Annotated in this window: 105 protein-coding genes, 2 rRNA genes and 1 riboswitch (1 of these 108 running past the window's edge); of the genes, 48 read left to right on the top strand and 59 right to left on the bottom strand. The window is 45.9% G+C overall.

Going from position 1 to position 115,343, the window contains the following annotated elements; all coding sequences use genetic code 11:
• From ABXT70_RS00750 to ABXT70_RS00730, 5 genes are all read right to left on the bottom strand, one after another.
• Positions 1-556, bottom strand: the 5' portion of a protein-coding gene (locus tag ABXT70_RS00750; protein WP_443641273.1) for an SDR family oxidoreductase. It extends 203 nt beyond the left edge of the window; 556 of the gene's 759 nt are visible here — the first part of the coding sequence; it begins with the start codon at positions 554-556; its stop codon lies beyond the left edge, outside the window.
• A gap of 26 nt (positions 557-582) precedes the next feature.
• The gene (locus ABXT70_RS00745) at positions 583-1,770 is read right to left on the bottom strand and encodes a TauD/TfdA family dioxygenase (RefSeq protein ID WP_443641272.1); all 1,188 of its coding nucleotides are present in this window, start codon (positions 1,768-1,770) and stop codon (positions 583-585) included.
• Positions 1,771-2,005: 235 nt separating this feature from the next.
• Positions 2,006-2,239 (bottom strand): nitrate/nitrite transporter NrtS, encoded by a 234-nt coding sequence (gene nrtS, locus ABXT70_RS00740; RefSeq protein ID WP_443641271.1) that lies wholly within the window; start codon positions 2,237-2,239, stop codon positions 2,006-2,008.
• Between the two features lie 175 nt (positions 2,240-2,414).
• A complete protein-coding gene (locus tag ABXT70_RS00735) occupies positions 2,415-3,320 on the bottom strand; it encodes a DMT family transporter (RefSeq protein ID WP_443641270.1) in 906 nt (301 codons plus the stop codon).
• A gap of 227 nt (positions 3,321-3,547) precedes the next feature.
• Complete coding sequence (locus tag ABXT70_RS00730; protein WP_443641269.1) at positions 3,548-3,751, bottom strand: DUF2970 domain-containing protein; 204 nt, start codon at positions 3,749-3,751, stop codon at positions 3,548-3,550.
• 244 nt (positions 3,752-3,995) lie between these two features.
• On the opposite strand from ABXT70_RS00730, the gene ABXT70_RS00725 reads away from it, so the two are divergent.
• The gene (locus ABXT70_RS00725; RefSeq protein WP_443641268.1) at positions 3,996-4,328 is read left to right on the top strand and encodes a hypothetical protein; all 333 of its coding nucleotides are present in this window, start codon (positions 3,996-3,998) and stop codon (positions 4,326-4,328) included.
• 574 nt (positions 4,329-4,902) lie between these two features.
• Positions 4,903-6,036 carry an SEL1-like repeat protein gene (locus ABXT70_RS00720; protein ID WP_443641267.1) on the top strand — a complete coding sequence of 378 codons (1,134 nt, stop codon included), beginning with the start codon at positions 4,903-4,905 and terminating at the stop codon, positions 6,034-6,036.
• 297 nt (positions 6,037-6,333) lie between these two features.
• On the opposite strand, the gene ABXT70_RS00715 is transcribed toward ABXT70_RS00720, so the two are convergent.
• From ABXT70_RS00715 to ABXT70_RS00705, 3 genes are read right to left on the bottom strand one after another with little or no spacing between them, the layout of a single operon-like run.
• Positions 6,334-7,125: a hypothetical protein gene (locus ABXT70_RS00715; protein WP_443641266.1), complete on the bottom strand. Its 792-nt coding sequence runs from the start codon at positions 7,123-7,125 to the stop codon at positions 6,334-6,336.
• Between the two features lie 25 nt (positions 7,126-7,150).
• The gene (locus ABXT70_RS00710) at positions 7,151-8,308 is read right to left on the bottom strand and encodes a DUF1501 domain-containing protein (protein ID WP_443641265.1); all 1,158 of its coding nucleotides are present in this window, start codon (positions 8,306-8,308) and stop codon (positions 7,151-7,153) included.
• Positions 8,301-9,752: a DUF1800 family protein gene (locus tag ABXT70_RS00705; RefSeq protein WP_443641264.1), complete on the bottom strand. Its 1,452-nt coding sequence runs from the start codon at positions 9,750-9,752 to the stop codon at positions 8,301-8,303. The genes ABXT70_RS00710 and ABXT70_RS00705 overlap by 8 nt, the downstream gene beginning before the upstream one ends.
• A 409-nt stretch (positions 9,753-10,161) precedes the next feature.
• Between ABXT70_RS00705 and ABXT70_RS00700 the strand changes: the two genes are divergently transcribed.
• The gene (locus ABXT70_RS00700; protein WP_443641263.1) at positions 10,162-10,590 is read left to right on the top strand and encodes a GFA family protein; all 429 of its coding nucleotides are present in this window, start codon (positions 10,162-10,164) and stop codon (positions 10,588-10,590) included.
• Positions 10,591-10,904: 314 nt separating this feature from the next.
• Here ABXT70_RS00700 and ABXT70_RS00695 read toward each other — a convergent pair whose 3' ends face one another.
• Positions 10,905-11,834 (bottom strand): DMT family transporter, encoded by a 930-nt coding sequence (locus tag ABXT70_RS00695; protein WP_443641262.1) that lies wholly within the window; start codon positions 11,832-11,834, stop codon positions 10,905-10,907.
• Between the two features lie 371 nt (positions 11,835-12,205).
• Here ABXT70_RS00695 and ABXT70_RS00690 point away from each other — a divergent pair, with 371 nt between their 5' ends.
• Positions 12,206-12,943 (top strand): class II aldolase/adducin family protein, encoded by a 738-nt coding sequence (locus ABXT70_RS00690; protein ID WP_443641261.1) that lies wholly within the window; start codon positions 12,206-12,208, stop codon positions 12,941-12,943.
• Between the two features lie 154 nt (positions 12,944-13,097).
• Here the strand turns inward: ABXT70_RS00690 and ABXT70_RS00685 are convergent, their stop codons facing one another.
• Positions 13,098-15,449 carry a tetratricopeptide repeat protein gene (locus tag ABXT70_RS00685; RefSeq protein ID WP_443641260.1) on the bottom strand — a complete coding sequence of 784 codons (2,352 nt, stop codon included), beginning with the start codon at positions 15,447-15,449 and terminating at the stop codon, positions 13,098-13,100.
• Positions 15,450-15,995: 546 nt separating this feature from the next.
• Here ABXT70_RS00685 and ABXT70_RS00680 point away from each other — a divergent pair.
• Positions 15,996-17,546: a Re/Si-specific NAD(P)(+) transhydrogenase subunit alpha gene (locus tag ABXT70_RS00680; RefSeq protein ID WP_443641259.1), complete on the top strand. Its 1,551-nt coding sequence runs from the start codon at positions 15,996-15,998 to the stop codon at positions 17,544-17,546.
• 10 nt (positions 17,547-17,556) lie between these two features.
• The gene (gene pntB / locus ABXT70_RS00675) at positions 17,557-18,942 is read left to right on the top strand and encodes a Re/Si-specific NAD(P)(+) transhydrogenase subunit beta (RefSeq protein WP_443641258.1); all 1,386 of its coding nucleotides are present in this window, start codon (positions 17,557-17,559) and stop codon (positions 18,940-18,942) included.
• 104 nt (positions 18,943-19,046) lie between these two features.
• On the opposite strand, the gene ABXT70_RS00670 is transcribed toward pntB, so the two are convergent.
• Positions 19,047-19,919 carry a DMT family transporter gene (locus ABXT70_RS00670; protein WP_443641257.1) on the bottom strand — a complete coding sequence of 291 codons (873 nt, stop codon included), beginning with the start codon at positions 19,917-19,919 and terminating at the stop codon, positions 19,047-19,049.
• A gap of 411 nt (positions 19,920-20,330) precedes the next feature.
• Here ABXT70_RS00670 and ABXT70_RS00665 point away from each other — a divergent pair, with 411 nt between their 5' ends.
• Together ABXT70_RS00665 and ABXT70_RS00660 are read left to right on the top strand one after the other, a co-directional pair.
• Positions 20,331-20,552, top strand: a complete 222-nt coding sequence (locus tag ABXT70_RS00665; protein ID WP_443641256.1) for a hypothetical protein — start codon at positions 20,331-20,333, stop codon at positions 20,550-20,552.
• A gap of 272 nt (positions 20,553-20,824) precedes the next feature.
• Positions 20,825-21,997 (top strand): MFS transporter, encoded by a 1,173-nt coding sequence (locus tag ABXT70_RS00660; RefSeq protein WP_443641255.1) that lies wholly within the window; start codon positions 20,825-20,827, stop codon positions 21,995-21,997.
• 572 nt (positions 21,998-22,569) lie between these two features.
• On the opposite strand, the gene thiB is transcribed toward ABXT70_RS00660, so the two are convergent.
• Entirely contained in the window at positions 22,570-23,589 is a 1,020-nt protein-coding gene (thiB, locus tag ABXT70_RS00655; protein WP_443641254.1) for a thiamine ABC transporter substrate binding subunit, read from the bottom strand.
• A gap of 93 nt (positions 23,590-23,682) precedes the next feature.
• Positions 23,683-23,803: riboswitch (TPP riboswitch) on the bottom strand.
• A gap of 137 nt (positions 23,804-23,940) precedes the next feature.
• Between thiB and ABXT70_RS00650 the strand changes: the two genes are divergently transcribed.
• The gene (locus tag ABXT70_RS00650) at positions 23,941-24,576 is read left to right on the top strand and encodes a LysE family translocator (RefSeq protein ID WP_443641253.1); all 636 of its coding nucleotides are present in this window, start codon (positions 23,941-23,943) and stop codon (positions 24,574-24,576) included.
• Here ABXT70_RS00650 and ABXT70_RS00645 read toward each other — a convergent pair.
• The 5 genes from ABXT70_RS00645 to purE are packed head-to-tail and all read right to left on the bottom strand — an operon-like array spanning position 24,548 to position 28,446.
• The gene (locus ABXT70_RS00645) at positions 24,548-25,438 is read right to left on the bottom strand and encodes a heme-dependent oxidative N-demethylase family protein (RefSeq protein ID WP_443641252.1); all 891 of its coding nucleotides are present in this window, start codon (positions 25,436-25,438) and stop codon (positions 24,548-24,550) included. The two genes, ABXT70_RS00650 and ABXT70_RS00645, sit on opposite strands and share 29 nt — an antisense overlap.
• The gene (locus ABXT70_RS00640; protein WP_443641251.1) at positions 25,425-25,895 is read right to left on the bottom strand and encodes a potassium channel family protein; all 471 of its coding nucleotides are present in this window, start codon (positions 25,893-25,895) and stop codon (positions 25,425-25,427) included. The genes ABXT70_RS00645 and ABXT70_RS00640 overlap by 14 nt, the downstream gene beginning before the upstream one ends.
• 11 nt (positions 25,896-25,906) lie before the next feature.
• A complete protein-coding gene (locus ABXT70_RS00635) occupies positions 25,907-26,857 on the bottom strand; it encodes an ornithine cyclodeaminase family protein (RefSeq protein ID WP_443641250.1) in 951 nt (316 codons plus the stop codon).
• A gap of 4 nt (positions 26,858-26,861) precedes the next feature.
• Positions 26,862-27,944, bottom strand: a complete 1,083-nt coding sequence (gene purK, locus ABXT70_RS00630) for a 5-(carboxyamino)imidazole ribonucleotide synthase (protein ID WP_443641249.1) — start codon at positions 27,942-27,944, stop codon at positions 26,862-26,864.
• A 10-nt stretch (positions 27,945-27,954) separates the two neighbouring features.
• On the bottom strand, positions 27,955-28,446 hold the full coding sequence (purE, locus tag ABXT70_RS00625) for a 5-(carboxyamino)imidazole ribonucleotide mutase (RefSeq protein ID WP_443641248.1): 492 nt from the start codon (positions 28,444-28,446) through the stop codon (positions 27,955-27,957).
• Between the two features lie 108 nt (positions 28,447-28,554).
• Here purE and ABXT70_RS00620 point away from each other — a divergent pair, with 108 nt between their 5' ends.
• Positions 28,555-29,169 (top strand): HAD family hydrolase, encoded by a 615-nt coding sequence (locus ABXT70_RS00620; protein ID WP_443641247.1) that lies wholly within the window; start codon positions 28,555-28,557, stop codon positions 29,167-29,169.
• A gap of 27 nt (positions 29,170-29,196) precedes the next feature.
• On the opposite strand, the gene ABXT70_RS00615 is transcribed toward ABXT70_RS00620, so the two are convergent.
• A complete protein-coding gene (locus tag ABXT70_RS00615) occupies positions 29,197-30,228 on the bottom strand; it encodes a GlxA family transcriptional regulator (RefSeq protein WP_443641246.1) in 1,032 nt (343 codons plus the stop codon).
• Positions 30,229-30,362: 134 nt separating this feature from the next.
• Here ABXT70_RS00615 and ABXT70_RS00610 point away from each other — a divergent pair, with 134 nt between their 5' ends.
• Genes ABXT70_RS00610 through ABXT70_RS00600 form a run of 3 tightly spaced genes read left to right on the top strand, consistent with a single transcriptional unit; the run spans position 30,363 to position 33,484 of the window.
• Positions 30,363-31,208, top strand: coding sequence for an AAA family ATPase (locus ABXT70_RS00610; protein ID WP_443641245.1), 846 nt, complete (start codon positions 30,363-30,365; stop codon positions 31,206-31,208).
• Positions 31,209-31,214: 6 nt separating this feature from the next.
• Positions 31,215-32,390 carry a vWA domain-containing protein gene (locus ABXT70_RS00605; RefSeq protein ID WP_443641244.1) on the top strand — a complete coding sequence of 392 codons (1,176 nt, stop codon included), beginning with the start codon at positions 31,215-31,217 and terminating at the stop codon, positions 32,388-32,390.
• Entirely contained in the window at positions 32,387-33,484 is a 1,098-nt protein-coding gene (locus ABXT70_RS00600; RefSeq protein WP_443641243.1) for an alpha/beta hydrolase fold domain-containing protein, read from the top strand. Before ABXT70_RS00605 ends, ABXT70_RS00600 begins: the two co-directional genes overlap by 4 nt.
• On the opposite strand, the gene ABXT70_RS00595 is transcribed toward ABXT70_RS00600, so the two are convergent.
• Genes ABXT70_RS00595 through ABXT70_RS00585 form a run of 3 tightly spaced genes read right to left on the bottom strand, consistent with a single transcriptional unit; the run spans position 33,455 to position 38,342 of the window.
• Positions 33,455-34,747: a hypothetical protein gene (locus ABXT70_RS00595; protein WP_443641242.1), complete on the bottom strand. Its 1,293-nt coding sequence runs from the start codon at positions 34,745-34,747 to the stop codon at positions 33,455-33,457. The two genes, ABXT70_RS00600 and ABXT70_RS00595, sit on opposite strands and share 30 nt — an antisense overlap.
• 2 nt (positions 34,748-34,749) lie before the next feature.
• Positions 34,750-35,634: an outer membrane lipoprotein-sorting protein gene (locus ABXT70_RS00590; RefSeq protein WP_443641241.1), complete on the bottom strand. Its 885-nt coding sequence runs from the start codon at positions 35,632-35,634 to the stop codon at positions 34,750-34,752.
• Complete coding sequence (locus ABXT70_RS00585) at positions 35,634-38,342, bottom strand: efflux RND transporter permease subunit (protein WP_443641240.1); 2,709 nt, start codon at positions 38,340-38,342, stop codon at positions 35,634-35,636. Before ABXT70_RS00585 ends, ABXT70_RS00590 begins: the two co-directional genes overlap by 1 nt.
• Before the next feature lie 87 nt (positions 38,343-38,429).
• Here ABXT70_RS00585 and ABXT70_RS00580 point away from each other — a divergent pair, with 87 nt between their 5' ends.
• Entirely contained in the window at positions 38,430-38,690 is a 261-nt protein-coding gene (locus ABXT70_RS00580) for a hypothetical protein (protein WP_443641239.1), read from the top strand.
• Between the two features lie 108 nt (positions 38,691-38,798).
• Positions 38,799-39,245, top strand: coding sequence for a hypothetical protein (locus tag ABXT70_RS00575; protein WP_443641238.1), 447 nt, complete (start codon positions 38,799-38,801; stop codon positions 39,243-39,245).
• Positions 39,246-39,285: 40 nt separating this feature from the next.
• On the opposite strand, the gene glpD is transcribed toward ABXT70_RS00575, so the two are convergent.
• From glpD to glpK, 8 genes are all read right to left on the bottom strand, one after another.
• Complete coding sequence (gene glpD / locus ABXT70_RS00570; protein ID WP_443641237.1) at positions 39,286-40,776, bottom strand: glycerol-3-phosphate dehydrogenase; 1,491 nt, start codon at positions 40,774-40,776, stop codon at positions 39,286-39,288.
• Between the two features lie 169 nt (positions 40,777-40,945).
• Positions 40,946-42,667 (bottom strand): ABC transporter substrate-binding protein, encoded by a 1,722-nt coding sequence (locus ABXT70_RS00565; protein WP_443641236.1) that lies wholly within the window; start codon positions 42,665-42,667, stop codon positions 40,946-40,948.
• A gap of 238 nt (positions 42,668-42,905) precedes the next feature.
• Positions 42,906-43,187 (bottom strand): DUF2160 domain-containing protein, encoded by a 282-nt coding sequence (locus ABXT70_RS00560; RefSeq protein WP_443641235.1) that lies wholly within the window; start codon positions 43,185-43,187, stop codon positions 42,906-42,908.
• Between the two features lie 11 nt (positions 43,188-43,198).
• Entirely contained in the window at positions 43,199-43,951 is a 753-nt protein-coding gene (locus ABXT70_RS00555) for a carbohydrate ABC transporter permease (RefSeq protein WP_443642468.1), read from the bottom strand.
• A gap of 80 nt (positions 43,952-44,031) precedes the next feature.
• A complete protein-coding gene (locus ABXT70_RS00550) occupies positions 44,032-44,919 on the bottom strand; it encodes a carbohydrate ABC transporter permease (RefSeq protein ID WP_443641234.1) in 888 nt (295 codons plus the stop codon).
• Positions 44,916-46,004 carry an ABC transporter ATP-binding protein gene (locus ABXT70_RS00545; RefSeq protein ID WP_443641233.1) on the bottom strand — a complete coding sequence of 363 codons (1,089 nt, stop codon included), beginning with the start codon at positions 46,002-46,004 and terminating at the stop codon, positions 44,916-44,918. The genes ABXT70_RS00550 and ABXT70_RS00545 overlap by 4 nt, the downstream gene beginning before the upstream one ends.
• A gap of 4 nt (positions 46,005-46,008) precedes the next feature.
• The gene (locus ABXT70_RS00540; protein ID WP_443641232.1) at positions 46,009-47,088 is read right to left on the bottom strand and encodes an ABC transporter ATP-binding protein; all 1,080 of its coding nucleotides are present in this window, start codon (positions 47,086-47,088) and stop codon (positions 46,009-46,011) included.
• Positions 47,089-47,277: 189 nt separating this feature from the next.
• Positions 47,278-48,771, bottom strand: coding sequence for a glycerol kinase GlpK (gene glpK / locus ABXT70_RS00535; RefSeq protein WP_443641231.1), 1,494 nt, complete (start codon positions 48,769-48,771; stop codon positions 47,278-47,280).
• Positions 48,772-48,846: 75 nt separating this feature from the next.
• On the opposite strand from glpK, the gene ABXT70_RS00530 reads away from it, so the two are divergent.
• The gene (locus ABXT70_RS00530) at positions 48,847-49,605 is read left to right on the top strand and encodes a DeoR/GlpR family transcriptional regulator (protein ID WP_443641230.1); all 759 of its coding nucleotides are present in this window, start codon (positions 48,847-48,849) and stop codon (positions 49,603-49,605) included.
• Positions 49,606-49,738: 133 nt separating this feature from the next.
• Here ABXT70_RS00530 and ubiD read toward each other — a convergent pair whose 3' ends face one another.
• The 6 genes from ubiD to hemC all read right to left on the bottom strand — a co-directional run bounded on the left by ubiD (position 49,739) and on the right by hemC (position 56,895).
• Positions 49,739-51,223, bottom strand: a complete 1,485-nt coding sequence (gene ubiD, locus ABXT70_RS00525) for a 4-hydroxy-3-polyprenylbenzoate decarboxylase (RefSeq protein WP_443641229.1) — start codon at positions 51,221-51,223, stop codon at positions 49,739-49,741.
• A gap of 36 nt (positions 51,224-51,259) precedes the next feature.
• Entirely contained in the window at positions 51,260-52,519 is a 1,260-nt protein-coding gene (gene rho / locus ABXT70_RS00520; RefSeq protein WP_443641228.1) for a transcription termination factor Rho, read from the bottom strand.
• 144 nt (positions 52,520-52,663) lie between these two features.
• Entirely contained in the window at positions 52,664-53,863 is a 1,200-nt protein-coding gene (locus ABXT70_RS00515; protein WP_443641227.1) for a heme biosynthesis HemY N-terminal domain-containing protein, read from the bottom strand.
• A gap of 3 nt (positions 53,864-53,866) precedes the next feature.
• Complete coding sequence (locus tag ABXT70_RS00510) at positions 53,867-55,111, bottom strand: uroporphyrinogen-III C-methyltransferase (protein WP_443641226.1); 1,245 nt, start codon at positions 55,109-55,111, stop codon at positions 53,867-53,869.
• 82 nt (positions 55,112-55,193) lie between these two features.
• Positions 55,194-55,961 carry a uroporphyrinogen-III synthase gene (locus ABXT70_RS00505; RefSeq protein ID WP_443641225.1) on the bottom strand — a complete coding sequence of 256 codons (768 nt, stop codon included), beginning with the start codon at positions 55,959-55,961 and terminating at the stop codon, positions 55,194-55,196.
• A gap of 7 nt (positions 55,962-55,968) precedes the next feature.
• Complete coding sequence (gene hemC, locus ABXT70_RS00500) at positions 55,969-56,895, bottom strand: hydroxymethylbilane synthase (RefSeq protein WP_443641224.1); 927 nt, start codon at positions 56,893-56,895, stop codon at positions 55,969-55,971.
• Positions 56,896-57,038: 143 nt separating this feature from the next.
• Between hemC and trmB the strand changes: the two genes are divergently transcribed.
• Positions 57,039-57,743 (top strand): tRNA (guanosine(46)-N7)-methyltransferase TrmB, encoded by a 705-nt coding sequence (trmB, locus tag ABXT70_RS00495; RefSeq protein WP_443641223.1) that lies wholly within the window; start codon positions 57,039-57,041, stop codon positions 57,741-57,743.
• A 15-nt stretch (positions 57,744-57,758) separates the two neighbouring features.
• Here trmB and ABXT70_RS00490 read toward each other — a convergent pair whose 3' ends face one another.
• Positions 57,759-58,181, bottom strand: coding sequence for a PaaI family thioesterase (locus ABXT70_RS00490; protein ID WP_443641222.1), 423 nt, complete (start codon positions 58,179-58,181; stop codon positions 57,759-57,761).
• A 235-nt stretch (positions 58,182-58,416) separates the two neighbouring features.
• On the opposite strand from ABXT70_RS00490, the gene ybaK reads away from it, so the two are divergent.
• Complete coding sequence (gene ybaK, locus ABXT70_RS00485; RefSeq protein WP_443641221.1) at positions 58,417-58,881, top strand: Cys-tRNA(Pro) deacylase; 465 nt, start codon at positions 58,417-58,419, stop codon at positions 58,879-58,881.
• A 32-nt stretch (positions 58,882-58,913) separates the two neighbouring features.
• On the opposite strand, the gene ABXT70_RS00480 is transcribed toward ybaK, so the two are convergent.
• The 10 genes from ABXT70_RS00480 to ABXT70_RS00435 form a co-directional block, all read right to left on the bottom strand.
• The gene (locus ABXT70_RS00480) at positions 58,914-59,252 is read right to left on the bottom strand and encodes a 5-carboxymethyl-2-hydroxymuconate Delta-isomerase (RefSeq protein WP_443641220.1); all 339 of its coding nucleotides are present in this window, start codon (positions 59,250-59,252) and stop codon (positions 58,914-58,916) included.
• Positions 59,253-59,277: 25 nt separating this feature from the next.
• The gene (gene hemE, locus ABXT70_RS00475; protein WP_443641219.1) at positions 59,278-60,351 is read right to left on the bottom strand and encodes a uroporphyrinogen decarboxylase; all 1,074 of its coding nucleotides are present in this window, start codon (positions 60,349-60,351) and stop codon (positions 59,278-59,280) included.
• 130 nt (positions 60,352-60,481) lie between these two features.
• On the bottom strand, positions 60,482-61,918 hold the full coding sequence (locus tag ABXT70_RS00470; RefSeq protein ID WP_443641218.1) for an FAD-dependent oxidoreductase: 1,437 nt from the start codon (positions 61,916-61,918) through the stop codon (positions 60,482-60,484).
• Between the two features lie 43 nt (positions 61,919-61,961).
• Entirely contained in the window at positions 61,962-66,404 is a 4,443-nt protein-coding gene (gltB, locus tag ABXT70_RS00465; protein ID WP_443642467.1) for a glutamate synthase large subunit, read from the bottom strand.
• Positions 66,405-66,660: 256 nt separating this feature from the next.
• Positions 66,661-68,184 carry an AAA family ATPase gene (locus tag ABXT70_RS00460; protein ID WP_443641217.1) on the bottom strand — a complete coding sequence of 508 codons (1,524 nt, stop codon included), beginning with the start codon at positions 68,182-68,184 and terminating at the stop codon, positions 66,661-66,663.
• A 12-nt stretch (positions 68,185-68,196) separates the two neighbouring features.
• A complete protein-coding gene (aroB, locus tag ABXT70_RS00455) occupies positions 68,197-69,306 on the bottom strand; it encodes a 3-dehydroquinate synthase (RefSeq protein WP_443641216.1) in 1,110 nt (369 codons plus the stop codon).
• Positions 69,307-69,351: 45 nt separating this feature from the next.
• Positions 69,352-69,867, bottom strand: a complete 516-nt coding sequence (gene aroK / locus ABXT70_RS00450) for a shikimate kinase AroK (RefSeq protein ID WP_443641215.1) — start codon at positions 69,865-69,867, stop codon at positions 69,352-69,354.
• A gap of 106 nt (positions 69,868-69,973) precedes the next feature.
• Positions 69,974-71,152 carry a secretin N-terminal domain-containing protein gene (locus ABXT70_RS00445; protein ID WP_443641214.1) on the bottom strand — a complete coding sequence of 393 codons (1,179 nt, stop codon included), beginning with the start codon at positions 71,150-71,152 and terminating at the stop codon, positions 69,974-69,976.
• Positions 71,149-72,426, bottom strand: a complete 1,278-nt coding sequence (locus ABXT70_RS00440; protein ID WP_443641213.1) for a hypothetical protein — start codon at positions 72,424-72,426, stop codon at positions 71,149-71,151. The genes ABXT70_RS00445 and ABXT70_RS00440 overlap by 4 nt, the downstream gene beginning before the upstream one ends.
• Positions 72,420-73,046 carry a hypothetical protein gene (locus ABXT70_RS00435; protein ID WP_443641212.1) on the bottom strand — a complete coding sequence of 209 codons (627 nt, stop codon included), beginning with the start codon at positions 73,044-73,046 and terminating at the stop codon, positions 72,420-72,422. Before ABXT70_RS00435 ends, ABXT70_RS00440 begins: the two co-directional genes overlap by 7 nt.
• Positions 73,047-73,143: 97 nt before the next feature.
• Here ABXT70_RS00435 and ABXT70_RS00430 point away from each other — a divergent pair, with 97 nt between their 5' ends.
• Positions 73,144-75,666 (top strand): penicillin-binding protein 1A, encoded by a 2,523-nt coding sequence (locus ABXT70_RS00430; protein ID WP_443641211.1) that lies wholly within the window; start codon positions 73,144-73,146, stop codon positions 75,664-75,666.
• Here the strand turns inward: ABXT70_RS00430 and ABXT70_RS00425 are convergent.
• Positions 75,663-76,559 (bottom strand): thermonuclease family protein, encoded by an 897-nt coding sequence (locus ABXT70_RS00425; protein ID WP_443641210.1) that lies wholly within the window; start codon positions 76,557-76,559, stop codon positions 75,663-75,665. The genes ABXT70_RS00430 and ABXT70_RS00425 overlap by 4 nt on opposite strands.
• Before the next feature lie 664 nt (positions 76,560-77,223).
• Here ABXT70_RS00425 and argH point away from each other — a divergent pair.
• On the top strand, positions 77,224-78,627 hold the full coding sequence (gene argH, locus ABXT70_RS00420) for an argininosuccinate lyase (protein ID WP_443641209.1): 1,404 nt from the start codon (positions 77,224-77,226) through the stop codon (positions 78,625-78,627).
• Here argH and cyaY read toward each other — a convergent pair.
• Positions 78,624-78,962: an iron donor protein CyaY gene (gene cyaY / locus ABXT70_RS00415; protein ID WP_443641208.1), complete on the bottom strand. Its 339-nt coding sequence runs from the start codon at positions 78,960-78,962 to the stop codon at positions 78,624-78,626. The two genes, argH and cyaY, sit on opposite strands and share 4 nt — an antisense overlap.
• Before the next feature lie 139 nt (positions 78,963-79,101).
• Between cyaY and lptM the strand changes: the two genes are divergently transcribed.
• The 9 genes from lptM (at position 79,102) to ABXT70_RS00370 (ending at position 85,573) form a co-directional block, all read left to right on the top strand.
• Positions 79,102-79,215, top strand: a complete 114-nt coding sequence (gene lptM / locus ABXT70_RS00410; RefSeq protein WP_443641207.1) for an LPS translocon maturation chaperone LptM — start codon at positions 79,102-79,104, stop codon at positions 79,213-79,215.
• Positions 79,216-79,226: 11 nt separating this feature from the next.
• Positions 79,227-80,480 carry a diaminopimelate decarboxylase gene (lysA, locus tag ABXT70_RS00405; RefSeq protein WP_443641206.1) on the top strand — a complete coding sequence of 418 codons (1,254 nt, stop codon included), beginning with the start codon at positions 79,227-79,229 and terminating at the stop codon, positions 80,478-80,480.
• A 14-nt stretch (positions 80,481-80,494) separates the two neighbouring features.
• Complete coding sequence (dapF, locus tag ABXT70_RS00400; RefSeq protein WP_443641205.1) at positions 80,495-81,325, top strand: diaminopimelate epimerase; 831 nt, start codon at positions 80,495-80,497, stop codon at positions 81,323-81,325.
• A complete protein-coding gene (locus ABXT70_RS00395) occupies positions 81,322-82,035 on the top strand; it encodes a DUF484 family protein (RefSeq protein WP_443641204.1) in 714 nt (237 codons plus the stop codon). Before dapF ends, ABXT70_RS00395 begins: the two co-directional genes overlap by 4 nt.
• A 1-nt stretch (position 82,036) precedes the next feature.
• Complete coding sequence (gene xerC, locus ABXT70_RS00390; protein ID WP_443641203.1) at positions 82,037-82,975, top strand: tyrosine recombinase XerC; 939 nt, start codon at positions 82,037-82,039, stop codon at positions 82,973-82,975.
• Positions 82,968-83,666, top strand: a complete 699-nt coding sequence (locus ABXT70_RS00385; protein ID WP_443641202.1) for an HAD family hydrolase — start codon at positions 82,968-82,970, stop codon at positions 83,664-83,666. The genes xerC and ABXT70_RS00385 overlap by 8 nt, the downstream gene beginning before the upstream one ends.
• Positions 83,656-84,654: a glycosyl transferase family protein gene (locus tag ABXT70_RS00380; RefSeq protein ID WP_443641201.1), complete on the top strand. Its 999-nt coding sequence runs from the start codon at positions 83,656-83,658 to the stop codon at positions 84,652-84,654. The genes ABXT70_RS00385 and ABXT70_RS00380 overlap by 11 nt, the downstream gene beginning before the upstream one ends.
• 128 nt (positions 84,655-84,782) lie before the next feature.
• On the top strand, positions 84,783-85,271 hold the full coding sequence (gene coaD / locus ABXT70_RS00375; protein WP_443641200.1) for a pantetheine-phosphate adenylyltransferase: 489 nt from the start codon (positions 84,783-84,785) through the stop codon (positions 85,269-85,271).
• A gap of 53 nt (positions 85,272-85,324) precedes the next feature.
• Complete coding sequence (locus ABXT70_RS00370) at positions 85,325-85,573, top strand: YfhL family 4Fe-4S dicluster ferredoxin (RefSeq protein ID WP_443641199.1); 249 nt, start codon at positions 85,325-85,327, stop codon at positions 85,571-85,573.
• A 30-nt stretch (positions 85,574-85,603) separates the two neighbouring features.
• Here the strand turns inward: ABXT70_RS00370 and mutM are convergent, their stop codons facing one another.
• Complete coding sequence (gene mutM, locus ABXT70_RS00365) at positions 85,604-86,416, bottom strand: bifunctional DNA-formamidopyrimidine glycosylase/DNA-(apurinic or apyrimidinic site) lyase (RefSeq protein ID WP_443641198.1); 813 nt, start codon at positions 86,414-86,416, stop codon at positions 85,604-85,606.
• A 205-nt stretch (positions 86,417-86,621) separates the two neighbouring features.
• Here mutM and ABXT70_RS00360 point away from each other — a divergent pair, with 205 nt between their 5' ends.
• The 7 genes from ABXT70_RS00360 to slmA all read left to right on the top strand — a co-directional run bounded on the left by ABXT70_RS00360 (position 86,622) and on the right by slmA (position 92,848).
• Positions 86,622-87,692: a cobalamin-independent methionine synthase II family protein gene (locus tag ABXT70_RS00360; RefSeq protein ID WP_443641197.1), complete on the top strand. Its 1,071-nt coding sequence runs from the start codon at positions 86,622-86,624 to the stop codon at positions 87,690-87,692.
• Positions 87,693-87,998: 306 nt separating this feature from the next.
• Positions 87,999-88,139 (top strand): CBS domain-containing protein, encoded by a 141-nt coding sequence (locus ABXT70_RS00355; protein ID WP_443641196.1) that lies wholly within the window; start codon positions 87,999-88,001, stop codon positions 88,137-88,139.
• A gap of 75 nt (positions 88,140-88,214) precedes the next feature.
• Complete coding sequence (gene coaBC / locus ABXT70_RS00350; RefSeq protein ID WP_443641195.1) at positions 88,215-89,414, top strand: bifunctional phosphopantothenoylcysteine decarboxylase/phosphopantothenate--cysteine ligase CoaBC; 1,200 nt, start codon at positions 88,215-88,217, stop codon at positions 89,412-89,414.
• Positions 89,415-89,469: 55 nt separating this feature from the next.
• Entirely contained in the window at positions 89,470-89,889 is a 420-nt protein-coding gene (gene dut, locus ABXT70_RS00345; RefSeq protein ID WP_443641194.1) for a dUTP diphosphatase, read from the top strand.
• Positions 89,886-91,331, top strand: a complete 1,446-nt coding sequence (locus ABXT70_RS00340) for a phosphomannomutase/phosphoglucomutase (protein ID WP_443641193.1) — start codon at positions 89,886-89,888, stop codon at positions 91,329-91,331. The genes dut and ABXT70_RS00340 overlap by 4 nt, the downstream gene beginning before the upstream one ends.
• Positions 91,328-92,245: an acetylglutamate kinase gene (argB, locus tag ABXT70_RS00335; RefSeq protein WP_443641192.1), complete on the top strand. Its 918-nt coding sequence runs from the start codon at positions 91,328-91,330 to the stop codon at positions 92,243-92,245. The genes ABXT70_RS00340 and argB overlap by 4 nt, the downstream gene beginning before the upstream one ends.
• A gap of 18 nt (positions 92,246-92,263) precedes the next feature.
• Positions 92,264-92,848: a nucleoid occlusion factor SlmA gene (gene slmA, locus ABXT70_RS00330; protein WP_443641191.1), complete on the top strand. Its 585-nt coding sequence runs from the start codon at positions 92,264-92,266 to the stop codon at positions 92,846-92,848.
• A gap of 36 nt (positions 92,849-92,884) precedes the next feature.
• Here the strand turns inward: slmA and pyrE are convergent, their stop codons facing one another.
• Positions 92,885-93,526, bottom strand: coding sequence for an orotate phosphoribosyltransferase (gene pyrE, locus ABXT70_RS00325; protein WP_443641190.1), 642 nt, complete (start codon positions 93,524-93,526; stop codon positions 92,885-92,887).
• 236 nt (positions 93,527-93,762) lie between these two features.
• Here pyrE and ABXT70_RS00320 point away from each other — a divergent pair, with 236 nt between their 5' ends.
• Positions 93,763-94,536, top strand: coding sequence for an exodeoxyribonuclease III (locus ABXT70_RS00320; protein ID WP_443641189.1), 774 nt, complete (start codon positions 93,763-93,765; stop codon positions 94,534-94,536).
• Positions 94,537-94,578: 42 nt separating this feature from the next.
• Here ABXT70_RS00320 and rph read toward each other — a convergent pair whose 3' ends face one another.
• Positions 94,579-95,349 (bottom strand): ribonuclease PH, encoded by a 771-nt coding sequence (gene rph, locus ABXT70_RS00315; protein WP_443641188.1) that lies wholly within the window; start codon positions 95,347-95,349, stop codon positions 94,579-94,581.
• A gap of 194 nt (positions 95,350-95,543) precedes the next feature.
• Between rph and gmk the strand changes: the two genes are divergently transcribed.
• From gmk to ABXT70_RS00270, 9 genes are all read left to right on the top strand, one after another.
• On the top strand, positions 95,544-96,173 hold the full coding sequence (gene gmk, locus ABXT70_RS00310) for a guanylate kinase (RefSeq protein ID WP_443641187.1): 630 nt from the start codon (positions 95,544-95,546) through the stop codon (positions 96,171-96,173).
• Positions 96,174-96,253: 80 nt separating this feature from the next.
• Complete coding sequence (gene rpoZ / locus ABXT70_RS00305) at positions 96,254-96,577, top strand: DNA-directed RNA polymerase subunit omega (protein ID WP_443641186.1); 324 nt, start codon at positions 96,254-96,256, stop codon at positions 96,575-96,577.
• 165 nt (positions 96,578-96,742) lie between these two features.
• On the top strand, positions 96,743-98,863 hold the full coding sequence (locus ABXT70_RS00300; RefSeq protein ID WP_443641185.1) for a RelA/SpoT family protein: 2,121 nt from the start codon (positions 96,743-96,745) through the stop codon (positions 98,861-98,863).
• 12 nt (positions 98,864-98,875) lie between these two features.
• Positions 98,876-100,933, top strand: a complete 2,058-nt coding sequence (recG, locus tag ABXT70_RS00295; RefSeq protein ID WP_443641184.1) for an ATP-dependent DNA helicase RecG — start codon at positions 98,876-98,878, stop codon at positions 100,931-100,933.
• Positions 100,934-101,202: 269 nt separating this feature from the next.
• Positions 101,203-102,225: an amino acid ABC transporter substrate-binding protein gene (locus ABXT70_RS00290; protein WP_443641183.1), complete on the top strand. Its 1,023-nt coding sequence runs from the start codon at positions 101,203-101,205 to the stop codon at positions 102,223-102,225.
• Between the two features lie 158 nt (positions 102,226-102,383).
• Complete coding sequence (locus tag ABXT70_RS00285; protein ID WP_443641182.1) at positions 102,384-103,568, top strand: amino acid ABC transporter permease; 1,185 nt, start codon at positions 102,384-102,386, stop codon at positions 103,566-103,568.
• A gap of 7 nt (positions 103,569-103,575) precedes the next feature.
• The gene (locus tag ABXT70_RS00280) at positions 103,576-104,685 is read left to right on the top strand and encodes an amino acid ABC transporter permease (RefSeq protein WP_443641181.1); all 1,110 of its coding nucleotides are present in this window, start codon (positions 103,576-103,578) and stop codon (positions 104,683-104,685) included.
• A 25-nt stretch (positions 104,686-104,710) separates the two neighbouring features.
• Positions 104,711-105,475 (top strand): amino acid ABC transporter ATP-binding protein, encoded by a 765-nt coding sequence (locus ABXT70_RS00275; RefSeq protein WP_443641180.1) that lies wholly within the window; start codon positions 104,711-104,713, stop codon positions 105,473-105,475.
• 82 nt (positions 105,476-105,557) lie between these two features.
• Positions 105,558-106,064 carry a DUF501 domain-containing protein gene (locus tag ABXT70_RS00270; protein WP_443641179.1) on the top strand — a complete coding sequence of 169 codons (507 nt, stop codon included), beginning with the start codon at positions 105,558-105,560 and terminating at the stop codon, positions 106,062-106,064.
• A gap of 7 nt (positions 106,065-106,071) precedes the next feature.
• Here the strand turns inward: ABXT70_RS00270 and ABXT70_RS00265 are convergent, their stop codons facing one another.
• Both ABXT70_RS00265 and ABXT70_RS00260 read right to left on the bottom strand, forming a co-directional pair.
• Positions 106,072-106,554: an asparaginase domain-containing protein gene (locus ABXT70_RS00265; protein WP_443641178.1), complete on the bottom strand. Its 483-nt coding sequence runs from the start codon at positions 106,552-106,554 to the stop codon at positions 106,072-106,074.
• A gap of 10 nt (positions 106,555-106,564) precedes the next feature.
• The gene (locus ABXT70_RS00260; protein ID WP_443641177.1) at positions 106,565-107,095 is read right to left on the bottom strand and encodes a DUF1415 domain-containing protein; all 531 of its coding nucleotides are present in this window, start codon (positions 107,093-107,095) and stop codon (positions 106,565-106,567) included.
• Between the two features lie 86 nt (positions 107,096-107,181).
• Between ABXT70_RS00260 and ABXT70_RS00255 the strand changes: the two genes are divergently transcribed.
• Positions 107,182-107,733, top strand: a complete 552-nt coding sequence (locus ABXT70_RS00255; protein ID WP_443641176.1) for a chorismate--pyruvate lyase family protein — start codon at positions 107,182-107,184, stop codon at positions 107,731-107,733.
• Here ABXT70_RS00255 and ABXT70_RS00250 read toward each other — a convergent pair.
• Positions 107,711-108,160: an arsenate reductase/protein-tyrosine-phosphatase family protein gene (locus ABXT70_RS00250; protein WP_443641175.1), complete on the bottom strand. Its 450-nt coding sequence runs from the start codon at positions 108,158-108,160 to the stop codon at positions 107,711-107,713. The two genes, ABXT70_RS00255 and ABXT70_RS00250, sit on opposite strands and share 23 nt — an antisense overlap.
• Positions 108,161-108,277: 117 nt before the next feature.
• On the opposite strand from ABXT70_RS00250, the gene ubiA reads away from it, so the two are divergent.
• The gene (gene ubiA / locus ABXT70_RS00245; protein ID WP_443642466.1) at positions 108,278-109,096 is read left to right on the top strand and encodes a 4-hydroxybenzoate octaprenyltransferase; all 819 of its coding nucleotides are present in this window, start codon (positions 108,278-108,280) and stop codon (positions 109,094-109,096) included.
• Here the strand turns inward: ubiA and cysZ are convergent.
• The 5 genes from cysZ to ABXT70_RS00220 form a co-directional block, all read right to left on the bottom strand.
• On the bottom strand, positions 109,076-109,816 hold the full coding sequence (cysZ, locus tag ABXT70_RS00240; RefSeq protein ID WP_443641174.1) for a sulfate transporter CysZ: 741 nt from the start codon (positions 109,814-109,816) through the stop codon (positions 109,076-109,078). The two genes, ubiA and cysZ, sit on opposite strands and share 21 nt — an antisense overlap.
• Positions 109,817-109,968: 152 nt before the next feature.
• Positions 109,969-110,565 carry a DUF416 family protein gene (locus ABXT70_RS00235; protein WP_443641173.1) on the bottom strand — a complete coding sequence of 199 codons (597 nt, stop codon included), beginning with the start codon at positions 110,563-110,565 and terminating at the stop codon, positions 109,969-109,971.
• A 96-nt stretch (positions 110,566-110,661) separates the two neighbouring features.
• The gene (locus ABXT70_RS00230) at positions 110,662-111,276 is read right to left on the bottom strand and encodes a LysE family translocator (protein WP_443641172.1); all 615 of its coding nucleotides are present in this window, start codon (positions 111,274-111,276) and stop codon (positions 110,662-110,664) included.
• A gap of 589 nt (positions 111,277-111,865) precedes the next feature.
• Positions 111,866-111,981: ribosomal RNA gene (gene rrf / locus ABXT70_RS00225) — 5S ribosomal RNA — on the bottom strand.
• A gap of 168 nt (positions 111,982-112,149) precedes the next feature.
• Positions 112,150-115,038 (bottom strand): 23S ribosomal RNA (locus tag ABXT70_RS00220).
• Positions 115,039-115,343 lie beyond the last annotated feature (305 nt).

Below are 115,343 nucleotides of genomic sequence, written 5' to 3'. Positions count from 1 at the left end.
GGCGTAAGCAATTCACTCGGATACCTTGATCTGCTTGTTCCTTGCTCAGGCCGATGGTGAAAGTGTCAATCGCAGCTTTGGAAGCGGCATAATCAACATAAGTAAAAGGCCCACCATGCTTTGAAGCGGCGGAGGATATATTAACAATAGCACCACCATTGCCACCATACCGTTTTGCCATACGCTTAATCGCGTGTTTAGCACAAATAAAAGCGCCTAGTGTATTGACCTCAAACATCTGTTTCGACAGAGTAATATTCATTTCATCTACTCTGGTTCCAGCGCCATTGATGCCAGCATTGTTAACCAGTCCGGTAATCGGTCCAAGTTCGAGATCAATTCTTTTGAATAGGGTAATAACTTCATCTTCGTTGGCAACATTGGCCTGCAAGGCGATGGCGGTACCACCCTTAGCACGAATCTGCGCCACAACCTGATCGGCCTCGTCGGCTGAGCTCGCATAATTGAGACAAACTTTCCAACCTTCTGCGGCCGCCTGTCTGCATATTTCTGCACCAATGCCTCTGCTACTGCCGGTTACTAGCAATACTTTCATTTAGTCCTCACTGATTTCCTGACTGATTAAAATGATCCATAAGCACCTTTTAATAACGGATTGTCGTCTCTAGACTGGGCCAGTTTATCAGCGAGGATACGTAGCTTGGAATGAAAATCTCCACGCTCAATCTGAACCCATTGCAGCCAGCGTTTGCCATCAACTGTTAGGTCGGTGCGCCCATGCAGCACGCGGTGATTATCGAATACAGCGATATCTCCAGGTTGCAGGGTTAAATTCACGGCCAAGGTTTCATCTTCAGATTGTTTCAGTAGATATTGAAGTCCACGATAATAAACCACCATCTGCTCGGGAGGAATCGCCAGTGGCGCGGCAACCCGATCATTAATACGAACGCCACAGACGTTGCCAAATTCGTCAACACTTAAAATCGGAAATTTGGCTATAAGATCGACGTCTCCTGCAAAGTGTCGACGAAATACCTGTGCGTAATCACATAGCGCAGCAAATCCTTCCGCATCGTGGTCACGCAGGCGATCAGCTACCTCAAATCCATCCATAAAGGTCGATGACCCTGCGCCTGTCTGATCGTTGGAAATACAATGAAACATCAAGATGCCGGGGGGCGATGCTCTGTAGGGTTCATCCGTATGCAATTTAAGTGCTTTGACATCATTGCCAATGCTACGTTTCCCTGGGTCGAATATCAGATCCTGAACCCGGCCAAAATTGGATTCCTGAGGAAAACCAATACGCAATCCTAGTGACTCCACAATGCCCGGCTCGGCAGGCGCATTACGAATAAAACAAAGTCCATAATCACGCACCTGCTTCAGTAGATCGAGAAAATTGCTGTCGCCAGAAGCAATAGCGGCATAGTCGTATACCGGTGGATTTTGACGAAAACTGTCATCCCAGATAATCGGTTTAAAGGCTCGGGCTCGGCGCATCTGATCCTGGTAATCATGTTCGCGCAACCATGTTGACGTATAACACGACTCGTGGCCATCCTGCCAAGTGATCAACAAGTTTGAGAGATCGGTATCGAGAGATTTAGGTTTGCAGTTGAGATCAAGAGAAGTTAGGCGCAACGCTCGGTAGCCAATTGCTGGATCACCACATTCATTACAACTGCAGTTATCACGTAACCAGATTGGATGAAATGCACTGCGGCTAGCATCGTCCCAGTCCAGATTAACCAGTCCATCATTGTTTACACAGGAGGACTTAATCATTAGCTTCTTTTCACCCATAAGGTACCTTTCGCTTAATCGTAGTATGGAAAGATGTTAGCCGCTTTTCTTAGATTTGACCATTTATTAAAGAACATTGAATGATGCAAAAAAATAGGTGCGTGCGGCCCAAGGGTAATCTCCAGACTGAATTTCAGGAACAGTTAAGATCTCGTCTCTAATTCACTACATCGCTATCGTATAGTCATATTTTTTGCTGACGATAACAGCGAGAGAGAAACTTACTTGCATGCCTCTATATTTTTTGTAGTTTGCCAGTAATAGCTCCCCATGTTGTAACGCAATAGGGTACTGTATAAGTCAGCATGACTTTTAGTGGATGCGGGTAGTTCCCGTCTAAGATGGCATCACCATGATTAATAGCGATAAGGATGGAGCCTACAACACATGCTGCTAAAAATGCTTTAAGTGGAGTTCCGCCGCCAAACGCTAGAATGCGAAGGCTCTGTTTATTTTGGTAATTACTCATTTTTTATAACCCCACTAGGCTTAACTTTCCTTCATAACGGATCGTAAACAAAAACTATCTCAATAGCTATTTTTTGCTGGGAGCTTGCGTATAGACACACGTACGGTAATGCACTAAGCGTTCTCACAGATCATGTCTAGCAAATCAGCCACCTCTACCGCCCTAGCAAAGGTTATTAATGCAGCTTAGCAACCGTTTTAGACCGTGACCGCTCCCTCCACACAATTAGCAACCCACCAGTTGCGATCAATAGCGCACCCGGAAATAGGGTACTCCATGGCGCTTCGTCAAAGAACAGCCATCCCAAGGCGAATGCTAGTGGGATGCCAAAATAACTGAATGGGGCTAAATTACTCTGCTCAGTCATCCGGTAGCTAACCACCATAAACAGAACTGCTATGCCTCCAAACACTCCCATCAGCATGATCCACCCCATGTCGTTCACAGAGGCTATCGGTGTAAAACCACCCCAGAAGTATGCAATCAAAGCGGCTCCAATTAGCGATATGACAGAGGAATACAGGTTGACCAACGGGCTAGGAGCATCGTCATCAAACAAGCGGGCTGTCACACCAACAAATGCGTAACATGCCGATGCTGCCAAAGGCAAAAGAACATAAAGGGAAAAGCCTGTGCCACCTGGTTGAATAACCATGATGACACCAGCAAAGCCAACCAAAACAGCACTCCAACGCACCCAGCCGACCCGCTCGCCTAAAATAGGGATTGCCAGTGCCGTGGTAAATAATGCGCTCGCATAGGTAATGGTCGATGCTGTAGCGAACGCCATTAGCCCTAGGGATGCATAAAAGCAAAGCTGGGCAACAGTCACAACAGCACCACGTAAAAAAGCTAATTTCCACTGGCGTAGTTTTAGACGCCTGCCAGATAGGCGCCACGCCCTTGATGACCATAAAGCAATTATTGATGGCACCAACCCAAACAGGTTTCGATACGCCGATAGTTCGGCTGCTGAGTAGCCGCTTGAAAGATGCTTGATGATTAATCCCATGGCATCAAAAAATGTCAATGCGACAAGGCTTAGAATGATGGCAAGTCCAGTACGGTCTGTGGGGCGCATATGAGTCCTAAGGTCATCAGTCGAAAAAGCTTTTGGTACCAAAGTCAGATTAAACTTAGAGCAAGTTTAGCTTGTCTGGTTATTTTCATTGTGCGGCGCGTGTTCTTTAAGGCAAGCGCCGTGTGATAATGCAGACGCCTCAACAGACTCATATTAATAATTTAGCGGCCAAGAAGATAGGCAGCTATAGATACACTTTGGTAGTAGGGTTAATTGATTCGCTATTGTTAATTAGGTAGTGCGATATTAACAGCTGACACAACAATGATGACAAATAATACCAACGTACCTATACCTACGGATATTATCCGCCCTAGTCCCGACTTAAAATCTTCCTCACGCTTTTCATTTGATTGAATGCCTATGAGACCAGCAACTACACTTTGTCCATAACTTAAAAACGCACGGAGGTTTGATTTCTTTTGATTCATGAGACTGTCTCTATAATTTTGTTATATAAGTATATTCTAATGATTATTTAGAAGCCAGCGACCATATTCAGAATATACCTAATAAAACTATTAAGCAGCCTGATATTGAATATGGTGGGTGGCGCACTTACTTCATTGGCAATTTAGCCCATTCCAACTGCAGCTTATGTAATAGTAGCAGTGACAATACTTCTCATATATCGTATTTTATTACATCAGCTAATCAACATTATTCTGGAGAAACATGAACATATATCAGGCCTTGAAAAAAGCAAATGAAGAGCGCGATCACGATAAAATAATGAGTTTTTATCATGAGGATTTTGAGTTTATAAGGCACCAAAGTGGCACCACTGTAAACAGGGCTGAATTCTCGAATTTCATTCTTGAAGGTACCCGTAAAGATACCACCAAACCAGCCATGGCTCGCTGTATTTATGAAAATGAAGACATCTTAGTGGATCATCAAGTTACGCGTTTTCCAAATGGCTCCAGGGAGTCTATCATTCGTGTGCGCATGATCGAAGATGGCAAAATAATACGCATGGAAACGGGCGCTACGACAATGAACAGCTAACCATTGATCTAGCAGGGCCTGCTGTACCTCCTGCATATACCCCTATTCGTATTTTACAAAGCTTTGGTTGGAATGAGACCCATCAATAGACTGTATATGTCTTATTTCAAGGCCAGATGTGAGCATCTATAATAGATAATTCGTTCAGTAATATATCTGATAGCTAAGTCTAGATCAGCACTACATTGGTAAAACTGGCGATATAGGTCAAACAATTGGCCTATTTGTGGCGCATGAGCGATATTGGCTCTGATGACCTGCATAAGGTGTTTTCCTAGTAGCTGACTTGGTTCATTATTCTACCCATATGTACAACCTGCAAGATAATTCATTGAAATTATTTTCTTTAGAAATTAGGCCTCACAATATCCCTAACTTGATTTAAATCTAGTCCAGTTTCTGTACCATGGGTAACTTCAGCTATGGTTCACCGTATCTCATAATATTAGTTAACAAACCGTCCTTCTAGGAACGCCGGTGAGGCTATTTAAGGTGTTATTATTGGCTAGTGCAGTGGGCATCATGTGTTGATTCAGCATAGCCATAGGGTGTTACCAAATAGAAGGAATGACGAATGAAAAAGCTAAAATGGATATTAACGCTAATAACAGCTTTGGTAACAATCGCTATATTAATAATAGTTTTTTTTGATGAGCTAAAGCATGACTATGACAAGCTAACCTCGACCCCTCCAATAAAAATAAAAGCCATTGAGCTGGAAATACCTATACGTGACGTGGCAGTTATTGCTGATTTCGATAAGGGGGCTAAGGCAGCGCAATCAGGTGATTTTAAAACTGCCCTTGCAAAGTGGGCGCCGTTGGCTGAGCAGGGGCATGCTGGTGCTCAATCTAATCTGGGGGTTATGTACGCAAGTGGTCAAGGCGTTCCACAGGACCATCGGACCGCTGTGGAGTGGTACACCAAAGCTGCCGAGCAAGGGTACGCTGCTGCTCAACATAATCTAGGAGTTATGTACGCTCATGGCAAAGGCGTCCCAGAGAACGATAAAATAGCGGTCAAGTGGTACACCAAAGCTGCTGAGCAGGGCCATGGTAATGCTCAACATAATCTAGGGGTTATGTACGATAAGGGATATGGTGTCCCTAAAAGTAATATGGCAGCCGTGAAGTGGTACACCAAAGCTGCAGAACAAGGGTCTGCCTTGTCTCAATATAATCTGGGGGTTATTTACGATAATGGGCATGGAGTCACAGAGAACTATAAAACAGCGATTAAGTGGTACACATTAGCTGCTGAGCAGGGGTTTGCTAATGCCCAATCAGATCTGGGAAATATGTACCACTCTGGCAAGGGTGTCCCAGAGAGCGATAACACAGCCGTGAAGTGGTACACATTAGCTGCTGAGCAGGGGTATGCTCAAGCTCAACATAATCTGGCGGTTATGTACGATAAGGGATATGGTGTCCCAGAGAACGATAAAGTGGCGGTCAAATGGTACACCAAAGCTGCTGAGCAGGGCTATGCTAGTGCACAAACTAATCTCGGCATTATGTACAATAATGGTCATGGTGTTGTCACAGACTATGTTCGAGCGTATATGTGGTTCAACTTAGGTGCCTATAACGGCAATACGTTAGGCAGTCAAAATAAAGCATCGATTACTCAGGATATGACATCGGCCCAAATAACCAAGGCACAAGAGATGTCTAGCCGTTGCCTGGAAAGTAACTATAGTGATTGTTAAGGGCACTCAATAGCAGACGTCAATAGCAAAACAATTGACTGGGCGTCCTAATGTGTTTAACACAGGTGCCTATAAAAATAATGTGACAGCGACAAAAAATAAGGTAGTTTTTTAAATATGAGTTCAAATAAACAAGCAATTACTTATTGTTCAAATTTGGGCGTAGTAAGTAATAATAAAAATTATTAACCGATATCTGCGTTTAACTGTAATCACGATTACATATGCAAGATCATGCGGGCTCTTAATGAGGCTAGGATCCCAGTTATATGGCCACCTACCCCGCCATTATTTTTGCTAAGGGTTGTACTCTTTGCACCTTGTCAATTGCCAAACCCCCCCCATATAGTCGTCGACATCAGTCCATAATACGGCTTGCTTAGGGTTGTTGATATCTAGCGGTTTACTCCGTTTGTGGGGCTTTAGTTCAATATAATCGGGCTGTTCTGGCACTTCACCCTCGGAGACATTCAGACGGAAGTAGGCCATTTTTCCAACCAGATGGCCCGCCTTTGTTAATCCAAGGTTCACTTCATGCTTTAGGTAGTTCGGATCTAAAGAAAGACCTCCCATCTTCCAGTAACCTTCTATTTTTACACCTGCGTTAGTCAGTAACATCTGACCTCTAGCCATATCCCAATTTTCAAGCCGTCCTTCTACATCATTTTCATATTCCACCCTGCGCAGATTAAATTGGCATGCAATGGGCTGGACCAACGTGGCTAGTTCATATGAGCCAAAATCAAATTCAGTTTTATTAATCGGCTTAGACAATAATTGCTTTTTAACCTGAGGGTCTAAATTCAATGGATAGAAGACAATGCCCTGGTTTTTTGGCAACACCTTCTGCCCAGACTGCTGCTTTTTCCCGCTAGTGCCAGCCCCACAATCTAATCCCCGCCGCTGGGCTTCTGCCAAATAGTCAGCATTGTCTGCTTTCTCTGTGACTAAACGGCAGACAGATTTATCACTCCAACCCGACATGTCTGCTGCCAACACCGGCAAGGCCAATAGGCTTGCAAGGAGAATACTAACTGACAACATGGCTGGCACACGGCAGTATTGGTAGATGAGGGATAGTTGGATCACGGCTAACTCCTTTTAAACAAACAATCTATGCAAACAAATGCTCAAACACACGTGGCAAGTCTGGCTGACGGAATATCTGGCTGGCAATAAGGTCATGATCAAGGCCTAAAGACTTTTCGAGACAGGCAGCGCAAACAGATCGATAGTCGATTGTGGCCATGAGGTCTCTTTTTTCAAATTGGTCTTTTTTACTTAATCCAGGCCAGTCAGCAACAACACCGCTGCCAGACAATGTGCCCCCAGCAAGCAAACCCACACTTGCATAACCATGCTCTGTCCCAAGGGTGCCATTGCCCGCTACTGTGCGGCCAAATTCGGTTAGTGTTAAAATAATTGCATCATCCCATGCCTTACCTAACCCACGCCGATAACCCGCGATCACATCATCAACCACAACTAATTGCCTAGCCAGACGCCCTGAATCTGTGTCGCCTTCTTCAACCTGGTTTGCATGAGTATCAAAATTTTCAACGCGAATAACTGATGCCACTGGCCCATCTGCTTGTGCCATAGCCTGGCCAGCGTATTTGGCTAAGCTGGCTGGATCCCTCGGCACTTGTACATTCTCTTTACTTTTATTGGCCACCTTAGTGAATATTTGCGCAGCCTCCATTTGATGCCCCATAGCAATCATTTCTAACAAATCGGCGGCTGGTCGGCCAGATCCACGAATGCTCGCGGGGTAGAAATTATCGTTGTCACGGTATCCACGTAAAATCAACGGCATATCCAAAGACAAGGATCGTCCCGCAACACCTGCTAATTCTAAAGCACGCCCTAACCAACCCGTTTTCTCACTGAATGGCGACAGACCACCACCTTCGATCAAGTTTTGGCCTTCAAAATGGGAGCGTTTAGTGTACGGGAATGCCGTAGCGTGCACCGCGGATGCATGGCCTCGAGCCATCAGTTGGGCATAAAACTTCAGCGATGGATGTAAGCCAAAGAAGTCATTTAATGGCAAGTACCCTTCTGGTGAGATGGTCTTACGCATGCGCATTAGGTCTGGGTCACCAATAGGGGGAATTGTGGAAAGCCCGTCCATCCCCCCTTCTAAAATGATTACAGAGATACTGCCAGGTGGTTTGCCTTTTGCGAACCCTGTAATAGGCATCCCAGCAAGGAAGAGCGATGCGGCACCAGCCTTGAGTATGTTACGACGACCAACTGTTAACTTAGACATATTCCAACCCCATTAACTCAGGACTGCACATAAGGGTAATAAACTGGTCCCCGGGTGAAGCACCCACACTGGCTACTAAAGCCCGTGTTTGCTCCGCCGCCCCAATGCGGTCCATGATTTTATTGACCGACAAGCGTGTATTACCATTTTTATAGATCGCGTCAGCAAAACGAACCCGGCGCTCAAACATCTCTGCGGACATCCATTCTGCTTTATCGCTGGAGTAGCCATTGGGCTGTCGGGAGCTCCAAAATGACTGGCCTAATTCTTCTAACACCGCTTTACTGCTCATGAGGTTGTCATCATAGTCACCAATTTCTTCCCAGCCTTTAAAGTAGGTCGCTCCCGACAAACGAACTACCTGGAACAGCCATGTCATTGGCCACATGAATTTTGCCTCAGGCGCATCAATGGCAAGTTTAAACACTTGAGTGTGAATAGCCTGCAAATCACCATTACTCTGGTGCCACGCCAACTTAACAGACTCAATTTGATCTGTGCTCGGGTTATCACTAACAAAGTGCTGACACAGTTTGGCAGAAATGTGGTTAATGGTGTGGTCATGACTGGCAAGAAAGTCTGTTAATTGCCGCAGGCCGCCACGGCCGGCAGAAATTTTCTGCCCCATAACCTTTTTAGTGCCAGGCTCTGCCCAGCGTTTTTTGTAGGCGTTCCAATGGTTTGTGCCACCAGCTTTTTTGCGCATATCACCCAATTCTTCATCGAAGTTAACTCCCCAACCTGCCAATACTTGAGCGGCACCACGAATATCGTCTTCGGAATAACCAGCAGCAACAGAAACGGTATGGAGTTCTAGCACCTCTCGCCCTAGGTTGTCATTTAGGCCTGCCTGACAATCTTTTCGCTTGCGGCAGTCTTTGGCTTTTTCCGAACGCTCACCAGCACTGTGTATGTTATCCAAATAAGTGAGCATGCCTGGGTGGGTAGTCATGCCGTAAAGCATATCGGCGAAACTGCCATTGAGTTTGGTGAGGATGCCTTCGTCGATCGCATGTCCAATCATATTGGCAGTATCGAAGGTATTACCGATGGTGAAATGATTAGCCCAAAATGCCGTTAAGCGCAGTTTAACTTGGTCTGAACCATATACATTGCGGTGCACAAACTTAAGTTCGTCTTTCCTACGCATTAAATTTTCGAGTCTGTTCGCCTTGCGCGCAGCTTCTGTGTCCTGACCATTTTTACCCTTACGCGCCTGATCTTCTAAGGCCCGATTACGGCGCCACATACCAGCACGTTTGGCTAAATTCGGCTGCAGCTTATCAGGCCATTCAGTCACTTCTGTACTAGTGTTAGCTATACCCAATGCAGGTGATGGTGCTTGCAGTTGAAGCTCAATCCACGCTTCCATGTCTTGTGGCAAGTCCTGATCATAGCGAAACATCAGACCAAATCTTTGAGCAATTCTAAATTGCTTATTCATAACATCGACCACCCCTGAAAAGTAGATTAAAACCCGTTCAACAAAAGGTATATTAAAAGTCAGCCCAAACAACGTACCATAATTATTCTAGGAACATTTCCTAATTTGCATTGAATGTAACAGACCAATGAATACAACACATAAGCCAAAGCTTTAGAGAACACGGCCAGCGTCAATATAGAAGCCCAAACTTTAAGAGCAGCGGGCTGGAATACTGGCGCCAGACAGGCTTTGACCTGCAGATGCCCCAAACTAGTCATAGCGAACTGCTAAAGCTTCATGGGCCTGCGTTGAACTACCTTAAAATCGTTGAAGATACCACTAGGGGTGCAGAAATTGGACTAGCTTTACATCATTTTTGGAGATATTGTGAGACTTAACCTAAAAAAATAATAAACTGGAAGTAGATATGACAAAGTATACAGGGCAATGTTTTTGTGGTGCAGTTGAGTTAGAAGTAAGCGCAGAACCTATTGTCATGGCAATTTGTCATTGCACAGCCTGTCGCGCTTGGTCTGCAAGTCCCGTCAATGGTGTCGCGGCGTTTCCTCCAGAATCGGTTAACGTCACCAAAGGTAAAGAACACCTAACTAGCTTTGCGCAATCCGAAGGTCACGACAGGACATGGTGCAAAAAATGCGGTGGTCACGTTTATAACGATCATTCAGCCTCGTTAGGGATTATTGATGTTTATGCATCAGTTTTGAAAGAATTAAAATTCACACCAGTTGCTCATTTGAACTATGTGAACACAATCATGCCAATGAAAGATGGTTTACCAAAGTTCGAAGATTTTCCAGCAGATTTTGGTGGCAGTGGTGAAATGGTGGACGAATAGATCAAGGCCAAGGAAGCTGAATTATGGACTGACGATAAAGACTGGGCAGGGGTTGTTTGGCGATTAACAGGGTGTAAAGAATACACCTCATAGCAAATAATCAGACTCACAATTAAGACAAGTAGCCACTACCGCTATGACTACAATCAAGGAGCTTGAGCGCAGAACGAGATTTTTGCTAATGGAATCAGGGTTCTATTGGCATCAAATGATGCTCTGCTAGGTAGTAGCATCGTGACATTTAACTTCCTTTCGGTCTTTGCGAACCTAAACCGCAGTAGCTTTACATGCGGTTACATCAATTGATACAACCCTCACAAATTTTTTCTCCTCCAAAGGCGCCCATCAATAGCTGATAACCCCACTGCAATGAGAGCCATGCCTGCAAAGTGAATCCACTCAAGAGATTCATTTAAGAACATTAGACCCAACAATATCGCAGAAATAGGCACCAGCAATGTAACTAGCAATATATTTGTAGCCCCAGATGATGCCAAAATCTTAAAATACAGCACATAAGCCAAAGCTGTAGAGAACACGGCCAGAGTCAATATAGACGCCCAAACCGCAAGACTAGGCGCAGCTGGGCCAAATAATTCCAGAGGGCCATCAACATAAATAGCAATCGGAGCCAATATCAAAGTTGAGCCAGTGACTTGGCCGGCGGCGATGATGATTGGATTAAGCCCCATGGCTTTAAAGCGTCGACCAAAAACACTTGCCAATGCATAAGATAATGCCGCGACCAGTATGGCTATTTGAGCAAGAATGCTGACCTGTTTGGTGATATCTAAGCTAGGCATGCCAATCATCATTACTACGCCCACAAAACCAATAGCTACTCCCACCAGTTTCAAGGCTGTAGCACGTTCATCTGCTAGCAACAAACCTGCCACCACTACGCCAAATAAAGGTGTAGTTGCATTAAGCACCGACGCTAGCCCCGATTCAATGTATGTTTGACCCCAAACAATAAGGCTAAAAGGGATTACATTATTCAACAAGCCCATGACCAAGAAGACCACCCAAATCTTTAACCTTTTGGGCGGGCGTAAGCCCATAACAAGCACGATAAACCACAACGTAATCGCTGCTAGTCCTACCCGTAAGGTCACTATAGTAAGTGGAGGTAATTCTGCTACAGCAACCCCAACAAAAAAGAAGGACGCTCCCCACAATACAGACAGAGTAACGAGCATCAGCCACTCACGAAGGCCCATGGATGTATTAATAGATGATGTCATTATGAAAATCTCTAAGTGCGGATAGAGAGCCACTCCGCTCAATAGTGGATATTGGTGCCTTAGCAAGGATGTAATAGCTGTTAGACATACCGCATTCAATGACATTCTCACATTCTTAGTTCACTGTCAAAAGACTAAAATGCCTACTAGAATGTCTATTATTAGATCAAATGGCTAAATCTCCAGACAAGCTATCAAATGGATCTCTGGAAGCCTAATGTCGAGGTACTGACCACCGCTACTCTTTGATCTTCAATAAGATCCCGAGTAATATCAGAATCTAGTTGACGACCCCGCCTATCAAGCGGTCGTGATTGAATATATTAAAAAATTATTGAGTTGTAGTATGAAAAATGATGGATATGTAAAACATGTTTGACGATTTATCGGCTGAAAATCAGTTGCGATTTGATCTAGCCCTTATTCACCGCTATATGGCGGAGCATAATTGGAATGAAGGTGTTGTGAATCATTTAACAGCAATGTTGCCCGATAGTGACGAGCATTTTCTGGCTCTCCCATATGGTCTACATTGGTCAGAAGCCAAAAGTTCAGATTTTTTAGTAGCAGATTTTGATGGGAATGTGATTTCAGGGGTTGGCGAAGTTGAACCAAGCAATTTGAATATTCATGGGGCAATTCATCAAGAGGTGCCGCGTGCAAGAGCTATTTTGCATTCACATCAACCAAACATAACCGCACTGACATTGCTAAAAGATCAGACTGTAACTATGTCCAGCCAACATGCGCTGCGCTTTGCCGAACGTATGGCCTATCTTGACGTATATGGCGATCCTGCTGATCCCGCTATTGGTGACACTATCGTTGACAGTTTGAAAACTAAGGATGTATTGATGTGCGCCAACCATGGTGTCATCGTCTCTAGGCCCTATTTATGGGATGCTTTTGACGATCTCTATTTCTTGGATCGCGCATGTGAAATTCAATTAAAGGCCATGTATACAGGACGAGAGCTTAATATTATGCCAGACGCTATAGCTAATGATTACGGTCGAAAGATTATTAAGTGGAGCAAAATAGAAGGTGAAAAGCATTTTATAGCACTGCGCCGTATATACCATAAAAAATACCCTGATTTAGTTCAATGACCTAATTTGGTACCTTAGCGGTGGGTGTGCCCAACGTATTGATCGCATCAATGGCAAGTGATTTAGGATGGAGCATTGGCGAGTTGGCAGACCCACGGGCTGCGAATGGCTTTCTATGGACTGTCAGCACACTTGGTCTGGGCGACACAGGTGACTATTTCAGTGACTGTTCAATTTTACCCTTGAGTTGATCAAATGCACCATTGAGATAAGGTTCGAATTTACGCCACTGCTGTGAACTGCCTTGATAAACTTTTTGCCGTACTTGTTGATTGGACGCGGTGCGAACGCTTCGTTGGTTACTTTGGGGGGATAGACAGCCATGTTCCCACTGCAATTCAAGGTACTGAATTAGCTTTCTAGTCCCATCTTCTTGATTAATAGTGAGATTGTCATAGTTGAGGTCAAAAATACGATCTCCATAATGCCCCTGCCAAAACTGCATTAAGTCTTGATACAGACCAAAATACGTCACAATGTCTTCAAGGTCATAGCCATAACCCATACCTTTAGCTGCAAAATAGTGTTTGTAATTTGACCAACATGTGGCACAAGGGTCTCTATTAACATGGATTACTTTGGCATCTGGAAACGCCGAAAAGATCAATCCAACATATCGAAAGTTCCATGGCATCTTATCTGTCACCAGGGATCTAGCATCCGACCTTTTCTTTAACGCCTCAATATAGCGTTGCCTAAAGTCCGAAATGACCTCAGAGTTTGGTTTAATCAACCCCTTGGCAATAGATTGGCCGAACTTTTCAACATAACGCAATTCCCCAGCACCTGCCACTTCTGAGTGTGATGATACAATTTGCTCCACCAAAGTTGTTCCAGATCTAGGCATTCCTAATATAAAAATCGGCTTTAGTTCACTTTTTTCGCCAATCGAGTGCAAAGCAACCCCTGCAATACTGGGGAATGATTTCTTTAATTGACTGAACAGCTCTATGTCTTGTTTAATATCGTAAGAAAGTATTTTCTTTCGGAGTTCATTTCCAGCTTTTAGGTAAGTGAAAGACTGACCAATCTCGTTTAGGTCTTCAGATGCCTTACTTAGTGCAAAGCTAAGGTGGCAACGTTGGTCATCCGTAATAGTTGGGTCTAGGTATAGGTTCTGCATCTTAACAAAATGGTCGTCGTGTTCTTTATAACGGCTTAAGCTGCTGAGGAGCCGATGGGCCTCAGCATTGTCAGGTTGAATTTTTACAGCCTGGCTAAAGCTGTTTGCAGCTGCCTCTGAATTACCCTGCCCCTTGAGGATATCTCCCATATTATTATAGGCCTCAGCATAGTCAGGCTTAATCTTGAGAGCCTGTTTAAAGCTGTCTATTGCTGCTTCTTCAGCGCCCTTATCATTCAGGGCAACACCAATATTGTAATAAGCCTCAGCATAGTCAGGCTTAATTTTTAGAGCCTGTTTGTAGATGTCTATAGCTGCCTCTGGATCACCCTTATCCTTTAAAGCAACACCCATATTATTAACGGCCTCAGCATAATCAGGATTTATCTTTAGAGCCTGCTTGTAGTTCTTTATAGCTACCTCCGGCTGACCCTGAGCATTCAGAGCATTTCCCATATTATTATAGGCCTCAGCAAAATCAGGCTTAATCTTTAGAGCCTGCTTGTAGCTACCTACAGCCGCTTCTAAATCACCTTTACCCATCAGGGCGTTGCCAATATTATTATAGGCATCAGCATTGCCAGGCTTAATCTTGAGAGCCTGTTTAAAGTTATTTATAGCTGCATCAAGTTGCATTAATCCTGCATTAGAAGCCCCTGCAATATTGTAAAGGACAACAGAATTTGGAAATCTCTCTAGCATCTCAGTGGCATGAGACAAAGCTTGCTGCAGTTGTCCTTGATTATAGATGCTGATGACAGATTGCAACTGTTCCAAAGGAGGGTCTTGTGGCGCTACTGTTGGGCCTCCAACTAATGATTGGAGAGCGATTGACGCATTTTTATGCTTTGGAAACTTTTGCAAAATGTCTTGGTAAATATTTTTTGCTTCTTCTAGCTGGCCATCTTTGGATTTCTTCTTAGCAAGCCTTAAAGCCTTATCAAGTTTGGTCGTATGTAAGATATTGAACTTGGAAGAGTTTGAGCTTTTCACGCCCATGGTATTAGTCTCATTGATCTTCAACCCTTGCTCAGAGAGTTGTTGCTCTAGCTGATCGAATGCCTCACCGCTGGCTCCTTTTGCCTTAGCCTGGTCGAACACAGTTCTTGCCTCAGTAGAACGGCCTAGCTTCATCAAAGCATGTATGTAGCTTAGCCAGAATTGGCCTATGTTGGGGTTAGCCTCTAAAGCTGTTTTAAAGTACGGCAGTGCCTGTTGTGTTATACCCACACTAACAGCCAACACACCCATATTATAATTAGCATCGGGATGTTTGGGATGTGTCTGAAGAATAGCGGTGTACCACTTCTCCGCTTTTTGAACGTGGCCAGCTTTATGTGCTTCATTGCCCTTCTTTAGTGCTTCCTCTAATGTCAGTTCCACAAATCAGTCCGTAATCTATTCGTTCGTGCAATATTATACATGCTGGTGACTAAAAAAATATCTGATTTATGATGAATACCTGCCCAATAGGGTTATCCCAATCAGTCAAATTAACCTGTGCAGCACCTACTTAACACACCAACTGCGCCAATACTCGACCTGCTAACAGGGCTCACAGCATTACTAGTTCTACATCTGAGACTCCTGCTATGTTGAGCACTTCTGCCAGTAATGCCAAGAGGTCCATTAGATCGCTAAAGTCACTGCAGCCTTATTTGGCTGTGGACACACCATCCTAGGGTGTTGTCTTTCTACTCTTCTTACTAGCTTTTCTCTATAAGACCGTTCTTGTTATGCTATTTTAGAATATAGTTATATCATTTTATAGAATATATTCAGTATTCACAGCCTAAATCATTATTTTCATTGCACTTTAGCTGCGCTCTTGATAAAAATAGATAGTTTTTCATTGCTCAAAAAAGCCACAATAAAACATACTAATAACTCAGATAGATTTTTCTTTCTACCACATGCACAGGTAATTCCATGCTTATCGGTATACCCAAGGAACCTATGGTTGGCGAAACTCGTGTCGCTGCCACTCCAAAAACAGTAGCACAGTTAATAAAGCTTGGTTTTGACGTTTGTATTGAGTCTAGCGCGGGGCTTGCTGCCAACTTTGATGATGCTTCTTACGAAGCTGCTGGAGCATCTATTAACGCCGACACCAAAGCCGTGTACCAGAGTGATTTAGTGCTCAAGGTAAACCCTTTGTTAGAGCACCCTAATCAGAAGTGTCATGAGTTAGACTTGCTCAAACAAGGCGGTCACTTAATCAGCTTCATGGCCCCCGCCCAAAACGAAGACCAACTCAAACAGCTTGCAGAGCGCAATATAACCGCTATGTCTATGGAGTCGGTGCCACGCATATCGCGCTCTCAGTCGATGGATGCTTTGAGTTCCATGGCCAACATCGGTGGTTATCGGGCTGTGATTGAAGCAGCCCATCACTTTGGTCGTTTCTTTACCGGCCAAATCACTGCCGCAGGCAAAGTACCACCGGCTAAAGTACTGATTATAGGTGCAGGTGTTGCAGGACTTGCAGCATTGGGCGCAGCAGGTAGCTTAGGCGCTATCGTGCGAGCCTTTGATACCCGCCCCGAAGTAAAAGAACAAATTAACTCTATGGGTGCTGAGTTCCTAGAAGTAGAAATAGAAGAAGAAAGTGGCTCTGGTGATGGTTATGCCAAAGTCATGAGTAAAGCCTTTATTGAGGCCGAAATGGCCCTATTTGCCGAGCAAGCCAAAGAAGTGGACATCATCATTACCACGGCCATGATTCCCGGAAAACCATCACCCAAGCTAATTACCGCTGCAATGGTCGCTAGCATGACCCCAGGCAGTGTAATAGTAGATTTAGCCGCTGGTGGCGGTGGTAACTGTGACCTCACCGAACCCGGAAAAGTCGTCACCACAGACAATGGCGTGACGGTGATCGGCTACACAGATATGCCCGCTCGCCTGCCCAGCCAAGCCTCACAGTTGTACGGCACTAACTTAGTTAACTTACTAAAACTGCTTTGCCCTGAGAAAGATGGCAAACTCGTAGTCGACTTTGAAGACCCCATTATGCGGGGTGTTACGATAACTAAAGATGGCGCAGTCACATGGCCTGCCCCTCCTATCCAGGTTGCTGCGGCGGCACCTAAGAAAGCTGACGACAGCGCTCCTATTGAACCTGCTAAACAGGAGATATCGGTGCCTGTGAAGTATGGTTTAGGCGCAGCGGGCCTAGCTTTAGTAGGTTGGATTGCCCTCAATGCGCCGGCAGCCTTCTTAGGTCATTTTACAGTATTTGTATTGGCCTGCATTATTGGTTATTACGTGGTTTGGAACGTAAAGCATGCCTTGCACACCCCCCTTATGGCAATCACTAATGCGGTGTCTGGCATTATTGTTGTGGGGGCTTTGTTACAGGTGGGCGATGAGCTTAATCTCGTCTCGATTCTTGCGCTGATCTCTGTGCTCATCGCATCCATTAACATCGCTGGTGGCTTTTATGTCACCAAGCGTATGTTAAAAATGTTCCAGAAATAGGAGACGACCAATGCAAGCAGGTATGGTTATCACAGCTTACATTATCGCCGCTGTATTATTTATCATGGCCCTTGGCGGCCTATCCCAACAAGAGTCAGCTAAACGTGGTATTTGGTTTGGCATCGTGGGCATGGGTATTGCCTTAGTCGCGACTTTACTAAGCCCTAAGGTTATTAGCCTCACCACGGGGCTGAGCTACATTATCATTGCTATGTTAATTGGCGCAGCTATTGGCATTTATATGGCTAAGCGAGTGGCTATGACCGAAATGCCCGAATTGATAGCAATACTCCACAGTTTTGTGGGTTTAGCAGCAGTGTTTGTGGGTATTAATAGTTACTTAGATCATTCCCAAGAACTGACTCCGGTGATGCAAAATATTCACTTGGTTGAAGTATTCTTAGGAGTGTTTATTGGTGCAGTCACTTTTACAGGCTCTATTGTAGCCTTTGGTAAATTACGTGGCATCATGTCATCCAAAGCCCTTAACTTGCCCCATCGGCACAAACTAAATTTACTGGCTTTGCTGGCCAGTGCAGTCATGTTAGTACAATTTGTTAATCAAGGTGGCAACGATACCCACCTAATTATTATGGGTCTCATTGCCTTAGTGTTTGGCTGGCATTTGGTGGCCTCCATAGGTGGTGCTGACATGCCTGTTGTGGTGTCAATGCTCAATTCTTACTCCGGTTGGGCTGCAGCTGCCGCAGGTTTCTTGCTAGGCAACAACTTATTGATTGTTACCGGTGCCTTGGTAGGTTCTTCTGGCGCAATTCTCAGCTACATTATGTGCCGGGCCATGAATCGCTCCTTTATTTCCGTCATTACTGGTGGTTTTGGCAACGATCCTATTGTTAGCGATGAGGATGAGGAAGGTGAAGTGCAACCCACTACTGCCGAAGAAGTGGCCAGTATGTTGACCAATGCTAAGTCTGTGGTCATTACCCCAGGCTACGGCATGGCCGTGGCGCAAGCGCAATACCAAGTACAAGACATTACCCAAAAACTGCGGGCTCAAGGTGTAGAAGTACGCTTTGGTATTCACCCTGTAGCTGGACGTTTGCCAGGCCATATGAACGTATTGTTGGCAGAAGCTAAGGTACCTTACGACATCGTTTTGGAGATGGACGAAATCAATGACGACTTAGCCAATACTGATGTGGTGCTGGTGATAGGCGCCAACGATACGGTTAACCCAGCAGCGAAAAAGCCAGGCAGCCCCATTGCAGGTATGCCAGTACTCGAAGTATGGCACGCTAAAAACGTGATTGTATTTAAGCGTGGTATGGCATCGGGCTATGCTGGAGTACAGAATCCTTTGTTCTTTATGGACAATACCAAAATGCTGTTTGGTGATGCAAAGAGCTCGTGTGACCAAATAGCGAGTAATATTTGATGGGCCATTAGGTTTTAAAGGCCTGTGGACCATTGATAGAATGGTTTATGGGCCTTTTTTGTGCCTTATGGAAAAGTTGTAATCATCAGCTGCTATTAAAACAACTATTTGATGGCAGAAGATCGCTGCACTGTTAGCAAAGCCACGCCAAACACAATCACTACACCGCCAATTAACATACGTTGATTCACCGGCTCTCCTAAGAACAACCAGCCCCCCAAAATAGAAAACACAGGTAGCAAAAGCAGATAGGGCCCTGCTTGAGACGCCGGGTAACGGCCCAGCACATGATACCAACAGGTATAACCAAGCGCTGTCATAACTACCCCTAAATAGGCCACTGCACCCCATACGGCAATTCCTGCATGGCTAATGTGATACCAGTGCTGATCTTCAACGAGAAGAGAAGCCACAAATAATTGGGGTGCAGCAAATACCGAAACCCAAGCAATGGTGCCCATACCCGAAAGACGGTCAGGCTGACTCTCCGTTAAGCGACGCATTAAAGCCTGTCCTAAGGCCCACATAAAAGCCCCACTTATAGCTAAACTTATGCCTACCCACTTACCCAATAAGTTAGGGGCGCCCGTAAGAATATAGATGCCCACAAATGCAACAGCTAAACCCGCTAGCTGTCGGACGGTAAGACGATCACCAAGCCAAACAGCGCTAATGAGCAATAAAAAAGGCGTTTCAATCTGCACAATCAAGGCTGTTGTGCTGGCGTCCAGTAGTTTCAAGCCATTATAAGACAAGCCATATTGCAAGGTAGAGCCCACCAGCGCAACCAGTGCTAAAGACTTACGCATGCCCCTTGGTACGGGCACAAACCACACCAACAATAAAGCCGTAACGGAAAACCGAAGAGCCATCAGTAAAATGGGTGGAAACTGATCAACCGCGGGTTTGGCTATCACTAAGCCCATACCCCAGACTAGGGGTACCATGAGGGCAATCAACGCATCAGTTGGTTTCATATACTGGGCCTTAGCTTTGTGGCTGCTCGCCTAAAGCTATGTTTGATTTGCATGCAGGGGCCTATGGTTCCTTCTGCAGGAATTGACTCTGGGTCAAGGGCATCTTTAATTCTTTTATAATAATATCAACATATTTATTAATTTTACAACTGGCTGTTCACTAGCCTGGATAATCGGCCTTTAACCGCGCAGACATACCAACGGTTCCTCTCCCACGCACGATAAAGGAGGTCTAAGTGACAGATTATTCACAACACCATCATCACAAACAAGTTCATTAAAAAGCACTACTTTTTTAGACGTGAATACCAATAGTTTGCTAATTACACATATATTGCTATGATGTGCTCAGTCAATACGCTAATCCTTAGCTTGGCTAAACAAAAATAACAAACTCTTATGAGGCAGTATATGATTGATAATATCGTAGGTAGTATTAAAAAGTTAACTGAAGCGGGTATGGCACTTATTGCACTAGCCATTGTTTTAGAAGTGATTTTTGGTGCTAACGTGGCTTTTGTAGGTGTTGGCGTTGTTGAGAATGTTCTCAGCATTGTTGGTACTCTAGGCGGAGAAGGTTTGGTAGGTTTAGCCTCAATCGCAGTCATCTACGCTCTATTCAACCGAAAATAGAGTACGTTTAGCTGTATAAAAGCCCACGCATATGTGGGCTTTTTTGATTCTACGGTGGATAAAGAGCCTACCAAGCACCATGCTACTGTAACCCTCCAAAAACATGAAACTAATGCCACCCAAAGTACAGAAACTGAACTAGATTTAAATCGAGTTCAGTAATATTATGAGGGCTAGCCTAAAATTCATCGGCGCCAATTAAACTAAGCAGTGTTGGCCTTTGTGGGGTGACCCAATAATAAAGCGAACTTAGCTAATGAAGAGGTCATTGCTTGATTTACCCTAAGGTTAGCCAAAGCTCATTAGTGCTTCTTGCAGCAGCTATTGTGTCTGCCGTGCTCGGTTCAATCCATGCATTTTCTATACTCTTAGTGCCTCTAGAAACACTGTTTCTCACCACACGTTCTGCTGTCTCACTCACCTATTCTCTTGCTTTAGTCTCGTTATCTATTGCCGTGTTACTTGGCCATCGCATTTATGGCCGATCATCCCCTGCAGCTATTGTTATGGCTGCATGCATGTTAGCTGCTATCGGGACTTTTATTGCTGGGATAGGGGACTCTCTCTCGGCTGTATGGCTCGGCTATGGAGTGATTTTTGGTGCAGCCAATGGACTTGGTTACGGGTTTGGATTGCAACTTGCGGCTCAGGCCAATCCTGGGCGCGAAGGCTTGGCTATGGGCATTGTAACAGCAGCGTATGCTTTCGGAGCGGTTGTATCCCCCACCCTATTCAGTGCCATATTAGAAACCCTTAGTTTTCGAGCTGTAATGGTGGCGCTGACGACGGTGTTGCTAGCCTCAGGCATATTGAGTGGGGCAATACTCAAGTGCGTTGGGGCAAAATTTCGCACAGATAAGCATCGCTCTATCACCACCTCCGCTTCGCTTCGAAGTCAGCAGCTCTTGTGGCTCGGGTATTTTGGAGGGGTGTTAGCTGGCCTCATGGTCATTGGTCATGCTGCTGGGGTTGCAGCCGCATTGCAGCCAGGCATTTCGCCCTGGCTCGCGCCTATGGTGATAGCAGCCTTTAATTTGCTTGGCAGTCTGATTGGTGGTCGCCTCGTTGATAAAGTGAGACCAGAAGGCTTGCTGGCCGTGTTGGCTGTGATTACAACTTGCGCACTCATTAGTTTGGTCGCGTTTGGAAGATTAGGCGGGCTCTTGATTAGCTTAAGTGTTATCGGCTTTGCCTACGGCGGCACCATTGCGGCATATCCAGCCGCCATCGCAAAGCTGTTTGGCGTTAAGGACAGTGCTAGAATTTATGGCCGTGTGTTTACAGCATGGGGATGCGCCGGACTGCTTGGTCCATGGTTTGCAGGTTTGCTTTTCGATATAAGTGGAGACTACCAATTAGCTTTACTGATTGCCGCCGCTTTTAGCCTGGTTTCGGTCCTGGCCGTGGCTCTATTATCAGTAGTCCATCGGCATGCTCGTGGTTAATTTTAATACATGACGGCCGTCGCTCAGTCGATATCCATTGAATTTTACTGCTCCTTTTGGTGATGCCTATCGCACGAGCGTAGGCAGTATTTCGACAAACCCCAACCCGACGTGCTACATGGCTAGCACACTCTCGAATCACGTTTCACAGTTTGCACTATTGGACTTGCTTATCCATTTTAACGACACATACCAAAAGCACGCAGGCAGTACAATTAAGGCTCCAAGTAGCAATAAAACAAAAATAATCGGTGCTAACTAGAACTTCTTGCGAGCTTTCATGAAGCCCCATAAATTTTTAATTAGATCTAACATTAAAATGGATTCTTCATACTGGTTTCAATTTCTTCACTGTTAACAATTCTGTAACTCAATAATGTGTAATCAAGCTTTCTTGAAAGTAAATCTTTACCAAAGAGCTTGATAACTAGGCCAAAAGGCATCAACACACAGTAAAATATCACGCCTAAGATAAATTGCTGCAAGGCTAGCAACAAACCAAGGTGCTGGCCCCTATAATAGCCAGCCATCTGCTTTGCTCTGCTCCAGGCCTACGCTAAGAGGCTAAGACCTTACTGAGTCATGATGTTAAGCCAATCATTAACCCACTGTTTGCGGTTTTGATTGATTTGAGCAGTATCTAGCTGCAATACCTGGGCAGGTTTAATTAGCTTACCGTAGGCTTCTGGCATGTCTGTAGGCGTGTTTACAGGATACATCACGTTGCTTAGGGGTAGGTGTTTTTGAAAGCCCTCACTCACCATGAAGTTGAGGAAATCGTCGGCAAGCTCTGAATTTTTAGACGCCTTAAGCTTAGCCGCAACTTCCACTTGGAGATAATGACCTTCTTCAAACGCAGCCGCTTGGTATTGCTCTGTACCTTCAATAGCCATATGGTAGGCAGGAGAAGTGCTGTAGCTTAATACCATGGGGGCTTCCCCCGCTAGGAACAAACTAAAATAAGCTTCGCTCCAACCTTTGGTGGTGGTTAAAATATTGTCAGACAATTTGGACCAAGCTGCATCGGTTTTGTCACCATAAACAGACTTCATCCACAATAATAAACCTAATCCTGGCGTACTTGAACGTGGGTCTTGAATGATAATTTTTAATTCTGGCCCAGCGTTCACTAACTCATCTAAACTCTTAGGCGGGTTAGGCATAAGTTCGGTGTTGTAAACAAATGCAAAGTAGCCATAATCGAATGGCACAAAGGTATCGTCTTGCCAGTCAATGGGCATTTCTAAAGCCCTGGTATCCACTGTGTGGGTAGTAAACAGACCACTTTTTTTAGCGTCATCGACTAAGTTTAAATCTAGCCCTAGCACTATGTCAGCTTTTGTGGATGCGCCTTCTAACTTTAGGCGCTGCAACATGGCAACAGCGTCTTCCATGCCCACTAGATTTAATGTGCAGCCACATTGCTCTTCAAAGGTGGGTTTTATGAGTGGTCCCATACCCCAATCTGACACGAAGGAATCGTAGGTATACACCGTAAGTTCTTTTTTGGGTGCATCGTTAGCTAACGATGGCGTGGTGGCAATCAATAAACTAAGACAAGTGGCGGCAAAATAAGCCGTATAATGAGACATAAGTACTCCTAAAAATTAACTGGTTAATTTCTATGACGGCCAATGATACATTGGCACTATTAGGAGGAGGGAGCGGCGCAAGGCTGGCTTACGTGGATGCGTTTCCTTGTTCCCTACGCTGGCATTATCCAGATCAGGTCCAACGGGATTCACATAAGTGATCTCAGCCCAACGCGTTAATTTTGAAATTAACTAGGCACCCCGACAAGTCATAGTGGGCGTAATATAGACTAAAGTTAGCCTTGATTGCAAGGCTAGTACTGATGATTATTAGAATGTAATATATTTGCACTAAGGTTTAAATATAGTACAGATTTATTGTTTCAATTATCTTAATGGAAGTACCCTTATATGCTTGGAACCGAGGACCTTTGGTTATTCATCAGCGCAGGCATTGCCCTCAATCTAGTTCCTGGTCAGGATTTTGTATTTGTTGCCAGCCACAGTGCCAGCCAGGGTTTTGGAGCGGGTTCCGTGGCAGCTCTGGGGATTGGTGCAGGTACCCTAGGCCACATATTTGCTGCTGCTTTTGGTATTTCGGCACTATTGGCAGCTTCCGAAAATGCCTATCTATTGATCAAGGTACTCGGGGGTTTGTATTTGCTCTATATGGGTTTATCTATGTTATTTAAACGAACCGTACCGGCAAATAGTGTGTTTGTTTCGCTTAGCACCTCATCCAACAAAACTATTTTTTACCAAGGTTTTTTAACCAATGCCTTAAACCCTAAAGTGGCGTTATTCTTTATCGCTTTTGTGCCACAGTTTATTGCTGCAGATTCAAGCAACGTAAGCTTATCATTTTTATTTTTAGGGTTTTTATTTAGCTTTAACGGCCTTATTTGGTGCTTAATAGTGGCTTGGTTTAGCGCCAACATTAGCGCCAAGTTAAAACACCAGGCACACCTGAAACGCTGGAGCAACCTGCTGGCAGGAGGCCTATTTAGTTATTTTGGTATTAACCTTTTAATGAGCTCAAATCACTAAAATACTTCTGTAATGCAGGGGCAAAATAGATGATTTCTTTATAAGTCGCCACGGCTTTGGGCATCGAACTTATTACCGTTTTTAGTTGCGTTAGTGCATGGGGCACCTGAGTTAGGTTCATCATCGGATAGATATAAACCCTTATGGTAAAAGCTATGGCGTTGGTTTGAGGTAACCGTGTGAGAGTTTGCCGTTCGCAGCGGTAATATAAGGGCGTATTGGCTGCATGAATCACCTTATCTTCAGGCAGTTGTGCCAATTGTGTATTCGCCTGCAGTGACCAATTAAATCTCTGAATCGGCTTTTCTACTGTGAGGTAATCAAAAAAACGATCTATTTTTGGCGTCAACTTTTGATGAATGGTAGGCACGGGGTCATGAATCCTTGCCATAGGCTGGCCTATTTTTTCTGCCAAATGCCAGCTGCTCGGGCTGCACAAACTTGCTGCCGTAAGGCAATAGTGGCCATCTAATTTCTGCATAATGAGTAAATCATCCGCTACCCATAATGATGCCTGCCACAAAGGATGGGTGTTGGCTGCAGCCAACTCAATGCCATTAGGCAAATAGCTCAACCCATCTGCAACAGGACAGTATAAATGACTATGTTGATCTAGCAGGTGTCTCTTTAGCTCAAAAGCCAGCTCCTGTTGGGCCACATAGGCACTCGGCAAGGCGTCGAATATATGCTGCTGCTGTAATTCCTTTAATAACAGCTTATGTTCCAAGTATCTTGGGTAGTGTTCATCTGGCTCAATCCAATTACGTCTATCTATAGGCTCCAGACCCATAGAAATAGGATCTTTGTGCTGCATGTGTGGCAGGTATTTGGGCACCTCAATGGCAATATTAATCATGCTCATGGCGCTGATCCACCACCTGCTCAACACGCTCTATAAGCAGGTCGATTTTCTTTTCCAGCTCTTTATTGTGCATCAAAATATCACTATTTTGCTGACGCAATTCTCTATTTTTTATATTTGTGTCTGCAAAACCAAGAATACGCTCGGCAATGAGGGCGCCAATAAAACCCACTAATCCCACCCCGACATAGAACATCAATGCCACCACCATACGCCCACCAATAGTGACGGGGAAATGGTCTCCAAAACCAATGGTACTGGCGCTCATTTGTAAGGTCCAAAAGGCATCAACGTAGGAGTTTATATTGCTATTTAGCGCTCCTCCTTCAAAATGCTGTAATGCCAAGGCCAATAGGGCAATAACGCTGTAAAGGAAGCATACACCAGCGGCCCCTAATGCTAATAGGCTATAGTTTCGAATGCCGTACTTGTCTGTTTTGTAGATGTGTTTATTCATCACCAGAATCTCTATTTTGAGGCCTCAGCCACCATACGTGCCGCAACAAAATCTTCAATGGAGGCGCCTACAGACTTAAACAAAGTGATACTTTGGCTGAGCCTCTGGTAGCTCATGCCACTTAGTTGGTGTAGATCTGCCTGAATATCTGCCATATTAAAAAACCCTTCCCTTGCAGCCTGTAACAAGTCTCCAGCTTCACCGTGAGCACCGGCATAGGTATCGACAAACACCTTGCTTTTGGCTACCAGCTCACCATCGGTTTCGCGCAAATCTGGGCGATATGCACCCACCAGATCAATGTGTGTACCCGCTTGCACCCACGCGCCTTTCACTAAGGCTTGGCTAGACAAAGTACAGCAGCTTATAACATCAGCTTCGCCACAGGCCTGCTCCAAATCACTAATGGCTTGAGCGCATTTAATTTCGCTAGCCACCGCTGTTGCTTTGGCTTGATCGCGGCCCCAAATTAATACCCTATTGATTGAGGGTCGCACACACATATGGGCGTGGACCAATTCTAGGGATAATCGCCCTGTGCCAACAATGAGCAGTGTTTGTGCATTTTTGGGGGCTAAGTAACGGGCAGCAAGTGCGGATGTAGCGGCAGTTCTTCGTGCTGTAAGTGTTGCTCCGTCTATTAAAGTAGACCAAGCGCCTGTTTCGGCATCGGCCACAAGCACTTGAGCTTGTATAGCAGCAAGACTGCGGGCCGAATTGCTGGGTACTACGTTAACCAACTTCACTACAACCCCTGCATCTTGTGCCCAGGAAGGCATAATGAGCAAGGTACGGTCTGCTTGTGCAGGCTGGCTATGGCTCACAAGTTCGGGCACGGAATAATGCAGTCTTGGTGGCGCAGTAGCTGCCTCTTCACCTTTGGCAAAGGCATCATCCAACGCATCAATGAGTTCTGGGTATGGTAATAACCGTGCAGTTGTTGCCCCATCAATTACATGCATGATTCTATCCTTCCAGCTCATCTATGGTCCAATCTAACGCTGGCTGATACCAATCTGTCAGGGTTACTTGAAGCTGCCGTAAGGAGTGAATCAGCTGCGCTTTGTCAGCTATGGTGAAGTTAATGTGCCCGACTTTACGAACAGGCCTCACTTCTTTGCCATACCAAAAAACTTCGGCGCCTGGTAAAGCCAACCAAGCTAAATTGTAATCGATGCCAATAAGGTTAATCATGACACTGTTGTGCTTGATAACAGCAGGCGCAAGGGGCAAGTCTGCCGTTGCTCGTACATGGTACTCAAACTGGCTGATACTAGCACCCGATTGAGTCCAATGCCCACTATTATGCACACGTGGCGCAAGCTCATTGATAAGTAAGCGCTCACCTACTCTAAACAGCTCCATAGCCATTACGCCCACGTAATTAAGCTCATCCATTACTTTTTCAAGCATGGTTTCTGCTTCGTTTTGTAGGCTATATAAGCGCTCTAGAGGCGCCAAGGTTACCGTTAGAATACCGTCTTGATGACGGTTGAGTGCCAGTGGGTAGTAATGACATTCCCCGGCCCGATTTCGCACTCCAACAATGGACACTTCTTCGTCGAAGGCAATGGCTTGTTCTGCAATAACCTTATTGTGCCAGCCTTGGGGAATGGCACTATTTTGCCCTTCAACTAACCAATGTTGACCACGGCCATCAAATCCACCGGTACGCTGTTTAAGCAATACTCGCCCGCCATAATGGGCGTGTAGGCTGTTGGCCGTATGCTGATCTTCTACCAGTTGCCAAGGTGCGGTGGCTAAATTCAACCGGTCTAACAACTGCTTTTGTGTAACACGATCCGCCACCAAGCCAAATACATCTTGGTTCACAAAGTTGGGATGTGCAGCAAGTTGATCTGTGGCCTTGGTGGATGGCCACTGTTCGCGCTCTGCAGTAATCACATCTTCGTCTTCTAGAGGCAGGTTAGCATCCAACTCAATATCCACTGGGCGCAAATCAACTCCCAATGGTTGAGCAGCATGTTTAAGCATGGCTCCTAACTGACCCGCTCCCAATACCCACACACGTTTTATTGCTGGTTTCATAGCGCTTGAATTAACCTTTCCTTGGGTCGGGGTTATCTAATATAGCTTGAGTTTGTTCGGTGCGGAAAACTTCAATTCGTAGGGCCAGGTCAGCATCTTGGTTAGCCAGTATTTGGCTAGCCAGTAGGCCTGCATTAAAGGCCCCGGCACCGCCAATGGCCATACTTCCCACAGCCACGCCACGAGGCATTTGCACAATTGAGTAAAGGCTATCAACTCCACTTAAGGCTTTACTTTGTACCGGCACACCCAGCACGGGCAAGCGTGTTTTAGCTGCCACCATACCGGGCAAGTGAGCTGCACCACCAGCACCAGCAATAATCACTTGAATACCACGGCCCGCAGCTTTAGAGGAAAACTCCATGAGTTTGTCTGGCGTTCGATGAGCAGAAACCACTTCTACTTCGTAACTCACCCCCAAACGATCCATAATTTGCGTGGCTTCCTGCATACATGACCAGTCACTCTTAGACCCCATGATAACGGCAACTTTTGCGCCCATTGGTTATCCTCCAATAATGAAGTATAAATTTTACCACAGGGCTCCATAAGGCTAAACAAAGGAAAGTAAAACTAGCCTAATTCATTCAAAATTTGTTAAATTAAGCCCATGAAAGACACACTAAACAATCTACAAGAAAATATTCTAGCCAGTAAGCACTGGATTTTTGATATGGACGGCACCTTAACCATCGGTGTGCACGACTTTACCATGATGAGAAGTGAGCTCGGTTTAGCTCCAGACGAAGGTATTTTGGAGACCGTGCAAGCCATGCCCCCTGAGCAAGCCGCACCCATGTGGGACAAAATTAATGCCATGGAGTATCACTTTGCCAGTTTAGCTAAACCTATGCCTGGCGCATTTGAACTACTCGAACACCTTCAAGAAAAGGGTGTCAATCTAGGCATATTGACTCGCAACGTTATGCCCGTTGCCTTACAAACACTTAAAACTTGTAACTTGGATGGGTTTTTTACTGCTAACAATATTTTGGATCGAGCTTCTTGCGAGCCTAAGCCTCATCCCGCTGGGATAGTATTATTGTTAGATCAATGGCGCGCAAAACCCAGCGATAGCGTGATGGTTGGCGACTACTTGTTTGACTTGGAAGCCGGCAAGGCGGCCAACATTGCCACAGTTCACATTGACACATCGGCACAGCACCCGTGGCCCCACATGACCGATTGGGGAATTAAAGATTTACACCAGCTCATAGATAATTAAATAATGCTTATCAGCCACCTTTAAACCCTAGGACTGCCGGCGGGTATGGGACGGTGTTACTTCAAAGTACTGCCGATAACATTTGCTAAAATGCGGGTACGACACAAAGCCACAGGCCAGTGAAATATCACTCATACTTAGATGAGTTTGCGTGAGTAATTGGTGGCATCGTTTAAGGCGCAGCTCCAAATAATAACGCGTGGGGGTGCTACCTAAGTAACGCTGAAACTGACGCTCAATTTGTCGCCGTGTAATGCCAACTAAAGAAGCAATTTCTTCGGCTGACAACATTTCTTCCATGTTGTTTTCCATTAACCCAATAATGTCTTTAAGGTTTTGTGGCAACTGCGCATCAGCCTGATCACTGAGGAATGCCGGTTCACCCGCGTCATTAATACGATCACAGGTAAGAATATCGCAAATTCCTCGCACAAAGGGCCTGCCTCTCGCCTCTAACATGAGTTCTAGCATCATATCTAAAGCACTATTACCGCCGGCACAACTAAAGCGCTGGTTGTCGATAACGTAAGCTTTATCTTTCAAATTTATATCGGCAAAACTTTCCCTAAAACTGGCCCTATTTTCCCGATGGACCACACAAGCTTTACCATCAATAACACCCGCGTGGGCCAATGCAAATAAACCGTTCCACAAAGATCCCAGGGCCTTTTTTTGCACTTCAGATTGACGCAAGAATTTAATTAATTGAGGTGGAGCTTGCAGCTCTACTCGCAAACCACCACAAACTACAAAAGCGTCCATATGGTCAAGGTTAAGCTCCCCTAATGCTTGATCAGCCATGGCAGCAAAACCCAAATCACTGCACACAGCAGCGCCATCTAAGCTCACCAAACGAAAGGTGTAGAGTTCTTCTTCACTAAGCAAGTTAGCGGTTCGCAAGGCATCTAAAGCAGAGGTTAGGGCCATCATGGAGAAGTTTTCTTGCAACAAAAAAGAGAAGTTGCGCAGCTCGCCCGGCTGTTTGTTAGTTACTGGGGCACGCACCGTTTCTAGGGGAAACACCTGCACCTTGGCTTTAGGTTGTATGGGTTCATTCATAAACTAACTATACCACTAATTTTCAGGAGGACCCGAGCAACTTGAAAAAGTGACGAGATGACTTGTAAGTCTTACTGCTTAGCCATACGATTCATGCCAGAATAGGCATATCAACAAATATTTGAGTTTTATTTATGAATTTCACCGGTACCGAAAAATACGTCGCCACCAAAGACTTACAAATGGCTGTTAACGCTGCTGTAATCTTGCAGCGCCCTTTGCTTATTAAAGGAGAGCCTGGCACCGGCAAAACACTACTTGCAGAAGAGGTTGCCGCTGCATTGGGGATGCCACTAATGCAATGGCATGTGAAGTCCACTACCAAGGCCCAGCAAGGCCTTTACGAATACGATGCTGTGTCACGCTTGCGTGATTCACAACTAGGCAGTGACCAGGTTCACGATGTGGGTAACTACATTAAAAAAGGCAAGCTATGGCAAGCGTTTGATGCAAATGAACGTGTTGTGTTATTGATTGATGAAATCGACAAGGCAGACATTGAATTCCCTAACGACCTGCTGGTAGAGCTGGACAAGATGGAATTCCATGTTTATGAAACTGGTGAACGGGTTCAAGCAAGACATCGCCCAGTGGTGATTATTACCAGTAACAACGAAAAAGAGTTACCTGATGCGTTTTTGCGCCGCTGCTTTTTCCATTACATTAACTTCCCCGACAAACACACTATGAAGGCTATTGTTGATGTGCACTACCCAGACATTAGCCAAGCTCTGGTGGCAGAAGCCATGCAGATGTTTTTCGATGTGCGTGCTATACCTGGCCTCAAAAAGAAACCATCCACCTCTGAATTGATTGATTGGCTCAAGCTTCTTATGGCCGATGAAATACCCGAAGATTTATTAGCTAATCGTGACCCAACCAAAGCTATCCCTCCACTTTATGGCGCTTTGTTGAAAAATGAACAAGACGTTCAATTACTTGAGCGACTTGCATTTATGGCCCGCAGGGAGCAACGGTAGTTTATTATGTTGGTTAACTTTTTTTACACTCTAAAGCGTGCTGAAATTCCTGTTTCCATCAAAGAATACTTGGTGTTGCTGGAAGCCCTTCAACAACATCTAGCTTTTGCAGACATGGATGATTTTTATCACCTTGCCCGCATTTGCCTGATTAAAGATGAGGCTCACTTTGACAAATTTGATCGCGTATTTGGTGCTTATTTTAAGCAACTAGAAAGTCTAGAAGATGTACTTAGCGCACTCATTCCAGAAGAATGGCTGCGCTCAGAATTCATCAAGCAGTTGAGTGATGAAGAAAAAGCCAAGATCAAGTCTTTAGGTGGGTTAGAGGAACTCTTAGACGCCTTTAAGGAGCGCCTCAAAGAGCAAGAAAAACGCCACCAAGGTGGTAGTAAGTGGATTGGCACCGGAGGCACTTCCCCATTTGGTCACAGCGGTTATCACCCAGAAGGCATTCGTGTGGGTGGTGAAAGCCGCAACAAGAGTGCTGCCAAAGTATGGGAAAAACGCCAATTTAAAGACCTTGATGACAACGTTCAGCTAGGTACGCGCAACATTAAAGTAGCACTACGTAAATTGCGGCAATTTGCTCGTACAGGGGCAGCTGAAGAACTGGATTTAGACCACACCATTAGCGCTACGGCCAAAAATGCAGGTATGCTGGATCTTAAGCTAGTTCCCGAGCGCCACAACGCAGTAAAAGTGTTACTTATGCTCGATGTTGGTGGCTCTATGGACCCCTACATCCAAGTGTGCGAAGAATTATTTGCCGCTTGCCGTACTGAGTTCAAACACTTAGAGCACTTTTATTTTCATAACTTCGTTTACGAAAGCCTTTGGCGCAACAACATGCGAAGGCAAAATGAGCGTACCTCTTTACACGATATTATTCACACCTATGGGCGGGATTACAAAGTTATATTTGTCGGTGATGCCTCCATGTCGCCCTACGAAATCAGCAGTCCTTACGGTAGTGTAGAACACATGAATCCAGAGCCTGGCCATGCGTGGATGCAGCGTCTCACCACCCATTTCGATAAAGTCGCATGGCTTAATCCCGTCGCAGAGGACCATTGGCGTTACACTCACTCCATTGGCCTTACTCAGCAGCTCATAGATGACAGAATGTACCCCATGACTTTGAGCGGCCTCAGCGATTCTATAAAGGCGCTTGCAAAGTGACTACCCCCTCAAACAACAACCCTGTCATATGTACTTGTTTTGATATCCGTCAGGATACTGTTGAAGCGGCGATTGCAGAGGGCCATGATGACTTTCGTAAATTACGCGTGGCACTTGGAGTGGCTGGAGATTGTGGCAATTGCCACCGGACTATTAACAAGCTACTTAAAGTCCACCGCCTCGTCAATGTGCCTACTAAGGAGGCTCTCTTGAGGCGTCGATTCCCAGTGCCATGGCAACATATGAGCCATGCAAAAGTAGAGCAAGAATATTCTCCCAGCTCCTGTGTAGATGACATCATGGTGTATATCAACGATTACATCAGCCACTCTAAGGATGCTCAGGGTAAGCTGAGCTATCAGAGCAACCTTGCCTATAGCGATAGTATAGGCGAATTGCTTGATTACTTTCCTGCTCAAACTGGTGGCCCTTTGGTGATTTATATTCACGGCGGTTATTGGCAGAAACTGAGTAAAGACGATTCCTGCTTAATGGCTCCAGGGTTACTGGAACAAGGTATCAATCTAGCAGTAGTGGACTATACTCTTGCCCCAGAAGCCACTATTAACCAAATGATTGCTCAGTGCTGTCGCGCTGTGACTTGGCTAATTGCCCAAGCTCAGAAACTTGGCTTTGATACCAACAAAGTAATTATTGCTGGCAGCTCTGCGGGTGGGCACTTATGCGCTTCAGTGTTACAGGCAGCTCAACAAAACCTGCATGGCCTTAGTGCCCAATCTATCTCCGGTGCGGTGTTACTCAGTGGGGTATATGACCTCCGTCCGTTAGTTGACACCTACGTCAACGAACCGTTAAACCTCACTGCCCAAAGCGCAACAGACCTAAGCCCAGGTCTTTACAGTAACCAAGGTTTTCCACCTTGTATTATTGCCTACGGCAGCAACGAAACCCAAGAGTTTAAGCGCCAAAGCCAAGAGTATCACCAACAGCTGCTCAGCGATGGTGTTAGTAGCCAGTGCTTTGAAGTAGCCGGCCGCAATCACTTTGACATCGTGTTTGATCTGGCCATTGAAAGCTCCAGTATCAACAAACGGGTCAACCAATTAATAACTGAACTTAGCCTTAAAAGTTAATCGCTGGGTGCCATCCAGCAATGCATAGACGGTATTACTTTTTGCAGACATGGTGGCGCAGCTTAGGCTGCTTTGCCATTGATCGGTAGGTATCCAAGCAATCTCTCCAGTCAGTGCCCTGAGAGCGCCATCGGGAGTGCCAATGTGTGTGAGCGACCAATTGAACTCATCATTATTAAAGCTATCATTAACACCTAGGCTATAAGTTACGTCTGTTCGGTTGCTGGCCACCGGCACTAACGCTGAGGTGAGGTAACTGGCTTGATAATTAAGCCAGTGCTGCGCTGTTAAGCTAGCGTTCCACTGTCGATCACCATTGTTTAGCTCTAAGCCAAGAGCAGTATCTAAACGATTATTGGCAGTTAGGCCGGTGTAGCCTAGGTTATGCTCTAAGCCCCGTTTGTAGGCTACATCGAATTTAACTAGATCGTCATCGATGGCTTTGTTCCAGCTGTAACCGATCAATTGGTAGGCCTTTGCCGAAGCCATTGCTGTGGCTAAATTGCGTACTGGCGTATTAGGTACCATATAGCCTGTATAGATGGCCCAATCACTACCTGCCCCTGTGTGGCCATATTTAGCACCCCACTCTTTCGCCACGCTGGTGGTTAACACCACGCTTGGTAGTTCAGTGACACTGGGGTCTAGGCCAACAAACCAAGACACTTGCGCTGATGGCATATAATAACTGCCACTCACTAGCCATTGTGGCGTAAATCCAGTTTCGCTGCTGGTGAGGCTAGGTTCTGGGTTGATCACGTCCAATACTCCAGAACCTTCTACTTCCCCCCAGCTCTGTATGAAACGGCCAAGCTTAATGCTGATATCAGCTAAGCTGTACTGCAGCACCAAACGCTCAACTTCCAGCAGACTAAAATGACCTGTAACGGATTTATTTGTGTCGCCTTGCCAATATTGTATGGCCTTTAACTCCAATGCTCCATATCCCCATAGGCCAACAGGTGCCTCACTTGATAAACGTGCATCTGTGGAGTGATTAGTGCGTTGATAACTGGCTTGGGGGTTAAGCGTCAACTTGTGCTCCACACTAAGCTGTAAAGGCTTATTTTGTGCAACGATAATGCTTTCTTCCAATAAGGCATCATCGGCAAACAAATCTCCACCATCGTATAAATCGTCACCCAGTAAGTTGTCATTTAACAGATCATCACTTAACAAGTTATCACCTGCTTGAGCTGGCATGCCAACAAACATAACAATTAAGCACAAGGCAATCAGTCTCTTTACCACTTCAATGCCCATGTCTATTGCACCTGCTCCCTAAGGGTTTGTAGGTGCCTCTGCCTAAAGGCTTGGTCAGTCAGCGCCCGCTGCGTTAAAAAACCGTCATTAATGTTAAGCCCAAAGCTTATCGCTTTTATTTTCATATTAGTTAAACGTTGACTCACTAAATTTTTGAAGGTCATGCTTCTAGCTAACCAAATGCCATTAATTTTCTCAACTTTAGCCACCGATACCTGTTTAATGGCATTACCATGTTTGTCAAACATTTGCATTTTTAGACTTATAAAACGTTCCGTATCGACCCATGTTCTTACTTTGCCATAACGAGTGTGCTGTAAACGTTGTGGTGTAGGCACAGATTCAATCACTGCTACTGGTCGGCCTTTATAGGTTCCACGCTGCAAAATTTTATAGGTGTAATCATCCAATTTACCCGTTTCTTGGTCTTCGGTGGTTATTTCTGAACCAAACATACTAGTGGGCTCGGTCGCCTCATCATCACTACCCGAGGCAATACGTTTTACCTTACCCAGTGCTGATAAATAGAGCCAAGTTTCGTTGTCTTTATCACTAGCATCATAGGTATAGGTCAACATGCCAATGCCCCTTTCACTAGGAGGCTCCAGGATGATGGCGATGGACTTACTGTCTTTATTATTAGCGCCTATATTAATTTGGGCACTTTCTAATAGTTTAATGCGGGGCTTTTCTACACACTTGAGTTTGCCATCTTTAGTGCCATATTTGCAGGTAGTGAGTTGCATTAGGTTGAAAGATGAATCTGTAGTTTTTAATCGATTTTCATCCATTTCTTGCACTAACTCACGGGCAGTCATTTCTGCTTGGACAACGCCCACCACCAATAGACTAAGACTGAGTAGCGCCATCGCCTTGATTAACCGCATTATTTAGCTCCTTTAAATTGCAGATTATCTGTCACGTTTTGTTGGCCAAATTTAGGTTTAAATACCATGATTAAAGCCGGGAAAAATAGCAAGTCGCACAACAAGGCCACAAAGATAGCTAACGACCCAAATGCACCCACCTTGGCAAGACCCAAATAATTGCTAAAGCTCAGCATAAAAAAACCACAACCTAGTACCAAACTGGTAAAGGTTACGGCTTGGCCCACTTCTTTAATGGTGCCTACCAAAGCCAAACGCATATCACTGTGCTTAGCCAATGCCATTCGATAGTGGGTAATAAAGTGAATAGTATCGTCTACGGCAATACCTATGATCAATGGGGCAATCATTAAGGTGTCTGTATCTAAAGGTATTCCCATCAACCCCATGAGGCCAAAAGCCAATGTTGCTGGTATCATATTTGGGATGATAGACATCAGTCCTGCTTGGACTGAACCCAAAGTAAGCACTAACAAACCCGAGATAATAACCATAGCTAAGGCTAAGCTTTTAAACTGGTTATTACTCATATCATCCATCAGCCTCATCATCATGGCCAAAGTGCCTGTCACATGAACATCCATATTGGGGTATTGTTCTCCATGACCAGCAAAGGCTTCTTCAATATCAATCTGCACCAGTTCAAAAAACTCTGCATATTCACTAGAACCGGCGTTTCTAAGTTGCACGCTGATGTGACTCTGACTGTAATCATCATTCACCAAGGCGCGCCGCTCTTCTGGGTTTGAACTATTAAATAGGTAAAGCAGTTGAGAAACGGCTAGCTTGTTATCAGGAATGGTTTTGTAAACATCGCTACCATCTTGCATGATGGCATGGGTGTTTTTAACGAGGTCAGCTAAGGAATTAGTACGAATAACATGATGGCTGTATTTGTTTTCTATTTGCCGCTGGAGGCGGTCCATAGTTTGTAATACGTCAGCTTGCATCAAGGCATCAGACTGCTGCATATCCACAAAAATTTCTAGGCTACCAGTACCCATCATATGCTCATCAACTACGTTATAAGCCGTTCTTAGTGGCGAGCCTTCACGATAAAGTTCAGCAATATTAGAGTCTACCTTTACCTGTGTCGCTCCATACAAACACACGGCAAATAAACCCACAAAAGTAAAATTTATTGTGTATTTGTATTGCTGTGCAAAGGCTGGAATTTTATCCAACAAGTCCTGCAACCAAATGCCACTCAGTAACCATTGCAAACCACTGCGCCGCAAAATAAAACGAATAGGCCATAACAATAACCAAATCAACTTAAGCAACATGGCCATAGGCCATACCAAGTAGGATAACCATAAAAGCCAGCCAAGCTTTTTGGGAGCTGCCTTTTCCATAGGCATAGGGTGCCACAAATCCATTAGGGCTGGCAGTAAAAAAATGGTGTATAAAAACGCCAAAAATACACCTGCCGCAGAGGTCACACCAAACATCACAAACTGAGCCATCCCGGTGATGGTTAATGCCCCCATACCCGCCATGGTGGTAATGGTAGTGAGCAATATAGGTAATCCAGTTTTGCCATAGGCTTTGGATAGAGCAAGCTCATGGTCATGCCCGTGACGCCGGAAATACACATAGCTACTCAAAACGTGTACACAATCCGCCACACCTACGGCAACAATCAGCATCACCGTTAAACTAATGAGGGTGCTAGATTCTAAGCCTAGCCATCCCAAGGTACCTACGACAAATAAGGCGCTGATACCGATAGCAATTTGTGGCCACAAGACAGCGCTAGCAGAGTGAAATAGCGTCCACAGTAGGACGTTAATCACCAACACCATACCTAACAGCAACATCCCTGCCTGCATCAGATCATCTACTGCAAGCTCAACCATAGACGCATTGCCAATGGGGTAAAAGTTAAACTGTTCTACAAATTCTGGCTGTTTATATAAGCGACTCACGGCCTCCATAAAAGTGAGATAGAGGCCTGAGTCCATGTCTTCAAAACGCACCTCAGCTTGGCTGGCTGTAGCGTCAAAATTAGTCGATAAACCATCATCAAAGTCGTCTGCTAACTCAAGTTCGTCATCTGCCATCAAATCATTAGTGTTTTTTCCAAGGCTTTGTGCCAATGGAATTGCGCCAAAATCTGTAGTCACCATAATGGCGCCATAACGGTGATTGTTAGAGAACAGGAATAAAGGTAAATTGCTTTGGGCCATAGCGATGGCTTTAACCTGTTCGGTTTCGTCACTATCCATAACCAAATTTTGGATCAATCGGGGTGAGCTTAAGGTATCTCCATCATTCACTTGAATACGTACATTAGTGAGAGATTGCACACGTTTTATGTGATCGAGTTCAACAGCTAATTCAAGGGTAATCCCGGCTGCCTCTAGGGTGCCTTGGGGGATGTCCTGCCAGTGGCTAAGGCTGCTTGTGAGCTGGTCGACTAGGCGTAAAGAGGCGGCAGAGAACACGTCTCCATCTTTAGCTTCATAAACAATAAATAAACCGTCATCGCTACCAAATTGATCACGGAACTCGTCTAGGCTTTGTAATACTGGATCGTCTTCGTTAAACCATGAGTCTACAGTCACATCAATAACAAACTTGGTGCTACCTACCGCCATAAATATAGTACTGGTTAACGCCAAGGTAATAATGCCCCAACGCCAAGGCCGCAGGCGATTTGGCAATCGTTCAAAATAGTCACTGATGGCCAACAGAAGATTTTTCACGATACAACTCCAAGCGAAGCAATAGGTTTAATTATAGAAAACCTATCAGAAGCAAACAATATGTGACTTTTGTACTAAGCTTTTATTATGATAAAAAGGAATTTACTAATCGGTGCCTTCATAGCGCTGCCGTGGCTTACTGCGTGCAGCATTGGTACCACAGTGGAACCAATGCAACGGCAGTTAGCTGCAGACATATACGCTCAGTTAGCGTTAGGTTACATGGAAAGCGGACACTTAGCTCTTGCTGAGCAACGTTTAAATAAGGCCTTGCAGCTGATGCCTAATGGCCATCTTACCCTTAAGGCCGCCCAACGATGGCAGACTATGCAACATACTCAGCCATAAGACACAGGGTAATCGTGGCAATAACACCTAAAATGCTGTTTTCATCGCCCGCCTTAGTTATACTTACGGAATATTTAGTTAAATTGTTCCGTTAAAAGGACTTGAGCCATGTTAAACCAATCTGTGAAAGCCGTGAGCTTAGTACTTGGTCTGGTATTTATGACAGCTTGCACCATGCCTGCCACCACCATCCCAACTGCTGGTGGTAAAACCTTAGCCGGCGATAGCCCTGTAGTAGCTAATTCTTACGCCGATATCCCTATTTCTGCTAATGACCAATTGGCAGTAGACCAGTCTTTGTTACTCAACACTGGTGAACAATGGATTGGCCGCGCTGTGTTAAAATCTAAATTAGATACGGTGCAGGCATTTGATTATTATATGACCAATATGCCTGATCATGGTTGGATTAACATCACTTCTGTTCAGTCAGAAATTTCCGTACTCACCTATGAAAAAGGTAGCCGTGTGGCTACCATTCAGATTAAACGGGGTACTTTGCGTGGCAGCCAGATTTCGGTCACTGTATCCCCACGGGATGCTATTGCTCAGTAAACCAATTAAGCACGCTTATATATGGGGTTGGGTAATCCACTCATGTGCGCGTTTGTAAATAGTCTGCCAGGTTGGCTTTCTCTGTTGTGCTAAGGAACAAGCCTAATTTACTGCGGCGCCACAAAATATCATCGACATTACAAGCCCACTCATGGGTCACCAAATAGTTAACTTCTAGTGCATATAAACCGGCACCAAAGTGCTGTCCTAAATCGGTCAACACCTTAGCATCACGCAATATTTGATAGATCAACGTGCCATAAGATCGAACATAGCGGGCACATAGTTCGATGGGTAGCCATGGGTAATTGCTGTTCAGTTGCGCCTGCAGACTAGCTTGGTCTTTAAAATCACCCCCAGGCAATGTGGACTGCATAGTCCATGCTGGTCCTGCATGTTCAAAATACTCCACCAAATCATCCACTGCCAGCTCTGACAACTTACGATACGTTGTGAGCTTACCTCCAAAAACTGACAAAATTGGAGCCATGCCAGCAGGGGCCTCAACCTCAAAGGTATAGTCTCTAGTCACTGCTTGCGGCGAATCAGACTCATCGTCAAGTAATGGCCTAACGCCAGAGAAGGCCCAACATACATCCGCTGCAGTCAACTGATGTTTAAAGTGCTCATTACTTATACCTAAAATGTAATCAATTTCCAATTGAGAAATAACCACATTAGAAGGGTCCTCTTTATACTCAATGTCAGTGGTACCAATTAGCGTAAATTTGTCTTCAAATGGGATCAAAAATACTACACGACCATCTTTATTTTGTAATAGGTAAGCTTCTTCTTCTGTGTGAATACGAGGCACTACAATGTGGCTACCTTTGATCAGCCGCACTTGTTTTGGTGCCTTCTTCTGCATAGCGTCTTGATAAAGGCTAGACACCCATGGACCTGCCGCATTAACTAGGGCTCTTGCACGCACTTTTTCAGTGTCACCAGTATTGACGTTTTCTAGTGTGATATGCCATAAACGATTGAAACGCTTAATGTTAATGCACCGTGTTTGGGTTCTTATGTCAGCGCCTTTTTGTCTAGCCGCTACTGCATTAAGGACCACTAAACGGGAATCATCAACCCATCCATCAGAATATTCAAAACCACGTTTAATATGCGGTAATAGTGGACTGTAACGCCCAAACTTTATTCCACTTGAAGATTTAAGGGTAACCCGTTTGCTAAGGTGATCATAAAGAAATAAACCGAGTTGGATCATCCAAGCAGGCCGTAAATGAGGGCGATGGGGTATGCGAAAACGCATTGGTTTTATAAGATGTGGTGCCTTATGTAGCAGTACTTCTCGTTCGGCTAACGATTCTCGGACAAGGCGGAAGTCATAATGTTCAAGATACCTGAGCCCACCGTGTATCAGTTTACTGCTATTAGACGACGTAGCTGACGCTAAATCACCTTGTTCACACAAAAGTACATTGAGTCCACGTCCGGCCGCATCTAGAGCGATACCAGTACCATTAATACCGCCACCAATGACGACAAGATCACTAATGTTACTTCCACTGTCCATAGTTATTGCTTCCATAGCTTAATCAAAAAGATCTTTGCATAATATAAGTTATCATTATCCATGATGCCGCAATCCATCATTATTTTATGCAAAAAACTCGTTTAAAAAACGGCCCATAGGCATGGGCCGTTATCTTAAACACCTAATATTGCATTAGGCGTTTTCTAACCTACTGCCAACTCTTAATCAATTCATCGTAATCGATGGTGATTGCTGTTGGTTTTTCGTTAGCTAACTTCGCCTTAGGTGAACCTGGTTGATTAAACCAGTATTCAGGATCACGGGGTTCGTTTAGTTTAGGACCAAGTTCCCCCTGCACTCCAGCACGTTCAAGACGCGCTAACACTTTGTCTTGCGCAGCAGCTAAAGCATCCATTGCTTCCTGTGGTGTTTTAGCACCAGAAGACGCATCACCAATATTCTGCCACCATAGCTGTGCTAGTTTAGGATAATCTGGCACATTGGTTCCTGTTGGAGACCACTGAATACGGGCTGGTGAACGATAAAAATCAACCAAGCCACCTAACTCTACAGCACGATCAGTAAACGATTGATGATTGATATCTGAATCACGAATGAAGGTTAAACCCACGTGGGACTTCCTCAAAGAGGTCGTTTTCGCCACAGTAAACTGGGCATATAACCAAGCAGCCTTTGCACGAACTTCAGGCGTTGACTTCATTAATGTCCAAGAACCCGCGTCTTGATAACCTAGCTTCTGGCCTTCGGTCCAATAAGCTCCATGAGGGCTTGGGGCCATACGCCATTTTGGCGTGCCATCCGCATTCATTACTGGTAAATCAGGATCTATTAGACTAGCAGTAAAGGCCGTGTACCAAAAAATCTGTTGCGCAACATTACCTTGTGCAGGCACAGGGCCAGCCTCACCAAACGTCATACCAGACGCACCAGGAGGCGCGTATGCGTTCATCCAATCACGATATTTGGTGATTGAGTAGACCGCCGCTGGGCCGTTTGTAGCACCACCACGAGAGACAGAAGAACCTACAGGCTGACTTTTTTCGTTAACGCGGATGCCCCATTCGTCAACTGGCAAGCCGTTTGGCTCGCCTTTGTCGCCGGCGCCAGCCATAGACAACCATGCATCAGTGAAACGCCAACCTAATGAAGGGTCTTTTTTACCATAGTCCATATGACCATAGATCTTCTTACCATCAATTTCACCAATGTCGTTGGTAAAGAAAGCAGCTATATCTTCATAGGCCGACCAGTTAACTGGTACACCAAGTTCATAGCCATACTTGGCTTTAAATTTGGCCTTGATTTCAGGGTCAGTAAATAAGTCATAGCGGAACCAATACAAGTTGGCAAACTGCTGATCTGGTAGCTGATATAACTTACCATCTGGACCAGTAGTGAAAGATAAACCAATAAAGTCTTCAATATCCAAAGTAGGTAGCGTCACATCTGCTCCTTCATTGGCCATCCAATCGGTTAGGTTACGAACTTGCTTATAACGCCAGTGTGTGCCGATTAAGTCCGAGTCGTTAACATAGGCATCGTACAAGTTTTCGCCTGACTGCATTTGAGTTTGCAGCTTTTCAACAACATCACCTTCACCAATAATATCGTGAGTCACCTTAATGCCAGTGATCTCTTCAAAGGCCTTAGCTAAAGTGCCCGATTCGTACGTATGAGTCGTAATACCCTCTGACGCGACACGAATATGCATGCCTTCAAAAGGCTTAGCAGCATCGATGAACCATGCCATTTCGTCCATTTGCTGTTGTTTCGTAATGGTCGAGGGTTGGAATTCATCATTTACCCATTTTTTGGCGGCTGCCATATCTGCCACTGCGGCTTGTGCACCAAGCATCAGCACCGCAGAGGCAGCAAAAGCTGCCAAGGGTTTGCGTTTCAGAATTTTCATAAAAACTATCCTCTTATTATTTTTACCGTTACCAAGGCTTGCGCTCTATGGTAACTAATTAAAGGGAAGGACCTAAACAAAAGGCCCTAACCCCAATAAATCCGAATGGATGACCCATCTGGAAAACTTTTTCCTCACAACCTTTATACACCAAAAAAGAAAATATTCAATAATTAATTATCGTTATCGAACATTTTTTGCGTAAATATTCTTAATTGATGCTATATGAATTCGCTTATTAACACTTTCTATATATAAACACAGCCCATATAATGGATAATGCTAATGCCCACCAGAGGCTTTGATCAGTCCAGCGTATCCATCCTAGGTTTATAAAACCAGCACTTAATATGGATAAAAATAATCGGTCTCCACGGGTAGTTTCAAATCTCAACCAGCCTACCCTTGGTCCACCACCTGGCTGAAAATATTCCCATATGCCCATAGCTGTAATTAAGCACACCAACACCACAAAAAATATGGCCACTGGCGTGGTCCATGCCATCCAAGATAAGTCCATCGCCAACTCTCCTATACACGGCCTAGGGCAAAACCCTTGGCGATGTAGTTACGAACAAAATAAATGACTAACGCGCCTGGTACTATCGTTAAAATACCTGCCGCCGCAATGAGGCCCCAATCTACACCTTCGCCAGTCACAGTGCGGGTCAGTACGGCAGAAATAGGCTTCGCCTCTGTGATAGTTAAAGTACGTGCGATCAATAGCTCAACCCAAGAAAACATGAAACAAAAGAACGCCGCCACACCAATACCAGACTTAATGAGTGGCATGAAAATGCGCACAAAAAACTTGGGGAAAGAGTAGCCGTCAATATAGGCAGTTTCGTCGACCTCACGAGGAATACCCGACATAAAGCCTTCCAGAATCCACACGGCTAATGGCAGGTTAAACAGCGTATGGGCAATGGCTACGGCGATATGAGTATCAATCAGCCCAACCGACGAATACAACTGAAAGAAAGGCAACACAAACACTGCCGATGGAGCCATTCGATTGGTTAGTAACCAAAAAAACAGGTGCTTATCACCTAAGAAATTGTACCGGGAGAATGCATACGCAGCAGGTAAAGCAACCACCAAAGAAATCAACGTGTTGAGCACCACATAAGTGATTGAGTTAATGTAACCTGCACGCCATACGGGTTCGGTAAAGATAGTAAGGTAATTGTCCCAAGTGAAGTTTTTCGGCCACAAGGTAAACGCACCTAAAATTTCTTGGTTGGTTTTAAAACTGGTGTTCAGTAACCAGTACAAAGGGATCATAAGGAATATGATATACACCACCGGCACTAGACCACTCCAAGCAAAGGCGCGTTTTGGCTTTAAACTAAAACCGATCTGGCTCATGACGCACCTCCAGTCTTGGTTTCTGCTTTATCCATATTAGTTACCACCGTAAAAAATGCATAACAAATCAACAGTATGATCATAAAATACACCAACGACATAGCAGCGGCTGGACCTAAGTCAAACTGGCCTATAGCCATTTTAACCAAGTCGATAGACATAAAAGTGGTTGAATTACCTGGCCCACCACCTGTGAGCACCATTGGTTCGGTATAGATTTTGAAGCTATCCATGAAGCGTAATAAAATGGCAATAGTAAGCACACCACGCATTTTCGGCAATTGAATGTAACGAAAAGTCGCCCATTTAGACGCACCATCAATACGCGCAGCCTGAAAGTAAGCTTCAGGGATCGCCACCAAACCGGAGTAGGACAACAACACCACCAAACTAGTCCAATGCCAAACATCCATGGCCACAATGGTGATCCACGCATCCAGCACATCGCGGGTGTAATTATAATCAAAGCCCAAACTGACCAATGTATTGCCCAGCAAACCAATATCGGTACGACTAAACACCTGCCAAATGGTGCCTACGACATTCCATGGGATCAGCAGAGGCAGTGCCATCAGCACCAGATATACATTCACTTTCCAGCCCGACTTAGGCAATGACAAAGCAATCATGATGCCTAAAGGCACCTCAATAGCCAAAATGATGCAAGAAAATAGTATGTTACGTTGCAGGGCATCAAAGAATCGATCTGATTCCATTAGGTCTTCGAACCATTCAATTCCTACCCAATAAAATTCATTATTGCCAAAGGTATCCTGAAAGGCATAGTTCACCACAGTCATGAGTGGGATGATGGCACTAAACGCCACTAACAACACAACCGGAACCACCATCCACCAAGCTTTGTTATTCCACGTTTTATTCATGGTTGCGCTTCCCCTTCTAAGATGAACGAATCTTGGTAAATACAAATGCGGTTGGCATCAAACTGGGCCACTGGGTCTTTTGGTATCTGTGTGCGTTCTGACAATAAGGCGCTAAATTTTGACTCGCCTGCTAGCAAACGAACGATTTTATTACGCCCCAGATGCTCCACACTCTCAACCACAACTGGCAAGCCGTCTGATTGATGCGCTCTTTCATGCAGGCTCACAAATTCTGGTCGAATACCTAATTCCAGCTTACCAATGGGCGCTCCATAAGAGTCCTTTAGGTCAATATTTTGGCCTACCACAGTGGCTGTACTATCCTTTATTTCACAGGGGAAAAAATTCATGCCCGGTGAACCAATAAAATAGCCTACAAAAGTATGAGATGGGCGTTCAAAAAGCTCCTTAGGCGTTCCAAATTGTAAGATAGCGCCGTCCAACATCACCGCAATACGGTCTGCAAATGTAAGCGCTTCAATCTGATCGTGGGTAACATAAATCATCGTTTGGCCCACCTTTTTCTGTAACGCTCTGAGCTGTGAACGAAGTTCCCATTTCATTAGAGGGTCGATCACGGTCAAAGGCTCATCAAACAATACGGCGTTTACATCCTGTCTAACTAGCCCTCGGCCGAGGGATATTTTTTGCTTTTGATCAGCGGTCAGGCCTTTGGCTTTCATATTTGCCATATGCCGCAAATCCAATAAATCTAAAATCTCTTCAACACGCGGAATTATTTTTGCTTGATCAAAGCCTCGATTAACCAAAGGAAAAGCAAGGTTTTGAGCTACTGTCATAGTGTCGTATACCACTGGAAACTGAAATACTTGAGCAATATTTTTGTCTTTCGTGGGTACATGAGTAACATCAGTGTCGTCAAAATAAACCCGCCCTTCAGACGGCTCTAGCAGACCTGAGATAATATTCAATAACGTGGTCTTGCCACAGCCTGAGGGGCCTAATAAGGCACAAGCTTCTCCATCATTCCAAACATAGTTAATACGTTTTAACGCATAATCAGATTCTTGCTGGGGGTTATCACCATAAGCATGAGCGAGATTTTCCAATACGATCTTTGCCATTTGACTACGCCTCCGGCTCTAAATTGGCAAGAGGAAGGCCTGCCTCGTTGAAAATATAGAAATCAGCAGGGTTAACGTAAATGGTCATCTGCTCACCCACTAAAGCTGTAATTTCGCCTCCCGCTATGAAGTTCCAGTGAGCACCGAAAAAATCAACATGGACAAAACTCTCCGAACCTGTGAATTCACTACTAGATAAATGCATACTCAAGGCCACTTGGCCAAAGCCTTGCGGCTCTAAGCTACCGTGATAAGGCCTAAGCGCTAAATTATAACGGCCATCGGCCAGCGTACTATGAGCAGCAGCTACTGGAATCACTGGCACACCTCCAACACAGAAATGGCTGCCCTCTTTGTTGACTTGAATGTGGTTAACCGGTGGGTCGGAGAAAGTTTGCAAGCTGGATAAGCTGCTTGGATAATTGTAAACATCCATGGTGGGGCCATTTTGTGTAACTTGACCATTATTTAGAGTCACAGTATTCCCGTTCAGCAACAGGGCCTCAGAAGGTTCCGTGGTGGCATAAACAAAAATGGCGTTACTCTGCTCAATAATGCGTGGTAGCTCATAACGTAGTTCTTCTCTAAGTTTGTAGTCAAGGTTTCCTAAAGGTTCATCCATTAGCACTAGATCAGCACCTTTAACGATCGCTCTGGCAATAGCTGTCCGCTGTTGTTGACCACCCGACAAGTTGCTTGGCAAGGACTCCAAATAGGGAGTGAGCTTAAGTAATCCAGCAGCCTGTTGTACACGATTATCTATTTCGGCCAGTTCAAAACCAGCAATACGTAATGGCGATGCAATATTTTCATACACACTTAATGATGGGTAGTTGATAAACTGCTGATACACCATAGCCACATTACGTTTTTGTACTGAAGTGCCTGTCACATCTGCTCCATCAATAGACAAAGTGCCTTTAACGCATGGGTCAAGTCCTGCCATGAGCCTCATTAGTGGGGTCTTACCAGATAAAGTTGGCCCTAAAAGCACATTGACCACCCCCCGTTGCAAGGTTAAGTTAAGGTTCTCAAAGTGCACTTCCGAGGTGGGAGGGTTACTGACATTTGATAATTCGAGCATGTGGGTACATGTTCCTTAGTTATTTTTATACGCCGATTAATTATTTAATTAAAACAACAAAATATCATCAGCATTGAACATAATTGACATCATATCATGGGTGGCATGGAAATAAAAAGAACATAAACGAATTTTATTAGTCAAAAAGGAACATTTTTGAGCTCGCGACTGGGTTTCTTTGTTATTAGCTTAACTTTCACTCGAATTGGTTTGAACTTTAGACACTGCTTCCAACCACCCATCATACAAATGGTCACGGAAAGGCTTGTTAATTTTAGGAGAAAAAGTCTGCTCACACTGCCACATCTGCGTTAATTCATCTAGCGATTCATAAATATTTGCCTGCAAACCTGCTAAATAGGCAACACCAATGGCACTCGTTTCAACACACATAGGGCGAGCCACTTCTGCACCTAAGATATTGGCCAAATGAGATAAGAACCAATCATTGACGGCCATACCACCATCCACTCTCAGTACTTTAGGCCGGACACCATCTTGCTCCATCGCTTTTTGTAGGTCTTTGGTTTGATAACACACCGACTGTAAGCCTGCGCTAACGATTTCCTTAATGCCTGTATCACGGGTGAGGCCAAAAATACCGCCCCGCGCTTCAGGGTCCCAATAAGGCGCACCAAGCCCAGTGAACGCAGGCACCATATAGACGCCATGATCAATCGGAGTTTCTTGTGCCAAACGTTCTACTTCACTGGCATCGCTAATCAACTTGAGACCATCTCTAAGCCACTGAATGGCTGCACCCGCGACAAAAATACTGCCTTCGATTGCATACACGGGTTTATTATTCAAACGATACGCCACCGTGGTGAGTAACCGACTACTGGAAGCCAAAGGTTTGTCACCGGTATTCAGTATCAAGAAGCAGCCCGTACCGTAAGTGCTCTTAGCCATACCTGGTTCAAAGCAAGCTTGCCCAAAGAGCGCTGCCTGTTGATCGCCTGCCACACCTAAAATTGGCAATTCGTGGCCCAAAACATGTTCACCCATCAAACCAAAGTTAGCGGCGCTGTCTTTGACCTCAGGCAACATGGCTGCAGGAATATTGAAAATCTCTAACAAGGTTTTATCCCAGCATTGCTCATGAATATTGAACAATAAAGTGCGCGACGCATTAGAGGCATCTGTAGCGTAAATCTGACCTTGACTTAAATGCCACATGAGGTAAGTATCCACAGTGCCAAACAGAAGTTCCCCTGCCTCTGCTCGCTCACGGCTACCTTGCACATGATCTAAAACCCAGCTCAACTTGGTAGCAGAAAAGTAAGGATCTAACAACAAACCAGTGCGTGCAGTCACCAGCTTTTCATGACCAGCTTGCTTGAGTTTTTGGCACATTTCCACTGTACGGCGATCTTGCCAAACAATAGCAGGGTAAATAGCCTCACCTGTTTGATGATCCCACACTAAGGTCGTTTCGCGTTGATTAGTAATGCCAACACAGGTGATTTGTTCAGCTTCCAAGCCACTGTCAGCCAGGCATTGGCGGCAAGCCCTGACAACAGTAGCTAAAATATCTTGTGGTGAATGCTCAACCCAGCCATTGTTTGGATAATGTTGTTCAAACTCATACTGTGCAGAACTGACTATGCTTCCATCTTTCGCAAAAATAATGCATCGCGAGCTAGTTGTACCTTGGTCAATAGTTAAAATGTATTGTTTCATTTACATACCTGTTATTGTAAACCCATTAAATATATTGCTTTATTGCAAATTTGTTAACCAAGCAAGGCAGCGCCAATGTCCCAAGTACGTCGTCATGAACTTATTGTTGATTTTGTCAATCAGCGCGGTTTTGCTAACATAGAACAACTTACCAGCCACTTTATGGTGACGCCACAAACCATTCGCAGAGACTTAAACCAACTCGCCAGTTTAGGTCAGGTGCGCCGCCATCATGGTGGTGCCAGCAGCAGTAGCAGCACAAAAAATAGCGATTATAGCGACCGCTTAAGCTTCAACATGGGAGCTAAAATACGCATCGCCGAAAAAGTCGCTAGCTGTATCCCAAATGGCGCTTCTTTGTTTATTAATATAGGTACTACTAACGAAGCTATCGCGCGTGCCTTATTACACCACGAAGAATTACAAGTGGTTACCAATAACCTGCATGTGGCGTCTATTTTATTACCCAAAGAAGACTTCAATGTTATTATTGCTGGAGGGCAAGTTCGTAGCCGCGATGGCGGTATTGTAGGTGAACAAACCTCTGATTTTATTAACCAGTTTAAAATGGATTTTGGCATTATCGGTATTAGCGCCATTCACGAAGACGGATCCTTACTAGACTACGACTACCGTGAAGTGCGCGTGGCACAAAGCATTATTAAAAACTCAAGCAAACTCATCCTCTCTGCCGACCATTCTAAATTTGACCGCACAGCCCTTGCTCGATTAGGTCATATCAGCCAAGCAGATTATCTCTATACCGATCAAACACCAGGACAGCACACCTTGGATATTTTGACAGCTCACAATGTAAATCTTCACATTGCATAGGTGTATCTAGTCTAATCGAGCTTATATCTAATATTTCTCGTATTAATGTTCGTTAACGAATATTAATACACGAGATAATAACATACAAGCTGGGCAAAAAAACTACTCGATCTTTTGCAGTTTTATAGCCTAGCTAGCGCTCAGTATCGTTGGGCATAATACCTAACTCATCCCATAACTCATCTACACGTTGTTTAACAGACTCGTCCATAGCAATGGTGCGGCCCCATTCACGGGTTGTTTCACCTTCCCATTTATGGGTAGCGTCCATACCCATTTTAGAGCCTAGGCCAGACACAGGTGACGCAAAGTCCAAATAATCAATAGGCGTATTTTCTACCAACAAGGTGTCTCGTGCCGGATCCATACGTGTGGTCATGGCCCAAACCACATCTTTCCAATCACGGGCGTTGACATCATCATCCGTCACAATAACAAACTTGGTGTACATAAATTGGCGTAAAAAAGACCAAACCCCCATCATCACTCGCTTAGCATGACCGGGGTATTGTTTCTTCATGGTCACTATGGCCATGCGATAGGAGCAGCCTTCTGGTGGTAGGTAAAAGTCAGTGATTTCTGGAAACTGTTTTTGCAACAGAGGTATAAACACTTCGTTTAACGCTACACCCAACACTGCAGGCTCATCCGGTGGACGGCCCGTGTAGGTACTGTGATAAATAGGGTCTTTTCGGTGGGTAATGCGAGTCACTGTGAATACTGGAAAACTGTCCACTTCGTTGTAATAACCCGTATGATCACCAAAGGGGCCTTCCTCTGCCATATCATCTGGAGCTATGTACCCCTCCAAGATGTATTCAGCACTGGCGGGAACTTGTAAGTCATTGGTCAGGCAGGTGGCCACTTCTGTTTTACTGCCACGCAACAGCCCTGCAAAGGCGTACTCACTCAAACTGTCTGGCACCGGTGTTACCGCACCTAAAATAGTGGCGGGGTCTGCTCCTAAAGCTACAGCTACAGGGAAGTTTTCACCAGGATGGGCAATTTTCCAATCACGAAAATCCAAAGCACCCCCACGATGAGACAGCCAACGCATGATCAACCGATTCTTACCAATCACTTGTTGGCGATATATACCAAGGTTTTGGCGCTGTTTATTAGGCCCACGAGTAATCACTAAAGGCCATGTAATCAATGGCCCTGCGTCGTCTGGCCAACAGGTTTGAATAGGCAACTTGCTTAGGTCTACTTCGTCGCCAGCCATAACATACTGTTGGCATGGCGGTTTACTGATGAGCTTAGGGCCCATATTCAGTACTTGTTTATAAAGAGGCAGTTTACCTATGGCATCTTTAAAACTTTTGGGTGGCTCTGGCTCTTTTAAGGAAGCTAAAAGATGACCTACATCACGCAGGCTTTCTACACTTTCGGCACCCATGCCAAGGGCCACTCGTTTAGGTGTACCAAACAAGTTAGCTAATACAGGAGTGTCGTAACCTTTAGGGTTTTCAAATAATAAAGCGGGGCCTTCTGCACGCAAAGTGCGATCGCAGATTTCGGTCATTTCGAGGTATGGATCTACCTCTGCTGTGATGCGCTTGAGCTCACCTTGAGCTTCTAAGCCTGCAATGAAATCACGTAGGTCTTTGTATTTCATAGTCATAACCTACGCGGTCTCCGTTACATCAACTAATTACTTACGCTTCATAGACATGAAGAACTCTTCATTGGTCTTAACACCTTTAAGCTTATCCAATAAGAACTCAGTGGCTTGACCGTCTTCCATTGGATCCAACAACTTACGTAAAATCCACATACGCTGCAGCTCATCGTCACGGGTCAACAACTCTTCACGACGAGTGGATGACTTACGGATGTTAATGGCAGGGAATACGCGACGTTCGGAGATCTTGCGATCTAAATGAACTTCTGAGTTACCTGTGCCCTTAAATTCTTCAAAGATGACTTCATCCATTTTAGAACCCGTTTCAGTTAATGCGGTAGCAATAATTGTTAAGCTGCCACCTTCTTCAATGTTACGCGCAGCGCCAAAGAAACGCTTAGGGCGTTCTAGTGCATGGGCGTCTACACCACCAGTTAATACCTTGCCAGAGGAAGGAATTACAGTGTTGTATGCACGGGCTAAACGGGTTATAGAATCTAACAGGATAATCACATCTTTTTTATGCTCGACCAAACGCTTGGCTTTTTCTACAACCATTTCTGCAACTTGAACGTGACGTGAAGGTGGCTCATCAAACGTACTAGCAACCACTTCACCACGCACCGAGCGTTTCATATCCGTTACTTCTTCTGGACGTTCGTCAATTAGCAATACAATCAGGTGACAGTCTGGGTTGTTACGGGTAATGGAGTGAGCGATGTTTTGCAACATCAGGGTTTTACCAGCTTTTGGCGGAGACACGATCAAGGCCCGCTGACCTTTACCCATTGGAGCAGTTAAGTCGATTATACGAGCAGTTAAATCTTCACTAGAGCCGTTGCCAAGTTCCATGGTTAACCGTTCTGTCGGGAACAAAGGTGTTAGGTTCTCGAACAACACCTTATGTTTAGCTTGTTCTGGTGGTCCATAGTTAATGCTACTGACTTTAAGCAAGGCAAAATAACGTTCGCCATCTTTAGGTGGGCGGATTTTTCCATCTATGCTATCGCCTGTGCGGAGACTAAAACGGCGGATCTGGCTCGGCGATACGTAAATGTCATCGGGCCCTGCTAAATACGATGCATCTGCTGAGCGCAAGAAACCGAAGCCATCTTGCAAAATTTCCAAAACGCCTTGGCCGAAGATATCTTCGCCGCTTTTGGCATGACGTTTAAGAATACTAAAAATGCAGTCTTGTTTACGAGATCGGGCAATATTATCGAGACCCATGCCTTGGGCAATCTCGACGAGTTCTGGCATCGTTTTTGTCTTTAATTCAGTTAGATTCATAGGTAGAGGGGCGTCAGTGCGCTAGGGGGATAAGTAAAATTAGTGGGGTTGTAGGCTAAGTTAGCCGATTAAAATCCAGCTGATGGGACAGAAGGTCGTGCTGGATTAGTTACAGTCTGTATCAAGCGAGGTCAAGTGTCAACGTTAAAATACGCTGGCTAGACGATAATGCTCTATGGCAACATCAACATGCCCCATTTTATGCTGTAACCGAGCCATTTCAGCATGAGCTTCTTTACTTGCCTGCAAGGTGATGCTGGCTTGTAAGTAGTCTTGTGCTTTACCCCACAATTCCAAGCGCCGACATAGGCGACCTAATGTGAGCTGCAACGCCGCGCTATCCTTGGCATTAGCTTGCCACGCTTCAGCCTTTGTTAAGCTCTTCTGTAAATCAGTTAAAGGTAAATGTGCATACTCAAGCACCAGCTCGTCCAACCACAGCAGCTTAAGAGCTTGCTCTATAAATGCTTCTGTCTTGCTAGCAGAATCGCCTTCAATACGAGCCATTGCCTTGGCGTAACTGATAATGCTTGGACCATGATTAGTAATGCTTTTTGGTGCTTTGCTCCATAATGCTTGTAGTTGGTCTAGACTGCTTTTCACTGCGCTGCCATCCTGCCGGTGGCTGGCACTAAAGGCTCGCCCATAAGCTAGTTGCTGCTGTTGCGCTAATTGATCTTCACTAAGCTGGTTACAGCTGCCTACTACCAGTAATAAGCTAATAAGTTCTGGCCACATTTGTTGGCGCTGCAACAAATCTAACAACAACTGATTGGCTTCTGCATGCTGAGGGTTAAGCAGATGAAGGCTTCGCAGAGCATTAAGCGCCTTTTCATCATTGCCTTGGTAGAGAGAAATTTCAGCCAGTTTCAAGTGTACAAGTTGCTGGGTACCCGGAAACTCTGATACCAATTTGTTTAACACCTGCCCTGCTTCATCTATCTTGCCTTGCCTACCCATAGCTGTTGCTAGGGCAGGCAGCACTACAATAGGCTGACTTGTGGTGGGAGCAAGTTCAGCGAACTTCTTTTCTGCACGCATGTTTTGGCCATCCGCCAAGGCCAACAGGCCGTGACGGGTTTGTAACTGCATACGCTTTATTCGACTAGTCTCTTGCCAATTGCCAAGCACCCGAAAAGGTAAATTTAATGCAATAACAAAGCGTAGGCTTAAGGACATTGCTATATACACCAAAACAATGCCTAACATTAACACCCAAATGCTCATTTCTATGCTGGTGTCACCCCATGCTAGTAACACATAACCAGGGTCTACATTGATCAAAGTGCCTAGTCCAGCACCCACTAACAATACCAATAAAATAACGAGAATTAAGAAGCGCATGGTTTATTCTCCCACCAATGGCTCAGTTGGACTTTCGTGTAATGTGGCGATAAAGCCTTGCAAGGAGACCAGAGACCCACTGATATTAGGCATATTAACTAACACCTTAACCTCATCAAGGGCACTAATCTGGGCATGCATGGCTTGGGCAATGACATCATTTGAGCGATAATATTGAGCTAAAAGTTGCTTTACACCCACCAAAGATTGATCATAAATAGTTTGTTGACGGCGCAAAAGGGCCACTTGTGTTTGACTCAATGCCATTTCAATACGCATACGCACTAACAGTTCAGCTGCAGGAGTGAGTAACTGTTGACCTTCTTGGGTGCGGGACTGCACCTTAACCAGCTGTTTCAGCTCCCCCCATACACTGGCACCTACGGCTTTAGTACCATGCCATACGGACTGCGTCCAATTCACTTCTGCGGCTGGCGTGGTCGCAGTACCTTCTGTACTAGCAGCCTCAGGCGTTTTATTGGGGACCACAGTCTCACGGCGAGGTGGAATGAAGGTAAGCTGGGCCGCCAACCCAGAAAGCGCGGCAAGCTGAGCATATACACCTTCTACATCTACACTCGGAACGGAGGTAAGGGCCGCTAAGTCTGCAGCAATTGCGCGTCTGATGCCGTAAGTACCTACTTGTTCACTATCTCGAATGATAATATCAGCGGCCTTAAGTAAGGCGATAGCGGACTCACTAGCTTGTTCCATGGCTAAACGCTGATTGGCTAGACGCAATAAATATTCGGCTTCTGCCAACTGCCACTGAGGCAATACCTGGCCTTGATCTAGTTGGGTTTTAGCCATTGTTTCTAAAGCGCCAACTAACGCTTTATCCATACGTTCTTGGTTATCTTCTAAGTCTGTTTGTTGGCCATTTATAGTGCGCTGAGCGGCATCATTTGCCACTGCTAAATCGTTTAGCTGCTGGGCCAAAGATTGTTGTTGCATCTGCCACTGTTGTAAATCTTCAGATTGACCATTTTGGTATGCAGAAAGGGCAGTCGTTTGGGATTGTGCCTGCCATTGCCAGTAGCCTAGACCCGCTACCATAACAATTAACAACATGACTAGTAGCCACAATAGGCCTAGCCTGGTCTGTATTGCTCTGCTCGCTTGCTTTGGTTTTGCCCCACTGGCTCGGTCCGCAGGCTTAGAAACCTTGGCCGCTTTGGTGTTGGATGGCTGTTTGTCTGGGGCCTTTTCAGGCACATTTTTGTCGGCTTTGTTCTGGTCTTGTGTCACTGTTTCAGCATCCTTTTTCAGCGGCCTAATAAGCCTGCTATCACTACGCCTTATATACACTTGGTACAGGTTAGTTAGGCGCTTATTTTTTTATTTTCTGCAACAAAGTATCGCACATTGCTTCATTGCTAGCACTAACGCTAGTTAGCAATACACGGTAGCCTAATGTTTTGGCCTGCTCCGCTACTCTTGCACTAGGCAAGACTAATACCGTGCGTTGTTTGTCGCACCAATCTTGGCCACTTAACAATAGATCAAAGTTCTCTAAAGTTTCACCACTTTGTAACATCACAACCCCGGGTGCGAATTGACCCAAACTCAACAACTGCTCAGGGTTAATGTTTGGTATCGTACGCTGGTAACATTGGGCATAATTTACCTTAGCTCCAGCCACCACCAAGGCTTCCGATAATGTTTCTCTGCCACCGCAGCCACGTACAATTAATACCTTGTGGTGGTTTTGAATTTGGGGCAACAAATCAGCCAGCAAAGCTTCACTTGTGTCGCCCGTGTGAGGCCTAACTGCCTCAATGCCTGCCGCCATTAGTTGCGCTTGTGTAGATTCCCCCATCGCCCACCAGCGCACACCCACCGGCCACTGGGGCCAATAGTCCTGAACTAGGTCGAGCCAGTGCTGGGCGGCGTTGGTGCTGATAATAATGACATGATCAAAACTGTCCAAATCCATCGCCCACTGCTTACTTTGTAAGCCATCAACTGACTGTGGCTCTACGGGCACAATCTGCAAACAAGGCTGGTGCTGCACCTCAAACCCATGCTTACGCAACAGTTCGATCGTAGCCTTTGCTTGTGCGGCTGGCCTTGTGACCAAAACCCTCATGGCTGTCATAAGTTATTTACTGAGCACCGTAAATAGCCCGCAGAATTTCACCGGCACCTTGTGCCAATAGATCTTCTGCAGCGGTAATACCTAAGCTTTCAGCATCCCTACGTGGGCCTTTAATTTCTGTGGTAAGAACACGGCTGCCATCCACTTCGCCCACCAAACCTCGTAACCACAGCTGATCACCTTCTAATTCGGCAAAACAGGCAATAGGCACCTGACAACCTCCTTCTAAACGTTTGTTGAGTGCCCGCTCAGCAATCACACGATCTGCCGTATCTTTATGGTGTAATGGTGCCAACAAAGCCATAGTGGCAGCGTCTTCTAAACGACACTCCACACCCACCGCGCCCTGCCCTCCAGCGGGCAAGCATTGCTCGTCAGTTAAGCGCGATTGAATACGGTGATCAAACTCAAGACGCATTAATCCAGCGCTAGCAAGTATAATGGCATCGTATTCGCCAGCATCTAACTTAGCTAAGCGGGTATTTACGTTACCACGCAAATCTAATAATTGAAGATCCGGCCGTAGAGCTTTAATTTGTAACTGGCGGCGCAAGCTAGACGTGCCAACCTTTGCGCCTTGAGGTAGTTGGTCTAAGTTATTAAAATGATTACTGACAAAAGCATCGCTGGGGTCTTCTCGTTCACATATGACAGACAAACCCAAGCCTTCGGGAAACTCCATAGGTACATCTTTCATGGAATGCACAGCAATGTCTGCACGGTGTTCTAACATCGCCTGTTCTAGCTCTTTAACAAACAGGCCTTTACCACCCACCTTTGCTAACGGCACATCAAGTATTTTGTCGCCCTTAGTCTTCATCCCTAAAAGCTCTATAGTGATACCGGGATGATGGCGCTCTAGCTCTGCTTTAATAAAATTAGCTTGCCAAAGGGCAAGTTGGCTTTCACGAGTGGCGATGCGGAGGGTGGTCATAGGTTACGATAACTAGGTGAATATTAATATGTGCCCTAGTGTATCAAATTGCTCTGCTTTAGACGCCATGATCATGCTGATTTATTGATCAGTAATAGGTAAAATAAGCGTTAAGCTGTTCCTTACTCGTTAAGATCAATTTTATGTCTACTGATTTACCCTTCAATATTGAAAATCCCCGCCGCATTCGTAGTTTTGTAAAACGTGCTGGCCGTATGACACCGTCTCAAGAACATGCACTGAAACACTATTGGGTGCGCTATGGTTTGGGGCTCAATCAAGGGCCTTTGAATTTTGTAAACATATTCGGTAATAACCATCCAGTAATCATGGAAATAGGTTTTGGTATGGGCGATTCCCTTTCCACCATGGCTGCCACCATGCCAGAGAACAACTACATTGGTATTGAAGTGCATCGCCCAGGTGTTGGTCGTCTACTTAACAACCTTGCTATCCAAGAGTTAAGCAACGTGCGAGTATTTTGTGATGATGCAATAGAAGTGATGGCCCAGTGTATTGCAGATGGCAGTTTAGGTGGCGTACAGCTATTTTTTCCCGACCCATGGCACAAAAAGAAACACAACAAGCGCCGCATCGTACAGCCTGATTTTGCCCAAGATATTCGCCAAAAGCTTACCATCGGTGGTGTATTTCACATGGCTACAGATTGGCAACCTTATGCAGAGCACATGATGGAAGTGATGGAACCTGCTCAAGGTTACAGCAACCAAGCAGGTGAGGAGAAATATTCACCACAGCCAGACTTCCGACCTAGCACCAAATTTCAACGCCGCGGAGAAGGCAAGGGGCATGGAGTGTGGGATTTGATGTATCAGAAACACTGCTAGGACAATAACCCTCCACTAAGGGTAAAGCACCATTTGTGTGCATCGGAAAATGGCAACGGTTCTACCAGACTCTTTGTGAGTCACAATAGCATCCCACACCTGGGTTGATTTTCCTAAGTGAGCAGCTGTTGCAATACACGTAATGGTGCCTTCTCGGGCTGTACTTATATGGTTCGACTTTAATTCAATCGTGGTAAAGCCAGTGGCCCCCACTGGAAGATTAGCGGTGCTGCCATAGCCAGCACAAGTGTCTGCCAATGTTACAATGCTACCTGCATGAAGATAACCGTTGATTGCAAGCAAAGACGGCACAACCTCAAGTTCTGCTTCAACCATACCAGACACCACACGAGTAATCTGAAGACCGAGGTGCCCGGGCAAGCTGCCCACACCAATATCATTAAAAAATGCAGGGGTGAACTGTTCTGATGTCATCATTTGCTCCAAACGGGCTAACTAGAAACTTCGCGGCTTGGTAACATTTACACTAACCGTGAGTGGATATTATTACATGACCTAAGCTATCTCCGTTTCTGGATGACTATGTGGTCGATTAAAAGTGCAGCTGTTTAAATCATGTCACCAAGGCTAGGCGGGGTTTACCTCGACTGCTGTTGTGGTTAGGGTTAGCATACCTAAACGTTAAAACACATCTGCTCTGGTACTCTAACTCATGACTCCGGCGATCGACCAACTTACTAACTTAGGTGTTCATCACAATGTGCACGCATATGCCCACGACTCCAAACTGGCGTCATATGGTATGGAAGCTGCAGACAAACTAGGCGTGGCTCCCCAAAGGGTATTTAAAACACTGGTAGTGGATGCTGGAGACAAGGCTTTGGTGGTGGCGGTGCTGCCAGTTGATCAACAGCTCAACTTAAAGCTTATGGCTAAAGCGATTGGTGCGAAGAAAGTAGTAATGGCAAACCCAGCTGCAGTAACCCGAAGTAGTGGCTACGTGCTGGGTGGCGTGAGTCCAGTTGGTCAAAAGCGAGCGCTTACTACGGTTATAGACCGGCGTGCTAGATTATATGAGAGCATCTATGTGAGCGCTGGCCACAGGGGATTAGAGGTTGAACTAACGGCTGGTGATTTAGCCATGGTGACCCATGGTTTATTTGAAATCATCACTTAGTCCCACTATAACGGCACTAATCCAACTCGGGTCTAGTCGGTAAAGGACACATAGCTAGGGGCTAAATCAACCACTTGTGCACTCATGGCCGCGGAGTTGATACCGATATCAATGAGGCCCTGCACAATCATGTTGCTGAGCTGTTGCTTTTGATCTGCGGTGCGACCTGCCAAGATGTGTGACGTAGCGTGGATAAAGCGGTCTGAACCGGTGCCTGAAATATGGTGATCGTAGCCGGAGCAGCGCACTTTAATGTGATCCGTCTCAAATAAGCCTGACTTCACGTGGGCATCGAACACACAACGTAATAACTGATCTGGTGTGACACTACTGCTGAGTTGGTTAGAAATTTCTATAACGCAATGTGGCATGTTAGGTTCCTGCTGAATTTTTTATTTAGTGGTATTGCGCGCTTTGATCATGCACGGCATCGACAAATATTTTAGCGCTTTCTGGGTCTACAAACTGATGTATACCGTGGCCAAGGTTAAATACATGGCCATCGTTTTTACCAAAATCTGCCAATATACGGCCTACTTCAGCCTCAATAGTAGGTGCATCTGCATATAAAACACTAGGGTCCATATTACCTTGAAGGGCCACTCTTTCACCTACACGGTTGCGGGCTTCACTGACTTCTATGGTCCAATCTAGACCCAGGGCATCGGCTCCTGTGGCTGCCATTTGCTCTAACCATTGGCCCCCATTTTTAGTGAACAAGATGACGGGCACTGCTCGGCCTTCAGATTCACGGGTAAGGCCGTTAACGATGCGCTGCATGTAATCTAAGGAAAATGCTTGGTAACACGGCCCACTGAGTACGCCGCCCCATGTATCAAAGATCTGTACCGCTTGAGCACCCGCTGCAATTTGAGCGTTTAGATAGGCAATCACTGAATCGGCCAATACGCTTAGTACTTGATGTAATAACTCTGGGGTTGAATACATCATGGCTTTGATGTGGCGAAAATCTTTGCTGGAGCCGCCTTCAATCATGTAGGTGGCCAAGGTCCAAGGGCTACCAGAAAAACCAATTAACGGTACATCGCCTGACAAGGCACCACGGATAGTACTTACGGCGTTCATGACGTAGCCTAAATCATCATTCATATCTGGCACTGCGAGCGCCGCTACATCGGCTTCTGTGCGCACTGGCTTTTCAAACTTAGGGCCTTCGCCCGCCTCAAAGTATAAGCCCAGGCCCATTGCATCTGGCACCGTTAGGATGTCTGAGAACAAGATAGCCGCATCAAGGTCGTATCGACGTAACGGTTGTAGGGTGACTTCACAGGCAAAATCAGCATTCTTGCAAAGGCTTAGAAAGTCACCAGCTTCAGCACGTGAAGCACGGTACTCTGGTAAATAACGACCCGCTTGGCGCATCATCCATACAGGAGTCACATCAACAGGCTGGCCCATGAGGGCGCGAAGAAAGCGGTCGTTTTTTAATTCAGGTTTGGAAGCGGTCATGGCGGGCAATATGGCCTTAAGGCAGATAGTAAAGATTGCCGCTTATGATATAGATCGCCTGCCTAATTGTCACGGCTTGTGGCAACTATACAGGCGTTGTGCAGGCGTTATGAAGGTTCCACTATAAGGTTTAGACTTGTAGATAATCTAAAATACCATCTGCTGCTCTTCGTCCTTCGTCGATGGCGGTTACCACCAAGTCGGAACCACGCACCATATCACCACCAGCAAAAATTTTGGCATTGGAGGTTTGGAAAGCGTACTTTTTAGCCACTAAATCGGACTCTTGGGCCACTTTAACAAGGTCCCAATTGTTTAACTCAATCCCTGCATCGGCCATCCAGCTGGTGGGGCTTGGGCTAAAGCCAAAGGCTACAATCACAGAGTCTGCCGCTACAATTTCTTCACTTCCTTCAACCACAATAGGACGGCGGCGACCATTTTCATCAGCCTCGCCCAGTTGAGTTGTGACAAGTTTAATACCTGTGACCTTACCGTTTTCACCTATGATTTCAACGGGCGAACGGTTAAATAAGAACTGAACGCCTTCTTCCTTAGAGTTGGCAACTTCCTTAATGGAGCCAGGCATATTGGCCTCGTCTCGGCGATATGCACAATAAACATTGGCCGCAGCTTGGCGAATGGCTGTGCGATTACAATCCATCGCTGTATCGCCACCACCTAGCACCACCACTTGCTTACCTTTTAGGTCCACAAAATCAGCTGGATCTTTTTCAAAACCCATACGGCGGTTGATGTTAGAAACCAAGTAAGGCAAGGCTTCATGGACGCCTTCTAGGTTTTCACCTGGGAAGCCACCACGCATCGACTTATACGTGCCCATGCCCATGAACACAGCGTCGTACTCTTCCATTAACTGGTCTAAAGTAATGTCTTTGCCTATTTCTACGTTGAGTTTAAACTCAATACCCATGCCTTCAAATATTTGACGGCGCTTGGCCATAACAGGCTTTTCTAGCTTAAATTCGGGAATGCCAAAGGTGAGTAGGCCGCCAATTTCTGGGTAGCGATCAAACACCACGGCAGACACACCACCGCGTGTTAGCACGTCTGCACACGCTAAACCCGCAGGGCCAGCACCAATAACAGCCACTTTTTTGCCGGTTTCAATCACGTGGCTCAAATCTGGTGTCCAGCCCATAGCAAAGGCAGTGTCGGTAATGTACTTTTCTACCGAACCGATAGTAACGGCCCCAAAGCCATCATTGAGGGTACAAGCACCTTCACACAAGCGGTCTTGTGGGCATACGCGGCCGCATACTTCTGGCAGGGAGTTAGTTTGATGACACAGCTCCACAGCTTCTAGAATGTTGCCTTCAGACACCAACTTAAGCCAATTAGGAATGTAATTGTGCACTGGGCACTTCCATTCACAGTACGGGTTCCCACACTCTAGACACCGGTGCGCCTGAGGCTTAGCTTCTGCCTCAGCGTAGGGGTGATAGATTTCGGTAAACTGGCGTTTACGCAAGTCGTGATGCACTTTAGCAGGATCTTGACGGCCTACGTCGATGAATTGAAAATGGTTGTCTAATCGTTGAGCCATAATAGCCTCGCATGCTTGGTAATTTGTTTCTAAAAATTTTGGATTATTCTGTCTTAGTCCGCGTATTAGCCATTAACTGCTGTAAATTGGCAGCTTTGGGCTTAACTAACCAGAACTTGCTCACATAATCTTCAAAATGATTACTGAGTTCTTTACCCCAGCGACTGCCCGTGGCTTCAGAGAAGTCATGCAGCACACCGCGCAAATAACTACGGTACTCTTCCATGTCCTCTCCACGAATACGGTGAATTTCCACTAATTCGTTGTTGTACTTGTCTACAAAAGTACGGTCTACATCGAGTACATAAGCAAAACCACCGGTCATACCTGCACCAAAGTTATATCCTGTTGCACCAAGTACCGTCACCACACCACCAGTCATATATTCACAACAGTGGTCGCCCGCACCTTCAATAACTGCATGGGCACCAGAGTTACGCACGGCAAAACGCTCTCCTGCACAACCTGCTGCCATCACGCTGCCGCCCGTTGCACCGTACAAACAGGTATTACCCATAATGGAGGTGACATTAGACTTAAAGCTAGAACCCTTAGGTGGGTAGATGACGAGCTTACCACCAGCCATGCCCTTACCAACGTAATCGTTAGCATCACCTTCTAGGTACATGTTCAAACCACCGGCATTCCACACACCGAAGCTCAAACCAGCAATACCCTTAAGGTAGACTTCTAACGGATGCCCCGCCATGCCATTGTTGCCATGTACTTTGGCAATAGCGCCAGACACTCTGGCACCTACGGAGCGGTCACAATTGGTAATATTAAAGTTAAACTCACCACCTTTCGAATTGGCGATGGCATCGGCCATTTGATCCAACATTAGTTGGTTCATAGCCCCTGTGTCATAAGGTTGATTGTTAGCCACCTGACAGGTATGAGGCTGGCTGGGTTCGATACCAGCTTGGCTCAACAAAGGCGACAAGTCTAAATTACGCTGTTTAGAGGTGATGCCTCCACTAACTTCTAACAGCTCAGTATGGCCAACCAATTCCTCAATGCTACGAATACCTAACTGCGCCATAACCTCACGGGTTTCTTCGGCAATAAAGGTGAATAAATGTTTCACCATTTCTACGGTACCGCGGAAATGATGATCGCGTAGTTGTTGGTTCTGTGTAGCTACACCCGTGGCACAGTTATTAAGGTGACAAATACGTAGGTACTTACAACCTAAAGCCACCATAGGTAAGGTGCCAAAACCAAAACTTTCTGCACCTAACAGTGCAGCTTTTACTACGTCTAGACCAGTCTTAAGGCCGCCGTCTGTTTGCACCCGGACTTTGCCACGCACACCGTTACCCCTCAGAGACTGGTGGGCATCGGCAAGGCCCAGTTCCCATGGGGAGCCAGCATAGCGAATGGAGGTGAGAGGACTAGCTGCCGTGCCACCATCGTGACCGGAAATAGTAATGAGGTCTGCATAGGCTTTTGCTACACCGGCAGCGATGGTGCCAACGCCAGGACGAGAAACCAGCTTCACCGAGACTAATGCGTCTGGGTTAACTTGCTTCAAGTCGAAAATAAGCTGCGCCAAATCTTCAATAGAATAAATATCGTGATGTGGTGGCGGAGAAATTAGAGTGACTCCAGGTACGGAATAACGCAAGGTGGCAATAAGGTCATTAACCTTACCCCCTGGTAGCTGTCCACCTTCGCCCGGCTTAGCACCTTGGGCCACTTTTATTTGCAATACTTCTGCACTCATTAGGTAAGCTGGTGTTACACCAAAACGACCAGAAGCGATTTGCTTAATTTTAGAACGCTTATTGGTGCCGTAACGCACAGGGTCTTCACCACCTTCACCAGAATTAGAACGGCTACCTAATTCGTTCATAGCCATAGCTAGGGCTTCATGGGCCTCTGGCGACAAGGCACCTAAAGACATACCAGCACTATCAAAACGTTTGAATATTTCGCTTATAGGTTCGACTTCGCTAATGTCGATGGCATTAGCTTGCTTGAGCTTAAGCAAGTCACGCAAAGACGCAACACCTCGCTCGTTGACTAGCTTGGCGTATTTTTTATACACCTCGTAATCACCCGTTTGCACGGCGGTTTGCACCGTAGTTACTATATCCGGGTTATAGGCGTGGTATTCACCACCGTGAATGTATTTCAGTAGACCACCTTGTTGGATTGGCTTACGTTCAATCCAGGCTTCTGCCGCTAAAGCTTGCTGATCTAGCTCAAAATCAGAGAATTGTGCGCCTTCAATACGGCTGGCCACGCCGTGGAAACATTGGTCAACAATTTTACTACTGACACCAATGGCTTCAAATAACTGCGCCCCACGGTAAGATGCAATGGTAGAGATGCCCATTTTAGACATGATCTTGAGCAGGCCTTTATTAATGCCCTTGCGGTAAGCTTTATGACACGCAGTAGGATCACCAATAATTTCGCCAGACGCTACCATGTCGTTAATAACACGGTAGCTCAAATAAGGATAAACCGCCGTAGCACCAAAACCAATCAACACGGCAAAGTGATGAGAATCCCTTGCGCTGCCAGTATCAACCACAATGTTAGCATCACAACGCAAACCTATATTAGTAAGGTGGTGGTGAACCGCGCCCGTAGCCATAGCAGCAGGAATAGGCAGCTTACCCTTTTCAATGTCACGGTCACTCAGTACTAAAATGCCAATGCGATTACGCACGGCTTCTTCAGCTTGCTTACAAACAGCCTTAATAGATGCCTCTAAACCAACAGATAACTCATAATTTAAGTTAATAATCTGCACCTTAAAGCCCGGTACGTTCATGTGTAGCAAGTCTGTGTATTTACTGGCCGACAATATTGGTGAACCTAGCACGATCCGCTTAGCAAGCTCTGGGCCTTCTTGAAAGATGTTGCGCTCTTTGCCTAAACAAGTTTCCAAAGACATCACTACAGCTTCGCGCAATGGATCTATAGGTGGGTTAGTCACCTGTGCAAACTGCTGACGGAAGTATTCGTAAACAGAACGCACGCGGCTAGATAGCACGGCCATGGGTGTATCGTCACCCATAGACCCTACAGCCTCTTGAGCACTCTCTGCTAAAGGACGAAGCACCTGGTCACGCTCTTCAAAGGTAACCTGATACATCTTCATGTGCTGCTTAAGTTCACCTTCGGTGAAGTCTTCAAAGCACTGCTCTTCATCCAAGGTGCCTTCTAGGCGAATAGCAGACTTACGCAACCACTTTTTATAGGGCTGAGAAGCTTTTAGGCGATCATCAATGTCTTTAGTGTGCATGATTTCGCCAGTATGAGTGTCCACCGCCAAAATCTGCCCAGGGCCTACACGGCCTTTAGCTACTACATCTAAAGGATCATATTCAAAGGTGCCAATTTCAGAGGCCGTCACTAGATAATCATCTTTAGTCATCACCCAACGTGATGGGCGTAAACCATTACGATCTAGCAAACACACCGCATAACGGCCAGTGTTTAATACCATCCCTGCTGGACCATCCCACGCTTCCATATGCATGGAATTGTATTCATAGAAGGCTCGCAGTTCTGGGTCCATCAACTCATCGTTTTGCCAAGCTGGCGGCATGATCAAGCGCAGGGCGCGGAATACATCCATACCGCCCAGCACCATGAGTTCTAGCATGTTATCCATACTGGAGGAATCGGAACCCGTGGTATTCACAACACCTTCAAGTTCTTGAAGTTCTGGAATTAGCGGAGTGGATAATATGTTTTGACGGGCTTTAGCCCAGTTACGGTTGCCTTCAATAGTGTTGATTTCACCATTGTGCGCTAAGAATCGGAAAGGTTGAGCCAAAGGCCAGCGCGGCAGAGTATTAGTAGAGAAACGCTGATGGAAGGTACAAATAGCCGTTGCCAAAGACGGGTCACCTAAGTCTTTATAGAATACCGGCAAATCCACCGGCATCATTAACCCTTTATAGGAGACTACACGATGGGACAAACTACACACGTAAAATTCTTCGTCTGAAACCAAGGCATACATGGTGGTTTTGCGGGCTACTAATAAACGCGCTTCTAATACTTCTCCACGCAGGCCTGGACTGTTTACAAACACCTGCTCAATACGCGGCTGACAATCTGCACCGATGGGGCCAAGGCAAGATGGGTCTACGGGCACTTCACGCCAACCCACAACTTCTAAGCCGTTGTCTTCTATAGCTTGGTTTAAAACGTTGCGAGAGTGCGCAGCTTTCTCTTCATTTTGAGACAAAAACACCATGCCCACACCGTAAGACTCTGCCAACTCTTCAGAAAAGTTATCCAATGCCACCTGACGCATAAACTCATCTGGCATTTGTAGCAACAAGCCACAACCATCACCGGTCTTACCATCGGCGGCTATACCGCCGCGGTGGGTCATGCAGGTTAGGGATTCTATCGCCTTTTGCAGTAAATCATGGCTCGGGTCACCCTGCATGTGGGCAATAAGTCCAAAACCACAGTTATCTTTGAATTCTTTGGGATTAAAAAAGCCAGCGTTCATCGGCATCTCTCTCGCTAATCTGGATGACAATAAGGCCACCACGGGTGTTAACAAGTGCCACATCTTCTGCTGCAAAATGAGACAAGAATCAGTAGGACACTTGCTGTAATCAGAAACTCTTATTAGAGCTTATAAGTATATTGAATCAACAAATGGACAAACATCCTACCTGAGAAAACCGCGGCAAACAAACTATTCTGGTTATAAGATGGATAAATACCTACACAATTGCCGACGTTCGCTGCATTTGTAAAAGTTATTCACCACTTGTGTTGAATTTATTACGAATTTGCTGTTGAATTTTTAACACAGGCCGTGCCCAAGGCTGCTGATTTTGCAAGGTCATAGGTAGTGATGATATCGCACCTCGGGCCTCGCTAGGGCTTACATAATCTCCTACAAGCAACATGTACCAAGGCTCGCCACCGCGCTCTAATTTAATAACGTAGTGGGGTTGTATGATATTTGTCTCCTCAAGAAACGCCTCTAGAGTCGTTTCCAACCGCGCTCCAAGAACCTGCAAACTATAATGATCACTAGGTAATTTTAACATGGCCCCATAGCTGTAGGGCTGCTTTGTTTTAGAGGTTGCTTTAGGCCAAGGCTCTAGCTCCAGCACAGGTAATATTGCGACTGTTTGCTGTTCTGGCTTTAGCTCAACCTCAGGCTCTGGCTTGGGCTCAGGTTTTGGTTCAACTTTTGCTTCTGTCTTTAGCTCAACTTCAGGTTCTAGTTTCGGTTCTAGTTTCGGTTCTAGAGTCACATTTTTCGGCGCTGGTGACAGCTCTATGGGTTCTAATGGCGGCAACGCCTGAGCCATAGGCTCCTCTACAATGGGCTCAATAACTACAACATCAGGCGCCACATTATTTTGCCCAGCAGTATTGGCAGAAAAATCATTTATCAACCAAATGCCCGCCAGTATAGACACTACAATCACAGTGGCAAAGATGTGCAGCAGGGGCAACCCTGGCTGTTGAACAAAGCCCCCCTTATTCAGGGCTTTATTAGCCAGCATATTAAGGTACCCGGGATTACCTTTAGCTAACTGATGTAATTGTAATAATTGAATAGGGGCAAGGCCATGGTTGATACCAATCCGTTGCAATCGTTGGCGTAAATAATCGGCACTTTCTTCTTGGCTAAAAGGCGCAAGAACTAAATGATAAAAACGTTCTTGCCTAAGCTCGGCAAACTGAGGAGTTTCAATTCTCTCTACCACGCTGAGATCTGCACAAAGAATAACGTGGGGACGAGAGTCTACCTTTGCACTACGAGGTAATAAATTAGCCAGTAGCTCCAGTGCATCTTCGTCTAGCCACTGAGCATCATCCACTACAATCAACAACACTTCTTGTTGCAATGTTAACTGCTGAGCTAATTCTTGTATCGCCAGAATACTGGCTTCTAGGCTTGCATGCTTAGGTAACTGTAGGGGTAATTGTTGAACTAATTGACGCACTATCCATGGCGCAGTAGCGGTTTCTTGCAGTACCAAATGGACAAAACAAGCGCCGGCGGGCTGAACACGCAAAAACTGTTCAATAAATATTGTTTTACCAGCCCCAGAAGGCGCGCTAATCAGCACTAGGTAATCGGAGAAGTGACTTAAATGTAATAGTGTATCTAATTGACGGCCACGGGCTTTGGCTTGATATTCAAAATCCACTAAATTATTGCTTTGATCGGTTACTTCTTGTTGGTCTAATTGGCGCACATAAGCAGCGTAGGCGGCATTAAGACTGGCACTAGTGATGGGTTTTTGTAGGGGCTGGCTCACAGTCCTAGTCTCCTATACTACCAATGGCTGATTAAGAGTTTTCTGCAACAAATCGTTGCCAAAGTCTGAAGTAACGATAGCTTCACCTAGTTGCTGAAGCAGTATTAAACGAATGGTACCATCGATCACTTTTTTGTCCACTTGCATATGCGCTAGGTAACTGTCTACATGCATTTGGTCAGGACCCCACAAAGGCAAGCCAGACGCTTGTAACAGACTTTGTATGCGTTGCACCTGTTGATATGAAATCCATCCTAAACGACAAGATAAATCTGCCGCCATTGCCATGCCAGCGCCTACAGCTTCACCGTGTAACCAATTGCCGTAACCCATTTCAGTTTCTATAGCGTGGCCAAAGGTGTGGCCAAAGTTAAGCAAGGCTCGCTGCCCCTGCTCTCGCTCATCAGCGGCCACAATGCGCGCCTTACAAGCGCATGATTGATAAATCGCTTGGCTAATTAGATGGGGTGCCAACTGACGCAATTGATGTATGTTCTGCTCTAACCAGGTAAAGAAATCTGGTTCGGCAATCAGGCCATACTTAATAACCTCTGCCAGGCCTGCAGACAGCTCGCGAGCCGGCAAAGTTTGTAGGCTGTGGGTATCAATAATCACGCATTGAGGCTGATGAAACGCACCAATCATGTTCTTGCCAAGGGGGTGATTAACGCCAGTTTTTCCACCCACAGAAGAATCCACCTGAGATAATAAAGTGGTGGGGATTTGTATGAAATTCACACCACGCTGATAGGCTGCCGCAGCGTAACCCGTCATGTCTCCGATGACGCCCCCACCTAAGGCAATTAGTGTAGTCGTGCGATTATGGCGTTGTTGTAGCAAGTGATCAAAAATCAAACTCACGGTATCAAGGTGTTTATGCTGCTCGCCATCTTCGAGCACTAAGCTATCTACTTGCAAGCCGCTGATCTGCAGGCTTTGTAAACCATCTAACAGTGTTTGTAAGTATAGGGGGGCTATGGTGTTATTGGTCACCACCATCACTTGCTGGCCAGTAATGTGTTGGTAAAGCAGGTCTGGTTGCTGTAACAGCCCACTACCTATGTAAATCGGATAGCTCCGATCACCTAGATCAACAGTTAATGTGTGTTGTGCGCTGGTCATGATGATGGCTCTGGCCCTTGGCAGCCTATAGTTAGACTGGATAACTTATAGGGAGCGAATGGCTTCAATTTGTTTAATGATTTCTGCCACTAACAAGCGTGGATTTTGCGCGCCTGTAGCCACTTGGATGTCAGCCGTTTCTTCATATAAGGCATGACGATGAGAAAACAAGTCTCGTAACACCTGTTCTGGGTCTTCAGTTTGAAGCAATGGGCGATTTTTATCTTTTGATGTGCGCTCAAGCTGCTGCTCAACTGTGGCAAATAAATACACTACCGTGCCACGTGCTGACAAATGTTGGCGGTTTTCAGCTAACTCTACCGCACCACCACCTGTAGCCATCACCAAGTCTCTGTGTTCAGTTAACTCGGTAATCATGTTAGCTTCGCGCTTACGGAAACCAGCCTCGCCTTCAACATCAAAAATCCAAGGAATATCCGCGCCAGATCTTTCCTCAATTTCCCTATCAGTATCTAGGAATTCTAGCTTTAGCTCGCGTGCGAGCTGACGCCCGATGGTGCTTTTGCCAGCGCCCATTGGGCCAATTAAAAATATATTCACAATGGAATTCCTTTTAGGAACAGCAACAACAAAACCCGGTCGTCAAGCACTAAATGCTCACTGCCGGGTAGGATCGGTTAAATTATGGGGACTAACATCAATATAATCAAGGGTTAACTATGCGCGGAGTCACAAAAACTAAGAGTTCAAACCTCTCAGACCCTTGCTTTTGCTGCTTAAACCACTGACCTACAAAGGGCAGCCCCGATAACGCTGGGCTGGACAACAATCTATCCAATTGTTGTTGATATAGAGCCCCTCCCAATACCAGTGTTTGGCCTAAGCCAACCACTGCCCGAGTTTTTAATTTATGGGTGTTGAGAGCCAACTGTCCGTTAGGTAATAAGTCACCAATAGAATCCTGCACTACCAACAGATCTAGCTGCACCTGATCTGTCGGCAATGCCCTCGGCGTTACAGTTAACCCCAATACCGCACGCTTCCATTCTTGTTGCTGGCCATTATCTGTGGCCACTAAATAAGGCACTTCTTGACCCGTTTGAATGCTGCCTGAGTAGCCTTCTTGTACTAATATCTGTGGCTGTGCCAACGTCAGCACCTGCCCACTGGCCTCCAGTGCTGCTAGCTCCAAATTCAACATTACATGGGCCCCCACTAAGCCTAACTGCAACCCACCCCCTAAGTGATTAAACATGACTCCAACCTGCCCTCCCTTTGCAGTAGCTGCTGCCATTTGTGGCCCCAGCCCACCGATAAAATCCAAACCGCTGGATTTACCGAGGCTTGATTTCGCAATCATTATACGGCCTTCTATCAACATTTGTTTAAGTGGCTGATCCAATTTTTTAATAGCTTCTATTAACGTGGCGGCATGTGCATCATCATCGTAAATAAAAATTTGTTGGCTACGACTATCTGCCAGTAGCTGACCTTTAGGTGACAACATCGATTGGGCGTTTTGTAGAGCAAGCAATATAGTGTCTGCCTCGCCATAACTCAGCTTAACTATGTGCAATGGCAATACTTTTGTATTGGATTTATCAGTTGCCGCACCGACTACTAATCCTTCTTGAGTGAACTGGCAATCCACTTCAACGCTATTACAGACTAATGCCAGCCCCATTGTTGCATCCACGTCTTGCAGCACGACACTGACTTCAAAATCCAGTGCATGGGTCAGCACCAAATTCATTTTCGCTGCCTCAGCAAGCTCATACAACACATCCACAAGGGCCACTTTATGTACATCCATGGTGATCTTTTGGGCACAAACATATGGTGATAGCAGTAGCACCAAAAACAACGTTGGTTTTATTTTATTCATTTTCGACAAACTCCTGCAAGGCAGCGCCGCTCTAGTATTATCACCTGCTGTCCCTGAGTTAGGTGAACCCCCTGTGCGCCAATAAACGACACACACCAGCCGTCAATTTGATGGCCCACTTCAGCCCGCAACAACCTGCCACTCGGCAAAGACTTGATCCAAGCTACTGGCACGTGACCTTGTTGCTGGCTGTGGCCAATAAACTGAAGGCTATTGGCAAGCTGCAGCTTGTCAGGGACTGGGTTGATTTTAACCAATAACTTTTGGGCAGGTGCCGTTTGGGTGGGCAAGGTTTCGGTTTGAAATGCTTGAGCATAATTTTGCATGCTCCTATGGATTTTGGTTTTAACCGCAGCAGTTGGCGCTAACCTAAGCATGTAATAAGAAGGCAGAATGTCACTATCTGACAACCACTGCATAGACACTTGCCATTGCCGAGTGGGTGTTTGCTGAATAGAAAGGCCTTGCAGCCGCCAACCAGACGCACTAGGCAAGGGTGCCAAACTGGCCCACTGGGTAAAGTCTAAGCGCATTTTTATCTGCATACCTTGGCCCCGCACGACCTCCACGCCTTGACCATATTTTGCAACTTGACGGATCATAGAAGCTATAGGCTCAACCTCTACTCCAATACCAACACTCAGAGGCTGAGGCGTTAGCTGTAGGGCAAAAGATTGCGATGCTGGTACTGCAGCAACGTTATCTGACGGCACAGACAAAGGTTTCGGCACTAGCAGGTAACGCGCTTCAAACTTCCAGCCATCACCCTCAGGCCCAAGCGCCTCCATGTGTATAGATGGCCACACTTTAAGAGCATCTTGCCACCAACGTTGCCATTGCCCATGTCCCATGACTGTGAACACCACTTGCTGCCCTGAGTTAGTTGGCTGCCATTGCCAACTAACAAGCTGTTGTTGAGGTTCTAGCATCATTAATAATCGGGACAGCTCTTGCATTGGCAGCCATGCATTGAATTCTTGTTGAGCCTGCATGGCCCAATCCCGTTCTATGAGGCGCCGCTCTAATGAGTCAGACCACAAGCGCTGCTGCTGTGCCCGTAACTGCTCAAGCTCCTCTAACACTTGCCGCTGCACATTTGCCTGCAGTTGAAGTAAGTTGAAATACAACAACCCAAAGGCTGCCAGACCAAACATAATAACCACTAGAGCAGAGCTATACAAAAATAGCCGCTTACGCCTTCTCCATTCTATGTAGTGTTCTAGCCAGGGTAAAAAATTAACTTCGTTGGGCTTAGGCCGATACCAGACTAACATGGCGACAGCCTTGCTTTATTAGCCATAAACCAAGCCATGGCGTATCCATCGTCTAGAAAGGCAGGTGCCAAAACCTTCGTCAAACCTTGAGGTTCAATACAGCCTATAACAGACCCTTTAACAGCGTCATGCAAGCTACTGATCAGCTGCCCTATGTGATCATCATAGTGGCGCTTAGTGACCACCAAAAAACTAAGATTGGAAGAAAGCTGCACATGGCAAACACGCAGGTTTACTGGCTCTATATTGAGCGCTGCAGCAGCCATTCGCTGATAGTGCAGCTGCAGGGCTACTAAATTGGCAGGGCCTTCAAATAGTCCTGTAGGGCAGTGCAACCAACTGCATAACCGATTGGGCATGCCCACGTTAATGTGTAGGCGCGCATTCCCCAACAGACTGGCAACCTGCGCCATAAAGTCTTGCCACTCAGCTTGTTCCCGCATGGGGTCGCTGACCGAAAGCGAGGGCAATGACAAGTGCCATTGACCTAACAATTGTTGCTGCCCTTGATGATTGGTTGTATTGGCTCCGCCCAACAGCACTATTCGCAAGCTATCAATCTGCCAATCAATACCCAAAACAAGGGGTTTTATCCTGCGCCTAGCTAAGTGTTTTAACATTAATCCCATCCTTGGGTGGCGAAATTCAATAGATCTTATATACTTTCGTTTCTGTCGTTTAGTTCAAACCCATCGTTGCCTAGAGTTAAAGCATAGCATGTCATTAATCCGCCGCCTGTTTAAATGGGGTTTTATACTAGGAATCGTAGGTTCGCTTTTTATTGCAGCGGTTACCTGGCTTTACCTTATACCTCGGTTACCCGATGTAAATAGCCTTAGGGATTACCACCTACAAACGCCACTAAGAGTGCTGAGTCGTGATGGTAAACTTATTTCAGAATTTGGTGAGCAACGCCGCATTCCTCTGCGCATAGACCAAGTACCACAACTTTATATTGATGCTTTATTGTCCGCCGAAGATGAAAATTTTTACAGCCATTATGGCGTTGACCCTAAAGGACTTTTAAGAGCCGCTGTGCGGATGATGCAGGCTGGCGGAAAAATTCAAGGGGGGGGTAGTACCATTACTATGCAGGTGGCCCGTAACTACCTTTTAACCCTTGATCAAACATTTATCCGAAAATTCAATGAAATACTTTTAGCGTTTCAGATTGAGCAAGAACTGAGCAAAGAACAAATACTAGAGATGTATTTCAACAAAATGTTCATGGGCCACAGAGCTTATGGCATAGAAGCCGCATCACACGTTTATTATGGCCGCTCTATTAGTGAGTTAAATCTACCACAATTAGCCATGTTAGCAGGGCTTTATAAAGCACCATCGCGATACAACCCTATTTCTAACCCAGAGCGCTCTAAAATACGCAGAGACTGGATATTAGGACGCATGTTACAGCTAGATTATATCCATGAAGAGCAATACCAAACTGCCATTGCCGCACCTATTACAGGCCGTTTCCACAGTTTAAAACCAGAAACTTCAGCGTCTTATGTAGCTGAGATGGTACGGAGTGAGTTGTTTGATTCCTTCCCCATTGAAGACGTCTATACCGGTGGTTATCGTGTATACACCACCATAGACAGCAGGCTTCAAGACGCCGCACAATTGGCAGTACAGAAAGGGTTATTAGCCTATGACAGACGCCACGGATACCGCGGCGTGGAAAAGAATCACGGCCCAAGCGTTACCGCAGAAGAAGCCGAACGATTACTTAATCGGACCGCTGTATTTGGCCCGTTACAGCCTGCTATCGTGCGCCAGGTTAACGAAGACTCTGCAGACTTGCTGCTACGTTACGGCCAAACTGTAACTATTCACTTTAGTGACATGAGTTGGATTAGGCCGCGAATTTCAATAGATCACCTAGGCAGTGCTGCCAAGACAATTAGCGACATCCTCAGCCCTGGCGATCAAATTCGAGTGCGCCAAGCCTATACCGATGCCGATGTGTGGTATTTGTCCCAAGTGCCTGATGCTCAAGGGGCCTTAATTGCCCTAGATCCAAAAGACGGTGCCATGATCGCCTTAGTGGGTGGTTTTGAATACTTGCACAGCAAATTTAATCGCGCCACCCAAGCCCTGCGACAGCCAGGATCTAACTTTAAACCTATTATATACTCAGCAGCCTTAGAACAAGACTTTACTGCTGCCACCTTGATCAACGATGCGCCCGTGGTATTTAATGACGCTAGCCTAGAAGATTCATGGCGCCCTGAAAACTACAGCGGCAAATTCTTTGGTCCCACGCGGTTGCGCAAAGCCCTTTATAAATCACGTAACTTGGTCTCTATCCGGATTTTACGCGAAGTAGGCATCAAATCAGCCATCAATTATGCCACCCGCTTTGGTTTTAAGCCGGAGCAGTTGCCACGTAACTTATCCCTCGCTTTAGGCAGTGCCAGTGTGCCTCCCATTGACGTAGCTACGGCCTACGCAACCTTTGCCAACCAAGGCTATCAGATTCAGCCCTATTTTATTGAGCGTATTGAAGACAGCTTTGGCAAAGTGCTATACCAAAGTCAGCCCACCACTGTGTGCCCTAACTGCGACTATGTAAGGCTCAACGATGGAGTCAATCTAGACCAGCCTGATGTTGTGGAAACAACAGTCATCAACAGTGTTGCCATCGTTGCCCTAAACGAGGCTCTTGATGAAGAAGATGCCCAACAAAATGCCAGTGATAAAGAGCTGGTTCGCCCTATCACTCATTTACCTATTGCACCACGTATCATGGATGAACGGGTTAATTATATTATGCATACCATTCTCCAAGACGTAGTGAAAAAAGGCACAGCACGCAGGGCTCAACAATTAAAACGTAATGATTTAGCAGGCAAAACAGGCACCACTAACGACCAAAAAGATGCCTGGTTTTCTGGTTATGTAGATTCTATGGTAGCCACCACCTGGGTGGGCTTCGACCAACCTGCCAGCTTGGGTAAAAAGGAATTTGGTAGTACCGCAGCACTGCCTATTTGGATCGACTTTATGGAAATAGCCCTAAAAGATGTGCCACAAACAAAACGGCAGCAGCCAGACAAAATGGTCACCATTAAAATTGATGAGACCACGGGTGAATTAGCAAGGCCTGGAGATCCCTCTGCGGTAGAAGAAATCTTCCGCGCAGAACGCACACCTTTACAAATGGCATTGCCTAAAAGCAACGGCTCTAACAATGGTCTCAACGATCAAGAAACTGGCCCAGAACAAGTATTTTAGTTGTCGCTCACTGATGGGGTTTGCTCAAGCATATGTAAGTGATAAATGCTCATAACACCAGCCTTAAAACCTTTCTGACGCTGCTTTTTACTAAGCTTGCGCCACGCAAGCCAACCTCTAACATTAACAGTTTGTCCAATCCACTGCTCTAATTGTTTAGCGGTATTGATCCTGAAACGAGATGTTGCAAGCACGTCCTTGGGGATTTTCACTGCAACTTGCCCCCCAAGGCCTATGTACCAGTGGTGCTGGCTTTCACTGATATCTGTCACTGCGCCACCCATGCGCATAAAACCACCTTGGTTAAGGTTTAACATGGCGGCCTCATGAACACGCGATATCGGCGCTTGCCATATGCCCAAGCCTTGCCCACGCGCCACTTCTTCTTGCTGCCATAAACAATCTTCTGCGCCTTGCCCATTCATACTAATCACATAAGCTAAACCTTGGGCTACCAAAAACGCCTCCGTGGGTGATCCAGCACCGTCATAAAGCTTAACTAACCAACGGCCATAGTGGTCTTTAATCTCCGGCAGTAGTTGCAAATAAATGGCAGCTTGTTGCTGTAATTTTTGCTTAAGTTGATGCTTACCCTGCTGCGCATAGGCCTGCTCTGGTCGCCCCTTGCTGGCCATTTCTGTAGTATTAATTTGTCCCAAACGCAGCCGATGACCATTAGCCAAGCTTAGGCTATCACCATCTTGCACATACCAATTTTGCACTTTGTATGTGTTACCAAACACAGGTTTACCTGACCATAGCGCTGCTTGCTGCATTTTTTCCTCAGACAGGGCAGAGCATTGAGCATAGACATAGGGAATTTTAAGCAATATTAGAGCGTAAAAACTAATTAGCAATATTCGAGCGATATGCTGCATGGGGTTCTTGTTCACCTACTTTTTACCTTTTACCTAGAGCTTACAAACTGTTTTGCGTGACACTGACATAATGCACCCTGCTATTTATACATACAGCATAGCCTGTTTATATAATTAAGCAGCGCTAGCCGCTCTTTTTTGTAGCCGAGCTTAAATTTCAGAAATAAACATTTATACTTTTAAGCGCGTTGGAATAGTGTGCGAAATGAAAAAATGAACTGTTACGTTTTAAGGAATGGCATGATTCAGAATACTTAGAGCTTTGCGTCTTCAGCTACGTTTGTTGAAACGTTCACCTTGAACCCGTATAAAGAAGACCTATTAGGTAGGCGGGCTCACTTTTGCAGTGAAAGACATAGCAACATATGCGGCTTTAAGACCTCGTGCGTAGGAATCGGGCACTTACCAGGAATATTGATTCCTTTGACAACAATTGATGGAGCTCCTGTTGGCTTATTTGTAACAGCAGGGCGTTATCAGGATGCGTTTTTGCTTTCATCCGTAAAAAACATATTTTCACAAAATATGGTGGATTAATGGTGATGGATTTATATTAGCCGTTGAAGTAAGGTGCTGCTAGCTTAGTAACACCACTTAGCCGAAATCCTTGCTTATAGACCAAGCCCCTCGCTACAATAGCGACCCTACATTCGCCTTAGCATTGCTTACAGGAACACTCATGAGCCAAACCACTGAAACCACAACTAACCAACAATGGGGAGGCCGCTTTAGTGAGCCTACCGATGCCTTTGTGGCCCGTTTTACGGCATCAGTAGATTTTGACAAACGGATGTACCGTCAAGACATTCAAGGTTCTATAGCTCACGCCAAAATGTTGTGCCATGTGGGGGTGCTAAGCGCTGATGAAAGGGATGACATTTTACGCGGTTTAGAGGAAATTCGTATCGAAATTGAACGAGGTGACTTTACCTGGTCTGTGGCTTTAGAAGATGTTCATATGAACATTGAAGCAGCACTTACTGCAAAGATTGGTATGGCTGGTAAAAAGTTACATACTGGGCGTTCTAGAAACGATCAGGTGGCTACAGATATACGGCTTTATTTACGCGACGAAATAGACCTTATTTCAACTGAAATCAGTCGCTTACAGGTTGGCTTGATTGTCCAAGCTAAGGCTGAAAATGCCACCATTATGCCAGGATTCACTCACCTTCAAACAGCACAGCCTGTCACTTTTGGGCACCATGTATTGGCTTGGAATGAAATGCTGCAGCGCGATTACGAACGCCTGCAAGACCTACGCAAGCGTGTTAACATTTCGCCGTTAGGTGCTGCCGCTTTGGCTGGTACCAGCTATCCTATCGACCGGCACATGACCAGTGAATTACTAGGTTTTGATCGCCCTTCAGAGAACTCTTTAGACTCCGTAAGTGATCGCGATTTTGCCATTGAATTTTGTGCTGCTGCAAGCCTGATTTTAATGCACTTGTCTCGCGCCTCGGAAGAACTCATATTGTGGACGTCCGTACAGTTCGATTTTATCGATCTGCCCGATCGCTTCTGCACTGGTTCGTCCATCATGCCACAAAAGAAAAACCCAGACGTACCCGAGCTTGTGCGTGGTAAAACAGGCCGCGTGAACGGCCACCTTATTTGTTTACTTACGCTAATGAAGGGCCAGCCCCTCACCTACAACAAAGACAACCAAGAAGACAAAGAGCCTTTATTTGACACCATTGATACGGTAAAGGGTTGCCTCAGGGCCTATGCTGACATGGTGCCAGCATTAGTACCTAAGCGCGAGCAAATGCGTGCAGCGGCCCTAAAAGGGTTTGCCACGGCAACAGATTTAGCAGATTATTTGGTGGGCAAAGGCCTGGCCTTCCGTGACGCCCACGAAGTGGTAGGCAAATCTGTGGCCCATGGTATTGCCACTGGCAAAGACCTCAGTGAAATGAGTTTGTCTGAGTTACAAGGGTTTAGTGGTTTGATCACCGAAGGCGTATTTGATGTGCTCACCTTAGAAGGATCAGTAAGTGCTAGAGACCATATAGGTGGCACTGCGCCTGGACAGGTATTAGCTGCGGCAGAACGTGCCTTGGCTAAGGTGGGTGGGCGTTAGTCTTGCAAGCTGTCTAATAGGCTGCAGTCTAGGATTTCATCAGCTTGTTGGCGCAGCGCCTGGGTTAAACACTGGCCAAATGTTTGCTTGTTATCAGTCGTTAACAACCACGTATCTTGCGCCAGTTCAAAGTGCAAACCACCCGCCAAACAGGCTAGCCAAATTTGTTGCAAAGGTGGCTGGCGGCTCAAAATAATCTGACTTTTATTCTCACAACTTATGGTTAATAAGCCACTGCTGTTGACAAAATCTATGTCGCTCTGTGCTTCATCTAAGATTTCCTCCACCTGCAAAAACAAATTATCAACTCGCTCGTGGAACAGTGCTTCACTCATATTATTCTCTTATGCTAAGGACGGATGGTAAATATGCCCTCAAAGTATAGCATTGCTTCGGTCTTAGCTAGTGTAGAGGCGAGAATCAAGGGTATAATATTAACCATATTACAGCTATGTTAACCAAGGTGGTTATAACGTGAAAAAAATTATGTGTGTACTGGCTCTAAGCTTCGCTCTTGCTAGCTGCGGCCAAGCAGGTAGCTTGTATGTTCCAGACCCTGAGCAAACCGATGCACAAAGCAGCAACTAATGAGTTCTAGCATGGACAATTTTGAATATCGCGGCAATCAACTACATGCCGAAGACATAGACTTAAGCCATATTGCCGAGCAGTTCGGTACTCCCACTTACGTTTATTCAAGAGATACTTTAGAGCGTAATTATGTGGCTTATAGTCAAGCCCTAGAGGGCTGTGAACATTTAGTTTGTTACGCAGTAAAAGCCAACAGCAACATTGCCGTATTAAATGTTTTGGCGCAACTTGGTGCCGGTTTTGACATTGTTTCCATAGGTGAATTAGAACGCGTGCTTATTGCCGGTGGTGATCCTCAACGTATTGTATTTTCGGGAGTGGGCAAACAAACCCACGAAATGCAACGCGCGCTTGAAGTGGGGGTGCATTGTTTCAATGTGGAATCTGAGGCCGAACTAGTGCGCCTACAAAATTTGGCGGCTAGCATGAACTGCATAGCACCTGTGTCCTTGCGTATCAATCCTGACGTGGATGCTAAAACCCATCCGTATATTTCTACAGGATTAAAGGAAAATAAGTTTGGCATTGGTATAGAACAGGCCCCAGCTGCCTATGCCCAAGCCGCCGCCATGAGCAACATCAAGGTGATAGGTGTAGACTGCCACATTGGCTCCCAGCTCACGTCAATTGAGCCTTACCTTGACGCCATGGACCGTTTGTTTGTATTGATTGATACCATTACAGCACAGGGCATCACCATTGAGCACTTGGATTTAGGTGGTGGTTTAGGCGTTTGTTACGGGGATGAAGAACCACCGGCTATCACTGACTTAATGGCACGTGTCCGTGCCCATCTTGGTAATCGCGAGTTAGCCTTGGTGTTTGAGCCGGGCCGCTCTATTTGTGCTGATGCGGGAGTTTTACTCACCCGCGTAGAATACATCAAGAACAATCAAGACAAATATTTTGCTATCGTTGATGCCGCCATGAATGATCTCATTCGCCCCGCCCTTTATAGTGCGTGGCAGGACATTATTCCGGCCGATTTAAACTCAGATGCGCAAGTACAAAACTTTGACATTGTTGGCCCTATCTGCGAAACCAGCGACTTTTTAGGTAAAGATCGCAGCCTTGCTATCGAGGCTGGTGACTTGCTAGCCGTATGTAGTTCGGGCGCCTATGGTTTTGGTATGGCATCTAATTACAACAGCCGTAACCGTGCCGCCGAGGTTATGGTTGATGGCAATCGTTCTCACTTAATTGGCGAACGTGAACAATTATCACAGCAGTGGGCAAGAGAACGCCTACTGCCAAAAAGTTAAGGGAAAGGGCTAGAATGCTATTACGTTTTGCCAAGATGCACGGCCTAGGTAACGACTTTATGGTTGTTGACCTTATTAGCCAGCGTGTGCATTTATCACCTGAACAAATTCGCCATTTAGGTGACCGCAATACTGGCGTGGGTTTTGATCAATTGTTGCTAGTAGAAACACCACAATCTCCAGATGTCGATTTTCGTTACCGTATTTTTAACTCTGATGGCACGGAAGTTGAACATTGTGGCAATGGCGCACGCTGTTTTGCCAAGTTTGTGCATGATCAACGCTTAACTGGAAAGCGGGAAATCGCGGTGCAAACCAGCAATGGACGCATGCTGTTAAAAATGCTCAAAGACCAATGGGTAGAAGTGGATATGGGTGAGCCTGTTTTAGATCCCGATCAAGTGCCTTTTGATGCTCCCACACAAGCCCCTAGCTATACGCTTGAACAAGACGGCCACAACTACACTATTGGTGTTGTATCCGTGGGCAACCCCCACGCGGTAATGATAGTTGATGATGTGGATGCAGCCCCAGTAGTTGAATTAGGTACTAAGCTAGAACAGCATCCTCGCTTTCCCAATAAAGCTAACATTGGGTTTATGCAAATTATTGATCGTAATACCATTAAATTGCGCGTATTCGAGCGTGGTGTTGGTGAAACCAAAGCTTGTGGAACAGGCGCATGTGCGGCAGTGGTAGCTGGCCAGCAACAAGGCTTGCTGGATGCTAAAGTCACTGCCCACCTCACTGGTGGAGACCTAACAATAGATTGGCAAGGCCCAGGTCACCACCTTATGATGAACGGGCCCACCACCCATGTGTACGAAGGTCAAATTAAGCTATGAGCAAAATCAACTGCAACACTGTGACCACCAAAGATGAGCCGGTAGACGCTTATGCCGTTGCCAACTACTTGCGCCAAAACCCTGGGTTTTTTAGCCAACACTTAGACCTTTTGGCCGATATCGAATTGGCCCACGATTGTGGCCAAGCAACCTCACTCATTGAGCGCCAAACTCAAGTCATGCGTGGCAAGATGGAAGGCTATGCAGAAAGAATTTCTGATATTTTAACCACAGCGCGGCGCAACGATGTACAGTTTGAAAAAACTAAACGTTTGGTTATAGAATTAGCTGCGGCGACCCATCTTAATGCTCTCACAGAGTCCTTGAAAGTTAGCTTCACTAAGGAATTTCACGCAGACGCTGTACATTTAGCATTATTTTCTTCCCTCAAGGCCACTGACAACCATCCCAGCTTGAGCAGTGCTAAAACACTAGACCAAAATCCCTATTACGCCAACATCCAAAAGTTAGCGTCCAAGAACTGGGCGTATTGTCAGACATTTAAAGGCGCTGCTATGGAACACCTTTTCCCTGACCATGACAAACTCAAGTCTAGCGCTATTGTGCCCTTGTATCTGGACGATAACGTTTTAGGGGTGCTGATCATTGCAAGTAATGCTGCTGATCATTACAGCGACCAGCTCGACACTTTGTTTCTAAACCATGTGGCCGCAGTTACCGGCCGCTGCCTAGGCCGTATTCAGGCCTAATATGGCACATACCAGCGCTCCCCTTAACTCGATAGTGCAACAATACCTAGATTATTTGGCCTATAACAAGCGATATTCGAATCACACCATCAACGCTTACCGGAGAGATATTCAGCGCCTCATATACACCCTTGAAAACCATGGGCATTGCACTTGGGCTGATGCCCAAGCAGACACTATTCGCGCTGCTATGATTGCAGCCAGAAAGGCCAACTTAGCACCTAAAAGTATTCAGAGGATACTGTCTAGCTGGCGTAGTTTTTTCACCTATTTGTTACAACAACGCCTAGTTAAGCTTAATCCTGTAGAAGGGATTCAAGCACCCAAGTTGCCGCGCAAATTGCCCAACAGTTTAGATCCAGATCAAATCAGCCAAGTCCTTAATACCCCCATTGCATCGGACGACCCTATGGCGATGCGAGACAAAGCCATGGTTGAACTGACTTACTCTTGTGGTTTACGTCTCGCAGAACTTGCTAGCCTTAACGTTTTCGATATTGATGTGACGGACGCCAGCCTAATAGTCACAGGCAAGGGCAATAAAACACGCCAATTACCTATTGGCCGCCAGGCTATTGCGGCGGTTAAATTTTGGCTGCAACAACGTACGCAGTTGAAATGCCTAGACGCCAATGCTTTGTTCATTAATCACCGCGGCCAACGTATGGGTGTACGCGGCATTCAAATGCGCATGGCTAAGATGGCGGCTGCTCATGGCCAACATATACACCCTCACATGCTGCGTCACTCCTTTGCGAGCCATTTATTACAGTCCAGTGGAGACCTAAGGGCGGTGCAAGAATTACTTGGCCACAGCAACATTAGTACCACCCAGGTATATACTCATTTGGATTATCAACATTTAGCCAAGGTATATGATAAAGCCCACCCTCGCGCCCAAGCCAAGCCTCAATTCAAAGAGAAACCTGACCATGATTAAAGTTATTACCTTTGATTTAGACGACACCTTATGGGCCATTGCCCCAGTGATTGAAAAGGCCAACCAGCGTATGCTGGCGTGGATGAACCACCATACGCCTAAGTTTAGCCAAGCTTATGATAATCAGGGTATCGAAGAGCTAAGAGACGAAATTGTTGCCGACAACCCTCATCTAGTACATGACTTGAGCCAGATTCGTGTTGCGCTGATCCAACTAGGGCTATCGCGCTGTGGTTATGACACTGCCAATACGTTGGCCCAACAGGCTTTTACAGTGTATTTTGCTGCTCGCAATGACGTAGAGCTATTTGCCGGTACTCAAACCCAAATCAGTGCCCTTAGGCAAAACTACCAAATAGGTGCCCTCACCAACGGTAATGCCGATTTAGCACAGGTGGGCATAGCTCACTTATTTGATTTCTATTTTAACTCCGCCCAGCTTGGTGTGAGTAAGCCACACCCAGATTTTTTTGCCAGAGCACTCAAGCACACGGGCCTTAGTGCTGAACATTTTATCCATATTGGCGACCATCCAGAGCATGACATTGCTGGTGCCCAAGCCGCCGGCATGCGCACTATCTGGATGAACCCCGAACAAAAATCTTGGCCTGCTCGGCAAGCTGAGGCCTGCGCGGAAATCCGCCACCTTGACCAACTTGGCGCTGCCGTGGCAAACATTCATGGCCATTGAACACTCCTTTGCGCCATACGTCCGCGCCCTAGGAAAGGGCAAACGCGGCAGCCGCTCACTTAGCCAAGACGAAGCCCGTGATGCCATGGGTATGATCTTGCAGCAGCAGGTAGAGCCAGAGCAGCTAGGCGCTTTCTTAATGTTGCTGCGGCTAAAAGAAGAAACGCCAGCGGAACTAGCAGGGTTTGTAGAAGCCGTACGTCATTTCCATAATTATTCAGCTGCCCAGGTGTCTGGTATTGAAGTGGATATAGACTGGTCTAGTTATGCAGGCAAAAAGCGCCATTTACCATGGTTCTTGCTATCTGCTCTCACCTTGGCGGGCCAAGGCGTTAAGGTGTTTATGCATGGCGCTAAGGGCCATACACACGGGCGCATCTATAGTGAAGACGTATTGCAACAGTTAGGTTTACCGGTGGCCAATAATTGGCATCAAGTTGAAACCCAATTACGCAACGGCAACTTTAGCTTTATGAGCCTACAACACTTAAGCCCACCGCTAAACCATATCATTAGCTTACGCGCTATTTTTGGTTTACGTTCGCCAGTTCATACGTTAACTCGGTTGCTGAATCCATTGGCCGCAAAACATACTATCGACGGGGTGTTTCATCCTGCTTATGGCCCACTGCATCAACAAACGGCCATGTTATTAAAACACCCCCGTAGTTTGACCATTCGCGGTGACGGAGGCGAAGCTGAAGTACGCCCCGATAATGAGTGTGAATTACAGTGGGTGGATGCACAAACAAGCAGTAGCCAAATATGGCAGCGGCAACTTCCCAAGCGTGATACCCAAGAACAGCAGCTAGACCCACAACGCCTACAGCTACTATGGCGAGACGAGCAGCAAGACGCCTATGGTGAGGCAGCAGTTATTAGTACTTTGGCCAGTTGTTTGGTGCTTTTAGGCAAGGCAAAAGAGCAACCAGACGCAACTCAACTGGCAACAAATTGGTGGCAAAGTAGAAATCGACGACTTATGTAATATAGTTATAATAAATTAGTTTCTTATAACTATATTATTTTTGTTGTATCGTTTATATAATTCATTTAGTATTCCGCTGTTTTGAGGCTAATAGTTCTAGGCAGGGGTTAAAATAAGGTGGTATTTGCATGAACAAAGCAATCTATCCAGGAACTTTTGATCCAGTAACACACGGGCACGTTGACCTTATTCAAAGGGCCTCTAAGCTGTTTGAAGAAGTGGTTGTTGCAGTGGCTGAAAGCCCAACAAAACGACCTATGTTAGACTTAGCGAAGCGCGTAGAATTGACGCGCATTATTACAGAGCCGTTGGGCAATGTTACTGTTATCGGTTTTTCCGGTTTATTGACAGAGCTCCTGACCAAGCAAGGAGCAAATATTATTCTACGGGGCTTGCGAGCCGTGTCGGATTTTGAATACGAATTTCAGTTGGCTAAAATGAATCGTGTGCTGGCGCCTGATGTAGAAAGTATGTTTTTAACCCCTGCGGAAAAACACTCTTTCATTTCATCAACCCTAGTACGGGAAATCGCTTCCTTAGGTGGCGATGTGTCACAGTTTGTCCACCCGTTGGTGGCCGAAGAACTCAGGCAACATTTGAGCAACTCAAGTAATTAAGCATTGCCAACGCATTTAACAAGATCACGTGGCGTATAAATAGGAAAAGTAACATGTCTTTAATTATTACCGACGACTGCATCAACTGCGATGTGTGTGAACCGGAATGCCCCAATGAGGCTATCTCACCAGGGGAAGAAATCTACGAAATTGACATGAATAAGTGCACTGAGTGTGTAGGCCATTACGATGAGCCTCAGTGCGTGGAAGTTTGCCCAGTAGATTGTATCCCTAAAGACCCAGACAACGTTGAGTCTCAAGATCAACTTATGGACAAGTACATTCAACTGACGGCCGCTTAGTTGGGTTAGCCCTTGCTCATGGCAAGATTTCTACCGCTGGCAGCGCTTGCAATACACTGTACTGCGCTGCCCTAAGCGGCTTTCTGTTAAATGCTGATCACAAGTTACACATGCTTGGCCTGCTCGACCATATACTTGTAACTGTTGTTTGAAATAACCCGGCTTGCCTTCACTGTCCACAAAATCCCGCAAAGTGGTGCCTCCCTGCTTTATCGCCGCCGACAACACTTGCTTGCAACATACCACCAGTCGGTCTAAACGCTCAGCCGAAATCCGACCTGCTTGTCGATGTGGATGAATACCTGCCATAAATAGCGCTTCGTTAGCGTAGATGTTACCCACCCCAACCACCTGCTTACCGTCCATTATTAAGCTCTTAATTGCTTGTTTTTTGCCTTTACACGCCCTCAATAAATGTGCCACATCAAACTCATCGGACAATGGCTCCGGCCCTAAACTGGCTAGCAAGACATGGGCCATTACTGGGTTCTCTTGCCATAAGATACAACCAAATCGGCGTGGATCTCGATACCTGAGGGTAACTCCTGAAAACACTAAATCCACATGATCATGGTATGCCGGAGGTTCCTCATGATTCACAATACGCATGCTGCCTGTCATACCAAGATGACCAATAATAGCACCATGATCAAATTCAAATAGCAGGTACTTGCCTCGCCGCACCACTCGGCGTAAAGGTTTACCCTCCACATTGGCGGCTAAGTCAGTGGGCACCGGCCAACGCAAACGGGCGTCTCTAACTACAACCTGGTGTAAGGTTTGGCCTTGGATATGTGGACTAATGCCCACACGGGTGGTTTCTACTTCTGGCAACTCTGGCATCAACGATTCTCAGACAGTTAACTAGCATACAATTAGTGCCTATCAAGCCACGAAACATGCATCATTTCAATGGCCTAGAAGACCATTTTCATCCAACCTTATTGACAGTGTCCATGAAAAGGTTATTGTTACAGGCAGATCAGGAATAAATTGAAATAACAAATTTACTATTTAAAGCTTCAATCAAACTATCAAAGGGTGAAAAATGAAACCGTCTCTGATTACCACCACAATTGGCGCCTTCCCTAAGCCAAACTACGTCCCTGTCCGCGATTGGTTCGATTTGGCTAAGGAAACAGGCGGAATGAATACTGCTGAGACAACTTATCAATATTCAAAAGATATTGAAAAAAATAAAGATGCGCATGAAGATTTATTTATACGCGCAGCCCAGGAGGTCTTGGAAATTCAAATCCGTGCAGGAATTTCAATTCCAACAGATGGCGAAGTGCGTCGGGAAAATTATATTCATTACCACTGTAGGCACCTAGGTGGTTTTGACTTCAACAGTTTGGAACATCGTGTCCTTCGGGATGGTGCATATGAAACAGATTTACCCGCCATTCGGGGTCCGATTCTGCATTCTGTTAAAAATTATAGTGCCCACGACTATATCGCGAGCCAAGGTGTCAGTTCAAGACCAGTAAAGTTTACACTACCTGGACCTTTAACAATCATGGATACTACTGCCGACTGTTTCTACAATGATCGCCCCAAACTAAACACAGCCCTCGCCAAAACAATTAATAAAGAAGTCTTAGCGCTTGTAGAGGCTGGATGTAAGCATATTCAAATTGATGAACCACTTTTTGCCCGTTCAGTCAAAGACGCCCTAGACTTCGGTATGGAAGGTCTAGAAAGATGTTTTTATGGAGTACCAAAGTCGGTTACTAGAATTGTACACATGTGTTGTGGTTATCCAGACCATTTAGACGATGCTGATTATAAAAAAGCTGACCCTTTAAGCTACTATCAGCTTAGTAAGGCTATTGATCAGGCTGCCTTTGATCAAATTTCCATTGAAGATAAGCATTGCTGTAACAACTTAGAATTATTGGAGAAATTTGAAAGTAAAACTGTTATCTTTGGCTCATTAGCAATTGCGTCCAGCACCCTAGAAACGGTTGAGGAAGTTGTTGAAAGGCTGAGTTCTGCATTAAATCACATTGATAGAGACCGCCTAATAGTAGCACCTGACTGTGGGCTTGGCTTGTTACCAGCGCAGTTGGCGGAAGACAAACTGAGGGTAATGTGTGAAGCGGCGGCAATAGTCTAGAAAAGAGTAGAAGATTTGTTAACAGATTAAAAAAAACTATCGCCTGCTGTAAGCTTCAAGTGCACTTAGGCATCACTATAATGTGGCGACCATACAGCTAAAAACGCCTCATGAGTTCCAGAGATTGGGATTGTACCTACTATTTAACTAGTTATGTTTGAAAAAATAACAATGCCAGTAAAAACAAATTAGGACCTGTGATGAACTATGATGCTGATCCCTTTTTTCAGCCCATTTCTGCAATGGAACTTGCTCGTTTTACTGGTGTGCCAACTTTCATGCGGCTCCCCTACGTGAACCCGGATCATGATTGCCGTAGCAGAACAATTTATCAATTGTGGAAGGCGCCGTATTCCTGTGGTTGAAGACGGCAAGCTCATTGGCCAGGTTAGCCGCAAGGATATTCTGCGTGCCGTGAATGATTTCATTTATAAGGATTGCGATTAAGCTAATGAGTTCTTGGCTTTATTTATGCTAGAGTAGACAGCTAATATTTGCTCCATTTATTGGTTATATCGCCCTATGAGCCGCCTCAACAACAGACATATCATCCTTGCCATAAGTGGCGGCATAGCGGCCTATAAAAGTGCAGAGCTAGTACGGCTGCTAATAAAGTCAGGGGCCCAAGTTCAAGTAGTTATGACCTCTGGCGCTATAGAGTTTATTACCCCACTAACCCTACAAGCTTTGTCTGGCAACCCGGTTCATCAACACTTGCTTAATCCTCAAGCCGAAGCAGGCATGGGGCACATACAGCTTGCCAGATGGGCAGATCTATTACTCATTGCCCCTGCTAGCGCCAACGTTATGGCGCGTTTAGCCCAAGGCCAGGCCAATGACTTGCTTACTACCCTATGCTTGGCGACGGATGCACCTGTGCTGTTGGCACCGGCGATGAACCAAGCCATGTGGCAAGACCAAGCCACCCAAGATAATCTACAAACACTGCAAGCCAGAGGCTTGCAAATACACGGCCCAGCAGAAGGTGAGCAAGCCTGCGGGGATATTGGTGCTGGTCGTATGCTCGAACCTAACGAACTGTTAGCCGCTGTTAAAGCGCAGTTTAGCCAAGGCCTATTAGACGGTAAGACTGTGGTGATTACTGCAGGACCCACTAGAGAAGCCATAGATCCCGTGCGATACATCAGCAACCATAGCTCGGGCAAGATGGGTTACGCTTTGGCACAAGCCGCAAGAGATCAGGGCGCAACAGTGATTCTTATTAGCGGCCCTACTCAATTGGCACAGCCTGAAGACGTTACATTTGTTGCCGTTGAAAGCGCTCAAGATATGCTTGAGGCCAGCCTTAAAACGGGTTCGAGTGCGGATTACTTTATTGCTACGGCAGCAGTGGCTGATTATCGCCCTACCATTGCGTCAGAGCAAAAGCTTAAGAAACAAAATGCAGATCATGGATTAACCTTAGAACTGACCCAAAACCCAGATATATTGACCACCATGTCTAACCAACACCCCCATGTAATTCACGTTGGTTTTGCTGCAGAAACCCAAGACTTAATCCTTCATGCGCAAGACAAACTGAAGCGCAAAGGTGTGCATATGATCATTGCTAATGACGTTTCTAATACTGACATTGGGTTTAATAGTGATAATAACCAAGTCAGTTTAATCACCTCTGGTGGTGTAGAGGATTTACCCTTATTATCCAAACATCAATTGGCTCGCCAACTCATAGCGGCCATTACCAGAATTCCCCACTAGGCATAAACCACATGATTCATCGCCCTCAATTAGCTGTAAAAATACTCACCCCCGTGTGGGCCAAGAAATTCCTTTACCCACTTATGCTACGGCTGGCTCTGCCGGTATGGATTTACGCGCTTGTATTGATCATGCTATTACGCTAAACCCAGGCCAAACGGAATTAGTACCTACGGGTATGGCCATCCACGTTGAAGACCCAAACCTTTGCGCAATGTTATTGCCTAGATCTGGTCTTGGCCACAAACACGGTGTGGTTCTAGGTAATTTGGTAGGCCTTATCGATTCAGACTACCAAGGCCAGCTCATGGTATCCTGTTGGAATCGAGGTTCAACCCCTTTTGTTATTGAGCCTGCAGAACGTATTGCTCAAATGGTGCTTGTACCAGTGGTACAAGCCCAACTGACTATCGTTGATGACTTTGATGCCAGCCTTCGAGGAGAAGGTGGCTTCGGACATTCTGGTCGTCAATGATTCTTAAAGCCCAAAAAACACAGGACACTACCAGCATGGATCGCTTGCGCTACCAGCCACCTCGCCCTCTTGCCAATGAAATATTTCGGGCATACGATATCCGTGGCATCGTCGACGAACAGCTTAGTGATGCAATGCTCTACCATATTGGTTTAGCCGTAGGCACTCAAGTAGTGCGCAATGGTGAAGGCAGCATCGCTGTTGGTGCGGATGGCCGGTTATCCAGCCCAAGATTAGGCCAAGCATTAATGGCAGGCCTAGCCGACACGGGTTGTCGCGTCCTCAATTTAGGCGCAGTACCCACACCAGTGTTGTACTTTGGTGTTAAAACGTTAGGCACTGCATCTGGCATTATGCTCACAGGCAGCCACAACCCCTCAAATTACAATGGTTGTAAAATTGTCATAGGCGGCCAGACCCTAGCCAATGACAGCATCATGGCAGTGCACGATCTTATCGAACTGCAAGACTACGAGCGCGGCATAGGCGAGATTGAAGAACATTTTATTGATCAAATCTATCAAGATCGAATTGGCAGTGATATTAACTTGGCCAGGCCATTAAAAGTGGTGTTGGATGCCGGCAATGGTATTGCTGGTGATATTGCACCCAAGCTATTCAAACAATTGGGTTGTGAGGTTATTCCATTGTTTTGTGAAGTAGATGGCAACTTCCCCAACCACCATCCGGACCCCGGCAAACCAGCAAATTTAATTGATTTACAAGCCGCCGTAGCAGAACATAAAGCTGATATTGGCCTCGCCTTTGACGGTGATGGTGATCGTGTGGGTGTGATTACCGAAGCTGGACAAATGATCTACCCTGACAAGCTGCTCATGCTTTTTGCAGAAGATGTTATTAGCCGTAATCCTAATGCCGAAATCATCTACGATGTGAAATGCACTCGCCTGCTGGAACCTTTTATCCACAGCAAAGGCGGCGTACCAACTATGTGGAAAACAGGGCACTCCCTCATCAAAAGTAAAATGATCGAAACGGGCGCTTTACTCGCTGGTGAAATGAGCGGCCATATCTTCTTTAAGGAGCGCTGGTATGGATTTGACGACGGTATATACAGCGCTGTGCGCTTGTGCGAAATTCTGGCAAACAGTAATGTGTCTGCAAGTATTATGTTCAACCGTTTCCCAGAAGATGTAAGCACGCCAGAAATTAACATCAATGTCACAGAAGATGAAAAATTTAATTTAGTAGCACAGCTACAGCAGGCCCAATTTCCCACCGGAAAAGTGTCAACCATAGATGGTATCCGTGTAGACTATGAAGACGGCTGGGGCTTAGTAAGAGCCTCTAACACTACCCCAGTTTTAGTCTTACGCTTTGAGGGTGAGAACCGAACTGTATTGCAACGTATTCAAGATGAATTTCAACGTCATTTACATGCCGTTGATGCCAAACTTACTGTGCCGGACTATAGCCTATGACACTCGATCGCCAAGCTGCCATTAACGTAGCACAAGTATTAAGTGAAGCATTGCCTTATATCCAACGCTTCACTGGCAAAACAATTGTGGTTAAATTTGGCGGCAACGCTATGATTGACGAAGACCTCAAGAACAGTTTTGCCCGCGACATCGTGATGATGAAATTGGTGGGTATGAACCCAGTTGTAGTGCATGGTGGCGGCCCCCAAATTGGCGATTTACTTACCAAGCTCAATATTGATTCTCACTTTGTCAACGGCATGCGCGTAACGGATACTGCCACCATGAATGTAGTCGAAATGGTGCTTGGTGGGTCAGTCAATAAAGACATCGTTAACCTCATCAATCAAAATGGCGGCCAAGCCATCGGTTTAACGGGCAAGGATGGCAAGCTCATCCAAGCTAAACAGTTAAAAGTGACACACCAGACCCCAGAAATGCTGGCCCCTGAAATTATCGACATTGGTCACGTAGGTGAAGTGAGCGCCATCAATACCGATGTGCTCGACATGTTACGCAACAGTGATTTTATACCAGTAATCGCTCCTATTGGGGTCGATGACGAGGGCAATTCGTATAATATCAATGCCGATTTAGTGGCTGGTAAAGTCGCAGAAGTACTGCAAGCTGAAAAGCTTATGTTACTCACCAATACTGCTGGACTATTGGATAAAGAAGGCAATTTATTGACTGGCCTATCTACAAGCCAAGTGGATGAATTAATTGCTGACGGCACGATTTATGGTGGCATGTTACCTAAAATAGCTTGCGCCTTAGATGCAGTAAAAGGTGGCGTAAAACGCGCTCATATTATTGACGGCCGTGTAAACCATGCTACGCTATTGGAAATTTTTACCGATCAAGGAGTAGGCACCCTTATCACTGGCGCCAACGACAACAATGCAACACTATAAAGAAGCCACAATTGTATTATGACTGAAACTAAAATACCCCGTAAACAACAAATCTTGCACGCCCTAATGGAGATGTTAGAGGACCCGAACATTCGCATTACTACGGCTGCGCTGGCTAAACGTGTGGGTGTATCAGAGGCCGCTTTGTATAGACACTTTGCCAGCAAGGCGCAAATGTACGATGCCCTTATCGAGTTTGTGGAAGACACTATTTTCAGCCGTGCAAAGAAGATCCAGCAACAAGAATTGGGCGCCCTAGCCCAGTGCCAACAAATTCTTACGCTGCTACTCACCTTTGTAGAACGTAATGCTGGTATCAGTCGAATTCTGACAGGCGAAGCCCTTACGGGCGAGAACGAGCGATTAAGTAGCCGAGTAAATCAGCTATTTGAAAAGTTAGAAACTCAGCTTAAGCAGATTCTTAGAGAAGCAGAAATGCGTGAAGGCTTGCGCACTCATGACACCCCTAGCAGCAGTGCCAATTTGTTGTTGGCAGCAGCAGAAGGTCGTATTCGCCAGTACAGCCGTACAAATTTTCGCCATAAGCCTACTGCCACCTGGGCAGACCAATGGGCCGCTCTTAGTCAAAACCTCATGCGCTAATGCCGGGAGGACTAATGGGGCATAGAACGCAAAATGTTATACCCCAAAGTCTTCGCGGTACTTCAGCATTGCAGCAACTTGTTGTAGCTTGCTGCCACTTTCTTGCAAGTATTCCAGTACGTCATCAAAGCTAATGATACTCACTACCTTCATGGTGTAGTCACGTTCCACTTCCTGAATAGCCGACAACTCACCTTTGCCTTTTTCCATACGATCAATAGCGATTAACGTTGCCGTTGGTGTCGCCTCATGAGCCTCGATGATCGTCATCACTTCTCGGATTGCCGTGCCAGCGGTAATTACATCGTCGACAATGACTACACGGCCTTTAAGCTCTGCTCCTACAATAGAACCACCTTCACCATGGGCTTTAGCTTCTTTACGATTAAAGGCATAAGGCATATCAATACCATGGTGCTCACTCAAGGCCACTGCCATGGCCGTGGCGAGCGGTATCCCTTTGTATGCTGGACCTAAAATCACGTCACATTCGATACCAGAATCTACTAAAGCTTGGGCAAAATATTGACCTAGTCGAGCCAAGGCTGACCCTGTGTTAAAGAGACCAAAATTAAAATAGTAAGGGCTTAGACGACCAGACTTTAGGGTAAATTCACCAAACCGCAAAACATCACGCTCGATAGCAAACTCTATAAATTCTCTTTGGTAGTCTTTCATAATCGTCTCGGTATCATTTGTTGCCATTTTGAGCTGATCGCATTATACACTATGGCCTCACTTCTAGGTGCCCGCTTGGGATAGTAAATATGCGTAAATCGTCTGTGATTTTGGAGTCCTTTGTGGGCCAAAAGTCTAGAGCGTGGTATAATTCTTTGGAAATAATAAAATCAATTCCTAATGCGAAATAGTGAGCTCTACACACGAGCTTCTGCGCGAGTGATCAAACAATACCCATGCGTGTTATTACTTTAAATGTTCAAGGTTTGCGCCAGGCAGCCGAACGCGGTCTATTTGATTGGATGGTAACCCAAGGCGCCGACGTGGTGTGCTTGCAAGATATCCGTGAGAAAGATTATCAGCTAGATGAGCCATTATTCCATCCAGATGGCTGGCACGCCTATTTCTTTGATGCATTTGAAGATGGCTATAGTGGTACCGCCATATACAGCCGCCACCAACCAAAAGCGATTATGACAGGTATGGGTTTTTCTGGCTGTGACTTTGAGGGTCGCTTTATTCAAGCCGACTTCGATAAGATAAGCGTAGCATCTATCTCTGTACCTTCTGGCTTAGGAGATGATGATAAGCTAGATGCTAAGAATGAGTTCATGGAACAGTTTAGCAACCACTTACGTAAAACCCTGCGTAAACGTCGCGACTTTATTTTTTGTGGCACCATAAATACGGCCCACAAACCTGAAGATCTGTCCGGCTGGTATGTAAACCAAAAGAATTCTGGTTTTTTACCAGCAGAACGAGAAGTATTGGATGAGATTTTTTTCCAAATGGAATTCTGCGATGCTTTCCGCCAAGTTAACCAAAACGAGCGTCAGTTCACTTGGTGGCCAGACTACAATCGAGCATTTAAGCTTAACGAAGGTGCGCGGCTAGATTATCAAATCACCACACCTAACTTACGCCGCAACGTACGCAATGCCCGCATTTACCGCGAGCAGCGTTTCTCTAATCATTCACCATTGATTATCGATTATGCCTGTGACTTGTAATCTTAGCCGCACAACCTGCAGTTCCAATCTGACCTAACGATCCTAGTCAGCCAACGCCGCAGTTTGTAACGCTGTAATCTCAGTGATGCCTTTACGGGCTAAAGCCAACATTGCCGTCATTTGATCTTGCGTATAAGGCGCCCCCTCTGCAGTGCCCTGAACTTCGATAAAGCCCCCATCTGCAGTCATGACTACATTCATATCCGTTTCGGCCTTAGAATCTTCATCATAGTCCAGATCAAGCACTGGCTCATCTTTATAGATGCCCACAGAAATAGCTGCAATCTGGCGCCTAAGAGGGTTGCCTCTCATGGCACCATTTTTATCTTTTTTCAGCACGTTAATGGCATCTACCATAGCGATGTAAGCGCCAGTAATAGAGGCCGTGCGTGTACCACCATCAGCCTGCAATACGTCACAATCTAAAGTGATGGTGTTTTCGCCCAACTTTTCTAGGTTCAGCGATGCCCTTAAAGACCGGCCAATTAAACGTTGGATTTCTAAGGTGCGTCCGCCTTGCTTACCACGGGCCGCTTCACGTCCGTTGCGCGTATGGGTGGCCCGCGGCAACATGCCATATTCAGCTGTCACCCAACCACTACCAGATCCACGCAAGAACCGTGGCACACCACGCTCTACAGTAGCCGTGCACAACACGCGGGTGTCTCCAAACTCTATTAATACCGAGCCTTCCGCATGCTTGGTAAAGCTACGGGTGATTTTGATGTCGCGCAGTTGATCAGTTGCTCGACCACTAGGGCGTGTAAAATCGAGCTTGAAGCCCTTAAGCTGATCGGTAATAGAGGATGTCATGGGAAGCCTTGGTTCATTAATGATGAACCACCATTTTAATCGAGTTGAGCACAGATGACACCTAGCATTTAACAATTTGCTGGTAGGTAAATAGCCTTGGCAGCCAAATTCAGACCCATTGTTAAGCTGACATTCCACCCAAGCTTGCATATAATTGCACTTTGTTTCTTTGTGTTTAATACAACGGTCCAATCATGTCTAACACTTCTGGCGCACTCTATGTTCTTTCAGCTCCTTCAGGTGCAGGTAAAACTAGCCTAGTAAAAGCTCTCTTGGCACAGGATAAAGAAGTCTGTGTATCCGTGTCTCACACCACACGATCCATACGTGATGGCGAACAGGACGGCGTGGATTACAACTTCGTTAGTCAACAAGACTTCACCTATATAGTAGAACAACAGCAAATGCTTGAGCATGCCACAGTTTTTGAAAACAGCTATGGCACCTCTAGAAAATGGGTTGAATCAAGCCTTGCCGACGGCAAAGACGTGATCTTAGAAATTGATTGGCAGGGTCGCAACCAAGTATTGGCCATTTTCCCGCAGGCCATTGCCATAACCATATTGCCGCCGTCTCAACAAGCCTTACAACTTCGCTTGAAAGGCAGAGGCACAGATAGCGACGAGATTATTGCCAAGCGTATGGCGAAAGCACATAGGGAGATTAGCCATTACGCGGACAGTCACTTTTTAGTGATCAACGATCATTTTGACCATGCTTTAGCTGATTTGCAGTGCATTTTTAGATCCAGACGCTTAAAAACACCCCAACAAGCACATAATAATCACCAATTATTGCTTGAACTCTTGTCAACTGGTGACTAAGTTTTGTAAACTAGCGCGTCTAAATTACGGCTCGTAACACAAGCCGATACTGCATTGATCATAAATAACAGGTAACCCACATGGCTCGCGTAACCGTAGAAGATTGTTTGGAAAACGTTGATAACCGCTTTGAGCTCATCATGGTGTCCACTAAACGTGCGCGTCAGCTTGCCACTGGTGGCAAAGAGGCTCACATCGAATGGGAAGATGATAAGTGCACTGTGGTTGCTTTGCGTGAAATTGCGGAGGGCTTTATCAATGCTAGCATTTTGGACGATCAAGACGAGATCAACCAGCAGTTCGCTGAAGTTCCAGAAGACCAAGAAGTACTTGACGAAGTTACCCAAACTGTCGCTGAAACCAGTGAAGAAGTTTTACAGGGTAGCCCTGATATTGACGAGTGATTTTATGGCTAACGTTTAGCCCATAATTTCCCTCTGACTACTGGAGCCTACGGGCTCTTTTTTTGTGAATTTTTGTTAATAAATTCAACAAACTTGCAACAAAACTGCCCTGTTTGGATAATTTTCCGTTACCATGGAGCCATCAACCAAAACGGATGCTAAATTATGCCTACCATTGACGCCCTCGCAAAGCGTCTCGATGACTACCTTGAGCCCACTCAGGTGCAAGCAGTTCGGCGGGCATATTATTATGCCCAGCAGGCCCATGATGGCCAAACGCGCAAGAGTGGCGAAGCCTATGTCACTCACCCTCTTGCCGTGGCAGGCATCCTCAGCAGTATGCATATGGACCATGAAAGCCTAATGGCCGCCATGCTGCATGATGTCATTGAAGATACTCAAGTTGACAAACAAGGGCTGGAAACTCAGTTTGGAGAAACCGTTGCCAACTTGGTAGATGGCGTCAGCAAACTCACCCACCTAGAATTTAAAACTCGCGCCGAAAGCCAGGCTCACAACTTTCAGAAGATGGCCATTGCTATGGCCAAAGATATCCGCGTTATATTTGTCAAACTAGCCGACCGCCTACATAACATGCGCACAATTGGTGCCATGCGGCCAGACAGCCGCCGCCGTATTGCCAAAGAAACCACCGATATTTACGCACCTATTGCAGGCCGTCTGGGCATGCACGATTTAATGATAGAGTTAGAAGATTTAGCCTTTGCCGCCTATCACCCCATGCGCCACCGGTATATTCAGCGAGCGGTGGCAGCAGCACGTGGAGAACGCAAAGCACTATTGGAGCAAGTACAGATTGCCCTAGTAGATTGTTTAGAACACGATGAACTGCCTGGAGTAATAAGTGGTCGCCAAAAACATCTGGCTGGCATCTACAATAAAATGCGGGAGCAGAAAAAATCCTTCCGTGAAATTATGGATGTATTTGCCTTCCGCATTGTAACGGACAATGTGGACACCTGTTACCGCATTTTAGGCGCTGTACACCATCTCAACCTATATCGCCCAGTACCTGGACGCTTTAAAGACTATATTGCAATCCCAAAATCTAACGGCTATCAATCGCTCCATACCACTCTATACCGTGCAGGCTTGGGTGTGCATACCCCTATAGAAATACAAATACGCACCAAAGAAATGGATGACATCGCTAACCATGGAGTGGCAGAACACTGGTTCTACAAAAACACCAATAGCCGTGCTCAAAGGGCTCATAACCGCGCCCAACAATGGATCCAGGAGCTGGTAGAAATGCAAAAACGCTCTGGCAACGCCATGGAGTTCGTCAACCATGTGAAGCATGACTTATTTCCAGACGAGGTCTACGTGTTCTCCCCTAAAGGTAGTGTGTTTTCATTGCCCGCAGGGGCAACACCTATTGATTTTGCCTACGCCGTCCATACAGATATTGGTAATACCTGTATTGCGTGTCGTATAAATCGCCGCCTTGCACCATTAAGCCAAAAACTAGATAGTGGAGACACTATTGAGATTGTCACCACTGCCAGTGCCAAGCCCAATATGAGCTGGCTTAACTTTGTCGCAACGGCCAAGGCCAGCAGCAATATTCGTCACTCCCTGAAGCACCAAGCAACGGCTGACGCCGTCAATTTAGGGCGCCGTTTACTAAATCAAGAATTGGGCAGCAGTTCTTTAAATTTGGAAGCCATAGATTCAGCCCAATTGGAAGACTACATTGCCAGGCATAAGCTGCCTGACTTAGATGCTTTACTGGCCGAAATTGGCTCCGGTAAGCGTTTAGCGTACATCGTCGCTTCAGCTTTGAGTCGAGACGCCTCCGACACAGAAGGCCACACAAGTGGTATTGGGCCTATGGAGATTCACGGTACCGAGGGCATAATGATTCGCTATTCTCGATGTTGCCGCCCCATTCCTGGTGATAGTATCGTCGGGCACCTTAACGCAGGCCATGGTATTGCAGTTCATCGCACCTTCTGTAATAACATTCAAGATATCGGTCGGGACAAAGATAAAACCTTAGCCTTAGTATGGGCAGAAACTGGTGACCGAGACTTTGACGTGTGTTTAGAAATCGAGGTTTCTGCCAGCCGCGGTATCATCGCCAGCATCGCCACCAGTGCCGCCCAGAATAATGCCAACGTGGACAAAATTGATGTGAATGAAAAAGACGCTCGCCTTTCGGTAGTGAATTTGGAAATTTCAGTTCTTAACCGGGTTCATTTGGCTCAAGTCATTAAATCTATGCGTAAAATCTCCGGCGTCATTCGTCTTAACCGCACCTAAGGCCTTAATGTCATGGAAGTGACTCAACTCAATGGCGTAGGCCCAGCAGTAGCTGCTAAATTAGGAAAATTAGGTCTACATACGGTTGAAGATCTGTTGTTCCACCTGCCTACTCGGTATCAAGACCGAACCCGACTGGTCCCATTAAATGCCCTTAGCCCAAAATCTGCTTGTTTAGTGGAGGGGCAAATTACTAGTTCGTCACTTCAACGAGGGCGTCGTGTGAGCTTGCGCGTCAACATTAGTCAAAATGGTGCTAACCTTGGTCTGCGTTTTGTGCACTTTCATGCCAACCAAACGAAGAGTTTCACTAACGGTCGCAATATTCGTTGTTTTGGAGAAATTAGACCAGGGCCACAGGGCTTGGAAATGGTGCACCCTGAGTATGTGCTGTTTGATGATGTGCCTCCAGCTTTGGCGGATCAGCTAACCCCTATCTATCCCACAACTGAAGGCTTAAGCCTAACTCGCATGGGGCAGCTCATTGCCATGGCGTGGCATCAACTAGAACAAGGCAGCCTCATCCTAAATGAACTACTTCCACACCAGCTAATTAGCCGATATCAATTGCCTAGTTTAGTGGCAAGCTTAAAGCAACTGCATTACCCACACTTAAATCAGGATCTCAATCAGCTACAAGACCAAGTAACGCCAGCCAAGTTGAGACTGGTGCTCGAAGAATTAATTGCTCATCAACTCACCTTAAGTCGAGCCAAACAAAGAAACCAACGACTGCCTGCACCTGTACTAGCAGTGAAACGAGGCTTAGAACAAGCACTTATTAAAAACCTGCCGTTTCAGCTCACCAAGGCACAACAGCGCGTGTGGCAAGAAGTTGCAAGCGACCTTGAGACGCCAACGCCAATGGTGAGAATGGTGCAAGGGGATGTAGGTTCTGGTAAAACCGTATTGGCAGCCTTAGGGGCCTGTCGCGCTATTGATAATGGTTGCCAAGTGGCGGTACTGGCCCCAACAGAAATTTTGGCAGAGCAGCACCTTAACAGCTTTAGGCATTGGTTAGAACCCCTTGGTGTCGTTGTTACCTTTCTTATAGGCAAACAGAAAACGCAAACAAAACGTCAATCTCTCGCTGCTATTACCAGCGGTGAAGGGCAAATAGTTATCGGCACCCACGCCCTGTTTCAAGAGGCTGTTCACTACCAACATTTGGGCCTAGTTATCATCGATGAACAGCACCGATTTGGCGTGGCCCAACGCCACAGTTTAATCAAAAAAGCGCCCCACGGAAGCGGACTTCATCAGTTGGTAATGACAGCCACTCCCATCCCTCGTACCCTTGCTATGAGTGCGTACGGTGATCTTGACCATTCTGTAATTGATGAGCTACCTCCAGGCCGAAAACCCATTAATAGTGTGTTAATCAACAACAATAAACGCGCTGATGTTATCAAACGCATCCACCAAGCCTGTAATAGCGGTCAACAGGTGTACTGGATCTGCCCTCTTATAGAAACTTCAGATGTGTTGCAATGTGAAGCAGCGCAGGACACAGCAACGCTGCTCACCCTGCAGCTTGATAATATCAACGTAGGTTTAGTGCATGGTCGCCTGACCAGCGTTGAAAAGGCTGATGTAATGAACCGTTTTAAGGCCGGTGAGATTCAACTCTTGGTGGCAACTACCGTAGTAGAGGTTGGAGTTGACGTACCCAACGCTAACCTTATGGTCATTGATAATGCCGAACGCCTCGGCTTAGCCCAATTACACCAACTGCGTGGGCGGGTTGGCCGTGGACAAACCCAGAGCCATTGTTTGTTTATGTACCAGGCACCTTTATCTACAATGGGGCGCCAACGATTAGATATTTTACGTCAATCTAACGACGGGTTTGTGATTGCAGAAAAAGATCTGCAACTGCGAGGACCAGGTGAAGTACTTGGTACTCGTCAAGCAGGCACCATTGGTTTGAGAATTGCCGACTTGATGCGCGACGCCCATTTATTACCTGAAGTGAAGCGCATCGCTGCTGGCTATGCAGCCTACCCAGACAAAACGTCACAAATTATCCTAAGGTGGGTGGGTGACAGAAAAGCATTTGCCAAGGTATAGATTAGTATATAAGAAACAAAATTCACTATAGGAAACTTTTTTTTACAATTATCTGCGACTTAAGTCAATACATAGTCGTTTTTTATCAAAGCGTTAATTTTATTGGTTTACAACAGGGTAAAGTTTTCCTATCATCGTCTTCCTGAAGTGTGAATTATAACTCCAGTGAATATCGGAGATTCAGTAACCACTGCTTTCAGTAACAACAATAATAAAATAATTTATTTTTTGCTGCACTAAAATACAAAGCCCTTAGGAGGCTCCTTACTATGAAATTAATCAATAAGGTTTTAACTGGCATGGCTCTAACAGCTATGACTGCGACAGCTGCCCAAGCTTCTACTCTAGAAGACGTGCGCGCCGCTGACGAACTAAAGTGTGTTGTAACTACTGGCTTGGCCGGTTTTGCTGCACCAGATGCTGATGGCCGCTGGGAAGGTTTTGATGCCGACTTCTGCCGTGCTGTAGCCGCTGCCGTATTAGGTGATGGCGACAAGGTTAAGTTTGTACCTTCTACTGGTAAGACTCGCTTTACCATGTTGAACTCTGGTGAAGGTGATATCTTGTTCCGTAACACTACTGAAACTCTTAGCCGTGACGTTGACTTGAAGCTTAGCTTCTTGCCAGTAAACTTCTATGATGGCCAGGGCTTTATGGTTCCAGCATCACTAGGCGTAACTTCTGCAATGGACCTTGACGGTGCTTCTGTATGTATCCAAACAGGTACGACTACAGAATTGAACTTGGCTGACTTCTTCCGTGCAAATGGAATGTCTTATGAGCCAGTTCCTATCGAAACTAACGAAGAAGGCTTTACTAACTATGTAGCTGGCCGTTGTGACGTTTACACAACTGATGCTTCAGGTTTAGCATCTACTCGTGCAAAGTTCGATGATCCTTCACTGCATGTTGTACTTCCTGAGATCATCTCTAAAGAGCCACTAGGTGGTGCTGTACGTCATGGCGACGACCAGTGGCATGATATTGGTAAGTGGGTTGTTAACGCTTTGATCAACGCTGAAGAAATGGGTATCACTCAAGCTAACGCTATGAACCTTGCTGCAAACGTTGGCAACAACCCTGGCATCAACCGCTTGGTTGGTTCTGAAGGTTCTATGGGCGCAATGCTAGGTCTAGATGCTAAGTGGGCTGCTCGTGCTGTTGCACAAGGTGGTAACTACGGCGAAATCTACGAGCGTAATGTGGGTCCAAATACCCCTCTACAAATTGCACGTGGTTTAAACAACTTGTGGAATAACGGTGGTGTTCTTTACGCTGCTCCAATTCGTTAATTAATACGAATTTATCAGTGCTAAACTGGGGTGCTACGGCACCCCAGTTCATATCTGGAACTTAATAATCTTTGGTTGCTACGCCTCTGATTACTAATCAAATGTTAAGTAGGCAGGTTGCCCTTAATTGCTGATATCTACGTAGCACGGTTCACTCTATGAGCACTCCAACATCTAGTACCAACCCTTTATTACGCGCTTGGTATGACAAAGAAACCCGTTCAGTCATTGTGCAGATTATCGCCGCCGCACTGATCATTTCATTTTTCGCCTACATCATTAATAATGCAGTGGTTAACTTATCTAACATTGGCAAAGACATAAATTTTGGCTTTCTATGGGATAATGCTAGCTATGACATCAACCAACACCTAATTGAATACAGTTCCACCTCTAGCCACTTTAGAGCTATGATTGTGGGCCTTATTAATACCCTATTAGTTGCCGTTGCAGGTATTGTGCTGGCCACAATTCTTGGTTTTCTTCTAGGAGTTATGCGTTTATCTAATAACTGGTTAACGCAAAAAATTGCCTATGTTTATATTGAATACATTCGTAATGTTCCGGTTTTATTGCATATTCTGCTGCTGCACGGCCTCATTGTAAGCTCGTTACCACGCCCAAAAGGCTCTTATAATTTTGGTGACACCTTTTTCTTAAACAATCGCGGCTTTCAAATGCCCAGCCCTGATTTTCAATCTTTATTTTTGATAGTGGGTGCCTTTATTGTTGGTGGTATAACCTTTGCTTGGTGGTTTAGCCGCCACGCGCAAAAAGTACAAGATGAAACTGGCAAGGCATACCCAGTGGCGATAATTAACATTGCAGCTATCGTTCTGCTTCCTCTAGCTGTCTACTTTGTTTTAGGCAGCCCTATTGAGTGGGACGTACCTGCCCTTAAAGGTTTTAACTTTAAAGGTGGCATGGTTGTCCGTCCTGAATTCATCGCCCTTTGGTTAGCTTTGTCTTTTTATACGGCGGCCTTTATTGGCGAAATTGTGCGTGCTGGTATCGTTGCCATAGACCATGGACAAACTGAAGCTGCCCAAGCCCTTGGCATTTCTAACAGCCGTGTTTTAAAGTTGGTAGTTATTCCACAAGCGTTGCGGGTGATTATTCCACCTCTGACCAGCCAGTATCTGAACCTAGCTAAAAACTCATCGTTGGCCCTGGCTATTGGTTACATGGACATTGTTGCCACCATTGGTGGCATATCTCTTAACCAGACAGGCCGGGAAATGGAATGTATGTTAATTGTAATGGCTATTTATTTAGCGATTTCTTTGATCATTTCCTCTGGTATGAATTGGTACAACAATCGCATGCAGTTAGTGGAACGTTAAGGTAGACATGACAATGACTAAACAAACCTATGCACCGGGCACTCACCCTAGCCTACCCCCACCAAAAAACACCATTGGCTTTACTTTTTGGTTAAAGGAAAATTTATTTTCATCAGCCACTAACTCTATCGTCACCTTGGTATCTATTTACCTTTTGTACTTGGCCTTACCATCAGCCATTAATTGGCTGTTTATTGATGCCACATATGTTGGTACAACCCGCAAAGACTGCGCCCCAGATGGTGCCTGTCTAGCGTTCATTGGTGAACGCTTTAATCTGTTTGTGTATGGCTTCTATCCAGCAGAACTGCGCTGGCGCGTTAACCTTGCAACCATTCTTTTGGCAGTTGCTGGCGCCGCAGTGTTATGGGATAAAATTCCTGCACGTAAGCATATGCTGAAATTTGCTTTGGCTTACCCTTTCATTGGCGCTTGGTTGTTGAGCGGCGGTTTGGGCCTAGAGCCAGTAGGGACCCATCTATTTGGTGGCCTAATGCTCACGCTGACCATTGGTGTAACTGGCATTGTTGGCTCTTTACCGCTGGGTATTTTGCTGGCGTTGGGCCGTCAATCTAATTTACCTATTATTAAGTACTTTTGTATCGGCTTTATCGAGTTTATTCGTGGCGTGCCGTTGATCACTTTACTGTTTGTAGCTTCAACTATGCTGAGTTACTTCTTGCCTCCTGGCACCACCTTCGACTTATTGATGCGAGTACTCATAATGGTTACTTTGTTTGCTTCAGCCTACATGGCCGAAGTAATCCGTGGTGGCTTACAGGCGTTACCTAAGGGACAGCTAGAAGCTGCAGAGTCCTTAGGTTTGAACTACCCCCAAGCCATGCGCTTCATCATTTTGCCACAGGCGTTAAAGATCTCAATTCCTGGTATCGTCAATACCTTCATCGGTTTGTACAAAGACAGTACATTGGTAATCGTCATTGGCCTTTTAGACCCGTTAGGCATCGGTCGTGCATCGGTCGCCGACTCAGACTGGTTAGGCTTGTCTACTGAAGTTTACCTATTCGTCGCCGTTTTCTTCTTTATTTCGTGTTTTGGTATGGCTCGCTACTCTCTTTACCTAGAGAACAAGCTCAACACCGGCCACAAGCGATAGCAACTAATTTTAAGGGTTTATCAACATGTCAGAAACACAAAGTAATTCAACTGCCGATCTCTGTATTGAAATTCGTAACATGGACAAATGGTATGGTGATTTCCACGTTTTAAAGAACATTAATCTTGAAGTTCGCAAGGGTGAAAAAATCGTTATTTGTGGTCCTTCTGGTTCCGGCAAGTCAACTATGATTCGCTGCATTAACCGTTTGGAAGAGCACCAGAAAGGTGACATCATTGTTGATGGCACTGAACTTACCAACGACCTTAAGAACATCGATGCTGTGCGCCGCGAAGTGGGCATGGTATTCCAACACTTTAACTTGTTCCCACACTTAACGGTGTTAGAAAACTGCACTTTGGCGCCAATTTGGGTACGTAAAGTACCTAAAGCTGAAGCTGAAGCTACTGCCATGGAGTTCCTTGAGCGAGTTAAGATTCCTGAGCAGGCTAATAAATATCCTGGCCAGCTCTCTGGTGGACAGCAGCAACGTGTGGCGATCGCCCGTTCTTTATGCATGCGTCCAAACATTATGCTGTTTGACGAGCCGACATCTGCCCTTGACCCTGAAATGATCAAGGAAGTACTTGATACTATGGTGTCTTTGGCTGAAGAAGGCATCACCATGTTGTGTGTCACACACGAAATGGGCTTCGCGAAGAAGGTAGCAGATCGTGTTATCTTTATGGACGAAGGTGAAATCATTGAATCAAACTCACCTCATGAATTCTTTGACAACCCTCAGCATGACCGTACTAAGTTATTTTTAAGCCAAATCTTAGACCACTAAAATAAAACGCTGTCGGCATCCACGTTCTGCGTGGGTGCCCTAATCAAGCCTCACTTGTATTTCTCTATCTGTCCAAATAATCATGCCCTTGCGTCAACAACTCGCCACCATTGAGCAACAGTTAGGCCGCAGCCCAAGAGGTTTAAAAGCTGTAGCTGTAAGTTCTCCAAATGGTGTCCCTCTAGTGCTTAAGATGCACCCTTTGGTTGATAACAAGCCATTCCCAACCTTATATTGGTTATGCTCTAAAGACCTTCATAAGGCTATTAGTCAGCTAGAAGCAACTGGGTTGGTAAAACGGCTAGAACAGCAACTAAAAGTCGATGATGAGTGGATGACTGCCTATCAGGACAGTCAACGAGCCTATGTTGCTGAGCGTTGGGCTAATTGTTCAGCCCAGGAAGTTAAGCGACTGCAAGATTTAGGTTTTGCACCTTTATTTGATACCTATGGCATTGGTGGGTTACGGGACTGGCAACAAATCCGTTGCTTACATATGCATTATGCCCATCATCTTTGCGGCAATAATGTCATTGGCCAATGGTTAGACGATCATTATGGCCTCAATGAGCTAACCATTAGCATCTAGTGCGCCCTTAGAGGTCCTGAAACTGACCCTCAGCACGATTTTTCATCACCTGGTCCACATTATAGATGCGGCCATTCATACACAGGTACGCGCCCTGTGGGAGTGCCTGTACTGCAGCAACAGCCACCCCTAAATTGAAATCGGCATCAGTCAGTTTCATTATGGCTGGTTGCATCGCCCCTATGATGACAATAGTTTTCCCCAACACCTGTTTTAGTACCTGCCCTGTATCCACCATAGTGTCTGTGCCGTGAGTAATAATCACATGGTCTGCAGGATGAGCCTGCACGGCGTTAAGAATCTCTTGACGATCTGCATCGGTCATGTCCAAACTGTCTTTTGAGATCATCTGTCTGACGTCATAATCAAAATTCACTTTAACCCGCTGTAGGATTTCAGAGACAGCTGGTGGGCCAATTTTATAGTCACTGAGGGCATCAAAATAAACCTTGTCGATGGTGCCGCCAACAGCAAGAATATGTAGTTTCATAAAGTTATTCCTATTTACCCCAAGGGCAAAGTAATTCCACCTGTTGGCGGCCAAGTTTATTCAACGTTTCAATGTTATCCGTGTAAATTTTCTCAGGATCAACCACCTGTGCAAGTGCCTTAGTCATTTGTGCCTGACGAATAAGGTGTATGGTTGGATAAGGCGCACGGTTGGTAAAGTGACTTAGGTCATCAGCATCTACGCCCTCAAATTGATATTGAGGGTGGAATGATGCTAATTGTATATGGTCTGTTAGGTCTGCTTGTTCCAATAACTGCTGAAACCAGTCCAGCACATCTAGGTAATCATCAAATACTTGTAGTCCCTGAGAAAACATTAGCAAGCTAGTGGCGATGCTGTTTTCATCAGCATCCAGCAAGCGCCGTAATTCCATCACATAAAACTGTTTTAACTGTGGGTCGTCAGTTCCATCACAAATAGCATAGTGAACTTGATCCTGCACAACCACACTATGGGAAAATGGGCATAGGTTTAAACCCACCACCATTTGGTCAAGCCACTGGCGAGTGATTTTAATCACTTCTTGGTGGCCTCGTGATAGTGTCTTAGGGCTAAACTTATTGATACAATGGTTCCTTTATTTTTCGCATAATCGATGAGCTTACTGTGCCCATTTCTCTGGTTCATTCACAAAAGTCTTACCCATGCACTTGGCGCAGTTACAGGCGTCCATTGTGTCACAGAATACCTAGACACTGGCAAACTTGGCTGCAGGATAAAGGCTCTTTAACACAGCGCCTTATCTATGCAAGTGATGGCCATTTTGTAGTCCGCGTTGTCAGTAATCAGTGGGGCATCCCCAGCCAATCAGAGGCCCAAGCACTGCGTCTTAAACCGCGTCAAAAAGCTATTATCCGCGAAGTTGAGTTACTTTGTCACGGCCAAGTGTGGGTTTGTGCTCGAAGCATCATACCCCACAGCACCCTAACGGGTAGATTACGACAATTTAAAGACATCGGCACTAGGCCGTTAGGCGCTTTGTTATTTAAACACCCAAATATGGTTCGTGGGGCATTAGAAGTGACCTGCCTTAAGCAAAGTAATTGCCAACAACAACATTGGGCGCGACGGTCAGTATTTTATTTGGATGATAAAGGCATTTTAGTTACGGAGGTGTTTATGCCACCGATGGCGTCTATATTGCCCCAAGACGGTTAGGGAGCAGTTTTTGTAAGGCGAAAAACAGCTGTTCATAGGCAGCAAGACCGCAGTTTAATGGATCTACAAGTTCATGTGTACCAGCGAGTAATTGGTAACGGGGTTGGCTGCCTAGGTTCAATTCGCTGCCTAACTGCTCCGCATAATCAAGGTGTTCCTGGGTCATCCCCCACACGTCATCTGCCCACTTTAAGTCTGCAATTGATAGCTGCTCACTGGTGCCTTGCCAATTAATGTTGGCTTGGGAGAGCACCATAAGAACTTCTACTGTTGTAGGATCACCTGGCTTTGCTCGAATACCGCGGGACTCAATTTCAAAACTTAGACCATGTGACTGGCACCATTGTTGCGACATGGCATGGGCCATTTGTGACCTACAGGTATTACCCGTGCAGAGTAACAACAGCTTATGTGTTTTTGTTGACATGATGATGACTTTGGGCAGCGACTGTAAAGGCGTATATGGTAGCATGGTCACTTTGCTACAAGTTGAACCATTATTGTGATTGCGCTTCTTTCTCGCTGGCCCCATTTTAAAAGTCTTATGCGCTTGGACCGGCCAGTGGGCACTTACCTGCTCCTGTGGCCCACCTTATGGGGCCTTTGGTTAGCTGCTGAAGGTGTTCCAAAACTTGATGTATTAGTTATATTTGTAGTTGGTGTTTATCTGATGAGGGCCGCTGGCTGCGTAATTAATGATTACGCCGATCGTAAAGTTGATGGCTATGTTGAACGGACTAAACAAAGGCCATTGGCAACAGGGCTGGTTAGTCCTAAAGAAGCCTTGGTGTTGTTTTTTGGCCTATGCTTAGCGGCTTTCATATTAGTGCTATTTACTAATGGTTATACTGTCTTCCTTTCTATATCAGCTCTTGTGCTAGCCACTGCTTACCCGTTTATGAAACGCTATACCCATTGGCCTCAAGCAGCATTGGGCGCGGCATTTGCTATGGCCATACCTATGGGATTTACTGCCCAAACTGGCTCTACGGGCCTATCAGCATGGCTAACTTTCACTGCTGCGGTATGCATGACTATTGCCTACGACACTTATTACGCCATGGTGGACAGGGAGGATGATGTAAAAATTGGCGTAAGATCCACTGCGGTGCTTTTTGGTAGTTGGGATCTAGCGATTATTGCAGCGTTTCAGATGGCGTGTGTTGGTTTATTATTTACTGTTGGTCAAATCAATCACCTTAACAGCCCTTTCTACTTGGGCCTGGCTGTGATGGCAGGGCTATTTATATACCAACAACGCTTAGGCCGTAGCAGGATTAAAACCAACTACTTTAAGGCCTTCATTAATAACCAATGGGCAGCTTTGAGTGTGTGGGTTGGTCTACTGCTCAACTATACCTAGCGCCTCGTGCTCACCCACATAGAGCGCTGTGGCACCGGCCACTGCAATTGGCATAGCGAAGAAATTGACTAACGGAACCATTAACAAAAGAGACACACCGCCACCGAACCCTAGGTGTAACAGACGCTGCTGGCTCAAACTACGTCTCATTTTCCGAAAACTCACGCCATTATTGTCCATTGGATAATCAACATACTGAATGGCCATCATCCAGGCGCCAAACAAAAGCCACAACCAAGGTGCTATCGCGTTAATCCCAGGAATAAAACTTAACACCAACAACAACACAATTCTTGGTAGGTAGTAGGTCAACTTGCTTATTTCTCGGCCAACGGAGCGAGGAATGCTTGCCACGATTGAGCCAAAACTTGCTTCGCCTAGATCCTGCCCAGTTAGATGAAGCTGTACTTTCTCAGCCAATAGCCCGTTAAGCGGGGCAGCAATGAAGTTGGCTAATAAGTTGAAACCAAAGAACACTGCCATGGCAAATAAAAGGCCAAATAGGAGCCATAACAACCATGTAATTCCACTCATCCATTCTGGCAACCAGGATACAACACCACCCATCCAGCCACTCACAAAGGAAATGAGGAAGCCAAGGCCAAGGGCAAACATTATGATGTTTACCAACAGCGGAAGTAGTACAAATAATCTTAGCCCAGGATGGAAAAGTAATCTTGCCCCCTGAAGCAAGTAACCAAATCCTTTAACCAATTTCATAACTTATTCTCGTTGTAAGTAGGTGTCATTAAGCTATTGGCTTTCAAGTTGGCTATGAACTAATTGAAACCGATATAAGCAACTGTAAAATATACTCAAACCATCATCAACTTTGAAACTCTTTGTAGGTATGGGTGGAGTTAGCGTTAGCGTTAGCCATGGTTGATGCTGATACCAATATTGCTCACACCATCCGCCATAGACATGGCCTTAAGCTCATCAATTTGTGAGGCTTTGGCAACATTCTGAGAGATCAAAAGCTCCATCACATGAGCTTGGAAGGTTAGTTCCTGCACCATAAGTTCATGGGTGGAAATGTGGCGAATAAGTTGTTCGTCGCTCAACTCATCGTCGGCATGCAGTTCAACGAACTTAGCTACACTCTCACGTGACAAATGGGCCACACTAGCTGCATCCTCAAAACTTGCGTTATCGACACAATGTAGCGTAGCCATCAATGCCACTAGGGCATCGAAGGCCAAGCCTGCACCGAAACTTTCGTCTTCTTCGTTGTGGATAATGGCCTCTACCTTAGTGAGCTGAGTGTCTGCATTCATGTTGCCACGCAAAGATAGCTGCTTCCACACTTGGTCTAACGCCGTTCTGGCAATAATTGCCTGATTAGCTTCTAACAAACTATCGTATAAAGCATAGTGAGGAAAAATTCGTTCGCAAAGGGCTGCAGAGAAAGCGGTTTGCTGCCAATCCTGCATATCTTTCAGTGGTGCATAAAGCTCATCAAAGTACATAATTTTTCACCAAAATAACCAATTCACCACTATTATAGAGGGTTATTGAGCTACGGTCATGGTCTGTTAATCAAGGCACATGGAGGTAAAGCCAAATCAGCCCCGTGCAACTGCTGCAGCTGCGAAGATTATGCCGCCACCTAACACTCGAGAAGTGGTGTTGGCCCAAGCAGAATTGCCTATATAATTAAACAGTCGGCGCCCCATTAGGCCATAGCTAATCATCACCACAGCTAAACAGGCCATTTTGAGGACACCAAAATAGATAATGTCGTGGGCAAAATGCTCTGGTCTAGTAAACTGTGGGAATAACGCCATAAAAAACAACAACGCTTTGGGATTTGATAATGAGGTAAGCACACCTTGGCGGTAGCTGGACCAGAGACTTTTGTATTGCCCTGCATGAGTGTTTTCATCAGCATGGGGTTTACCTATTCCGTAACGGATGATTTTATAACCCAAATAAACTAAATAACTGGCGCCTATGTATCGTAACGTATCAAACACAGATGGTGTTTGAGTTAATACTAAGGCAAGACCTGTGGCCACCAGACTGATCCAAATAACATTAGAGGTTAACATGCCCAATGCTCCTGTAACGGCGTTACGAAAACTAAAAGCAGATTGATAAAGGATGAACAGCACTCCAGGCCCTGGAGTGATTTCTAAGAACACGGTAATTGCTAGGAATTGTAATGTAGACTCGAGCATCTGTTGGGTCCTGAGTTTTGGCTTGTGGATTGTAACATTTGTAAAGTTGAGGTGTAATTAAGAGGTTGGGGCGCAGTGTCGTCATATCCATCGCTTTCCTGCGCCCAATAAAAAACCCCTAGCTTTTTGGGCTAGAGGCTCTTTAGTACTGAATAGGAAGCTTGGCGATGGCCCGGTCAGGGCCTCAGGCCCTGCCGTTCGAGTGGCGCAAAGCGGTGCTTTGCCAACTGCGCCAGTCTCACCCTACTATCACATGATTTGTGGCAGCGTAGCTGCCCTGTCTTTATCCATGTGAGAGTAACTCATCGCTTTCCTGCGCCCAATAAAAAACCCCTAACTTTTTGGGCTAGAGGCTCTTTAGTACTGAATGGGAAGCTTGGCGATGGCCCGGTCAGGGCCTCAGGCCCTGCCGTTCGAGTGGCGCAAAGCGGTGCTTTGCCAACTGCGCCAGTCTCACCCTACTATCACATGATTTGTGGCAGCGTAGCTGCCCTGTCTTTATCCATGTGAGAGTAACTCATCGCTTTCCTGCGCCCAATAAAAAACCCCTAGCTTTTTGGACTAGAGGCTCTTTAGTACTGAATGGGAAGCTTGGCGATGACCTACTCTCACATGGGGAAACCCCACACTACCATCGGCGCTAAGACGTTTCACTTCTGAGTTCGGAATGGGGTCAGGTGGTTCCATCTCGCTATGGTCGCCAAGCAAAAAAGGGTGAATGAAGATCGTTAAATCACCATCCATGAATTTGTGATATTGAGTTTAGGCACTACACTAATGCGCTTATCGAGGGCTTACCCGTCGTATTATCGTAAACCTAATGGTTTGTACTGGGTACTTATGTACCAGCTTGTACAACGCTTTTGGCGTTATATGGTCAAGCCTCACGAGCAATTAGTATTGGTTAGCTCAACACGTTACCGTGCTTACACACCCAACCTATCAACGTCCTAGTCTTGAACGGCTCTTTAGGGAGTTAAACTCCTGTGAGATCTCATCTTGAAGGGGGCTTCCCGCTTAGATGCTTTCAGCGGTTATCCTGTCCGAACGTAGCTACCCGGCAATGCCACTGGCGTGACAACCGGAACACCAGAGGTTCGTTCACTCCGGTCCTCTCGTACTAGGAGCAACTCTTCTCAAATCTCAAACGTCCACGGCAGATAGGGACCGAACTGTCTCACGACGTTCTAAACCCAGCTCGCGTACCACTTTAAATGGCGAACAGCCATACCCTTGGGACCGGCTTCAGCCCCAGGATGTGATGAGCCGACATCGAGGTGCCAAACACCGCCGTCGATGTGAACTCTTGGGCGGTATCAGCCTGTTATCCCCGGAGTACCTTTTATCCGTTGAGCGATGGCCCTTCCATTCAGAACCACCGGATCACTATGACCTACTTTCGTATCTGCTCGACGTGTCTGTCTCGCAGTTAAGCATGCTTATGCCATTGCACTAACCTCATGATTTCCGACCATGATTAGCATACCTTCGTGCTCCTCCGTTACTCTTTGGGAGGAGACCGCCCCAGTCAAACTACCCACCACACAGTGTCCTCGATCCGGATTACGGACCTGAGTTAGAACCTCAAACATACCAGGGTGGTATTTCAAGTTTGGCTCCACGATGACTAGCGTCACCGCTTCAAAGCCTCCCACCTATCCTACACAAATAGGTTCAAAGTTCACTGTGAAGCTATAGTAAAGGTTCACGGGGTCTTTCCGTCTAGCCGCGGATACACTGCATCTTAACAGCGATTTCAATTTCACTGAGTCTCGGGTGGAGACAGTGTGGCCGTCGTTACGCCATTCGTGCAGGTCGGAACTTACCCGACAAGGAATTTCGCTACCTTAGGACCGTTATAGTTACGGCCGCCGTTTACCGGGGCTTCGATCAAAAGCTTCGCTTGCGCTAACCTCATCAATTAACCTTCCGGCACCGGGCAGGCGTCACACCGTATACGTCCACTTTCGTGTTTGCACAGTGCTGTGTTTTTAATAAACAGTCGCAGCCACCTGGTATCTTCGGCCGCCGTCAGCTTAGGGAGCAAGTCCCATCACCAACAGCGGCGTACCTTCTCCCGAAGTTACGGTACCATTTTGCCTAGTTCCTTCACCCGAGTTCTCTCAAGCGCCTTGGTATTCTCTACCTGACCACCTGTGTCGGTTTGGGGTACGGTCACTCAATATCTGATGCTTAGAAGCTTTTCCTGGAAGCATGGCATCAACCACTTCAGTCCTAATGGACCTCGTCATCACGCCTCAGCCTTAAGGGAATCCGGATTTACCTAAACTCCCAGCCTACACGCTTAAACGCGGACAACCAACGCCGCGCTGGACTAGCCTTCTCCGTCCCTCCTTCGCAATATTGAGTGGTGCAGGAATATTAACCTGCTTTCCATCGACTACGCTCTTCAGCCTCGCCTTAGGTGCCGACTCACCCTACCCTGATTAGCATTGGATAGGAAACCTTGGTCTTCCGGCGGGGGAGCTTTTCACTCCCCTTATCGTTACTCATGTCAGCATTCGCACTTCTGATACCTCCAGGATGCCTCTCAGCTTTCCCTTCAACGGCCTACAGAACGCTCCTCTACCACGCATGTAAACATGCGTCCGTAGCTTCGGTGGTATGTTTGAGCCCCGTTATATCTTCCGCGCAGGCCGATTCGACTAGTGAGCTATTACGCTTTCTTTAAAGGATGGCTGCTTCTAAGCCAACCTCCTAGCTGTCTAAACCTTCCCACATCGTTTCCCACTTAACATACACTTTGGGACCTTAGCTGACGGTCTGGGTTGTTTCCCTTTCCACGACGGACGTTAGCACCCGCCGTGTGTCTCCCGTGATTGCACTCATTGGTATTCGGAGTTTGCATCGGGTTGGTAAGTCGGGATGACCCCCTAGCCGAAACAGTGCTCTACCCCCAATGGTGAGACACGAGGCGCTACCTAAATAGCTTTCGAGGAGAACCAGCTATCTCCGGGCTTGATTAGCCTTTCACTCCGACCCACAGCTCATCCCCGCATTTTTCAACATACGTGGGTTCGGTCCTCCAGTTGATGTTACTCAACCTTCAACCTGGCCATGGGTAGATCGCCCGGTTTCGGGTCTAATCCTAGCAACTATACGCCCTATTAAGACTCGGTTTCCCTACGCCTCCCCTATTCGGTTAAGCTTGCTACTAAAATTAAGTCGCTGACCCATTATACAAAAGGTACGCAGTCACAGAACAAGTCTGCTCCCACTGCTTGTACGTACACGGTTTCAGGATCTATTTCACTCCCCTCACAGGGGTTCTTTTCGCCTTTCCCTCACGGTACTGGTTCACTATCGGTCAGTCAGGAGTATTTAGCCTTGGAGGATGGTCCCCCCATGTTCAGTCAAGATTTCTCGTGTCCCGACCTACTCGTTTTCATCCAAAATGCCTTTTCGCGTACGGGGCTATCACCCACTATGGCGTAACTTTCCAGCTACTTCCGCTAAAACAAAATGAACTTAAGGGCTAATCCCCGTTCGCTCGCCGCTACTAGGGGAATCTCAATTGATTTCTTTTCCTCGGGGTACTTAGATGTTTCAGTTCTCCCGGTTCGCCCCCTATACCTATGTATTCAGTATAGGGTACCCAGCTTATGCTGGGTGGGTTTCCCCATTCGGATATCTCTGGATCATAGGTTGTTTACCACCTCCCCAAAGCTTTTCGCAGGTTACCACGTCCTTCATCGCCTCTGACTGCCTAGGCATCCACCGTGCACGCTTATTCACTTGACCATATAACCCAAAAGGGTCGCAGTAATTCTGACAAATTACCTTCAATCAAGCTTACGATAAACCCTCAACTCGCTAAAGTGAGGGCCTTCGGATAAGTCACTCGATAAAACACAAATTCGACCACCTGGAAATTGATTAACAGATGATCGTGTATTTACCTAAACTTTGTTACAACGTGATCGCTAGAAGACGCTGCAACATTTTTGCCTAAACACGACCGCTGGTGACGACGTGTCTAGACGAAGATCAATGCCGTGGCTCGGGGCCACATCATCAATCCATATCACAAATCCAGTTTTTTAAAG

Origin of the sequence: Candidatus Njordibacter sp. Uisw_039 (assembly GCF_047730075.1) — a bacterium.
In the GTDB taxonomy this organism is placed as follows: domain Bacteria; phylum Pseudomonadota; class Gammaproteobacteria; order Pseudomonadales; family Balneatricaceae; genus Njordibacter.
The sequence above is the reverse complement of the archived record's forward strand: the minus strand, read 5'-3'. Positions and strand labels throughout refer to the sequence as shown.

What these genes read in the sequence shown, in the direction of transcription:
- mutM (WP_443641198.1), bottom strand. Translation starts at nt 86,416, where the DNA reads ATGCCAGAGTTGCCAGAAGTAGAAACCACCCGTGTGGGCATTAGTCCA.
- dapF (WP_443641205.1), top strand. Translation starts at nt 80,495, where the DNA reads ATGCTATTACGTTTTGCCAAGATGCACGGCCTAGGTAACGACTTTATG.
- ABXT70_RS00235 (WP_443641173.1), bottom strand. Translation starts at nt 110,565, where the DNA reads ATGTACTTTGATGAGCTTTATGCACCACTGAAAGATATGCAGGATTGG.
- rpoZ (WP_443641186.1), top strand. Translation starts at nt 96,254, where the DNA reads ATGGCTCGCGTAACCGTAGAAGATTGTTTGGAAAACGTTGATAACCGC.
- ABXT70_RS00285 (WP_443641182.1), top strand. Translation starts at nt 102,384, where the DNA reads ATGAGCACTCCAACATCTAGTACCAACCCTTTATTACGCGCTTGGTAT.
- hemC (WP_443641224.1), bottom strand. Translation starts at nt 56,895, where the DNA reads ATGACCACCCTCCGCATCGCCACTCGTGAAAGCCAACTTGCCCTTTGG.
- ABXT70_RS00725 (WP_443641268.1), top strand. Translation starts at nt 3,996, where the DNA reads ATGAACATATATCAGGCCTTGAAAAAAGCAAATGAAGAGCGCGATCAC.
- ABXT70_RS00575 (WP_443641238.1), top strand. Translation starts at nt 38,799, where the DNA reads ATGTTAAACCAATCTGTGAAAGCCGTGAGCTTAGTACTTGGTCTGGTA.
- ABXT70_RS00620 (WP_443641247.1), top strand. Translation starts at nt 28,555, where the DNA reads ATGAAAGACACACTAAACAATCTACAAGAAAATATTCTAGCCAGTAAG.
- ABXT70_RS00565 (WP_443641236.1), bottom strand. Translation starts at nt 42,667, where the DNA reads ATGAAAATTCTGAAACGCAAACCCTTGGCAGCTTTTGCTGCCTCTGCG.
- ABXT70_RS00735 (WP_443641270.1), bottom strand. Translation starts at nt 3,320, where the DNA reads ATGCGCCCCACAGACCGTACTGGACTTGCCATCATTCTAAGCCTTGTC.
- purK (WP_443641249.1), bottom strand. Translation starts at nt 27,944, where the DNA reads ATGAAACCAGCAATAAAACGTGTGTGGGTATTGGGAGCGGGTCAGTTA.
- ABXT70_RS00580 (WP_443641239.1), top strand. Translation starts at nt 38,430, where the DNA reads ATGATAAAAAGGAATTTACTAATCGGTGCCTTCATAGCGCTGCCGTGG.
- pntB (WP_443641258.1), top strand. Translation starts at nt 17,557, where the DNA reads ATGCAAGCAGGTATGGTTATCACAGCTTACATTATCGCCGCTGTATTA.
- ABXT70_RS00360 (WP_443641197.1), top strand. Translation starts at nt 86,622, where the DNA reads ATGAAACCGTCTCTGATTACCACCACAATTGGCGCCTTCCCTAAGCCA.
- ABXT70_RS00480 (WP_443641220.1), bottom strand. Translation starts at nt 59,252, where the DNA reads ATGCCACATTGCGTTATAGAAATTTCTAACCAACTCAGCAGTAGTGTC.
- ABXT70_RS00340 (WP_443641193.1), top strand. Translation starts at nt 89,886, where the DNA reads ATGATTCTTAAAGCCCAAAAAACACAGGACACTACCAGCATGGATCGC.
- ABXT70_RS00265 (WP_443641178.1), bottom strand. Translation starts at nt 106,554, where the DNA reads ATGAAACTACATATTCTTGCTGTTGGCGGCACCATCGACAAGGTTTAT.
- ABXT70_RS00645 (WP_443641252.1), bottom strand. Translation starts at nt 25,438, where the DNA reads ATGAGCATGATTAATATTGCCATTGAGGTGCCCAAATACCTGCCACAC.
- ABXT70_RS00665 (WP_443641256.1), top strand. Translation starts at nt 20,331, where the DNA reads ATGATTGATAATATCGTAGGTAGTATTAAAAAGTTAACTGAAGCGGGT.
- ABXT70_RS00530 (WP_443641230.1), top strand. Translation starts at nt 48,847, where the DNA reads ATGTCCCAAGTACGTCGTCATGAACTTATTGTTGATTTTGTCAATCAG.
- ABXT70_RS00280 (WP_443641181.1), top strand. Translation starts at nt 103,576, where the DNA reads ATGACAATGACTAAACAAACCTATGCACCGGGCACTCACCCTAGCCTA.
- ABXT70_RS00250 (WP_443641175.1), bottom strand. Translation starts at nt 108,160, where the DNA reads ATGTCAACAAAAACACATAAGCTGTTGTTACTCTGCACGGGTAATACC.
- cyaY (WP_443641208.1), bottom strand. Translation starts at nt 78,962, where the DNA reads ATGAGTGAAGCACTGTTCCACGAGCGAGTTGATAATTTGTTTTTGCAG.
- lysA (WP_443641206.1), top strand. Translation starts at nt 79,227, where the DNA reads ATGGACAATTTTGAATATCGCGGCAATCAACTACATGCCGAAGACATA.
- ABXT70_RS00695 (WP_443641262.1), bottom strand. Translation starts at nt 11,834, where the DNA reads ATGACATCATCTATTAATACATCCATGGGCCTTCGTGAGTGGCTGATG.
- aroB (WP_443641216.1), bottom strand. Translation starts at nt 69,306, where the DNA reads ATGACCAGCGCACAACACACATTAACTGTTGATCTAGGTGATCGGAGC.
- ABXT70_RS00615 (WP_443641246.1), bottom strand. Translation starts at nt 30,228, where the DNA reads ATGAATGAACCCATACAACCTAAAGCCAAGGTGCAGGTGTTTCCCCTA.
- ABXT70_RS00380 (WP_443641201.1), top strand. Translation starts at nt 83,656, where the DNA reads ATGGCCATTGAACACTCCTTTGCGCCATACGTCCGCGCCCTAGGAAAG.
- ABXT70_RS00385 (WP_443641202.1), top strand. Translation starts at nt 82,968, where the DNA reads ATGATTAAAGTTATTACCTTTGATTTAGACGACACCTTATGGGCCATT.
- ABXT70_RS00605 (WP_443641244.1), top strand. Translation starts at nt 31,215, where the DNA reads ATGTTGGTTAACTTTTTTTACACTCTAAAGCGTGCTGAAATTCCTGTT.
- trmB (WP_443641223.1), top strand. Translation starts at nt 57,039, where the DNA reads ATGTCTACTGATTTACCCTTCAATATTGAAAATCCCCGCCGCATTCGT.
- ABXT70_RS00670 (WP_443641257.1), bottom strand. Translation starts at nt 19,919, where the DNA reads ATGAAACCAACTGATGCGTTGATTGCCCTCATGGTACCCCTAGTCTGG.
- xerC (WP_443641203.1), top strand. Translation starts at nt 82,037, where the DNA reads ATGGCACATACCAGCGCTCCCCTTAACTCGATAGTGCAACAATACCTA.
- argH (WP_443641209.1), top strand. Translation starts at nt 77,224, where the DNA reads ATGAGCCAAACCACTGAAACCACAACTAACCAACAATGGGGAGGCCGC.
- ABXT70_RS00290 (WP_443641183.1), top strand. Translation starts at nt 101,203, where the DNA reads ATGAAATTAATCAATAAGGTTTTAACTGGCATGGCTCTAACAGCTATG.
- glpD (WP_443641237.1), bottom strand. Translation starts at nt 40,776, where the DNA reads ATGGACAGTGGAAGTAACATTAGTGATCTTGTCGTCATTGGTGGCGGT.
- ABXT70_RS00710 (WP_443641265.1), bottom strand. Translation starts at nt 8,308, where the DNA reads ATGTCTAAGTTAACAGTTGGTCGTCGTAACATACTCAAGGCTGGTGCC.
- pyrE (WP_443641190.1), bottom strand. Translation starts at nt 93,526, where the DNA reads ATGAAAGACTACCAAAGAGAATTTATAGAGTTTGCTATCGAGCGTGAT.
- ABXT70_RS00470 (WP_443641218.1), bottom strand. Translation starts at nt 61,918, where the DNA reads ATGGCTCAACGATTAGACAACCATTTTCAATTCATCGACGTAGGCCGT.
- glpK (WP_443641231.1), bottom strand. Translation starts at nt 48,771, where the DNA reads ATGAAACAATACATTTTAACTATTGACCAAGGTACAACTAGCTCGCGA.
- ABXT70_RS00745 (WP_443641272.1), bottom strand. Translation starts at nt 1,770, where the DNA reads ATGGGTGAAAAGAAGCTAATGATTAAGTCCTCCTGTGTAAACAATGAT.
- hemE (WP_443641219.1), bottom strand. Translation starts at nt 60,351, where the DNA reads ATGACCGCTTCCAAACCTGAATTAAAAAACGACCGCTTTCTTCGCGCC.
- gmk (WP_443641187.1), top strand. Translation starts at nt 95,544, where the DNA reads ATGTCTAACACTTCTGGCGCACTCTATGTTCTTTCAGCTCCTTCAGGT.
- ABXT70_RS00730 (WP_443641269.1), bottom strand. Translation starts at nt 3,751, where the DNA reads ATGAATCAAAAGAAATCAAACCTCCGTGCGTTTTTAAGTTATGGACAA.
- ABXT70_RS00590 (WP_443641241.1), bottom strand. Translation starts at nt 35,634, where the DNA reads ATGCGGTTAATCAAGGCGATGGCGCTACTCAGTCTTAGTCTATTGGTG.
- ybaK (WP_443641221.1), top strand. Translation starts at nt 58,417, where the DNA reads ATGACTCCGGCGATCGACCAACTTACTAACTTAGGTGTTCATCACAAT.
- ABXT70_RS00720 (WP_443641267.1), top strand. Translation starts at nt 4,903, where the DNA reads ATGAAAAAGCTAAAATGGATATTAACGCTAATAACAGCTTTGGTAACA.
- thiB (WP_443641254.1), bottom strand. Translation starts at nt 23,589, where the DNA reads ATGTCTCATTATACGGCTTATTTTGCCGCCACTTGTCTTAGTTTATTG.
- ABXT70_RS00705 (WP_443641264.1), bottom strand. Translation starts at nt 9,752, where the DNA reads ATGAATAAGCAATTTAGAATTGCTCAAAGATTTGGTCTGATGTTTCGC.
- ABXT70_RS00370 (WP_443641199.1), top strand. Translation starts at nt 85,325, where the DNA reads ATGTCTTTAATTATTACCGACGACTGCATCAACTGCGATGTGTGTGAA.
- ABXT70_RS00430 (WP_443641211.1), top strand. Translation starts at nt 73,144, where the DNA reads ATGTCATTAATCCGCCGCCTGTTTAAATGGGGTTTTATACTAGGAATC.
- ABXT70_RS00635 (WP_443641250.1), bottom strand. Translation starts at nt 26,857, where the DNA reads ATGCATGTAATTGATGGGGCAACAACTGCACGGTTATTACCATACCCA.
- cysZ (WP_443641174.1), bottom strand. Translation starts at nt 109,816, where the DNA reads ATGAAATTGGTTAAAGGATTTGGTTACTTGCTTCAGGGGGCAAGATTA.
- ubiA (WP_443642466.1), top strand. Translation starts at nt 108,278, where the DNA reads ATGCGCTTGGACCGGCCAGTGGGCACTTACCTGCTCCTGTGGCCCACC.
- rph (WP_443641188.1), bottom strand. Translation starts at nt 95,349, where the DNA reads ATGACATCCTCTATTACCGATCAGCTTAAGGGCTTCAAGCTCGATTTT.
- ABXT70_RS00550 (WP_443641234.1), bottom strand. Translation starts at nt 44,919, where the DNA reads ATGAATAAAACGTGGAATAACAAAGCTTGGTGGATGGTGGTTCCGGTT.
- ABXT70_RS00355 (WP_443641196.1), top strand. Translation starts at nt 87,999, where the DNA reads ATGATTGCCGTAGCAGAACAATTTATCAATTGTGGAAGGCGCCGTATT.
- ABXT70_RS00555 (WP_443642468.1), bottom strand. Translation starts at nt 43,951, where the DNA reads ATGATCCCTTTGTACTGGTTACTGAACACCAGTTTTAAAACCAACCAA.
- ubiD (WP_443641229.1), bottom strand. Translation starts at nt 51,223, where the DNA reads ATGAAATACAAAGACCTACGTGATTTCATTGCAGGCTTAGAAGCTCAA.
- purE (WP_443641248.1), bottom strand. Translation starts at nt 28,446, where the DNA reads ATGGGCGCAAAAGTTGCCGTTATCATGGGGTCTAAGAGTGACTGGTCA.
- ABXT70_RS00230 (WP_443641172.1), bottom strand. Translation starts at nt 111,276, where the DNA reads ATGCTCGAGTCTACATTACAATTCCTAGCAATTACCGTGTTCTTAGAA.
- argB (WP_443641192.1), top strand. Translation starts at nt 91,328, where the DNA reads ATGACACTCGATCGCCAAGCTGCCATTAACGTAGCACAAGTATTAAGT.
- ABXT70_RS00395 (WP_443641204.1), top strand. Translation starts at nt 81,322, where the DNA reads ATGAGCAAAATCAACTGCAACACTGTGACCACCAAAGATGAGCCGGTA.
- recG (WP_443641184.1), top strand. Translation starts at nt 98,876, where the DNA reads ATGGAAGTGACTCAACTCAATGGCGTAGGCCCAGCAGTAGCTGCTAAA.
- ABXT70_RS00545 (WP_443641233.1), bottom strand. Translation starts at nt 46,004, where the DNA reads ATGGCAAAGATCGTATTGGAAAATCTCGCTCATGCTTATGGTGATAAC.
- coaBC (WP_443641195.1), top strand. Translation starts at nt 88,215, where the DNA reads ATGAGCCGCCTCAACAACAGACATATCATCCTTGCCATAAGTGGCGGC.
- ABXT70_RS00505 (WP_443641225.1), bottom strand. Translation starts at nt 55,961, where the DNA reads ATGACAGCCATGAGGGTTTTGGTCACAAGGCCAGCCGCACAAGCAAAG.
- ABXT70_RS00435 (WP_443641212.1), bottom strand. Translation starts at nt 73,046, where the DNA reads ATGTTAAAACACTTAGCTAGGCGCAGGATAAAACCCCTTGTTTTGGGT.
- ABXT70_RS00680 (WP_443641259.1), top strand. Translation starts at nt 15,996, where the DNA reads ATGCTTATCGGTATACCCAAGGAACCTATGGTTGGCGAAACTCGTGTC.
- ABXT70_RS00445 (WP_443641214.1), bottom strand. Translation starts at nt 71,152, where the DNA reads ATGAATAAAATAAAACCAACGTTGTTTTTGGTGCTACTGCTATCACCA.
- coaD (WP_443641200.1), top strand. Translation starts at nt 84,783, where the DNA reads ATGAACAAAGCAATCTATCCAGGAACTTTTGATCCAGTAACACACGGG.
- slmA (WP_443641191.1), top strand. Translation starts at nt 92,264, where the DNA reads ATGACTGAAACTAAAATACCCCGTAAACAACAAATCTTGCACGCCCTA.
- ABXT70_RS00560 (WP_443641235.1), bottom strand. Translation starts at nt 43,187, where the DNA reads ATGGACTTATCTTGGATGGCATGGACCACGCCAGTGGCCATATTTTTT.
- ABXT70_RS00270 (WP_443641179.1), top strand. Translation starts at nt 105,558, where the DNA reads ATGCCCTTGCGTCAACAACTCGCCACCATTGAGCAACAGTTAGGCCGC.
- ABXT70_RS00515 (WP_443641227.1), bottom strand. Translation starts at nt 53,863, where the DNA reads ATGCGCTTCTTAATTCTCGTTATTTTATTGGTATTGTTAGTGGGTGCT.
- gltB (WP_443642467.1), bottom strand. Translation starts at nt 66,404, where the DNA reads ATGAACGCTGGCTTTTTTAATCCCAAAGAATTCAAAGATAACTGTGGT.
- ABXT70_RS00595 (WP_443641242.1), bottom strand. Translation starts at nt 34,747, where the DNA reads ATGGGCATTGAAGTGGTAAAGAGACTGATTGCCTTGTGCTTAATTGTT.
- ABXT70_RS00320 (WP_443641189.1), top strand. Translation starts at nt 93,763, where the DNA reads ATGCGTGTTATTACTTTAAATGTTCAAGGTTTGCGCCAGGCAGCCGAA.
- ABXT70_RS00490 (WP_443641222.1), bottom strand. Translation starts at nt 58,181, where the DNA reads ATGATGACATCAGAACAGTTCACCCCTGCATTTTTTAATGATATTGGT.
- ABXT70_RS00610 (WP_443641245.1), top strand. Translation starts at nt 30,363, where the DNA reads ATGAATTTCACCGGTACCGAAAAATACGTCGCCACCAAAGACTTACAA.
- nrtS (WP_443641271.1), bottom strand. Translation starts at nt 2,239, where the DNA reads ATGAGTAATTACCAAAATAAACAGAGCCTTCGCATTCTAGCGTTTGGC.
- ABXT70_RS00650 (WP_443641253.1), top strand. Translation starts at nt 23,941, where the DNA reads ATGCTTGGAACCGAGGACCTTTGGTTATTCATCAGCGCAGGCATTGCC.
- ABXT70_RS00540 (WP_443641232.1), bottom strand. Translation starts at nt 47,088, where the DNA reads ATGCTCGAATTATCAAATGTCAGTAACCCTCCCACCTCGGAAGTGCAC.
- ABXT70_RS00275 (WP_443641180.1), top strand. Translation starts at nt 104,711, where the DNA reads ATGTCAGAAACACAAAGTAATTCAACTGCCGATCTCTGTATTGAAATT.
- ABXT70_RS00440 (WP_443641213.1), bottom strand. Translation starts at nt 72,426, where the DNA reads ATGTTAGTCTGGTATCGGCCTAAGCCCAACGAAGTTAATTTTTTACCC.
- rho (WP_443641228.1), bottom strand. Translation starts at nt 52,519, where the DNA reads ATGAATCTAACTGAATTAAAGACAAAAACGATGCCAGAACTCGTCGAG.
- ABXT70_RS00700 (WP_443641263.1), top strand. Translation starts at nt 10,162, where the DNA reads ATGACAAAGTATACAGGGCAATGTTTTTGTGGTGCAGTTGAGTTAGAA.
- ABXT70_RS00300 (WP_443641185.1), top strand. Translation starts at nt 96,743, where the DNA reads ATGCCTACCATTGACGCCCTCGCAAAGCGTCTCGATGACTACCTTGAG.
- ABXT70_RS00640 (WP_443641251.1), bottom strand. Translation starts at nt 25,895, where the DNA reads ATGAATAAACACATCTACAAAACAGACAAGTACGGCATTCGAAACTAT.
- ABXT70_RS00690 (WP_443641261.1), top strand. Translation starts at nt 12,206, where the DNA reads ATGTTTGACGATTTATCGGCTGAAAATCAGTTGCGATTTGATCTAGCC.